This window comes from Mesorhizobium sp. A556 (assembly GCF_054489545.1).
In genome coordinates this window covers 280849-372453 of the sequence record NZ_JBTMXA010000004.1, presented here as the reverse complement: position 1 = coordinate 372453, position 91605 = coordinate 280849, and the positions used below count along the sequence as shown (strand labels likewise).

Here is a 91605-nt window from a genome sequence, read left to right as displayed (position 1 = left end):
AGTTCGTCACCGATCTGTTCCGCAATGTGTGGATGGACCAGATCGTCATCGACGATCTGGAAGTGCATATGGCGGGCGCGCCGGCCTGGCTGGAATTCGACGATACCGGCACGATCCTGGTACAGTTCCACACCGTGCGCCCGGGCGAATACAGCTGGTCGATCCCCGATCTGAAGGACAAGGGTATGTCGGGAAAGATCACGATCAAGTGACGCTGGCCGGAGACGGTCAGGCTATGACGGTTTCATCGGAAGGCGTCATAGTGCGCATCGCGCCATAAGGAACAACCGCGTGCAGCATGTGAGGACACAAGGAGAAGGCGTGACGGCAGCACTCGAGGTTGCCGCCGTCAGCCATTTTTATGGCCAGAAGCAAGCGCTCGACGCCGTCTCTTTCTCGATCGCCCCGGCGACTTTTACCGTCCTTCTGGGCCTCAACGGGGCCGGCAAGACCACGCTGTTCTCGCTGATCAGCCATCTTTACGATACCCGCCAAGGCTCGATCCGTATCTTCGGCCACGACATCAGCCGCACTTCCGGCGAAGCATTGCGGCGTGTCGGCATCGTCTTCCAGGCGCGCACGCTCGATCTCGATCTCACCGTCCACCAGAACCTCGCCTACCACGCCGCGCTGCATGGCATCGGCAGCCGCGAAGCCAGGCAGCGCATCGGGGCGCTGCTGGAAACGGTCGATATGCAAGGCCGTCAGCACGACAAGGCGCGCAGTCTTTCGGGCGGCCAGATGCGCCGCATCGAGATCGCCAGAGCCCTACTGCACCGCCCGTCGCTGCTTCTGCTCGACGAGGCGACGGTCGGGCTCGACATTCAATCCCGCGCCGGCATTCTCGCCACCATCCGCAAGCTTGTCGAAACCGAGGGGATCGGCGTTTTGTGGGCCACGCATCTGATCGACGAGGTCGAGATCGGCGACGACGGCGTGGTGTTGCGGCAAGGCAGGCTGGTAGCCAAGGGCAAGATGTCCGATGTCGTCGCCGCCACCGGCGCCGGGTCGATCCGCGCGGCCTTTTCAAAGCTCAGCGGGATCGAACCAGCGGAACTGATGCCATGAGCAACCCAGGAACAAGCAAGCCGGGAATGCCCGAACAGGCCATCGACGCGGTCGCGGTGCGGTCCGAACCGTTCGGCCTGCAACACTATCTCATTTGCCTCAAGGGCATCGTGCTGCGTGAGTTGCTGCGCTTCCTGCATCAACGCGAGCGCTTCATCTCCTCGCTGGTGCGGCCGCTGATCTGGCTGTTCATTTTCGCCGCCGGATTCCGCCAGGTGCTCGGCGTGTCGATCATCCCGCCCTACAAGACATATGTTCTCTACGAGGTCTACATCACGCCAGGCCTTTGCGGCATGATCCTGTTGTTTGCCGGCATGCAGTCGTCGCTGTCGATGGTCTACGACCGCGAAATGGGCAATATGCGCACGCTGCTGGTCAGCCCGTTTCCGCGCTGGTTCCTGCTGGTGTCGAAGATGCTCGCAGGCGTGTCCGTATCCATCGCGCAGGTCTACGCGTTTCTGCTGGTCGCCTGGTTCTGGGGGGTCAAGGGGCCGCCGCTCGGCTATCTGTTCATCCTGCCGGCGCTGTTCCTGTCCGGCACGATGCTGTGCGCGCTCGGGCTGCTTTTGTCTTCGATGATAAAACAACTCGAGAATTTCGCCGGCATCATGAATTTCGTGATCTTTCCGGCCTATTTCGCCTCTCCGGCACTTTATCCCTTGTGGCGAATTCAGGAGGCGAGCCCCCTGCTCTACAAGATTTGCCTGGCCAATCCGTTTACCTATGCGGTCGAACTGATCCGGTTTGCGTTCTACGGTCAGCTTGACCTGGTATCGCTGGGCGTGGTTACCGGCTGCATGCTGCTGTTTCTTGGCGGCGCCATTGTCGCCTACGACCCTTCACGCGGCTTGATGAGCCGCAAACACGACACGGGAGGAAATGCCTGATGGCACGGATCGTTCATGTCGGCGGCCTGATTGCGGTTGCCCTGTTCCTGACGACGGCAAACGCCGGCGCGGCCAATGCCGACCCCGACTGGCCCTGCATCCAGCGCAAGGTGCCGCAACTTTCTCCCGGCCAGTTCTGGAACGGGCCGGAACTGCCTGAGACGGCGAAGGACTGGGCGAAGGATGCCGGCGTTTCAGCCTTGGTGGAGGAGGTGGCGGCGCGGCGCGTGCCGCTTGAAGAAGCCGAGAAGAAAATCGGCGACTTCGCAAGCGCCTTGCCGGCGGATCAGCGTGAGCCGCGCCTGACGATGCTCGTGCAGGGTCTGTTCGACCATATGAGCGCCGAGCGCTCTCACGTCATGACCGGGATAAGCCGTTATGCCCACAAGCAGATCGAAATGGCGGCACAGTTGCGCAAGACTTCGTCAGCGGTCGATGCGCTGCGTGAAAAGCCCGATGCAAATCCCGACGCCGTCGAGCGGCAAACCGATCAACTGACCTTTGCCACCCGGATCTACCAGGAGCGCGTGCAATCGCTGACCTATGTCTGCGATGTGCCGACGATCATCGAGCAACGGCTTTACCAACTGGACAAGACGATCGCGCAGATACTGGCGAAGAAGTAGCCTTCTCCGGGAGGCTATCGGCCATGCGTCCGCCGAGACGCACGGCCGATTGTCATTCTGTGCCGGCTATTTTTGGGCCGGCTACTTCGAAAACTGTTTCAGGTAGGCGATGACGTTGGCTACGTCCTCGTCCTTCTTGAGGCCAGCGAAAGCCATCTTGTTGCCCTTGATCGCCGCCTTGGGGTCGTGAAGATAGGTCGCCAGCGTTGCGTCATCCCATTTGGTCCCGGATTTTCCAGCCTCGATCATGGCCGGGGAATATTTGAACCCTTCATGGGTGCCGGCCACCCGCCCAATCACGTGGTTCAGGGACGGCCCGACCTTGTTCTTGTCCGTATCGGCGACATGGCAAGCCTTGCACTTGGCAAAGACCTTCTCACCCGCCGCGGCATCCTGGGCCTGGGCTTGCCCGGCAATTCCGACCGCTGCGGACAAGGCAGCAAAAAACACTAACGCGCGCATGGTATCTCCTCACTGATCGTCATGGTGCCCTAGACGATTGAACACGCCGATGCCTCGATACGACCGGGCGACGGCACCTTCAAGCCAAAAGGCTAACCCCCGGGCCGGGTAAGTCAACAGGATATGAATTTTGCACCTGCAACGAGCCGCCCCCCGGCCTTTCGTCCTGTTGACGCTTTTTGGACGAGCGCGTAGCCTCAAGCGGTTCCATTTCCCGTCGGGCACCTCGGGAACTGACAGTCGGCGAAATTGCCGAAGCGAAATTGCCGAAACAAGCGCCCTCGAACGCGTGGCAGGTGCTGCAATGAACATGATCGACCTGATCCTGACGGTTTGCCTGAGCACGAACCCAAGCAACTGCCGGGAGGAGCACCTGTATTTCGAGAGCCGGGGCTCGCTGCTGCAATGCATGTTCCTGGCTCCGAGCGAAATCGCGAAATGGTCAGAGCAGCACCCGACCAGGAAGGTCATGCGCTGGCGTTGCGCCTTCCCCAGCAAGGAGCGGTCGATCTGATCATCGGCGGACCGGAAGAAACGGGGCGGACCGGAAGGAAAGGCATGAATATTTCCCGACGCGCGGTACTTGGCATTGCCGCCTTAACGACGGCCACGGCCCTGGTCGCCAGGCCCGCCGCGTCTATCGCGGCGCCGCCGATACGGATCGGCGTGCTGAAATTCGGAACCGTGAGTTGGGAACTCGACACGCTGAAACAGCACGTCTTCGATACCGCCAACGGTATCGACCTCGAGATCACCTATTTCGCCGGAGAAGACGCAACCAATGTCGCCCTGCTGGCGGGCGCCACCGACATCATCGTCTCCGACTGGCTATGGGTGTCGCGGCTGCGATCGGAAGGAGAAGACCTGACGCTCGCCCCTTACTCGACGGCTGTCGGCGCCATCATGGTCCAGGACGCGTCGCCGATCCGCGCCATTCCCGACCTTGCGGGGAAAAAGATCGGCGTCGCCGGCGGTCCGCTCGACAAGAGCTGGCTCCTGATCCAGGCGCTGGCCCGGCGCGATCATGGCATGGACCTGACCAGCGCCTGTGAAGTCGTCTTCGGCGCACCGCCTTTGATTTCGGAAAAGGCGATGCAGGGCGAACTCGATGCGGTGCTGAATTTCTGGCATTTCTGCGCCCGGCTCGAAGCCAACGGCTTTCGCCGCCTGGTCGGGGCCGACGATGCTGCTGGCGCGCTCGGCGCTTCAGGCCCGGTATCGGCGCTGGGCTATGTTTTCCACGACAAATGGGCGAGCGCCAATGTCGCCGCCGTCAAGAGCTTCCTCAAGGCGTCCGCGCAGGCGAAGGACCTGTTGGCTAAATCCGATGCGGAATGGCTGCGTCTGGCCCCGATGGTGCGTGCACAGGGCAAGGTACTGGAAACGCTGCGCGACCGCTATCGCCAGGGCATTCCCAGACGGCCGGTGGCAAAAGAGGCCGCCGATGCCGCCACACTCTATCGCGTCCTGGCCAAGATCGGCGGCGAAAAACTGGTTGGGCCGTCGCCCGAAATGATGCCGGGCACTTTCTGGCCGGAACTCGACGGATGAAGCTGCCCGAAACGGATCATGGCGGAGGCGGTTCGCCAATTGCCCATGCGAAGCGGCATCCGGCGGCGGCCCTGATGCCCGCGTTGACGGTGGCGGTTTCGCTGCTTGGCCTCGGCCTGCTGTGGAGCGTCATGGCCGGTCTATGGCCAAGCCGGGCGTTCCCATCGCCGGGGCAGGTATGGCAGGTGTTGCTGCGCGAGGCCGCAAGCGGCGATCTCGCCTTTCATCTCAGCGTGACCTTGGCACGGGTTGCCGCCGCTTACGTCGTCGCCATGGTCATTGGCTCGGTGATCGGCGTTTTTCTTGGCATGCATCGGGGCGCGGATCGCTTTTTCAATCCCTGGGTCATCCTGTTTCTCAACATTCCCGCTCTTGTAGTCATTGTGCTCGCCTATATCTGGTTCGGCCTCAACGAGGTTGCGGCGATCGGCGCAGTCGCGGTCAACAAGATCCCGACGGTCGTTGTGACCATGCGCGAAGGAGCCCGGGCGCTGGAGCGCAGCTATGCCGAAATGGCCACCGTCTATCGCTTCAGCCGCATCGACCGCATCCGCCACATCCTATTGCCGCAACTCCAGCCCTATCTGGCGGCGGCCTCGCGATCCGGCATCGCGCTGATCTGGAAGATCGTGCTCGTGGTCGAACTGCTTGGCCGCTCCAACGGCGTCGGCTTCCAGATATACCTCTATTTCCAGCTCTTCGACGTCGCCGCCATCCTGGCCTATGCGCTGGCCTTCGTGGCAATCATGCTCGTTATCGAACTTCTCGTGGTGCAGCCTATTGAACGACATGCAACCCATTGGCGCCGCCGTCCCGCTTAGGGTCGAGATTGCCGAAAAGACCTTCCGGTCCGCGCACGGCGTCAGCGTCGCTGCGTTGAAAGACCTTTCCTTCAAGGTGAGGCAGGGCGAATTCGCCTGCCTGCTCGGCCCGTCCGGCTGCGGCAAGACCACGACGCTGCGTATCCTGCTTGGGCTCGACAAGGAATTTTCCGGAACCATCCAGTTGCCGCAGGGCGGCACCAACCGTATTGCCGCGGTATTCCAGGAGCCGACCCTGTTGCCGTGGCGCTCGGTCGAGCAGAATGTCAGGCTGGCGCTGCCCAAGAGCCTGAGAGACAAGAACCTCGACGGGCTGTTCAAGAGCCTGGGCCTCGCCGGCATGCAATCGCTGTACCCGTCCGAGCTGTCGCTCGGCATGGCGCGACGGGTGGCGCTCGCCCGCGCCTTCGCCACCGAACCGGCCATCCTTTTCCTGGACGAGCCTTTCGTCTCGCTTGACGAACACACGGCGCAACGGCTGCGTCATCTACTGATGACCGTCTGGTCGGCGCGGCCGACGACCGCCCTGATGGTGACGCATAATCTGCGCGAGGCGCTGATGCTGTCGGATCGGATCATCGTTCTGTCGGCGCGGCCGGCGCATGTACTGGGCGTGTTCGACGTGCGATTGCCGCGTGAAAATCGCAATCCGCAGGTGATGAGCGACCTGTTGCGGTCGTTTCATGCGAAATTCCCGGATGGGCAATGATGGCGCGCCGACAAAAGAACGACTTTGAGAGGTCGGTCGACCCGATGCGCCGCCGATTGATGCAAGGCTTCGCCTGCGTCTCGGCAAGTGCTGCGCTGCTGCCATGCTGCCTTGGGCGAATGGCCATGGCGGCTGGCACCGCCGAATTCTCGGCGAAAAAAATAGCCGAGGGCGTTTTCGCCCTGCAGGGTGTCGATGAACTGATGGCCGCTGAAAACGCTGGCGCGATTGCCAATCTGGGCTTCATCGTCGGCGCGGACGCGATAGCCGTGATCGATAGCGGCGGCAGCCTAGTCGAAGCCGAAGCCCTTCTCGCGGCAATCGCTAAAATAACCGACAAGCCGATCCGCTATCTGGTCAACACCCATATGCACCCGGACCATATTTTCGGTAACGCCGCGTTCAAGGCGATCGGTGCGACGATCGTCGGCCATCACAATCTGCCGCGCGCGCTTGACGCCCGAGGCGCATTCTATCTGCAAAGTTTTCGCGAACAGGTCGGCGACGCCCTGATGCAAGGCGTCGAGATCGTGCCGCCGACGTTGCTTGTCGAAGATCGGCTGCAGCTCGATCTTGGCGGGCGCATGCTGGAATTGCGGGCCTGGCAGGCGGCGCATACCGACAACGACCTGACCGTCCTCGACAGCGCGAGCAGTACGCTGTTTTCCGGCGACCTCGTCTTCGTGGGTTCGCTGCCGACGCTGGATGGATCACTGCTTGGCTGGCTTGGCCAGATGGACGCACTGGCCGCGATCAAGGCGGCGCGCGTGGTGCCGGGTCATGGGCCGGCGCCTTCGGCGTGGCCGCAGGCGCTTGCCGCCGAGCGACGCTATTTCGAGACCCTGGCCCGCGACATCCGCAAGGCGATCGCCGACGGAACACCGCTTGCCGAGGCGGTCAAGACGGCCGGAGGCAGCGAACGAAGCCACTGGGCGCTGTTCGACGATTACAACGAGCGCAACGCAACGGCGGCCTATGCCGAACTAGAGTGGGAATGATCCGCGCGTCCAGCTTCACCGTTTGCCAACGGCCCGGCGAGCGCCTATCATAAGCGCTTGCCTGGGCACCACCTCGACAACATCGGTGGAGGCTACCGAAATGGAAAAACGTGCTTCTCGAAGCCGCCGGCCCGCGTTGCCGCTGGCTATTCTGGCCGCCGCTGGCATTGCAATGGGTAGCCTTGTGGGGTTCAGCGGACCGGCCACCGCGCAGCAGACAACCGTCTCCTCCGAAAAGCTCTGGAACGGGATGAAAGGCGACGTCTTCGGCGACCGGCCGATTCTGATGGATACCGGCCTGGTCAAGATCGAGGCGCCCAAACGCGCGCAGGATGCCGCGATCGTGCCGGTCGACATCACCATCGATCCGACCAAGGCGCCCGAGGGCATCAAGTCCCTGACCCTAATCATCGACGCGAACCCGTCGCCAGTGGCCGCGACGATCGAGATCGGCAAGGGTGCCGGCGTGACGCATATTTCGACGCGCGTGCGCGTCAACGATTATTCCTATCTACGCGCCATTGCGGAAATGCCGAGCGGCGAACTGCACATGGCGCAAACCTTCGTCAAGGCATCGGGCGGATGCTCAGCGCCGGCGGTGAAGAACATGGACAAGGCCCTCGCCACGATGGGCAAGATGAAGCTGCGCCAGTTTCCGCCTCAGGACACGATGTCGAAAAGCGAGGATATTCAGTTGATGATTCGGCACCCGAATAATTCGGGGCTGCAGCGCGATCCGATCACCCAGTATTTCATCCCGGCCCATTTCATCCAGAAGCTGGCGATTTCGCAGGGTGACCGGCCGATCCTGTCGATGGAGGGCGGGATTTCGATCTCCGAAGACCCCAATTTCCGCTTCGACTTTTCGGCGCAAGGCACGGATAAACTCAATGTCGAGGCGGTGGATACGGACGGCAAGGTATTTCACGACCAATGGCCGCTGGAAGCGGCAGGACTCTGATCTGACGGTCCGCCATTCGCGTAGCAGCCAACGGACCAGCCCGGCATTGCGCTAAAAGCAGCGGACGTCGGCCTCTGCCTGCGCGCGCTTCAGTTCCGTTCGCGCCGCCTTGGCCGGTGCGCTTTCGCGAAACAGGCCCGCATTCTCGCCCGTGGTCAGGGACATGCTTTTGAAGGTTTCGGCCCTCTCGTAGCGTGGGTAAGGAAGAACCGAAGCAATCACATCGATTGAGCACGAGCAGCTTTCAAGCGCCTTGCGCGTCTGGCCGTTCACTTGCATGCAGCCAAGCACGTAGTCGGCCACTGTCGCCGTTGGATAGTCGCCCGCCGCGCTGGCGGGACCGGTGGCTGTCAACGTCGCGGCAAGAAGCGATGCGGCTGAAAATGCGAGTAACCGGATCATTTTGGAATCCTCCGATTGAGCGAGCGCTGGGTGCGGGCGGACCATCCAGGCAGTTTGGCAACGCGCATTGAAATCAGTCAAGCGCCAATGAGCAACATATAACATCAGGCGGCGTGGACGGTCAGGATTTGCGGCGTGGCCCAAGACTGTCTCCCGCAACAGCACCCGGAACGTTCATCCCCAGACTGCAATGTTGCCTTGTGCGGCTTGCCTGCCGACGGCAGCCAAGCATGGCGTTGCATAAGCGCTATTTTCCGCCCTGCTAGTTCATCCAAAGCAACTCCGGTCGTTCTATCGCACTTTCACGACAGGATTCCCGAAATGATATCCATAGCGTTGATGAAATCGACTATCCGATATTGTGAAATGGGTTTCCTTTGATATTTAAGTCTTTATATTGCACCGCATCATTTAATATATTGCAGTGCACCCAACGGCGTCGATTTGTGCTTGCTTATCATTTCTATCTGGCATAGCCTTTCCCTGTTTCCGGCTTCAAGGGCCTCACCGTCATTAGGGAGCGGTGAATGTCTTTCGTAGGCCAAGCGAGGTGGGTAGTAACGGTGCCCTCTGCTCGTCTGGCTTGGATCGTGACACGCTGCCGGAAATACTTCCCCCACATGAATCGCTTGGGCAAGCCCTCGTGGGCACAACGGTCGATTCATCATTGTGAACCCAGGGAGGATTTCGATGCGTGTACTCAAGAAAGCTACCTACCTACTAGCCGCTAGTGCGTTTTTATCGTGCGGTGTTTCCTTTAGTGCCTCCGCCAACGATGAGTTGGCAAAAATGGCGGCGAACCCGAACGATTGGGTGATGCAGACGGGCGATTACGCCAATACCCGTTATTCGCCACTCGATCAGATTACCAAGGACAATGTGAAGGACCTCCAGGTCAAATGGAGCTTCTCGACCGGCGTGTTGCGCGGCCATGAAGGCGGGCCGTTGATCATTGGCGACGTGATGTATGTTCACACGCCTTTCCCTAACATCGTCTATGCCCTGGATCTGAACAATGACGGCAAGATCCTGTGGAAGTACGAGCCCAAGCAGGATCCGAATGTCATTCCGATCATGTGCTGCGATACCGTCAACCGTGGCGTGGCTTATGCGCCCGCCGCAGACGACCATGCAGCATTGATCCTGCTCAACCAGGCGGACACAACTGTCGTGGCGATCGATGCCAAGACCGGCAAGCAAGTCTGGTCGGTCAAGAATGGCGATCAGACCGATGGCGGCAAGGGCGAATCCGGTACGGCCGCACCGGTGGTGGTCAAGGACAAGGTCCTTATCGGCATATCGGGCGCTGAATTCGGCGTTCGCGGCTCGCTGGCCGCCTACAATCTGAAGGACGGATCGCTGGCCTGGAGAGCCTATTCCACCGGTCCTGACTCCGAAACGCTGATCGATCCGGAAAAGACGACTGAGCTCGGCAAGCCCGTTGGTGCGGAATCCAGCACCAAGACCTGGGAAGGCGAGCAGTGGAAGACCGGCGGCGGCACGACCTGGGGCTGGTTCTCCTACGACCCCAAGCTGAACCTGGTCTATTACGGTACCGGCAACCCCTCGACCTGGAACCCGGTGCAGCGCCCCGGCGACAACAAATGGTCGATGACCATCATGGCCCGCGATGCGGATACCGGTGAAGCCAAGTGGCTCTACCAGATGACCCCGCATGACGAATGGGATTATGACGGCGTCAACGAGATGATCCTCGTCGACGGCATGGAGGTGAACGGCGCCAAGCATGACGTTCTGGTCCACTTCGACCGCAACGGCTTCGCCTACACTATGGACCGCGCCAACGGCGATCTGCTCGTTGCCGAGAAATACGATCCGACGGTGAACTGGGCGACCAAAGTCGACATGGATCCCAAGAGCGAGACCTATGGCCGACCGCTCGTCGATCCGAAATACTCGACCCAGCAGAACGGTGAAGACACCAACTCGGCGGGCATCTGCCCGGCCGCTCTTGGTACGAAGGACCAGCAGCCTGCGGCCTATTCGCCGAAGTCCGGGCTGTTCTACGTGCCGACCAACCATGTCTGCATGGACTATGAGCCCTACAAGGTAAGCTACACCGCCGGTCAGCCTTATGTGGGCGCCACCGTGTCGATGTATCCTGCCCCCGGCGGCGACGGCAACATGGGCAACTTCATTGCCTGGGATGCCGCCAAGGGTAAGATCGTCTGGTCCAAGCCCGAGCAGTTCTCGGTCTGGTCGGGCGCGCTGGCAACGGCTGGCGACGTGGTCTTCTACGGTACGCTCGAAGGCTACATCAAGGCGGTCGATCTCGATGGCAAGGAACTCTACAAGTTCAAGACGCCATCGGGCATCATCGGCAACGTCACGCCTTACGTTCATGACGGCAAGCAGTACATCGCGGTATTGTCAGGCGTCGGCGGCTGGGCCGGTATCGGTCTGGCAGGCGGACTGCTCTCCCCCGACAACGCTGCTGCTTGGCACGGCGCGGTCGATCAGGGCCGGGCACAAGGCGATGAAAGTGCCGTTGTCGGAACGGCAGGCCTTGGCGCGGTCGGCGGTTATGCGGCTCTTGCCGACTATACCGCTCTCGGTGGCCAGATCACCATCTTCGGTCTTCCGGACTGATTGACGGGAACCATCGCCAGGGCTCCCACCTTGTATGAGTTGGGAGCCCTGCATGGAAACGGGGGTCCGGATCGACACGTGATTCCGGGCTCTCTGTCCACCGCATAAACTGTAAAACCTTTCAACGTCGCTGCCTGTTGGCGCGCTGTATCGCTGCGAGATGAAGGAATATCGAACAATGAAGGTTCGCATTGCACTGTCGACCCTGGCCCTGACCCTTCTGCCCCTGATCTATTCATCAGGTGTCGTGCAGGCCGAAGATACGGCTGAAAAGGCTAAGGCCGTCAAAGAGGAAGGCGGCAAGTATTTCGATGCGGACGGGAACCCGACCTACAAGATAGAAGACGGCAAGGTCGACTGGTACACATTCAGCGGCTACCGTCGCTACCACTCCGACTGCCATGTCTGCCATGGACAGGACGGCATGGGGTCAAGCTACGCGCCGGCCCTCGCCACCTCCCTCAAGACCATCGACTACGCGAACTTCCTGGCCATCGTGGCCGCAGGACGCACCGACGTCGGCGGCGGCAAGGAAAGCGTCATGCCGGCCTTTGGCGACAACAAGAACGTCTATTGCTACATGGACGACATCTACGTCTATCTGCGCGCCCGCGCCGACGGTTCTGCGCCGCGCGGCAGGCCGCCCCAGCATGAGGACAAGTCGCAGGCAGCCAAGGATGCCGAAGCGGCGTGCATGGCCAATTGAGATGACCGCAGCCCGCAAGACCATGGCCGGTTTCGATACGTGGAAGATGTGGCGTATCGTGCTGCCCTTTGCCGGAGCGCTTGCGCTGCTGCCCTCGGGCGCGCAGGCGCAGAGCGCGGGACTTGGGGCAGCCGGCGAACTGGTCGACACGGACATTCTGCGCGTCTGCGCCGATCCGTCCAACATGCCTTTCACGGATAAAAGCGGCGAGGGTTTCGAAAACAAGCTCGCCGAACTGGTCGCGGCCAAGACCGGCCGCAAGTCGGTCGCCTATACGTGGTTTCCGACGATCATGGGCTTTGTTCGAAACACGCTCGGCGCCCATCGATGCGACATCATCATGGGTTACGCGCAAGGCGACGAGTTGGTGCAGAACACCAACGCCTATTATCGCTCTGCCTATGTGCTGGTCTATCCGAAGGGCGGCGATCTGGAAGGGGTGGAAACCCTTGAAGACCAGAAGCTCATGGGCAAGACGGTGGGCGTTGTCGAACGGACGCCGCCGACCGCCAACATGGCCATCAACAAGACGCTGCGGACCGCCAAGATCTATCCGCTGGCGGTCGATACCCGCAGCACCGAATCCATGGCCGAGCGCATGTATAAGGACATGGCGGCAAAAAAGATCGCCGCCGCCGTCCTGTGGGGGCCAATGGCCGGCTACTACGCCAAGGCAATGGGCGAGGACGTGACGATCGTGCCGCTGCTGAAGGAAAAGGACGCCAACCGGATGGCCTACCGCATCACCATGGGCGTGCGCCCCTCCGACCAGGAATGGAAGCGGACGCTCAACAAGGTGATCCGGGAGAACCAGCAGGAGATCAACAAGATCCTGCTCGACTACAACGTTCCGCTGATCGACGAACAAGACAAACCGATCACCCAATAGACGGGGCCGGACAAGATGAGGCCGGAATGCAACGGACAGGAACAGGAAAGGAAGCGATTTTGCTGCTTGCGGCGGGTTTTCTGGGCTTGAGCGGACCGGTATGGGCCGGCGGTGTCGATGAGCCCGCCGACTACCGGATGGACGAATACCGGGCGCCGGTACCGGATACGCTGCGCGGTGCGACAGTCGTTACCACCCAACAGGCGCAAGCGTTGTGGCAAGGGAAGAAAGCGGTGTTCGTCGATGTCATGCCCCATGCGCCCAAGCCAGCCAATTTGCCGGCCGGCACGATCTGGCGCGACAAGGTCAGGGACGATATTCCGGGCAGCATCTGGCTGGTCAATGTCGGCTATGGCGCGCTCTCGCAGGAAGCGAGCAGCTATTTCCAGCAAGGCCTGGAAGCCACTACCGGCGCGGACAAGAGCAGGCCGATCGTCTTCTACTGCATGACCGATTGCTGGATGTCGTGGAACGCGGCCAGGCGCGCCGTCGCGTTGGGGTATCGCTCGGTACACTGGTACCCAGTCGGCGCGGATGGATGGGCAAGTTCGGGCCTGCCGCTGGCGGAGAACACGCCCTATGTGCAACGAAACTAAAATGCGGACGAAAGTGCTTTCCAAATGACGTTTTCGAATTTCAAGGACCTGCCAATTCATTTGTCCATTTTCAGTTTTTGATGGACCGTCCGTTGCCTGTCAGTGCCCGGCAACGGACGCGTAACAGAAATCGGCCTTGAGGCTGGTAGAAGGAGAAAGACCATGAAGAAGAACTGGACGAAACCGACCATGTGCCAGGTTGCCGCTGGCTTTGAAATTTCGCGGTATATGCCGGCTGAAATCACTCCCAAGAAGTAGGCCGCGCAGGTGCGTGCCTCTGGCGACAGAGGCACGCACTACCTTGCGGGCGAATTTGTGAGCGGGCTTTTGACGTGCATCGCACGGGAGTTGTCTTGTTGCGCCTGCAACCTGTCCCGGCATTCAGTGGTTTTTCTGGCAGGGATTTTTCTGGCAGGGATTTTTCTGGCAGGGATGTTTCGGTCGGGGACTTTTCGGCCGGGGTTTTTGCGGGCCGGGCATTGTCATGCGCTTTAAGATTATTGGATCCGCCGCAGGTGGCGGTTTTCCGCAATGGAATTGCAATTACCGACTGAGCAAGGGCGCACGGGCGGAGCAGACCGGCATGCAACGGCGTACGCAATCGAGCCTCGCTGCGTCGAGCGACGGTCTTGGCTGGGTGCTGTTCAACGCCTCCCCTGACATCAATCAGCAGATCGCGCAGACGCCCGAACTGCAACCGGCCGCCAATGCGCCGCTGCGCTCGACGCCGATCCGCGCCGTGGTGCTGACCAATGCCGATGTCGATCACATCGCCGGCCTGCTCAGCCTGCGTGAGCGCCAACCTTTCGCCCTCTACGCGACAAGGCAAGTTCTCGCGACCTTGCGCGATAACAGCATCTTCAACGTGCTCGACCCTTCGGTTGTGCCCCGGCGCCTGCTTCCGCAGGCAGGCGAACTGGCGGTCTGTGACGCGAAGGGTGCGCCAACCGGCGTGACCATCGAAAGCTTTTCGGTGAGCGGGAAAGTCGCGCTCTTCCTGGAAGACAGCAGCCACCCGCAGGCCGATTTCAGTTCCGACGCCGGCGATACGATCGGGGTGCGCATCCGCCCCGATGACGGCAAAGCAGCACTGTTCTACATTCCCGCCTGCGCCCGCATCGACGCCGCCCTGCGGAGCCGCCTCACCGGCGCCGCCTGTGTCCTATTCGACGGCACCGTCTTCACCGACGACGAAATGATCACCGCCGGCGTCGGCCACAAGACCGGCGCGCGCATGGGGCATATCGCCATGACGGGCGACACCGGCTCGCTTGCCGGGCTGGCCGGCGTCGAAATCGGCCGGCGCATCTTCGTCCACATCAACAACACCAATCCGGTGCTCGACGAGAATTCGGCCGAACACGCCATCGTCAAGGCGGCGGGGTGGGAAGTCGGCCATGACGGCATGGAGATAGAACTGTGACTGATTTCCATGATGCGGCCAAAGGCGGCCTGTCGCGCGCCGAATTGCAGGACGTTCTGCATCAGGTGGGCACGGAGCGCTATCACAACCGCCACCCCTACCATCACCGCATGACCAGCGGCGACCTGTCGAAGACCGAGCTTCAGGCATGGGCGCTCAACCGCTACTGTTACCAGGCTGTCATCCCGCGCAAGGATGCGATGATCCTCGCCCGCGCCGAGGACCCGGCCTTTCGCGCTGCCTGGCGCAAGCGGATCGAGGACCATGACGGCGAGGACGGCTGGAGCGGCGGCATCGCACGCTGGTTGCATCTGGCGACCTCGCTCGGCCTCGACGCCGAGGACGTGAAAAGCGAGCGGCTGGCCTTGCCGGCCACGCGCTTCGCCGTCGGCGCCTATCTGTCGTTTTGCACCAACCGCACGCTGTTCGAGGCGGTCGCCTCGTCGCTGACCGAGTTGTTCTCGCCGGTCATCATCAACGAGCGCGTTCCGGCGATGCTAAAAAGATACGACTATGTGACCGAGGACACGCTTTCCTATTTCACGCGGCGGCCCGAACAGGCGGCGCGCGATTCCGAATTCGCGCTGGCCTATGTGCTCGAGCATGCCGACACGCCGCAGCGCCAGCAGCAGGCAATCGACGCGCTGGACTTCAAATGCTCGCTCCTGTGGGCGATGCTCGACGCGCTCCAGCATGCCTATGGCGAGGGCGGGAACATCCCGCCCGGTGCTTTTCGGCCGGGAGACGTACGGTGACCGCGCTGCGGGAACGGGCGCTGATTTCGCTGGCGTCCGTGCCGGCGCTGCCAAAACATGTGCGCATCCAGTACGATCCGGTGCGGCAGGCTTTTGCGGTGCTGTCGCCGGAAAAGGTTTTTTGGCCGAACGATATCAGCCTCGACATCCTGCGCCACTGTGACGGGCACGCGACTGTCGAAAAAATCATCGCCGCGCTCGCGACGGAGTACAATGCCGACGCCTCTGACGTATCGGACGACGTCACCGCCTTCCTGCAGGAATGGTCCGACAAGCTTCTGGTGACACTATGAACGCTCCCCTTCTCCCGCCGATCGGCATGCTGGCCGAACTGACCCATCGTTGTCCCCTGCAATGTCCCTATTGCTCCAACCCGGTCGAGCTTTTGAAAGCCAACCGCGAGATGGACACGCAAGGCTGGCTCGACCTGTTCGGGCAGGCGGCGGACCTTGGCGTACTGCAAGTGCATCTGTCGGGCGGCGAGCCGACCTTGCGCCGCGATCTCGAACAGATGATTGCAACGCTGTCGGCACGCGGCGTCTACACCAATCTCATCACCGCCGGCGTCGGCATCGCCGCCGGCCGCATCGAAGCGTTTGCGGATGCGGGGCTCGACCATCTGCAACTGAGCTTTCAGGGCGCGCGGCCGGAAACCACGGCGCTCATCAGCCACCAGCGCGGCAGCCACGAGAAGAAACTGGAGACGGCGCGGCGCGCCCGCGCCGCCGGCCTGCCGCTCACCATCAATGCGCCGATCCACCGTCACAATATCGAGGAAGTGCCGGAGTTTATCGAGCTTGCCCTGTCGCTGGACGCGGAGCGGATCGAAATCGCCAATGTGCAATATGCCGGCTGGGCGCTGACGAACCGCGACGCGTTGATGCCAGACCGCGACGCGGTCTATCGGCAGGCCGATTTCGTCGAGGCAGCGCGTGAAAAATATGCCGGCATCATGACCATCGATTTCGTCACGCCGGACTATTTCGCCATGTACCCGAAGCCGTGCATGGGCGGCTGGGCGCGCGACGCCTTCATGGTCGCGCCGAACGGCACCGTGCTGCCCTGCCACGCCGCGCATACGATTCCCTCGCTGCATTTCGAGCGCTTCGGCGACCGCCCGCTGGCGCAGATATGGACGGACTCGCCGGCGTTCAACGCCTTTCGCGGCACCGACTGGATGCAGGAACCGTGCCGGACATGCGAGCGGCGCGACATCGATTTCGGCGGCTGCCGATGCCAGGCGATGGCGATTGCCGGCGATGCCGCCGCGACCGACCCGGCCTGCATCAAATCGCCGATCCATGCCCGCATGGCGGCCCTTGTCGATGAGGCGCAACGCAACGCCCAGGCGGCGGCGGCCAACGAACCCTTCGTCTATCGGCGCATAACCGCCGCGACGGAGCCCGTCTGAATCCAGATAGAAATGCGTAGCCGGTAGCCGGGTGTCACCCAGCTACAAAGAACGCGATCGATGAATGGTCGAAGGGTGGACGGTCGACGGGAAAATCAGAACCGCCGAGGCCAAATTCCCCGGCGGTTCTGATCCGGCTTCCGAAACCGCACGGCGGTTCCGGAAGTATGCATCGTTCGGCGGGGGCGCGGCTACTTCGCGGCGGCCTTGGCGGCGTCGATCCAGCCGTCGAACTTTTCCTGATGTGCCTTGATCCATTCGTCGGCCTGGCGATCGAGGTCGGCGGGCTTGCTCTCGCCCTTATACATCTGCGCATTCTGGGCGAAGATGTCCTCCAGCGGGATGCTCATTTCCTCGAACAGCTTCTTGGCCGCCGGGTTCTCCTCAAGGAACTTGTCGTTGGCCACGACCTGGATGTCATTGGCCGGCCAGCCCATTTCACAAGGATCGTCGGCGCAGCCCGTCACGCCCGGGATCGAGGTGTGCGCTTCCATGTCCTTCTGGTCGGCGGGCAGGTCCGGCTTCTTGACCTGGAGCCACACCACGTCCTGGCCGGGCTTCAGCAGGCCGACGGTCCAGTTCGGCGTCCAGGTGTAGAAGAAGATCGGCTTGCCCTCCTCATAGCGGCTGATCGCATCGGCCATCGAGGCCGAATAAGCCGCCTGGATCGGCTGGACGGTGTCGCCCAGCCCGTACGCCTTCATCTGGTAAGTGATCGTCAGTTCGCAGCCCCAGCCGGGCGGGCACGCGACCAGATCCGCCTTGCCGTCGCCATTGTCGTCGAACAACTTGGCAATCTCGGGCTTCTTGAAGTCCTCCAGATACTTGATGTTGTGGGCGTCGGCGGTCTTCTTGTCGATCAAATAGCCCTGCAACGCGCCGCCCCTGGCGACGTAGCCCACCGTGCTGGCCTTGCCCTTGAGGTCCTCGAGATAGGTGTTGTGCAGCGGAAACCAGCCACTGGCCCAGAAGTCCATGTCGCCCTGTGCGACCGCCTGGTAGAAGGGCGGATTATCAAGTGCTGTCGGTCCTTCGACCTTGTAGCCCAGCGCCTCTACCGCCTTCTTGTAGATTTGCGCCTGGAACCATTCGGTATCCCAGGTCGGCTGGCCCATTTTCACGGTCTTTCCCTCTCCGGGCAGAGACTGCGCCTGGATGGGGGCCGCGCCCAGCACAATCGATGCCAGTACGAAACCAGCGCCTGTCAGAAATCTTCCCATAGTCATTTTCAGGTTCTCCTCCTTCTTGCTGCGCCGCGCGCAGCCTTTGCCGAACTCATGCCCCTGAGAGGCTCCCTGCCGCCGCGCCGCGCTTGCGCCGAGCGGGTTTTTGCCGCTTTGCCGTAGCATCGGCATCGCCCAGCGCCTGCGTCACCCGGTCGAGGATGATCGCCATCAGCACGATGCCGAGACCGCCGATGCTTGCATAGCCGACGTCGAGCCGACCGAGGCCGGTATAGACCGTGAGGCCAAGACCGCCGGCGCCGATCAATGCGCCGATCACCGTCATCGACAGCGCCAGCATCAGCGTCTGGTTGACGCCCGTCATGATGGTGCGCATCGCCAGCGGAAACTGAATTTCCCACAGGATCTGGCGCGGGGTGGAACCGAAGGCGCGGCCGGCTTCCACCAGTTCTTCCTGCACCTGGCGGATGCCGAGATTGGTCAGGCGCACCAGCGGCGGCAACGCAAAGATGATGGTGGCGATCACCGCCGGCACCATACCGATGCCGAACAGCATGACGATCGGCACCAGATAGACGAACGATGGGATCGTCTGCATCACATCGAGCACGGGACGGATAACCGCTGCCGTCCGGTCGCTGCGGGCTGCGGCAATGCCGAGCGGAATGCCGATGATGATGCAGAACACGACGGCCGTGACAACCATGGCAAATGTAATCATCGTTTCCTGCCAGAGGCCGATCCAGTCGAGCAGCACCAGCGAAACCAGCGTAAAGATAGCCACGCCGCGGCCTGCCCATCGCCACGCGGCGAACACGGCCAGCACCACGAGAACAATGAACGGCACGGCCAGAAGCAGCGCCTGCAACCCGTCCAGTATCTGCGAGATCGGCCATTGCATGGCCCGAAACATCGGCCTGAACGTCGGCACCAGCCAACCGCGAACCAGCGTCTGGATCCAGGTGTCGAGCGGCAGGTTCCCGTAATGCGAAGGCTGGGCAAGGTCTGCAACCGCCTGCAGGCGGGTCACTACATCCGACGCCATCTTCATCTGCTCCCTTGCTCGGCTGGCGTGCCGGCCAGCGCGGCGGCCACGTCCGCAGCCGACACCACGCCTTCCGGCTTGCCTTCCCCACCCATCACGACGATCGGCCCGGAAGCGCCGACGAGCGCGAACACTTCGTGCAGCCGCCGGCTGCCGTCGATTTTTGCGGCCCCGTTGGCGAGCATGGCGTCGAGCGCGCCTGCCTCGGTCTGCTGCCGGATCGCCGAGCGCACCGGAAGCACGCGGCCACGGTCTATGTCGCGCGTGAAGGCGGCTACATAATCGTCGGCGGGATTCAGCACGATGTCGGCCGGCCGGCCGACCTGCGCGAAACGGCCGTCTTTCATCACCGCCACATGATGGCCAAGCGTCAGCGCCTCGTTCAGATCGTGGGTGATGAAGATGATGGTGGTGCGATAGCGGCGCTGAAGTTCGATCAATTCACCCTGCATGTCGCGGCGGATCAGCGGATCGAGCGCGCTGAAGGGCTCGTCCATGAGAAGGATCTCGGGATCGAGCGCCAAGGCGCGGGCAAGGCCGACACGCTGCTGCATTCCGCCGGAAAGATCGGCGGGGTAGCGGTCGGCCCAATTGCCGAGGCCGACGCTGTCCAGTGTCTTCACTGCCTTGGCGCGGCGCTCGGGCTTGGCCATGCCGCGCATCTTGAGGCCGTATTCGACGTTTTCGGCCACCGTGCGGTGCGGCAACAGCGCAAAATGCTGGAAGACCATGGTAATCTTTTCCAGGCGGATCGCGCGCAGCCTTTCCTCCGAAGCGGTAAGGATGTCCTCGCCATTGATCGCGATCTCGCCCGAAGTGGGCTGCTGCAAGCGGTTCAGGCAGCGCACCAGCGTGGACTTGCCCGAGCCGGAAAGCCCCATCACCACGAAAATCTCGCCAGCATCGACCGAGAAGGAGACATCGTTGATGGCTAGCACCGCGCCGGTCTGCTCCAGTATCTGGGCTTTCGAGGCGCCGTCACGCGCCAGCCTCAGCGCCTCGGCGGGGTTCGCGCCGAACGCCTTGCTGAGACCACGCACTTCGATTCGGCGGGGCTGGACGGCAGTTCCCGCGACGCTATTTTCGGACGCATCATTCATCAAAAAAAGGCCACGAACAGCGCGCGGGCCAAGCCGGCGGGCAAGGGCCGAATATTCCGAATGTGCCTGTCATGGCAACTCCTCCCCCGCGCGACGGTGCCCCTCCACAGGCATGACCGCCGTCGCATGGCATGATTTCAAGCTTGAAGCCTGTTTGTAAAGTGCACGGTCGCGAATGTGACCCATGATCTACGGTAATGCAAACGGGCCGGATTCTAGCCCACACCAACCGGCGTCGGCTCTACGGTTTCGGACCGGATCCAGCGCAGAAAGGCCTCGACCGGGGGTTTCGCCGCATGATCCTGCTTCAGCACGACGAAATAAGCCTCGCGCGTGCGCAGCGATTCAGCTGAAACGCGCACGAGCTGGTTGCGGTCGACGAGGTCGTGCACCAGCCGGTTCCAGCCGAGCGCGATACCCTCGCCCCGCATGGCAGCATGAATGGCGTCCGTATAGAAATTGCAGCTCAAGGTGACGTTGCGCGCTTCGCCGTCATAGCCGAAAGCGCGCAACCATTGCTCCCAGCCGGTCCAGGTCGCGTCCTGCGAATCGCTGACGATGAGACTATGGCTGGCGAGGTCGGCCACGCAGTCCGGCGAGCCGTGCTTCGCCAGGTATTCCGGGCTGCATACGGGAAACACATCGTCGTTGAACAGGGCGATCACCTTGCCGTCCTGCCATTTGCCGTCGCCATAGCGGATGGCCACGTCGATGTCTTCCCGCAGCAGGTTGAAGTTGCCGTCCTGCGTCACGATCCTGAGCTTGACGTCGGGATTGGTGCGGCGGAAGTCGGAAATCTTGGGCAGCAGCCAGAAATGGGTGAAGGCGACGGAGGCGGCGATGGTCAACTCGCCCGACTTCTTGTCGCTGGCGATGGCCTGCACCGTGCGCGCAATGATGCCCAACGCTTCGGACATCGACTTCGACAAGGCGCGGCCGCGCTCGGTCAGTTCGATCGAGCGGTGCAGGCGGCGAAACAACGGAAAGCCCAGATCCTCTTCAAGCGCCTGCACCTGACGGCTGACGGCGGCTTGCGTAATGCCAAGCTCGGCCGCGCCCTTGGTGAAGCTTGCATGTCGCGCGGCGGCCTCGAAGACCACCAGCGAAGTCATGGACGGGAGCCGGCGGCGGAATCCAGACATGAGCCTGCCTTATGCGTAACATGCGAAAAAGTGACCTTGACTCGGTTATCGCATAACGGATGCTCATGCACAGTGGCTTTTTGCGTCGCGGCCGCGCCAAAGCGCGACTGCACTGCGTACTGAAGCCCTGTCGAGGAAAGGTTTTTGCGATGACTGTAGCTGCCGAGATGGAAAGCCCGCGCGAGCATCGCCGCGAGCGCGGGGGACGCAGCGCCCGGCGTGAGCAGCGCTCGCATCCAACGGCAGGGCTGCACCGGCCCTATATCGTGCGCGGCATTCCAACCTACGACATCATGTCGGAGGAGAACCTTGTCCGTATCGAAGACACGGCCGACCGCATCCTGGCCGAAATCGGCATCGAGTTTCGCGACGATCCCGTTGCGCTCGACCACTGGAAGCGCGCCGGCGCCAAGATTGACGGCGTCCTGGTAAAATTCGAGCCCGGCATGCTGCGTGATATACTCAAGACGGCTCCGGCCCAATTCACCCAGCACGCACGCAACCCGTCCAGTTCCGTCGAGATCGGCGGCAAGAGCGTGGTGTTCTCACCGGCCTATGGCTCGCCCTTCGTCATGGATATCGACAAGGGCCGCCGTTACGGCACCATCGAGGACTTCCGCAATTTCGTGAAACTGGCGCAGTCGTCGCCCTGGCTGCACCATTCCGGCGGCACCATCTGCGAGCCGGTCGACGTGCCGGTCAACAAGCGCCACCTCGACATGGTCTACAGCCACATCAAATATTCCGATCGCGGGTTCATGGGCTCGGTCACTTCCGAGCAGCGGGCGGAAGATTCCATCGATATGGCGCGCCTCGTCTTCGGCGAGAAATTCACGGACGAGAACTGCGTTATCCTCGGCAACGTCAACGTCAACTCGCCGCTGGTCTGGGACGCCACCATGACCACGGCATTGCGCGCCTATGCCCGCTCCAACCAGGCGGCGGTGATCGTGCCCTTCATCCTGGGCGGTGCCATGGGACCGGTGACCAATGCCGGCGCCATCGCGCAGTCGCTGGCCGAAACCATGGCCGGCTGCGCGCTGACGCAGCTCGAGCGGCCGGGCGCGCCGGTAATCTTCGGCAATTTTTTATCCTCGATGTCGCTGCGCTCCGGTTCGCCGACCTTCGGCACGCCGGAACCGGCGATCGGCTCGATGGTGATCGGGCAGTTGGCGCGCCGGCTGAACCTGCCGCTGCGCTGCTCCGGCAATTTCACCACATCGAAACTGCCGGACGCGCATGCGATGAACGAAGGCACCATGTCGATGCTGGCCGCCGTGCATTGCGGGGCGAATTTCATCCTGCATTCGGCCGGTTTCCTCGACGGGCTGTTGTCGATGTCCTATGAGAAGTTCGTCATGGACGCTGATTTCTGCGGCGCGCTGCACACCTATCTCGACGGCGTCAAGGTGGACGACAACCAGCTTGCACTCGACGCCTTCCGCGAGGTCGGACCCGGCAGCCACTTCTTCGGTTCGCAGCACACGCTGGCGAATTACGAGACGGCCTTCTGGGATTCGGAAATCGCCGACAACGAAAATTACGAGAAGTGGGAGGCAAACGGCTCGCAAGATGCCGCCATTCGCGCCAACAAGCGCTGGAAGGCGACCCTGGCGGATTATGAAGCGCCGCCGCTCGACGAAGGCATCGACGAAGCGCTGCAGGATTTCATGGCACGCCGCAAAGCGGCCGCTGCGGACGCCTGGTATTGAGACCTTGCCGTTCCGCCACATCTAACGGCATGCCTGCGCCCGCCTAGCGAGCGTAGGCTATTCAGCGGCCAAAGCTGGCCCGTCATCGATGGTGTTGACGGGGCTTTGCATATTCTGGTTGGACGCAGCGGCGATCCTCTTCTTCGGCTCGCGGCCGAAGAAGAGCGCGTATCCGGCGGGCAGGACCAGAATGGTCAGGACGGTCGCCACGAGAATGCCGCCCATCATGGCATAGGCGAGCGGCCCCCAGAACACGCCGCGCGAGATCGGATACAGCGCCAGAACCGCCGTCAGCGCCGTCAGCGTGATCGGCCGGAAGCGGCTGACGGCGGCCCCGATGATCGCCTCGGTCCGCACCATGCCGGCCGCGATGTTCTGGTCGATCTGGTCGACGAGAATGATCGAATTGCGCATGATGATGCCGAGCAGCGCGATGACGCCGAGGATGGCGACGAAGCCGAACGGCGCGCCGCTGATCAACAGCGCGGCGGCAGCGCCGATGATGCCCAGCGGGCCGGTCGCCAGCACCAGCATCGCCTTGCCGAAATGCTGAAGCTGCACCATCAGAAGCAGGACGATGACGACGAGCATGATCGGCGCCTTGGCGGCTATGGAAGCCTGGCTTTCGGCTGAATCCTCCGCGCCGCCCTGAACCTCGACCTTGTAGCCGGCCGGCAGGTTTGCGCGCAGATCCTTCATGCCGTCGAAAAGCTTGGTGACGACGTCGTTGGCCTGCACCCCGTCCGGCAAGGTCGCGCGCACGGAAATGGTCGGCAGCCGGTCGCGCCGCCATTCGATGCCTTGCTGCATGACGGGCACGACCTTGGCGATCTGCGAGACCGGCACGAAGCCGCCGAAATCCGTGGGCACATAGACCGATGCGACGGCCGATAGCAGCGAACGGCTCGCGGCCGGCTCACGGGCAACGATCGAAACGGTTTCCTCGCCGTCGCGGAACGTGCCGAGCGGCGCGCCGGACATGGCGGTCTGCAGCATCTGGCGCACGCGCTGCGAGGTGACGCCGAGCGCACGGGCGCGATCCTGGTTGATCACCAGTTTCATGGCCGGCACCGGCTCCAGCCAGTCGTCATGCACCGCACTCAGCAGCGGCTCGGCCGAAAACCGCGCCTTGACCTCGTCGGCGATCCTGCGCACCTCCTGCCGGTCCGGACCCATCACCCGCATCTGCACCGGCCAGCCGGTCGGCGGGCCGAGGAACAGGCGGTCGACCTTGGCGCGGATGGACGGAAAGTCCTGCGCAAGCACCGACCGCAGCTTGACGATCAGGCGTTCCCGCGCCGGTTCGTCATTGGCCATCACCAGAAGCTGGGCGAAGTTCGGATTGGCGAGTTGCTGGTCGAGCGGCAGGAAGAAGCGCGGCGCGCCCTCGCCGATATAGGTGGCGATGAACTTCTTGTCGGGGTCGTCCATCATCTTGGCTTCGAGCGCCTTGGCCTGCACCTCGACCTCCTTGATCGAGGTGCCTTCGGGCAGCCATAGATCGACGAGGATCTCGGGCCGCTCGGACTGCGGGAAGAAGTTCTGCGGGATGAACTGGAACGACCACAAGCTGGCGGCGAAGGTCGCCACCGTCAGGGTGAGCACGATCAGCCGGTGGCGCACGGCCCAGCCGATGCTCGCCCTGAGGCGGCGATAGAAGCGCGTGTCGAACACATCGTGATGCTGCCCCGCATGCCGGCGCTGCTTCAGGATCATATAGCCGAACCACGGTGTGAAATAGACCGCCACGAACCAGGAGACGATCAGAGCGATACCCACGACGTAGAACAGCGAGCGGACATATTCGCCGGCAGCAGACGCAGCAAAGCCGACCGGGATGAAGCCGGCGACGGTGATCAGCGTGCCGGTCAGCATCGGGAAGGCGGTCGAACTATAGGCAAAGCCCGCCGCATCGAGCTTTTCCAGCCCTTCCTCCAGCTTGCGCTCCATCAGTTCCACGACGATCATCGCGTCGTCGACCAGAAGGCCGAGCGCGATGATGAGGGCGCCGAGCGAAATGCGCTGCAGGTCTATGCCAAGCTCGTACATGATGGCGAAAGTGGCGGAGAGCACCAACGGGATGGCAATGGCGATGACCAGCCCCGACCGCCAGCCGATCGACAGGAACGACACCATCAGCACGATGACCAGCGCCTCGCCGAGCGCCCGCATGAACTCGCCGATGGCGTCCGCCACCACATGCGGCTGGTTGGCGATCTGGTCGACCGAGACGCCATAGGGCAGCGAAGCCTCGAAACGCTTGTAGGTTTCCTCGATGGCGGCGCCCACGTCGGTGACCTTGAAGCCGTTCGCCATCACCACACCAATCTGCACGCTGTCGTGGCCGTCGAAGCGGTATTTGCGCTGGACCGGGTCCTGAAGGCCGGAGGTCACCGTGGCGATGTCGCCGAGCCGGGTGACCTGGTTGCCGGTGCGCAGGCGCAATTCCCTTATGTCTTCCGCCCGCTTCACGTCGCCCTCGACGGAAATGCGCACCGAGCGCGTGCCAGTATCGACCACGCCCGCCGGATCGACGGTATTCTGGCCGTTGATGGCGTTTTGCAGGTCGGGAAGCGTCAACCCACGTTCGGCGAGCGCCTTGGAGGAGACGTCGATGTAGATGACTTGCGGCTGATCGCCGATGATGACGGCCTTTTCGACGCCCGGCGTCGTCAAAAGCATGTCGCGCGCCTGGATGGCGAACGCCTTGAGTTCCGGATAGGTGAAACCGTCGCCGCTGATCGAATGCAGCGTGACGAAGGTATCGCCGAACTCGTCGTTGAAAAAGGGGCCGAGCAGGCCCTGTGGCAGGTCGCCTTCGATGTCGCCGACCTTTTTGCGCACCTGGTAGAAGGCATCCGCCACCTCCGCCGCGTCGGTGTCGCCCTTGATCTGCACCATGATGGTGGCGCTGCCGGGCCGCGAATACGACTTCACGAAATCGAGGTGCGGCGTTTCCTGAAGCTTGCGCTCGATCTTGTTGACGACCTGGTCTTCCATGTCCTGCAAGGATGCGCCGGGCCAGACAGCCTGCACGACCATGACGCGGAAGGTGAATTCGGGGTCCTCGCGCTGCCCCATGCGCATCAGGCCGAGCACACCGGCGACGATGATCAGCCCTACCAGGAAGCGGGCAATACTGGGATGGCCGATCGCCCAGCGCGAAAGGTTGAAAGGGTTCTTGTCAGCGGAGGTCGTCATGGCCGCCTCTTCTTCTTGGTTGGCCGCAGGATAGGTTCAGCGAATGGCGCCGGTGATCGCGGCGGAAGCATCGCCCCCGTCATCGGCCGACGCCCGCCTGTCATCCGGAAGCTTTACCTTCAGATCTTCCGTCATGAACTGCGTGCCGGCGGCGACCACGAGATCGCCCGGTTGCAGGCCTTGCGTGACCCGCACGCCGTCCGGCGCGAAATCGGCGACCGCGACGGGGCGCGCATGAACGGTCGAGGTGTCCTGATTCACCACCCAGACGATCGGCTTGCCATTCTTCTGAGACAACGCTTCCAGCGGGACCGCCGCCTGGCGATGCACCGTAGCGATCGTGGCTTCGACTGTCGCGGTCATGCCGAGAAGAACGCGCGGGTCGTCCGGCAGGCTGACGCGGACGGAAAACGTGCGCGATTGCGGGTCGGCGCTGCCGGCGACTTCGCGCACCTTGCCAACTAGAAGCAACTTGTCGTCTGTCCAGAAGCCGACCCTGACGGCCTGGCCCGGCCTGAAATGCGAAATGTCGGTTTCCGGCACGGCGATCTGGATTTCCTTCTCACCGTCAACCGCGACCGTCACCACCGGTGCGCCGATGCCGACGACCTGGCCGCTGTCGGCGCTCAGCCCCGTCACGATCCCGCTCCGGTCGGTCTTCAGTTCGGTATAGCCGACCTGGTTCCGGGCCTGCTGAAGCGCGGAAGCCGCCGCATCCCGTGTCGCAACAGCCTGCCGGTAGCCAAGCGTCGCCTGGTCAAGCTCGGCCTGCGAGGAAATTTTCTTGTCAAAAAGCTGTTGCGCGCGCTTCTGGACAAGGCCGCTGGTTTCGACCTGCTTGTCGGCGGCCGCGAGATTGGCCTCGGCGGTCTGGACCGCCAGCGCGTAGTCGGTGGGATCGATGCGGGCAAGAACATCGCCGGGGTTCACCCTGTCGCCGATATCGACGCGCCGCTCGACGATCTTGCCGGCAACGCGAAAGCCGAGGTTCATCTCGGTGCGGGCCTTTACCGCGCCGGAATAGTCGAGTTCCCTGGTGCCGTCCGCCTTGGCGATCTCCACGACCTTGACCGGCCGGATGATGGCTGCGGGTTCGGTCTTGGCCTCGGTGCAGGCCGAAACGGACACAGCCACGATGCCAAGCATTCCCAGACTGGCAAAAAGGCGTGCAAAGCCATCGAAGGTCTTGAACGAAAGCATCGTTCGCGCTCCTGAAATGTTTCTGATCGGATGACGGGCCTAAGCCGCGCCTACTTCAATGCCCTGATCGCGAAATCGACCAGTTCTTCCGGTGCCGCGCGATTTTCCTTCGCAAGGCATTGCGCCACCATCTGCGGGTGGCAAAGTGTAACCGTCGAGGCACCGAAGCATCGGGCGGCGCTTTCGGGGTCCTGCTGGCGAAACTCTCCGGTCTCGATCCCTTCGCGGATAAGGCCGGCATAGATCTGGTGCAGGCGGTCGACATGTTTCTCGATCACATGCCAGTCGCGCTCGATGGCCACGATGACCATTTCATGGACTTTCTGCTCGTCGAGCATCGTTTCCATCGTTAGGCGGTGATGATCGAGGATGCAGCGGCGCAGGCGTTCGGAAGCGGGGAGCGGCAGTTTTGAAATGCCGATGGCCATATGCAGGCTTGCCGCGAGCATGCGCCCGCAGATGGCCTGGTGGATCTGTTCCTTCGAGGCGAAGAAACGATAGACGTTGGCCGGCGACATGCCGAGGTCGCGGGCAATGTCGGAAACGGTGGTCTTGCCGTAGCCGTAGTGCCTAAACAGCCGCTCGGCGCATTCCAGAATGCGCTCGACATTGTCTTGCCGCGAGGAGTCCAGTTCTTCGGTCGTCTCGTTCATGGCCATTCTGTTACGTGTGACGAATTTCAACTTTCGTCACACGTAATTCGTACAGGGCCATTCGTCAAGCTCAAGATGAAATCTAAAAGCCGCTTACACCATCTCTCCTGACAATTATGGCCGGCCGGGCACGCCCTTCGATGAAGTTCGCCAAGCGGCCGGCAGGCGGAGTATTACCGCACCGCGACCCACCGGCTTTCCTCGAACGAGCGCGCCATGGCGTGCACGGTGCGCTCGATCTCCAGCCCCTTGTCGAAGCCGATGACGCGCGCCGGTTTGCCGGCCAGCCTGTTGAGCACTTCCTGACATTCGATGATTTTCAGGTCGTTGAACCCCAGGCCATGGCCGGGTGCCGGAACGAATGCGCCGTAAGGCTGATGCTGGGGGCCGGCCAGGATGGTCCGGTAGCCCTGTTCGGTCGCCCGGTCGGAGGTGACATAGAGCTGGAGTTCGTTGGCGCGCTCCTGGTCGAACAGGATCGAACCCTTCGAGCCAAAGATCTGGATGGCGATGCGGCCCTTGCGGCCCCAGGCCGAGCGGTTGACCTGAAGCGTGCCGGAAACGCCGTTCTCCAGATGCATCAGGATGGTGGCGATGTCCCATGTCTCGACCGCACGCTGCCCGCCTTCAGCCGTCTTGCGGGTGGCATAGGGTTTTGCCATGTCGCACATCACGCGGGCAACGCGCCCGAAGAGAACCTGGATGAGGGACAGCGGGTGGACCGCGAAATCGTCGAGCGCACCGTAGCCGGACGTCTTTTCATGCTTCCAGAAAAACAGGGCCTCCGGATCGGCCATGAAATCCTCGTCCATCTCGACGCGCAGATGATTGACGTCGCCGATCGCCTTCTCGTCGAGCAGCCGGCCGATATGGCGGATCATGGGGCCTTGAATGTAATTATAGCCGAGCATGGCGGCCTTGCCTGATTTTTGCGCCGCAAGCGCCATCATCTCCGCCTCGGCAAAGCTCGGCGCCATCGGCTTCTCGCACCACAGATGCTTGCCGGCTTCTAGGGCCGCGATGGCCATTTCGGGATGAAACTGGTTCGGCGTGGTCAACGAAACGACATCGACATCGGGATCATTGACGACGGCGCGCCAATCGCCGGAGCCCTTGGCGAAGCCGAATTCGGTTGCCCGGCGCCTGGCAAGATCCTCACTGACTTCGCCAAGGTGAACGAGCCTGGGCCTGGGCGTTTCTGGAAAGACGGTGCTGACGGCGTTCCACGCCAGTGCATGGCACTTGCCCATGAACCCGGTGCCAATCCACCCAACACCAACCCCATTGCCACTCATTGTCCATTCCTTCGCTTCGAGCCCACCTGCCTGCTTGCGACTCCCGTTATCGCAGTAGGAGCGCGGAGAATATCCATACCATTTATTCCGTGCTAGAGCTTGCTGGAATAATGGTGCCACAATAAGGAAAGCCCGTTGAAAGCGACTGCCCGGCCCCCGCAACACTCAGCCCCAACGGATTTCGCCACATTGAGACAGGTCATGCTCGATGGTCGAAAGTCCCTCCCGAAGAGAATAGCGCAGATTGCCGCCTATTCTCTCGACAACCCCGACGAGATCGCTTTTGGAACGGCGGCAAGCATCGCCACGGCGGCTGGCGTCCAGCCTTCAACCCTCATCCGTTTCGCCCAGCACTTCGGCTATGACGGCTTTACCAGCATGCAGGTCGTCTTTCGCGGGCGGCTTCTGGATCGGAATGCATCCTACGAGGACCGCCTGCAATCGCTGCGGGTCGGGGGGGTCGATACGGAAAGCACCAACGTGCTGGACGGCTTCATGGCGGCCTCGGTGCGATCCGTGAACAGCCTGGCCGACACGTTCGATCGCCCGAAGTTTGAAGCCGCGGTCGCCACTCTTCAGGCGGCGGAAACGATCTACATCGTGGCCAAGCGGCGCTCTTTCCCCATCGCCAGCTATCTCGCGTATATTTTCGGCAAGCTGCGGGTCAAGAACTGCCTCATCGACTCGTCTTCCGGACTGGACGTCGAAACCGTGTCGTTCGCTTCGCCAAGGGATGCCGCCATAGCGATAAGCTTTTCCCCCTATGCCTCGGAGACGATCAGCCATGCGAGCGGGCTCTCCCAGCGATCGGTCCCGGTCATCAGCATAACCGATAGCGCCTTTTCTCCGCTGACCGAGTTCTCCAAGACCTGCTTCGAAGTCGTCGAGGCCGATTATGCCGGGTTTCGCACGCTGGCCGCCAGCATGGCGCTGGCAGCGACGCTGGCCGTCCGGGTCGCCGAAGCCCGCGCATCGCAAGTCACGGACAAAGGATAAGAATTTTTATTCCATATTGACTATTTATGGAATTTGGATTTCATATCTGTTTCTGTGAGTACCCTTTGACGCGGCGGCGTCGACATGGGGCGAAATGGAGAACGCCATGTCTGCCGATCATTCCTGCCTGCTGGACGTAATCACCATCGGCCGAGCCTCCGTCGATCTTTACGGCCAGCAGATCGGTTCGCGGCTGGAGGACATCGCTTCCTTTGCCAAGTCGGTTGGCGGGTGCCCGGCCAATATCGCCGTCGGCACCGCGCGGCTGGGATTGCGCTCGGCCTTGCTCACGCGCGTCGGCGACGAGCAGATGGGCCGGTTTATCCGCGAGCAGCTCGTACGCGAGGGCGTATCGGTCGCGGCGCTGAAGACCGATCCGGAGCGGCTGACGGCGCTGGTCCTGCTGTCGGTGGAAGACGAGGGCGTCTCGCCGATGATCTTCTATCGCACGGATTGCGCCGATATGGCGCTCGCGCCGGAAGATGTCGACGAGAACTTCGTCGCGACCGCCCGCGCCGTCGTCGTCACCGGCACGCATTTCTCGCGCGACAACAGTGCTGCCGCCCAGCGCAAGGCCATTGCGGTCATGAAGGCCAAGGGCGGCAAGGTTGTCTTCGACATCGACTACCGGCCCAATCTGTGGGGGCTTGCCGGCCACGCCGAGGGCTTTGGCCGCTACGTCAAGTCCGACAGGGTTTCGGCGGCGATGCAGTCGGTCCTGCCGGATTGCGATCTCATCGTCGGCACCGAGGAGGAGGTGCTGATCGCATCGGGCGAAGGCGATTTGCTTTCGGCGCTGAAGACGATCCGGGCGCTGTCGGCGGCCACCATCGTGCTCAAGCGCGGCGCCATGGGCTGCATCGTTTACGACGGCCCTATACCCGACGACCTCGAACACGGGATTGTCGGCAAGGGCTTCGCAATAGAGGTCTATAACGTGCTGGGCGCCGGCGATGCCTTCATGTCCGGCCTGCTGCGCGGCTGGCTGGGCGGCGAAAGCCTGGAGGTCGCGGCGACCTGGGCCAACGCCTGCGGCGCTTTCGCCGTTTCGCGCCTGTTGTGCGCGCCCGAATACCCGACCTTCGAGGAACTGCAGTTCTTCCTCGAGAATGGCAGCACGCAGCACGCGCTGCGCAAGGACGAAGCAATCAACCACATCCATTGGGCGACGACTAGGCGGGCCGAAATCCCATCGCTGATGGCGCTGGCCTGCGACCATCGCAGTCAGTTGGAGGCCGTGGCCGAAAAGGCCGGTGCGGACTTTTCCCGCATCAACGAATTCAAGGTGCTGGCGGTGAAAGCAGCGGCCAAGGTCGCTGCCGGCCGTGACGGCTACGGCATGCTGATCGACGAGAAATACGGGCGCGAGGCGATGTTCGAATATGCCCGGCATCCCTTTGCATGGCTCGGCCGGCCGGTCGAACTGCCGGGGTCGCGCCCGCTTCGCTTCGAGTTCAGCCAGGACATCGGCTCGCAACTCGTCGATTGGCCAGTTGGGCATTGCATCAAGTGCCTGTGCTTCTATCACCCGGATGACCCGGCGGAACTGAAGGCCGAGCAGCAGCAGAAGCTGCGCACGCTGTTCGAGGCCTCGCGCAAGATAGGCCGCGAGTTGCTGGTCGAGATCATCGCCTCCAAGAATGGCGCGGTTGCGCAAGACACCATCGCGCGGGCGTTACAGGAACTGTATGCGCTGGGCATCAAGCCCGACTGGTGGAAGCTGGAGCCGCAGGCATCAGCCGCCGCGTGGCAGGCGATCGAGGCGGTTGTGAACGGCAACGATCCGTGGTGCCGCGGCGTCGTGCTGCTCGGGCTGGAGGCTTCACAAGTCGAACTGGAGGCGGCGTTCGCTGCTACCGCCGATGCCCCCATCGTCAAGGGCTTTGCGGTCGGGCGCACCATCTTCATCCACGCCGCAGAGCGATGGCTGGCCGGGAAAATGTCGGACGACGAGGCCGTTGCCGACATGGCGGGACGATTCAGGAAACTCACCGAAGCGTGGCTTGCCGCGCGCGGGCGCAAGGCGGCATAAGAGAGCGGAGGAAAAAGATGGCAAACACGATCCGCCTGACCATGGCGCAGGCGCTGACCCGCTTTCTCAGCAAGCAGATGACGGAGATCGACGGAGAGACCGTGCCGATATTTGGCGGGGTCTGGGCGATCTTCGGGCATGGCAATGTCGCCGGCCTTGGCGAGGCGCTTTATGCCGTTCGCGACGAATTGCCGACGTTCCGCGCCCATAACGAGCAGGCGATGGCGCATGCCGCAATTGCCTATGCCAAGACCCATTTCCGCCGCCGCTTCATGGCCGCCACCAGTTCCATCGGACCCGGCGCGCTCAACATGGTGACGGCGGCGGGCGTTGCCCATGTCAACCGGCTGCCGCTGCTTCTGCTGCCGGGCGACGTCTTCGCCAGCCGTATCCCTGATCCGGTCCTGCAGCAGGCGGAAAATTTCGGCGACGGAACGCTATCGGTCAACGACTGCTTCCGACCGGTCTCGCGCTATTTCGACCGCATCACCCGGCCCGAACAGATCATCCCGGCGCTCAACCGCGCCATGCAGGTTCTGACCGACCCGGCCGAATGCGGCCCGGTGACGCTGGCGCTGTGCCAGGACGTACAGGCCGAAGCTTTTGATTACCCCGAAAGTTTCTTTGCTAAGCGGCTGTGGACCCCGCGCCGGCCGCGCCCGGACCGGCGTGAGATGGCCGAAGCGGTCGCTGCGCTAAGAGGAGCAAAAAAGCCGCTCATCATCGCCGGCGGCGGTGTCCTCTATTCGCAGGCGTGCGACGGGCTTCAAGAATTCTCGAATGCGACCGGTATTCCCGTCTGCGAGACACAGGGCGGCAAGTCCGCTTTGCCGGACGAGCATGCCCTCAACATGGCGGCGGTCGGCGTCACCGGCACTTCTGCCGCCAACCGGTTGGCCGAAGAGGCGGACGTCGTGCTGGCCATCGGCACGCGCCTGCAGGATTTTACCACCGGCTCCTGGGCGCTGTTCCGGAATTCCGGCAAGACTATCATCGGCCTGAACGTCCAGCCTTTCGACGCCGGCAAGCACCGCGCGCTGCCGCTGGTAGCCGACGCGCGCGAGGGCTTGGTGGAGCTTGGCGCGGCACTCGGTCGCTGGCAGGCGCCGGCTGCATGGACCGAGACGGCGAAGCGAGGCAAGGCCGAATGGCAAGCAGCAGCAGCCAAGGTGACCGCGCCCACCAACGCCCCGTTCCCGTCCGATGCGCAGGTCATCGGTGCTGTGCAGCGCGTCATGGGTTCGGGCGCTACCGTGCTGCACGCGGCCGGCGGCCTGCCGGGCGAACTGCATAAGCTCTGGCAGGCGGGCGCGCCGGGGTCCTACCATGCGGAATACGGCTTCTCGACCATGGGCTACGAGATTGCCGGCGCGCTCGGGGCCAAGATGGCGAAGCCGGACAGGGAGGTCGTCGTCATGGTCGGCGACGGCTCTTATCTCATGTTGAATTCCGAGATCGCGACCTCGGTCATGCTGGGCCTTAAACTGACCATCGTGCTGCTCGACAACCGCGGCTTCGGCTGTATCAACCGGCTGCAGATGGCGACCGGCGGCGCCAACTTCAACAATCTCCTGAAGGATGCGCGCCACGAGACGCTGCCCGACATCGACTTTGCCGCGCATGCTTCAAGCCTCGGCGCGATAGCGCAGAAGGTGTCGTCCATCGCCGACCTGGAAGCAGCCCTTGCGAGCGCGAAAGCCAACACCCGCACCACCGTCGTGGTGATCGATACCGATCCGCTGGCATCGACCGAAGCCGGCGGCACCTGGTGGGATGTCGCCGTGCCGGAAGTCAGCGCGCGCGGCGAGGTGAACGCGGCGCGCAAGGCCTATGAGCAGAAGCGGCAGGCGCAGAATATCGGCGATTGACCGACGCCCAACGCAGACAGACAAACGCCAGGAACCGGAGCAAGAGCTTGAAAGCCAGACTGGGCATGTCCCCCATCGCGTGGTGGAACGACGATCTCGTGGAACTGAGCGACGACGTGTCGCTGGAAGAGTGCCTGTCGCAATCGCGCTCTGCCGGCTTTACCGGCATGGAAATGGGCCGCCGCTTTCCCAGCGATCCCGCCACCATGCTGCCGATCCTGAAGAAGGCGGACGTCACCTTATGCGGTGGCTGGTTCTCCGGAACGCTTGTCAACGAAGAGATGGCGGCCAACAAGGACCGCATCCAGCCGATGATCGACCTGTTCAAGGCGGTCGGCGCGCCGGCAATCGTCTATGGCGAGGTTGGTCGGTCCATCCAGGGCGACCGGTCGAAGCCGCTCGCCACCAAGGCCGTGCTTGGCGACGACGAAATGAAAGCCTATGCCCGGAAGCTGACCCAATTCGGCGAATGGTGCGCCGGCCAGGGCATGCCACTCGCCTATCATCATCACATGGCGGCGGTCGTGCAGTTCGAGCATGAACTGGACGCCTTCATGACCCACTCCGGCGAGGGTATTCCGCTGCTGCTCGACGCCGGCCATCTCGCCTTTGCCGGCGGCGACGTGCTGCGCGCCATCGACAGGCACCATGCCCGCATCAGCCATGTCCATGTGAAGGACGTGCGCATGGAGGTGATCGCGGGGCTGGACTGGTCGAGCCGGTCCTTCCTCGACGCGGTGGCGCTGGGCGCCTTTACCGTGCCGGGCGACGGCTCGCTGGATTTCGGCGCAATCGTCAAGAAGTTCGCGGACTATGGCTATGAAGGCTGGTTCGTGGTCGAGGCCGAACAGGACCCGAGGAAAAATCCGCCTCTCCAAATGGCGCAAGTCGGCTACAAGGAACTGATGCGGGTAATGACCGCCGCAGGGTATACGGTCGAAACGCAGGGTTTTGGCTCCTGACCCTTGGCGAGGCGATAGCGGAAACGATGTGATGGCAACGATCAAAGACCACGATCACCCTTTCTTCCGGCCACTCTGGCGGCGCATCGCCGTCGTTGCGGTCTGCTTCATCTGGGCGGGGCTGGAGTATCTCGGCGGCTCGCCGACATGGAGCATGATCGCGCTGGCCTTTGGCGCTTACGGCGCGTGGCAGTTCTTCTACATCTACAAGCCCGTCGACGAGACCGCGCCGACGGTCGAACAAGACGCCAAGGAATAGGCCAAGGACCAAGGCATGCCGAAACTGCACATTCGCCCGAAAAAAAATGGCTATGGCCGCGTTGTCCATGTGACACCGCAGAGCGCCGGCTGGACCTATGTCGGCTTCGACCTGCATCGCCTGCGGCCCGGCGAGGCGGCGGCGGGAGAAACCGGCGACAGCGAGGTCTGCCTTGTCTTCATCACCGGCAAGGGCACCGTGGAAGCAGGCGGAAAACCGCTCGGCCTGCTTGGCGAACGCATGTCGCCCTTCGAGGGCAAGCCGTGGTCGGTTTATGTGCCGCAGGGTTGCGACTGGTCGGTGACGGCGGAGACGGAACTGGAACTCGCCGTCTGCTCGGCGCCGGGCCTTGGTGGAGGCCTGCCCGTGCGGGTCATCGCGCCAGACGGCCTCGGCCAGGAAACCCGCGGCAAGACCACCAATACGCGCTACGTCACCAACATTTTGCCGGAAGGCGATCCGGCGGATTCGCTGCTGGTGGTCGAGGTGATCACGCCGGGCGGCCACACGTCGAGCTATCCGCCGCACAAGCACGACCGCGACAACCTGCCGGCGGAATCGGCCCTGGAAGAAACCTATTACCACCGGATCAACCCGCCGCAGGGTTTTGCCTTCCAGCGCGTCTATACGGATGCCGATGAGCACGGCGTGCGGTCGCTGGACGAGGCGATGGCGATCGAGGACGGCGACGTGGTGCTGGTGCCGGAGGGCTATCACCCCTGCGCGGCCTGCCACGGATACGACCTTTATTATTTGAACGTCATGGCCGGGCCGAAGCGGACGTGGAAGTTCTACAATGCGCCCGAGCACGAATGGCTGATGAAGGCCTGACCCGGCGCTTTCTCGGGTAGATCGAATCCTGGACCGGAGCAGCATTGGCTGCTTCTCCTTGTAATTGCTGTGGAGGAAATAATGTACAGGTTTGGTCTTCTGGGCGCCGGCCGTATCGGCAAGGTTCACGCGCGCGCCATCGGTGCGAACCCGCAAGCCAGGCTGATTGCGGTAGCCGACGCCATGGACAAGGCCGCGAAAGATCTTGCCACCGCCTATGGCGCGGAAGTGCGAACCATCGACGCCATCGAAGCGGCGGCGGATATCGATGCGGTCGTCATCTGCACGCCGACCGATACCCATGCCGACCTGATCGAGCGCTTCGCCAAGGCCGGCAAGGCGATTTTCTGCGAAAAGCCGATCGACCTCGACACCAAGCGCGTCCAGGAATGCCTTGCCGTCGTGGAAAAGACCAAGGCGGTGCTGATGGTCGGATTCAACCGCCGCTTCGATCCGCATTTCATGGCGGTGCGCAAGGCCATCGACGACGGCGCCATCGGCGCGGTGGAGATGGTGACGATTACGTCGCGCGATCCCGGTGCGCCGCCGGTCGATTACATCAAGCGCTCCGGCGGCATCTTCCGCGACATGACCATCCACGATTTCGACATGGCGCGTTTCCTGCTGGGCGAGGAACCGGTCGCGGTCAGCGCCCACGCATCGGTGCTGGTGGACAAGGCAATCGGCGAGGCCGGCGATTTCGACTCGGCCAGCGTCATCCTGGAGACCGCCTCCGGCAAGCAATGCATCATTTCCAACTCGCGCCGCGCCACCTATGGCTACGACCAGCGCATCGAAGTGCATGGCTCCAAGGGCATGGTCGCGGCGGAAAACCAGCGGCCGGTGTCAATCGAACTCGCTAATGAAAAGGGTTATACTCGCCCGCCGCTGCATGACTTCTTCATGACCCGCTATACGCAAGCCTACGCCAACGAAATCGCCGCCTTCATCGACGTTCTGGCCAAGGGCGGCAAGGCCAGCCCGAGCGGTGCGGACGGGCTTGCCGCGCTCCGGCTGGCGGATGCAGCACTGGCGTCGGCCACGTCAGGCAAGACCATCCGCTTGGACGCCTGAATAGCGCTGGAGCATCGGACCGGAAGCCGGCTTTCGGTCCGATGCTCCACTAACGCCTCATGGGCGGTTTTCGCCCATGCGGGCGAACGCTGCCGGATCGCTTGCCTTGAGCCTTGCCGCCAGCAGAACGCCCACAATCGCGGCCAGCGGTATCAGCGATGGCAAAACGATGCCGAGTGAGCCGCCGGCGGTCTGGGTCAGGTCGCCAAAATTCACGAAGATGTAGACGAACAACACGGCCATCACGATTGCCGACAGGGCCGGCAGGACCAGCGTGACCAAAGGGGAACGACTGGTCGGGTTTTTCTTGAAGAAGGCGATGACCGCAATGGAACACACGGTCATCATCGCCAGCACGCCCAGGGTTCCGATCTGCGCGATCCAGGTGAACATGTTGAGCACCGGGTCGAGGCCAAGGCCGGCGAAGATGGCGAGCACGATCAGCGCGCCCACCGACTGTACGATCGAGCCGATATGCGGGCTTTGATGGGTGTCGTGCGTCCGGCCGAACGCGGCCGGCAGCAGGCCCTCCCTCCCGGCTACATAGCTGTAGCGCGCGATGTAGTTGTGGAAGGAACTCAAGGCGGCAAACAGGCTGGTCACCAGCAGCAGCGCGGCAATCGTCGGCACCGGGCCGCCGACATATTGGCCAGCGAGATCGAAGAAGAACGTCGTCGGGTCCTCCGAAGCACCGAGCGTCGATTGCAGGTTTTCCGCACCGACCCCGACGACCATCAGCCAGGTCGTGAAAACATAGAAAGTGCCGATCAGCACGACCGACAGATAGGTCGCGCGTGCGATGGTCTTTTCGGGATCGCGCGCTTCCTCGGCGTAGATCGTCGTGGCCTCGAAGCCGATGAAGGAACCCAGGCAAAACAGAACGGCAACGGTAAACGAGCCGGAGAACATGGCGCTCGTGTCGAAGAAGTTGAACGAAAGCCCATGCGCGCCGCCCTGGCCGAGGATCCCGAAATCGACCAGCAACACGACCAGATATTCGAGGGCGACAAGCGCGACCAGTACCTTTGCCGAAAGGTCGACCTGCCGGTATCCCAGAAGGGCGACAAGGGCGATGGCAAGGAAACTCCAGGCCCACCAGGGCAGCACGATGCCCATGCTGGCGAAAACACCCGAGCTGATGCCGCCGAACAGGCCGATCAGGCCAAATTGCATCGCGTTGTAGGCGACAAGCGCGACGATGGCGCAGGCTCCGGCGGCATGACCGCCAAGACCCCGCGCCGCATAGGCATAGAATGCGCCCGCATTCGAGATGTGGCGCGACATGGCCACGTAACCGACCGAGAAGGCCAGCATCAACAGGGTAACAAGCAGGAACGTCGCCGGGAAGCCGGTGCCGTTGCCAAGCAGGAAGGCGATCGGCACGGCGCCGGCGATGCCGGTCAGCGGGGCCGCGGCCGAGATCACCATGAAGGTGACGGCGATCAGTCCGAGTGAATTCTTTCGAAGTCGATTGACCTCAATGCTGCTCATTTCAGTCTTCCTCCCCTTGTTGCCGCCCGGCGTCGGTCCCGCCAGCACCGGTGCTATCGCTTAGTTCCGTTCGACGCGTGATGCACGCGATCGCCGCGCTTTTCCTGTTGCGAAGGCCCTGCCCCGACGCGTTCCCGGCACCTGGCCAGGAATTGCCGCGTCGAGCCGTTCTGCTCGCCGGCCCGGCGCACGACCGAAACAATCGCCGCCTCCGGGAATTTGGCCTGCAAGGGCACGGTGCGAAACCGTTTTCCGTCAGGCCCGGTGTTGCTGTGCAATCCCTGCGGCACGATCGAGTAGCCGAGACCCTGGGCAACCAGCCCGCGCACCATGGCGAAGGACGGCGACTGAAAGCGGAAAACCGGTTTTTGGCCATTGCGCTCGAACAAGGCGACGGTCGCCGCCCTTACCGATGGAAGATCCAGCAGGACCATGGGCAGGTCGGATATTTCAGCGAGTGTCAGCTTCTCCCTTTCCGCCAAGGGATGATCCGCGCTCAGGATCACATGGGGTGCGGGCGGGCTGATGCGCTCGAAGGCGAGGTCCGGCTCGCTCGTGAATGCATGCGTGAGCGCCGCATCGATGCGGCCCGCCCTCAACTGCTCGATGAGGTCGTCATGGTCGGCCTCCAGGAGACTGATCTCCGTCTGCGGCTGCTGAACGGAGAAGTCGGCGACAAGACCGGGAACGAACTGCGGCCCGAGCGTCATGAAGAAACCGATGCGCAACTGTTGTTCGGCGGGCTGCGGCTGGTACTGGTCGGTCCCGATGGGGACGGCGCGACGATAGCCGCGATTGGCATAGACCAGAGGGGATCGCTGCTCCGAAATGTCGATCTGCTCGACTTCGCCGATGAAAATGAAATGCGTTCCCCAAAGCAGGGCTGTTTTCAACTCGCAATCGAAGGACACCAGCGCATCGGCAAGGATCGGAGCGCCGGTGGCGCCGCTGCGCCAGTCGACCGCGCCGAAGCGATCCGCCGTCACATGCTTGAGACGTCCCGAGAAAAGATCGGAGACATCGCTTTGTGCACCGGTCAGGACGTTGGCGCAGAAACGGCGGTTCTTCTTGATGGCCTCGCAGGCCGGGCTCAGGTGGTGAACGCTGATGAGCAGCGACGGCCGGCTCGTATCGGCGGAAACGGAGGTCATCGACGAGACGGTGACACCGAACCTTCCGGCATCTCCGTCCGTGGTCACGACGGTTACGGCGGCTGCAACCCGGCTCATGCCCTCCACGAATTGCTGGCGAAGGTCGGGGTTCATGGCCATCAGCCCAGATCGAAGAAGCGCTGGAGTTCGACGTCCGGCACTTTCTTGCAGAACTCGTCGAACTGGCTCTGGCGCGAGGCTGCGAAGGTTTCGACGAAGCGCGGCCCCAGCCAGTCCTTGGCGAAGGTCGAACTGCGCAGGCGCTCGATCGCCTCGGGCATGGAGCGGGCGAAATCCGGTCCGCCGGGGCTTTGAACATAGCCGTTGCCGATCACCTCGGGCAGCGGCTCGATCTTTTCCAGAATGCCGGCGACACCCGCCGCAACCGTGGCGGCAACCGTGAGATAGGGATTTGTATCGGCGCCCGGCAGGCGGTTTTCCACCCGCAGCGAAACGGCGTCATGGCCGACAACGCGGAAACAGGTGGTCCGATTTTCGAACCCCCAGGTCAGGCCGGGCGGTGCGAAGGTGCCCGGAGCGAAACGGCGATAGGAATTGACAGTCGGCTGGAACAAAAGGGTCAGATCGCCGATATAGCGCTGCAACCCGCCGATATAATGCCGGAAGGTCTCCGAAACGCCGTTGCGTTGCGACGGGTCGTGCAGCACGGCTTGCCCGTCCTTGCCGGTGAGACTGGTGTGTACGTGGATCGACTGCGAATCCGCGTCCTCGTTCCAGCGCGGCATGAAGGTGACGCATTTGCCTTGGCGCTGGGCGAGAGCGCGCAGGAAATTCTTGAGAAGGACAAGCTGGTCGGCCGGCTCAAGCCCCGTTCCGGCCGCGATGCAGGCTTCCAGAAAGCCGCCGCCGATCTCTTCGTGCATCTTGGCGATGTCGATCCGCAGCGATTCACACATCGCTCCAACCGCTTCGTACCATTCCGTCTGCTGCGCCTGGTAGAGTACAAGGTCGTGGCTCTTATGCAGCGTCGCCGTAACGAGGTTCCGGTAGCCCTTGGCCCTAGCGCTCTCGGGCGTTTCGTTGAAAAGCGTATATTCGAGTTCCAGCCCGTAGCGCGGCGTGAAGCCGGCCGTCGCCGCGCGGTCGATGACGCTGCGCAGAATGGAGCGCGGGCATAGTTCAGCTGTGGGGCCGGAATAGTTGCCCAGCACCAGCAGGTCGTAGCCCGGCTTCGACCAGGGAAGCCGGCGAAGCGTGGTGTGGTCGAGCATCAGCGGATCGTCGTGGAAATCGGCCGTCTCGTCGGTTATGCCCGGCGCCGTCAGCACGACGTCCGTCGGGTCGAGCGCGAAGGTCACCGGCGACATGCCCATGCCGTTCCTGGCGATGCCGGCAAGCAAGGCGACCGACACCATCTGCCCACGCAGCAGGCCGTTGGTGTCGGTCATGGCCACCGTCGCGAACCGGCTCGTTGTGTCCGCGATATAGTCGGCAAGCGTCATGGTTGCTCCGTCAGGAAAAAGGGTGGCGTCTTGAGACTGGCGAGTTCGGCCACGTCCTCGTCGGGGTGAAGGGAATAGGCGCGCAGGAAAACCGTCAAGCCGTTGCGGACATAGCGCTCCAGGTCGCGGCGGTCCGGAACATAGTCAGGCACATGCAGCGCCTTGTTGCGCGGCGCCGACAAGATGAGGCCCCAGAGATCTTCGGCCGCCAGTTCGGCGTCGTCGAAGCTTAGCCGGTTCAGCGCGCGTTGCCGCGTCAGATAGTCGACCATGCCGCGAAGGACGTGATCGGGGCCTGATGCCTGATAGGCACGGCCGATATCCGGAAACCGCTGCGCCTCCGAAATGATCAGGCGCGCAAGCGACAGCATATCCGGCCGCATGACGATGTCGGCGTAGCGCCAGGCGAAGGCGTGCAATTCGCCGACCATGCTCGCAGTCTCGGCCGGGCGCTGGAACACATCGAGCATCTCGTTGCGTTCTTCCGTCATCATGGCGTTGAACAGTTCTTCCTTGGACGGAAAATACTGGTAGAGGGTCGGCTTCGTCAGCCCGGCGGCGGCGGCGATCACGTCCATCGACGCGCCCGAAAAACCCTTGTCCGAAAACTCGCGCATTGCCGCATCGACGATGCTTTGCCGGCGAAGCATACGGTTCAACTCACGCTTTGGAAGGGCGCTCATGGCGCAATCCCCCGAAGCCATTCCAGGAGGATGGTATTATAGGCTTCCGGCTGTTCCACATTGCAGACATGGCCGGCGTCGGGAATGACCTCGAAGCGAATGGAGGCAAGCGCTGCTTCTTGGAGAATGCGCCGGGCAACGCCGCGAATCTCGGCTGGCGGCGCAAGCCTGTCGTGTTCGCCCGTCATCATCAGAACCGGCATGGTCAACCTCGAAAAGTCGAAGCGCTCTGGCGGATGCGTGAAACAGTGGAGCGCGTCGCGGTACGTGGCCACCGGAATGGCGGTCATCGAGGCCAGCAATGTTGTGCGCACGGCCTCGCCGGCATTGGGTCCGGCGAGAACTTCGACCACGGCCGGTGCGAAATCCGCCGGCACCTTGCCAGCGGCCAGCGGCGCTTCGCGGGACTGGCGGAAGGCCTCCCGCTCAGTTACGCCCGCTTCCGACATGCCGGTGCAACCGCCCGACAGGACCAATCCGGACAGCCGGTCCGGATTGCGCATGGCAAAGGACGTGGCGATCCACGAGCCATAGGAGAGGCCGACCAGGATCAGCTTTTCCGCACCGAGGGCCGATGCAACCCGGAGGATGTCGTCGCAATAGGCGTCAATCGTCGTCGGCGCGGAACCTAATTGGCTGCCGCCATAACCGCGCAGATCCAGCGCTGCCGCGCGCCAATGAGCGCCGACGGCCTGGAGTTGGGGAACCCAATTGCTGCGCTCGCCGCCAATGCCGTGCAGAAAGAGCACGAGTGGCTCTCCCGCTCCATGCGAGGCTGTAATCTCAAGCCGGGGCTGGCCGGCGACGGAAATCGTTTCCAACGAGATCGAACGGGGCGACGATCCATGTCGAGGTGGCCTGATCGGCTTGGCCGCGCCCGTATCGGCGAGCGACCCCAATGCCGCTATACCCGCCTCGAAAACCATTGCGGTGCCAAGTGCGGCTTCCTTGACGCGACGGGCCGGCGCTTCGATCCGCGCCGTCCACTCGATCGTGGAGCCGCCGTCCTCGCGCCCGCTTACGCTCAACTCAGCGCAATATTCGTCGATGCCTTCGATGCCTGCGAGGTGTTCATAGGCAAGCGTCCGGTCACTGTCCGAAAAATAGGTTTGCTGCTCTTCATACAGGGCGTCGTCGCCCTTGGTCGTGAAACGCCGGACCTTGGCCCCTCTTCTGTCCCCGTGCGTTTCGATCCGCTCGATGAAGGGATGCCAGGCACCGCCAAAATCGCGCGCGATTGCCCACACTTCCGCTGGTTCGGCGGCCGCCATGCCCGTGACCCGAACCAGTTCCGTCGCCATCGCTTAGCGAACGCCCGCCGATGTCGACGAATCCCCGCGCCAAAGCGACGAACGCGCGCCGTCCTCGTCGCCTGGCGCGCCGTCCAACTCTTCGAGGTCGTAGAGGGTCAGCACCGAGAGATAGTCCTCCATGATTTCCGCAGTGTAGGGCAGCATCAGCGCGCCGCAGCGGCTGTCGCGGTACATGCGCTCGAGCGGCAGGGACTTCAGCATCGACTGGCCGCCGCAGGTCCGGATCGCCAGCGCGGCAATCTCCTGGGCACCGTCCATGACGTTATATTGCGCCGCATACATGCGCAGCACCTGCGCCTTGGTCGGGAACCCCTGCGCTTCCATGAAAGCCTGCCACCACAGCGCGCGCATGCTAGCCAGTTTGGCGTACATCTTGCCGACGGTGATGCGCTTGGTTGCGAACATGCGGCGGTCGGCAGCCGACTGGCCCGCCACCTCGCCGCGCAGATAGGCGACGGTGAAATCGAACGCGCCCTGCGCCACGCCCATATAGGTCGGCGACAGCGTCGCCATCATGTGCGGCCAGTTCGGCAATGTCTTGATGAAGATGCCGCGCGGCATCATCAGGTCTTCTTCCGTCACGAAAACGTCCTTGAGCACGAGGTCGCGGCTGTTGGTGCCGCGCATGCCCAGCGGATCCCAGCTTCCGGTGACGGTCAGGCCGGGCGTGTCCTTGTGGACGATGAAAATCATCGTGTCTTCGTGGCGCGGCTCGACGCCCTCGAAATGCTCGGTGCATACGATGGAATAGTAGTCGCAATAGCCAGCCAGCGACGCGAATTTCTTAAAACCGTTGATGCGCCAGCCGCCATCGACCTTCCTGCACCAGGTCTGTGCCGGTTTCGAAGTCCAGTTCTGGCCGGCTTCGGAGATCGGCTGCGAATAGATGCCCTGCTCCTTCACCGCGCGGCGGAACTGACGCTCGCGCAGCGGTGCGAATGCCGCGCGCTCCGCGTCGGTCAGGCTCGGCAGTTCGTACATGAAGCGCGACCACATCATCGACGAGTTGTGCATGTTGAAGGTGAGAGCGGTCGCGCCGCAATATTTGCCGATTTCCGCGCCGGCCATCGCATATTCGCCGAGGCTGAAGCCATGGCCGCCGAATTCCTGCGGCACCGTCAGGGTCAGCAGCCCTTCCGCGGCAAGATCCCTGTAGTTCTCGACCGGAAAGGACGCATCGTCGTCGACCGCCTTGGCTCTTGGCGCAAAGCGCTCGCGGCCCAGTTCGTTGATGCGCTCAAGCACCGCCAGAACTTCCGGACGGATGCGCGAGAGGTCGTAATAGTCTGCGGGTTCGCTCATCAACTGTCCTCGTCGTGTCAGGCAAGTTCGCCCTGGAGGCGGCGGTCTTTCACGACGACCCTTCCATCGAGGGCTATGGTGCAATTGCGCATTGGCAGGTCGAAATGGCCTTGCGTGAAGCGCCCGGCATATTGATTTGCCCCGGTCGACCAGAGGAAATTGCCGGCCCAGGCGCGAAATTCGACGGCCTGCATGTCGCGCTTGTCGTAGAGCGCGCCCGATACCCAGCGCGCCTGCGGGTTCATGCCCCAGCCGACATGCGACATGCCATAGGCGAGCGGATCGTCCCAGGCTTCCATGTAGTCGCGGAACAATTGCGCATCGAGGCCGTCGCCCTTAATAGCGGTAACGAAATCGTTCTCGACCGTGAAGTCGATGCGGCCCGAAAGATAGGACTTGAAGGTGAGGTTCATGTCGCCAACGTCCATGACGATGCGCCCGTTGACCGTGCCCGGACCGGGGAAGGCCAGGCACAGGCCGCCGGGCCAATGCGCCACTGCGCCCGGCGTGGTGGCGAAGCCGGGGGTGCCGCCGCAGGGCGCACCCTTGAGGTCGATCGTGAGATCGGTTCCCGCCGCAGACGTCACGCGCATTTCGCCGGCTTCGCGCAGCATCTGAATGCCAAGCGCCACCTTGGGCCCAAGCTCGGCGCGCGGTTCGCAGCGCTCGAGGATTTCAGGATGTTCGTTGCAGACGACGAGTATCCTTGCGCCCGCCTCCTCGATCTCGGGCCATTCGGCGGCATGGATCATGCCTTCGACCGTGCAGTCGACGATGCATTCGCACTGCTTCATCGCCTCGATGGCGGCACGGTTGCCCTGGATGGCGAGCGACGTTCCCGTCGACTTGACCGGCACCGGCGCGGTCTGGCGGGGCGTCGGCATGGTGATGGTGCAATAGTCGGCGCCAAGGTCGTGACAGGCGAGGTCCGAGAGTTGGACCAGAACGGGACGCGACTGGCTCTCAGCGACAATCGCTACCCGCGTGCCCTTGCCTATGCCGTTGAGGGCGAACACGCGCCGAAAGCAGGCGAGCCATTTTCCCTCTATCCGCTCCTGCAGCATCACCCCTCCCGGCTAGCTCAAAATTACTTTACTGATGAGTAAAGCTATTTCAGCTTTGCCAGCGCGTCAACAGGCGTTGTGACGTGAGAAATCGATCTCAATGCAGTCCGTTAATCCCAGCGATTCGCAAAGAGGCCAACGATCAGGACGATTTCGACCGATCACGCTGCACCACGACGCTCAACAGGGCCAGGATGCCTGAACCGAACATCAGCACGAAGGACACTGCGTTGAGGACCGGCGTCGATCCTACCTTGGCCATGCGATCATACATGGTGATGGTCAGCGGTGCTTCCGATCCGACAAGCATCAGCGTCGTGTTGAAGTTTTCGAAGGAAACCAGGAAGGCGACGATAAAGGCTGATACCAATGCCGGCATTAGAAACGGCAGCGTGATCGTGCGCAGGACCCGGTAGCGGCTGGCACCCAGATTATACGCCGCCTCTTCCTGCGCGATATCGAACTTGCGCAACCGCGCCGCGATGACCAGCGACGTGATGGTGGTAAGGAACGAAAACTGACCGACGACGATCAACGGAACGCCCGGCCGCAGAAACGACCAGTCGTAGCCCAGCGTATCCTCCACACCGTTAGCCAGCATACTGGCGGCGACAAGAATGGATATGCCGACAATGACACCCGGTATGACGAGCGGCACGATCATCAATATGTAGAGTACCGATTTGCCGGGAAACTCATGGCGCTCGAACAGGAACGCGTTGCAGGTGCCAACCAACACCGTCAGCGTCGATACGATGAGGCCGATCTTGAATGAAGTCGCCAGGCTCTCAAGCAGCCGCCGGTCATGAAACAGGCCGAGCTTCGGGTCCGCATCGTTGAAAAACCAGCCTAGCGTCCATCCCTGCCACGGCAGCGACGGGAAGAGCGAATCGTTGAATGCAAACAGGCCGGCCGTCACCAGCGGCGCGGCCAGATAGATGAAGAACACCGCCATATAGGCGCTGTAGAGAAAGCTCGGAAGCGGCGCTTGCGGTGCGGCGATGTTCATTGCCTTGGTCCGCGCCATCACTTTGCCACCGTGGAAGCGAGGTTCTGTCCGGTAAGGCGCAAGCCAAGCCAGACGACCGCGGAGGTGAACGCCAGCAACACGACGCCGAACGTCGCGCCGGCCTCCCAATTGTAGCGGGTGATGAACTGGTTGTAGATCTGCTCGGTAAACCACATGCTGTTTTTTCCGCCCAGCAGCACCGGCGTCAGATAGCTTCCGGCCGTCAGCATGAAGACGATGATGCAGCCCGCGACGATGCCCGGCATGGCGTATGGCAAGACGATACGGCGGAAGACGGTTAGGCGGCTGCCGCCGAGATTGAGGCCGGCCTCGATCAGGCTGTCGTCCATGCCGTCGAGTGTCGAGACAAGTGGCACGATCATGAACAGCACGACGGTGTAGACCAGGCCGACGACCACCGTTGCATCATTGTAGAGAAACTCGACCGGCCCGGAGACCAGCCCGGTCGCCTGCAGGATTTTCGATACGACACCGGTTTCACGCAGCAATATGATCCAGCCGAAGGCCCGCACGAGATCGCTCACCCATAGCGGCACGAGACACAACAGGAAGAGTGCGGCGCGTGAACGACGCTGCGCCACCTTGGCGATGTAGTAAGCGACCGGGAATCCCACCAGCAAGGCCAGCCCGGTGACCAGGATCGACATAACGGCGGTGCGAAGCAGCGTGCGCCAATAGATCGGCTCACCAAGGAAGTCCCGGTAATTGGCCAGACCGGCGACATACTCCCCCGGACCGACCTTCTCGCGCAGCGAAATTCCAAGGATGCCCAGTTGGGGCAGTACGATGAGGACGCCGATCCACAACAGGAACGGCATCAGCAGGAGGATGAAGGAAAGACGGCGCGCTTCGACGGCGGTCACGGATCAGATATCCTGGCTCGTCGGCGCAAAGCAAAGTGTGCGCGCATTGGCAAAGCCGAGCGACACCGCGTCCCCCACCTTCAAGGCCAGTTCGCCATTCATATCCTGGCCGTGGACCTCCATCAGCGCGCCCGAGCGGGTGCGCACCAGGATCCGGCTGTTGGCCCCGTTGAACAGCAAGCTATCGACGGTTCCGGCAAGGCGATTGTACATCTCGGATGGTTTTTCCCTAACCACCGCGATCGCTTCCGGCCGCACGAACACTTCCACCCTGTCGCCCTTCGCAAACGAACTACCCGTCGTGGCGACCAGCATGCCTTCGCCTTCGATCTCGACCTGGCAGGTGTCGTTTCCCGCAGAGACGACCTTGCCCTGCCAGCGGTTGCTGTCGCCGACGAAGCCGGCGACAAAGCCGCTGCTCGGCCTATGGTAGAGTTCGCGCGGCGTGCCGATCTGCTCGAACCGGCCTGCATTCATGACCGCGACATTGTCGGACATGACCAGCGCTTCCGACTGGTCGTGGGTGATGTAGAGGAATGTCGTGTTGAACTGCTGCTGCAACAGCTTCAGTTCGATCTTCATGCGCTCGCGTAATTTGAGGTCCAATGCGCCGAGTGGCTCGTCGAGCAGCAGAACGTCCGGCTGCAAAACCATGCAGCGGGCAATGGCGATGCGCTGCCGCTGCCCGCCGGAAAGCTGGTTGACCTGTTTGTGGGCAACATCGGGAAGGCCGATGCGGCCAAGCACCTCGCGCACCTTCTCCTCGATCTCGGCCTTTCCAGCGCCCCGGCAACGCAGGCCGTAAGCAATGTTCTCGCCCACATTCATCATTGGAAACAACGCCAGATGCTGGAAAACCATCTTCACGTTGCGCTTGTTGGGCGGGCTGTCCAGCACCGATTTTCCCTTGATCCTTATGTCGCCGGCCGAAGGGTTTTCGAAACCGGCGATCATGCGCATCAGGGTGGTCTTGCCGCAGCCCGACGGGCCGAGGATGGAAAAGAACGATCCGGCGGGCACATCCAGCGAAACGCCGGATACCGCCGTCAGCTTGCCGAAATTCTTGGTCACGTCCAGGCATTGCAAATCGAACATGAAAACTCCGGTCAAAGCGGCGGTGGGCCTGCGCCTGCCGCCGCTTTTTTTGATCAGTTTGACGATGCGGCCTGGATTTTTTCCAGAGCCTTGCCTTCGAGGTCTTCCAGTCCGGCAGGAATGTTGGCGAAGAATTTCAGGTTGGCAATGTCTTCGGGCTTGAAGGCCGCCTCAACCGCCGCCCGCTTGTCTTCCGGCATCATCGAGATGCCATCCTTGACGGCAACGATGGCGCCGCTTTGAGCCGACATCAACGGAACGATCTCGGGCTGCATGACGAAATTGATCCACTTGTAGGCGGCATCGTCCGCCTCGCCCTTGCGCGGCATCGCGAAGGTGTCGATCCATGCCAACGCGCCGGTCGCCGGCGGCACGAACACGATGTTCGGGTTCTGGCCGTAGAGCTTGTAGGCGGTGGAATCCCATGTCTCCGAAGCGATCACTTCGCCGGACAGCATCAAGGCAGAGAGATCGTCGCCGGCTTTCCAATAGGTCTTTATATTGTCCTTGCAGGCGATAAGCTTCTCAGTCACCTCGTCGAGGAGCTTCTGATATTCGCCGAGATCGCCATAGGCCGCGAACGGATCCTTGCCCATGGAAAACGCCATGCCGAGCAAGATGGTGCGGCGCAGGCGCATTGAGGTCCGGCCCTTATATTGCGGGTCGCAGAGATCGGCCCAGTTCTTGATGTTCGGAGCCTTGGTCTTGTCGACCATCAGGCCGGACGTGCCCCATTCCATCGGCACGGCGTAGACTTCGCCGTCGATCGTCGTGTTGGCCTTGACGCCTTCAAGCAACTTCGGGTCCATCGCATCCGTGTTGATCTTGGAAAGATCGAGCGGCTTGTAGATGTTGAATTCCTTCTGGGCGGAGAAGATGCGATCATGGCTCGGCTGCGCCAGATCGAAGCCCGCGCCGCCGGTCGCGCGCAGCTTGGCGACCATTTCCTCGTTGTTCGAGAAGGTCACCTCGACCTTGATGTCGGGATATTTTGCCTCGAACATTTCAATGACCTTGTCGGGCGCGTAGTTGCCCCAGGTCAGCAGCCTGAGCGTCGATGCCTCCGAATGCGCCGGCCCGGCCATGAGCGCCAGGGCGATTGCGCTGGTGGCGAGGTATTTCAACTGGGAAAGCTTCATCTTACATCCTCCTCCGCGCCGGCTTATCCGGCTTTTGAATTTGTTCCCGCAGGTGCGTCTGCGACACGTTCCCGACGCTCGCAAGACGAAGTCAGCGAGCAACGGGCATCCGATCTAAGAACGCATTGGCATTGTGCGACAGGTCCATTTTGCAAGGCGTTCAGGGCCACTTTCGTATTCGGCGACGCTCACCTTTCCTCAAACATCGCGGCTATCGCGCCAGCGATAATAGGATACCGATGCGGCGAGGAACCATGGATTGCCGTTATAGAACGGGCGGGTCTCGAACCGCGCACCGTCGAACCCGGTCTTTGCCTCCTCGCGGCCGAGAACCCTCTGGCCGGTTCGCATCCCCAGATAGCTGGCCATAGACACACCCGAGCCGCAATAGCCCATGGCGTAATGCATGCCCTCGTGCTGGCCGGTATGGGCCATTGTGTCGAACGTATAGGCGACCAGCCCCATCCAGGAATGGCTGATGCGAACGGACGCCAGTTCAGGAAACAGATGCACCAGTTCCGCCCGCAATAGCGGGCCGCTGACAACGGGGTTGGTCTCTCCCTGGCTGACGCGGCCGCCGAACAGGATGCGGCGCCGGTCAGGAGAGACACGGTAGTAGTAAACCACCTTGCGCGTGTCGGAGACGATCCGGTTCGTCGGGAACAGCCGGTCCATCACCTGCGGATCGATCGGTTCGGTGGCAATGATATAGCTGCCGATCGGGATCACGCGCCGCCGCTGCCATGGCGTGATCGCGCCCGTATAGCCGTTGGTGGCGACGACCACGTCGCGCGCCGCCACGACGCCTTGCGGAGTTGTCAGCCTGAAACCAGAGCCCGACCGCTCGATCTTCGTCACGCCGCAGTGGTCGACCACCGTCGCGCCAGCCGCCAGGACGCGCTGCAGCAGGCCGTGATGGTAGCGCCCGGGATCAAGCGAGGCATGGCGCGGAAAGACGACGCCGCCATGGTAGGCGTCGGTGCCGAGTTCGGCACGCTGCTCGGACCTCGATATGACCTGCCCGCCGGTCTCGAACCCCCTGAGCTCGCTGCCAAGCGCGGCGACGAGGCGGCGGAAGGCCGGTTCGTTGTGGGCGGCGTGAAAGCGGCCGACGACATCGAAATCACAATCGATGCCCTCCTCCGCGACGAACGCGCCGATCCACCTCAGTGCCTCGCGGCCATCGTTCAGGATGGCGCGGGCCTGCTCGACCCCATGCCTGCGGGTCAGAAGGGCAAGATCGGGCTTGATGCTGGTGCTGATCTGGCCGCCGTTGCGCGTGCTGCATCCGAAGCCGACTTCTTTCGCCTCGAGCACAAGCGTCGAGCGGCCGCCACGGGCGGTCTGCAAGGCAGCGTGGAGGCCGGTGTAGCCCGAGCCGATGACAGCAACGTCGACGCTCGACGGCAATTGCCGGCTAGCGGGATCGGGCCGCGGGCTGCGCTCCCACCAGTAAGGTGTCGTCTTGAAATCCTTGGTGAAAACGTCTGCCCCAACCATCAATAATCATCCCCCGATGCGCGCTGCTATCATCTTGACCTTGCAATAGTTCTTGAGCGCATCAAATCCCCTCTCGCGGCCAATTCCAGATTTCTTCACGGCGCTGAACGGCCATTCAGGCGATCTCGCTCATCTGGTAGCGCGAGCGCGCCAGCCATTCGGGAGCGATTTCGACGCCCCAGCCGGGTTCGTCGCCGATCGTCACCTTCCCGTCGGCGACCGTATAGGGCGACGTCCGGAAAAGCCCCTCCTGCCACGGGTAATAGTCCGGCCCTTCAATCGAAAACTCGAGATAGGCGCCGGCATTGGGGATCGCTGCCAGAACATGCATGGTGAACAGCGTTACCAGTGAGAGATTGGCGCAGTGCGGCGTCACCGCAAGTCCATGCTCGGCAGCCATCTTCGCCACCTGGAGCGTGCGCGCCACGCCGCCCATGTAGCAGACGTCCGGCTGGACGATGTCCACGGCCCGCATTTCGATCATGCGCTTCCAGATGCGTAGATCCGAGTCCTGCTCGCCGCCGGTCACGGCAATATCCAGGGCTTCGGCGACCTGCCTGGTCTGGTCGAGTTCCCAATACGGGCAAGGCTCCTCGTAGTGGACGACGCCATGATCCTGCAGGATCCGCCCGACCTCGATCGCACGTTGTGGGGTAAAGCAACTGTTGGCGTCCGCCAGAAGCGTTGCATCGTCGCCCAGTCCGGCGCGGATCGCCGGGATGATCGCTTCGGTGCGGCCCGGCCATTCGTCCTCATTGCGCCCGACTTCGGCACCGACGCGAAATTTGAAGGCGTCGAACCCATGCTCGCCGCGCAACCGCTTGAAGCGCTCGACCTCATCGGCCGGCGTGATGTCGCGTTTCATCGATGAAGCATAGGCGCGCAACTTGCCCGGCTTGCCGCCCAGCAGTTCGACGACGGGCTTTCCCGCCGCCTTGCCACGCAGGTCCCAGATCGCGGTGTCGATGCCGGCCATCGCCCGGCGAACATAGCTGCCGGGAAACTTGTGCTCACGCTCCTCGATCCGGTCCAGCACATCATCGAGATCGTCGGTTTCGACGCCGAGCGCCCACGGCGCGACCTGCCGGTGCAGGATCGTGGCGGTAATATCGGAATTATAGTTCGATACCTGGCCCCACCCCTGCGCGCCGGTTTCGTCGGTTATTCGTACGAAGCCGTTATGGCGGTCGCAGAAGCTTTCGATACGTCGGATCTTCATGATGGGACCCCCGGGCCTTTCTCGGGTGAGCGGCCGCAGCCATTTCGCGGAAGTGTTTCATTCAAATTGGCTGGCGGTTAAGGGCCATTTTGGTTAAAGCGGGGAGCCATTCCATGGGGCCGAGCGCCCGTATCGAAGCTGGGGAGAGCATTGGCGATGGTGAAGTATTCGGGCGGTGCGTTGCTGCCGACGCTCCACATCGACCGCAGCGCCTCCGTTCCCATTTCCGTGCAACTTGCCGGCGCGATCCGGGACGCGATCCTTTCGGGCGCGCTCGCACCCGGGCAACGCTTGCCCTCCAGCCGCACACTGGCGCGTGACCATGACGTTTCGCGCACCACGGCCGTCACGGTCTTCGACCAGTTGACGGCGGAAGGATTGATCGTCTCGCGCGTCGGCGCGGGCGCTTATGTCAGCGACGCCCTCAACGCACACCGCCCCGCCATCGTCGGAAAGACCACGCGGGACGACGAGGCCAAGAGAGGGCCGGCGCGTCTGGCCAGGCTGACCCAGGGCGCATCGGAGCAATATTTCACCCGGCTTGCCCATCCGGTGCAATCGCGCGCCTTCGTCACCGGGACCCCGGCCTACGATGCATTTCCGGTAGCGCTATGGGCGCGGCTCACGGCGCGTTACTGGCGCGAATCGCGCGGCTGGATGCTCGGCTATCCCGAGCCAAGCGGCCTGATGGCGCTGCGCATGGCCGTTTCGGCACATTTGCGCGCCAATCGCGGCGTCGTTTGCGAACCCGAAGAAATATTCATCGTCAACGGCGCGCAGGAGGCCTTCAACCGGATCGGCAATATCCTGCTCGACCCCGGCGACCCTGTCTGGTTTGAAAACCCCGGTGCGATCGGTGCTCGCAACAGCCTCATTTCCTGCGGCGCGCGGCTCGTACCGGTCCCGGTCGACGCCGAAGGCATCAACGTCGTGGCCGGCCTCAAGGCCGCACCCGACTTCCGCCTTGCCTTCGTCACGCCGTCGCACCAGCACCCGACCGGCGTCACCATGAGCCTGGAGCGCCGCCTCGAATTGCTGCGTGCCGCCGAAGGTGCAGGCGCCTGGATTATCGAGGACGATTATGATGGCGAGTTCTTCTATTCCGGCAGGCCGCTGCCAACCCTGAAGAGCGTCGACAGTGCTGGCCGCGTCATCTATGTCGGCACCTTCAGCAAATCGCTGTTCCCGGCGCTGCGTCTCGGCTTTCTGGTCGCGCCGCCGGCACTTGCCGACGCTTTTGGGCGCATCGCCGGCGCAACCCTGCAGGGCGCGCCGACCAACCAGCAGGCGGTCGTGGCCAACTTCATCCAGGAGGGCCATTTCGCTTCGCACATTCGGCGCATGCGAAAACTCTACTCCGAACGCCAGGAGGTGCTGATCGAGGCCGCAAATGCGCGCCTGGGCGGCCTGCTCGACGTCGTGCGGACAGAAAGCGGCTTTCAGACCATAGGCTATCTGGCCGAAGGGCTGGAGGAGCAACAGGTGGCCGAAGCCGCTGCGGCACGCGGGGTCATTGTCGCGCCGCTACGTCGCTTCTGCATCGAACCGGTTGCGATGCAGGGCCTGGCGTTGGGTTTCAGTGCTTGTGAGCCGCGAGAAATCCGCGCCGGGGTGGCGACGCTGGCCGAGGTGCTGGAGGGGCTCATGCACGCCCGCCCTGCCCCGTAGATCAGCGCCCGTCGCCAGCCAGATTAGCTTCCATAAGCCGGGAAGGCTTACGAAACCTGCTCGACCTGCTGCACCTCCGGCACGAAATGGCGCAACAGGTTCTGGATGCCGTGCTTCAGCGTCGCCGTCGAGGACGGGCAACCGGCGCAGGAGCCTTTCATGTGCAGGAACACGGTGCCGTTCTGGAAGCCCCTGAAGGTGATGTCGCCGCCGTCCTGGGCCACCGCCGGGCGAACCCGCGTATCGAGCAGTTCCTTGATGGTGACGACCAGTTCTTCATCCGCCGCGTCATAGAACTCGGTGGTTTCGCTGGTCTCGGCGGCAGGCCCGGCATTGGTCATGACCGAAGCGCCGGACATGAAGTGCTCCATGATCGCGCCGAGGATGGCCGGCTTCAGATGCTGCCAGTCGGGGCCGTCCTTGGTAACGGTGATGAAGTCGTAGCCGAAAAAGACGCCGGTGACGCCGTCGATGTCGAACAGGCGCCCGGCCAGCGGCGAGGCCTCGCTGGCGCTGGCTGCATCACGGAAGTCGGCGGTGCCCTCCAGCAGGACTTCCTTGCCGGGAAGGAATTTCAGCGTTGCCGGGTTGGGTGTCGATTCCGTCTGGATGAACATGGTCGTCTCCTGCCCGCCCAAGTCGGGCGCATAGTTTGGAATTATTCTAATTAGGCCTTCCGACGGCAACATTCAAGAAAAAGTGCAAGCGCCGCTCAGGCCAGGCTCGCGATTTCCTCGTCCGACAGGCTTTGCGGCACGACGGTGACGGGAATCGGGAACGCGGCGGCTTTTCCGACCACGGCGGCCACCAGCGGGCCGGGGCCTTCCTTGCCGGCGCTGGCCGCCAGGACGAGAATGGCGATGTCCTGGTCTTCCTCGATCACCCTGTGAAGCTCTTCCACCGGCTTGCCTTCGCGCACCACCATTTCCGGCTCGATGCCGAACCGTTCCCTGATCTTGCCGGCATAGCCGTCAAGCGTGTTGCGGGCGGTGGCGTTGGCCTCGTCGCGCATGATCTTTTCGACGCCCAGCCAATGCTGGAAATCGTCCGGCTCGATCACGTAGAGCAGGACCAATATGCCGTTGGTGCTTTTCATGCGCTGCGCGGCATAGGCGGCGGCCCGCTCGCATTCGGGCGTATCGTCGATGATGACCAGGAATTTGCGGCGATGGCCCGCTTCCCGGCTGAGTCGTTTAGAGACCATGATCACCCTCGTCGATGTTCTGCGGCTGCAATCTGCCACCGGCGGGGTTCCGCGGCAAGCGGTCCCCCGTCGGCCGCTTCAGCCCTGCAACAGGCCGACAATATCGCGCACGTCCTTCATTGTCGCCTCGGCCAGCGCGCCGGCGCGTTCGCCGCCGTCCTTCAACACCGCATCGACGTAAGCGCGATCGGCCGAAATGCGGCGCATCTCGCCGGCGATCGGAGCCAGCTTTTCCACCGCCAGATCGGCCAGCGCACCCTTGAAGGCCGAGAACTGCTGGCCGCCGAATTCCTGCAGCACGGCCTCTTTCGACAGTTCGGCCAGGCCGGCATAGATGCCGACGAGGTTTTCGGCTTCCGGCCGGCCGGCCAGACCGTCGAGTTCGCCCGGCAGCGCCGCCGGATCGGTCTTGGCCTTGCGAATCTTCTTGGAGATGGTGTCCGCATCGTCGGTGAGGTTGATACGCGACAGGTCGGACGGATCCGACTTCGACATCTTCTTCGAGCCGTCGCGCAGGCTCATGATACGCGCCGCCGGGCCGCCGATGATCGGCTCGGTGATCGGGAAATAGCCGTTGACCGTCTCTTCGCCCATCTGCATCTCGACGCCGAGGCCGAGATCGGCGATGCGGCCCGAAAAGTCGTTGTTGAATTTCTGGGCGATGTCGCGCGTCAATTCCAGGTGCTGCTTCTGGTCGTCGCCGACCGGCACATGGGTGGCGCGATAAACCAGAATGTCGGCCGCCATCAGGCTCGGATAGGCAAGCAGGCCAAGCGAGGCGTTTTCGCGGTCCTTGCCGGCCTTGTCCTTGAACTGCGTCATCCGGTTCATCCAGCCGATGCGCGCGACGCAGTTGAATATCCATGCCAGTTCGGCGTGCTGCATCACGCGGCTCTGGTTGAAGACGATGTGCTTCTTCGGGTCGATGCCGGAGGCGAGGAAAGCGGCCGTGATGGCGCGCGTCTGTTCGGCGAGGTCTTCATAAACAAGCTGCGCCGTCAGCGAATGGAGATCGACGACGCAATAGATGCAGTCGTTGGTGTCCTGAAGCGCAACGAACTTCTTCAGCGCGCCGAGATAGTTGCCGAGATGCAGATTGCCCGTCGGCTGGACGCCGGAAAAGACGAGGGGCTTGAAGGGGGAACTGGCTGTCATGTCTTTCCTCGTGGCTTGTGGAGGGCCGTTTCGCGCGCGGCGAAATTCGAGTGGGCTTATGGATCAGCCGGCGTCGGCGATCAAGGGCCGGCATTCGGTTTCGCAAACGGTATTTCGGTTTCGCAAACCGCTTGCGCGAGATTCGTGACGGGTGCGGGAACGCTTCGCAGCCTGCGGCATCCAATGGGTGTCTGAACCGCGCACACCCTGCTGCGCCACGAAAAGGAGTTCATCCCATGATCCACAAACTGCAAGCGGCACTCATCGCTGTCCTGATGGTCGGTACCGCCGGCTTCGCGCAGGCCGCCGACAAGCCCACGGACCCGCAGATCGCCCACATCGCCTACACGGCCGGCGCCCTCGACGTCGACCTGGCCAAGCTCGCCATTTCCAAGTCACAGAACAAGGATGTCGTCGGCTTTGCCAATGACATGGTGCGCGACCATGAAGCGGTGAACGTGCAGGCGCTCGACCTCGTCAAGAAACTCAATGTCACGCCCGAGGACAACGCCACCAGCAAGGCGCTGACCGACGAGATCACCGCAGAAAAGGCCAAGCTTGAAAAACTCAACGGCGCGGCCTTCGACAAGGCCTATGTCGACAACGAAGTGGCCTATCACAAGCAGGTCAACGGCGCGCTCGAAACGGTGCTGATCCCGTCGGCGCAGAATGCCGAACTGAAGAGCCTGCTCGAAACTGGCCTGAAAATCTTCCAGGGCCACCAGCAGCATGCCGAAATGGTTGCGGCCGGCCTCAAGTAAGGCCACGCGATCATGATGACGAAACGACGTCTTCTGGTGCTATCGCTGGCCATACTGGCCGGCGGTATCGGATCGGCGCAGGCCGAGACGATTACGGTGACGGTCGACAAGATGGCGTTTTCACCGGCCGATATCAGTGCCAAGGTCGGTGACACCATCGAATGGGTGAACAAGGATAGTTTCGCTCATACCGCGACCGTGAAGGGTGGCTGGGAGGTCATGTTGCCGGTGAAGAAATCCGGCAGCATGGTCATGGATAAGCCCGGAATCATCGCCTATATCTGCCGCTTCCACCCCAATATGAAGGGCACCATCACGGTGTCGGCAAAGTAGCGTGCCTGCCGGCGGTCATGTGCCGGCAGCACCGCCTTATTTTGTACCCGCCCCGGCTTTGCCGCCGCGCGCGAGACTGCGGCGGAGCATGCCGAGATCGGCCCCGCCGATCGCGAAAGCCAGCACGAAATAGATGAGTGCGCCCGCGCCCAGCAGAAGCATCAAGGTCACGCCCTTGGTCATAAGCGGCGCCGATGACGCCAGTTCGGGCGCCAGCCGTTCAGCGCCGAAATAAAGCGCCGCGGCCATCACCGCCGCGGCAAGAACCAACCGTGGGATGCGCTTCATCAGGCCGGCGTCACGGCCCCAGTGGCCACGCCGGATCAGCACGCCGAGCAGCAGCAGCGCATTGACCCAGCCGGCGGCGGCCGAGGCAACGGCAATGCCCGGCGCGCCCATGGATGGAAACAGCGTCAATGCGGCGGCAACGTTCACCGCCACGGAAATCGCGGCGAAGATCATCGGTGTCTTGGTGTCCTCGCGGGCAAAATAACCCGGCATGAACGCCTTGATGAGCACGAAGGCCGGCAGGCCCAGCCCGAAGATCGCCAAGATGGCGGCAACAGTCGGCGTCGAGCCGCTGGCGGCGAAAGCGCCGCGCTCGTAAAGCAGGCGCACGATCGGCTCGGAAACGACAAGTAGCGCGGCCGCAGCCGGCAGCGTCAGGAACAGCGTGAACTCGACCGAGCGGTTCTGCATATTGGAGGCCTCGACCAGATTTCCGGCCTTCAGCGCGCGCGACAGTTCCGGTAAAAGCACGATGGCCACGGCGATGCCGACGACGCCGAGCGGCAACTGGTAGACACGGTCGGCCAGCGCCAGCGAAGACACGGCCGAGGCCTGCGTCGAAGCGATAGCCGTGCCGATCAACTGATTGATCTGGGTGATGCCGCCAGTAACGGCCGCAGGCAAGGCAAGCCACAACAGGCGCTTGACGTTGGGCGTCATGCGCGGGCGACGAAAGCCGATGGAAATCCCGGCATGGCGAACCGCGATCCACACGATCGCCAGTTGCACGACACCGGCCGCCAGCACGCCCCAGGCCATGGCGTGGCCGACCGTCAATCCATCGGCACCGATGCGCCAAGCATAGTACAGCACGCCGATCAGGATCACATTGAGGAATATCGGCGCAATCGCGGCGGCGAAATAGCGGCGCAGCGAGTTCAGCATGCCGGCCATCATCGCCCCCAGCGACATGCACACCAGATAGGGGAACATGATGGTGGCCAGCGCTACCGTCAGGTCGTATTTCTGCGGATCGCTGGCAAAACCCGGCGCGATAATGGTGCTGACCAACAGCGGCATGGCCAGTTCCACGACGATGGTGATGGCAAGCAGCACGGTGAACAACACGCCGAACACTTCCTCGGAGAAGCGCTTTGCGCCGTCATTGCCACCGGCTTCGATCTCCTTGGCAAACAGCGGCACGAAGGCGGTGTTGAACGCGCCCTCCGCAAACAGCCGACGGAACGTGTTGGGGAATTGGAACGCGGCATAAAAGGCGTCCGCCACCGGCCCGGTGCCAAGCGCCGCCGCCATCAGCATTTCACGCGTGAAGCCCAGAATGCGGCTCATCAGCGTGCCGGAAGCGACGGTCGCGAATTTTTTTACGAGGCTCATGATGCGTCCTTCGAGGCTCGCTGTACTCGCTCCTCAGGATGAGGGCTGTCGGTGCGCTTCGACCAAAGTCCGGAGGCGCCCGCGCAATAGGTGTGTTCGCGAGGAGCACAAAGCTTCCTCATCCTGAGGTGCGAGCCTGCACCATGGTGAACGGTTCGGCTCAGTTCCAGGCGGGCGAGCCTCGAAGGACGCACGGTCATTCCGCCGCTGCCGGCGTCCTGCCGCGTTCGGCGACAGCACCTTCGAGCACCGCGATCAGCCGGGCGCGGATGCCGTCTATCCGCGCCGGGTTCGTCACCTTCTGGCCGGTCAGGTCGGTGACGTAGAACGTATCGATCACCTTCTCGCCGAAGGTGGTGATATGGGCCGATGCGATGTCGAGCGACAGGTCGGACAGGGCGCCGGTGATTTCCGAGAGAAGGCCGGGGCGGTCCAGCCCTTTCACCTCGATGACCGAAAACCGGTTCGACAGGGCGTTGCGGATTTCGGCGCGCGGCGGAATGCGGAACACCTTTGCGCCGCGCTTCGGCCTGGTGCGCTTCTCGATCATCTCGGGCAGCCAGCTTTTACCCGAAAGCACGTCCTCGATCAGGCGGCCGACCCGCTCGGCGCGCCGCCGTTCGTCCTCGTCCCGATCGAATTCGCGCGAGATCAGGATGGTATCGAGGGCGCGCCCGTCGGACGTCGTGAAAATCTGCGCATCGACGATGTTGCCGCCTGCCCCCGCACACGCGCCTGCAATAACCGACAGCAACCGCGGATGATCCTGCGCCAGCACGGTAATCTCGGTGACGGCCTCGAATTCGTGCGGCTTGACCATGGTGGCAAAATTTTTCCTGGCCACGTCCGCCTCGCGCACGAACTCGGCGTGGCGGACCTGATCGGGGAGATCGACGGTCAGCAGATAGTTCTCGTAATGCTGGGCGGCATAGCGCTCCCGCGCCTCGACCGGCCAGAGGCCGAGCGCCGCCTTGAGGCTGTCGCGCGCGGCAATGGTGCGGTCGGCGCGCGACATTTCGGAAAAGCCGCCGGTCAGCAGCAGTTCCGTCTCGAAATAGAGATTGCGCAGCAATTGCCCCTTCCAGCCGTTCCAGACGCCCGGACCGACGCCGCGTATGTCGCAGACGGTCAGGATCAACAGCAGCTTCAGCCGCTCCACCGACTGCACCACAGAGGCGAAGTCCTCGATCGTCTTGCGGTCGTTGAGGTCGCGCGTCTGCGCCGTCATCGACATGACGAGATGGTTCTCGACCAGCCAGGCGACGGTTGCGGTATCGGACGCCGAAAGGCCCATATGCGGGCAGATGCGGCGCGCTATCCTCGCACCGGCGACCGAATGGTCTTCCGGGCGGCCCTTGGCGACGTCATGCAGCAGCACGGCGACATAAAGCGCGTCGCGGCTTTTCTTCAGGCCGGGCATCAGCGAGTGCGACAAAGGATGGACCTTGGCGTCGTCGCCGCGCTCGATCTCGGCCAGTACGCCGATGCAGCGGATGAGATGCTCGTCCACCGTATAGTGGTGGTACATGGAAAACTGCATCATGGCGACGATCTTGCCGAAATCCGGAATGAGCTTGCCCAGCAGCCCGGCTTCGTTCATGCGCCGCAAATTGAGTTCCGCGTAGCGGTCCGACGTCACGATATCGAGGAAAAGCTGGTTGGCCTCGGGATTGCGCCGCAGCGTCTTGTCCACCAGCCCGAGCGAGCGGGTAAGCAGCTTGAGCGCGTTGGGGTGGAATTCCAGCGCGTGCTTGTCGGCGAACCAGAACAGCCGGATCAGGTTGACCGGATCGCGCTCGAAAGCCTGCTCGTCGGCGACGTTGAGGCGCTGGTTGTCGATGATGAAGTCGCTGGTGCCCGCCAGCTTGCGCTTGCGCCGCGAAAAGCCTGGAAAAATGCGGTCGAAGCCCGGCACATGCTTGGCTTGCTCCTCTTCCAGCGCGGCGCAGAAAATGCGCGTGAGGTCGCCGACATCCTTGGCGACGAGGAAGTAGTGCTTCATGAAGCGCTCCACGGCCGACAGGCCGGGATGGCTGGTGTAGCCCAGCCGCTCGGCGATCTCGCGCTGGATGTCGAAATGCAGCCGCTCTTCCGCCTTGCCGGTAAGAAAGTGCATGTGGCAGCGCACCGCCCACAGGAAATCTTCCGCCTTGTGGAACTGGTTGTATTCGCCTTGCGTGAACACCGCCTTGTCGACAAGCTCCTCGCCGGTGCGCACCCGGTAGAAATATTTTCCGATCCAGAACAGCGTGTTCAGGTCGCGCAAGCCGCCCTTGCCGTCCTTGACGTTCGGCTCGACCAGATAGCGGCTCTCGCCGGCCTTGGCATGGCGAGCGTCGCGCTCGGCCAGCTTGGCCTGCACATATTCGGGTCCGGTCGTGCGCACCAGATCGTGGTCGAAGCGGTGTACCAGTTGCGCGTAAAGCGGCTCGTCGCCACAGACGAAGCGTGCTTCCAGCACCGCCGTGCGCACGGTGATGTCCTCGCGCGAATGCTTTAGGCATTCTTCGACGGTGCGGGTGGCGTGGCCGACCTTCAGCCCCATGTCCCACAAAAGATAGAGCATCGTCTCGGCGATCCGGGCGACCCAGGGCGTCTGCCTGGCCGGGAGCAGGAACAAAAGGTCGATGTCGGAACCGGGCGCCAGCGTGCCGCGGCCATAGCCGCCGACGGCGACGATGGCCATGCGCTCCGCTTTTGCCGGCTTTTCACAGCCGGCAAGCGCGAAATCGTAGAGCGCCTGGATGATCTCGTCCATGACATGGGAAAGCCGCATCGCGCAGGCGGTGCCGCTGCCGTCCGCCTTCAGCATTGCCTCGGCTTTGGCGAACGCCTCGGCCTTGCACTCCTTCAGGCATTGCAGCACAGCCGCGCGCGCCCCGGCTTCCGGCATGCCCGCCGGGGACAGCGCGGCCAAGTCCCAGCGCAGCGCCTTGCCGTCGATCAGTTCACCAAGCTTCAGGGATATTTTCGTCATCTGCGCCGAAGGCAATCCACCTGTTTCGGCGGCGTCTATAGCCTGTTTTCCAGCCCATGGGTATGGGCCTGAGCACCCGTTGGTGCCGGTTCTGCCCGGCACCGATTTTCAGGCGGCGGCCGTCGATACGGCCTCCATATGGTCGAAGATGACGCGGTTGCGGCCAAGCCGCTTGGCTTCATAGAGGCAGCGGTCGGCTTCGCGAAGCGTGTCGGCGAGGCCACCGGCCGTGCGCCGTACTGCCGCGCCGCCGATGCTGACGGTCAGGCCTCGGCCGGAGGGGTCGTCGGCGTGCCAGGGGATTTCCTGCACCTGGCGTCGGATCAATTCGGCCATCCGTTCCGCCTCTTGCGCGCCCACCGAGATCAGCAGGATGGCGAACTCCTCGCCGCCGATTCGCCCGACAATGTCCTTACCGCGCGTCGCATAGCGCAAGGCACGGGCTATCTTCATCAGCGCCTCGTCGCCTTTCGAATGGCCGTGGAGATCGTTGATCCGCTTGAAGTGGTCGGCATCGACAATCAGCAGGTAGTGCCCGCTGTTGCCGGTATGGAAAGGCGCAGCCTCGCGCATGAAGCCTTCGCGGTTAAGCAGATCCGTCATCTGGTCATGGCTGGCCATATGCACCAGTCGATCGTGCGCCCGGCGCATTTCCTGATAGGTGCGCTCCAGCCGCTCATGCGCGCTCTGCAGCTTTTCGCCCTGCCAGAAGATGAAAATGCCGATCGGCGTGCCAACGATGACGGGGATTGCCGCGCATTCGACCCAGCTCAGCCAGTCGATCGACATACCCAGCGCCCAGCGCAGCGAAAAGGAAATCGCGAACGTCGCCACCACCGCCGGGATGATGGCAAGCAAGGTTCTTGCAAGGATACGTTTCGTGCGCCTGCTCATAACGCGCAACCCTAATGCCGGATCGTGAAGCATGGTTTAGGAGATCGATTAGGATTTTAGCGATCAGGCGAAATCGGCCCTTGACCTTCCAGTTGCTGGAAGCCCTACCTTTGGGTTGACCTCGAAATTCACGACTGTTCTGGAGCATCTTCCATGGCGAATCACGATCATCACCGGCATCAGGCAGGCAGTTCCTGCTGCTCCGGCCATGCCGCTTCGACGGCTACGGATGCCGTCGTCCGCGACCCGGTCTGCGGCATGACCGTCGATCCCGCTGCCGGCAAGCCGACCGCAGAACATGACGGCAGACAACTCCATTTCTGCAGCGAAAGCTGCCGGACCAAATTCGTCGCGCATCCGGAAAACTACCTGACCGCGAAGGACCCGGTCTGCGGCATGAATGTGGACCGCGCCAGCGCAAAGCATTTTTCGCGCCACGATGGCGATCAATTCTATTTCTGCTCGGCCGGCTGCCTGCAAAAATTCGAGGCCGACCCGGAGAAATATCTGGGCGACCGGCCAGCGCCCGCACCTATGCCGAAGGGCACGCAATACACCTGCCCGATGCACCCCGAGATCGTTCGCGACAAGCCCGGCGATTGCCCGATCTGCGGCATGGCGCTGGAGCCTATGGGGGTGCCGACCGGCGACGAAGGCCCGAACCCCGAACTGGTCGATTTTTCGCGCCGCTTCTGGGTAAGCACGGTGCTGTCGGTGCCGCTGCTTCTGCTGACCATGGGGCCGATGGTCGGCCTGCCGTTCTTCCGCTCATGGCTGGGCGAGCCCGCCGCCATCTGGGTCGAGTTCGTGCTGGCAACGCCCGTTGTGCTGTGGGCGGCATTCCCGTTCTTCAAGCGCGGCTGGGCCTCGATCCTCAACCGCAGCCCCAATATGTGGACGCTGATCTCGCTGGGCGTCGGGGCCGCCTATCTCTACAGCGTCATTGCCACGCTGTTTCCGGACATCTTCCCGCATGCGTTCCGCGGCCATGGCGGCACCGTACCGGTCTATTTCGAGGCCGCCGCTGTCATCATCGCGCTGGTTTTCCTCGGCCAGGTGCTGGAACTGCGCGCCCGTGAAAAGACCGGTTCGGCCATCCGCGCCTTGCTCGACCTCGCGCCGAAGACCGCGCGCCGCATTGGGGCAGACGGCAGCGAGACCGACGTGCCGCTGGACAGCGTACATGAAGGCGATCTTCTGCGCATCCGCCCCGGCGAGGCCGTGCCCGTCGACGGCACCGTCGAGGAAGGCCGTTCGTCGATCGACGAATCCATGATTACCGGCGAGCCGCTGCCGGTGGAGAAGGTGCAAGGCGATCCGCTTACCGGCGGAACGCTGAACCGCAACGGCACGCTGGTGATGCGCACGGAACGAGTCGGCTCCGAAACGACCCTTGCCCGCATTGTCGAACTGGTCGCCAAGGCGCAGCGCAGCCGTGCGCCTATCCAGGGGCTAGCCGACCGCGTTTCGTTCTATTTCGTGCCGGCCGTGGTGTTGGTCGCCATCGTCGCCTTCGTCGCCTGGTCGCTGTTCGGGCCGGAGCCTAGCTTGGTCTATGCCATCGTTTCGGCGGTGTCGGTGCTGATCATCGCCTGCCCGTGCGCACTGGGGCTGGCGACGCCGATGTCGATCATGACCGCCACCGGACGCGGCGCGCAGGCCGGCGTGCTGATCAAGGAAGCGGCGGCACTCGAGCGTTTCGCCGCCGTCGACACGCTGATCGTCGACAAGACTGGCACGCTGACCGAAGGCCGCCCGAAGTTGACCGACCTGGTGCCTGCCGAGGGCTTTTCCGAGAACGAACTTCTCACACTCGCCGCCAGCCTCGAAAAAGGCTCGGAGCATCCGCTTGCCGAAGCCATTATCGAGGGTGCGAAGGAGCGCGGCGCGACAGCCAGCGAGGTCAGCGATTTCGAGGCGGTCACCGGCAAGGGCGTCGCCGGCACGGTTTCGGGCCGCAAGGCTGCACTCGGCAACGCCGCCATGATGACCGATCTCGGCGTCGATTTCTCCCGCCTCACCGAACGCGCCGAAGCCTTGCAAGGCGAGGGCAGAACAGCGATGTTCGTCGCTGTCGGCGGCAAGATCGCCGGCCTCGTCGCCGTCGCCGATCCGATCAAGGCAACCACCGTCGAGGCGATCAAGGCGCTGCACGAGCAGGGCCTCACCATCATTATGGCGACCGGCGACAATGAGAACACGGCCCTCGCCATCGCCAAAAAACTGGGCATCGACCGGGTTCGCGCCGGGCTGCTGCCCGAGGCGAAGGCCGCTTTGATCGAAGAGCTTCGCGCTCGCGGCTCGGTGGTGGCCATGGCCGGCGACGGCGTCAACGACGCGCCGGCGCTCAGCACGGCCGATGTCGGCATCGCCATGGGTACAGGCGCCGATGTCGCGATGGAAAGCGCCGGCATCACGCTGGTCAAGGGTGACCTGAACGGCATTGTACGCGCGAGAAAACTGGCGCAGGCGACCATTGGCAACATCCGCCAGAACCTGTTTTTCGCCTTCCTCTACAACGCGCTCGGCGTGCCTGTCGCGGCCGGCGTGCTCTATCCGCTCACCGGCATGTTGTTGTCGCCGATGCTGGCGGCGGCGGCGATGAGCCTGTCGTCGGTATCGGTCATCGCCAATGCGCTACGGCTCAGGACATTGAAACTCTGAACCACGCCTCCAGATAGATTCCAAAGGAGAACCCTCATGCATCCGATCCGCAAAATCATGCTTGCACCCGCCGCCGCGACGATGCTGCTCGCCTTGCAGTTCGCCGCAAGTCCGGTCCATGCCGAAGAAATGAAGCACGACATGAGCACACATGACATGGGTGCGATGGCTGCTTCATCCGGGGCCGCCGAAACCGGCTACAAGGCGGCGATGGACAAGATGCATCGCGAGATGTCGGCGCAAAAATATACCGGCGACGCCGATGTCGATTTCGTTCGCGGCATGATCCCCCACCATCAGGCGGCCATCGACATGGCCAAGGTGCTGCTCGAATATGGCAAGGACCCGGAAATGCGCAAACTGGCCGAAGCCGTGATCACCGCGCAGGAAAAAGAAATCGCGGAAATGGAAAACTGGCTCGCCGCGCACCCGGCGAAGTAGACTGATCGCAGCCGAGTCAAGCAGCCGATTCGAGGAGAGCGCCATGCCGACCAGAACGACCACCCTGCCTTCGGGCGAAGCGGTTCCCGTGTTCGGTCTCGGTACCTGGAAGATGGGCGAGGATTCCCGCCTCGCCCCGTCGGAAGCGGATGCCTTGAGGCTGGGCCTCGATCTGGGTGCTACGTTGATCGACACGGCCGAAATGTACGGCAATGCCGAATCCGTGGTGGGCGAGGCGATCGCTGGCCGCCGCGATGCTGTGTTCGTCGTCTCGAAAGTGCTGCCCTCCAACGCCTCGCGTTCGGGGACCATCGCCGCCTGCGAGCGTAGCCTGAAGCGGCTGCGCACCGACCGCATCGATCTCTACCTGCTGCATTGGCGCGGCGGCGTGCCGCCGGATGAAACCGTCGAGGCGTTCGAAGCGCTGAAGGCCACCGGCAAAATCCGCCATTGGGGCGTTTCCAATTTCGACACCGACGACATGGAAGAGCTTTTTTCCGTGCCCGCCGGCGATAACTGCCAGGCCAACCAGGTGCTCTACAATCTTTCCCGGCGCGGGCCGGAATTCGACCTTTCGCCCTGGTGCCGGCAGCGTGGCATGCCGATCATGGCCTATTCGCCGGTCGAACGGGGAAAGCTGGCGCACAACCAAAAACTCGACGCCATCGCCGCGCGCCATGAAGCGACGCCGGCGCAGATCGCGCTGGCCTGGACCATGGCGCAACCGGGCGTCATCGCCATCCCGAAAGCCAGCCGCCCGGAGCATATCCGCCAGAACATCGCCGCACAGGATCTTTTACTTACAGCCGAAGACCTTGCCGAACTCGACCGCGCCTTCCCGCCGCCGCGACGAAAAGAGCCGCTGGAGATGATCTGAGCATGACCTCGAAAAAGTGGGAACCGGTTTTCGGATAAGATCATGCTCCAATAAAGGGGCGGTCAGGTAGCCAGCCGCAGCCTAGCCCGCGCAAGCGCGCGCGAAAAAACATCGGTGTCGTCAAACGCGCGAGATAGCGTCAACGCGCCCTGTATGGCTGCGACCGTCTCTTCGGCAAGCTGGTCGGCTTCCGGCTTTCCGTGCCCGGCGCGTTGCAGGGCACCCGCCAGATGGGCGACCCAATCGCCAAAATAGGATTTTATTTCGGAAACGAACCGGTTCCGGGAATCGTCCAGCGCGAAGGCCCCGACCAGACAAACGCGGCCACCGGACTGGAAATAAAGGTCGGTGGCGTCCAGCATCCGGCCGATACCGTCTCGCGGCTCGCGCTCATCGCGCAACGGCGCAAACACGTTTTCCTCGAACCATGCGGCGATGTGGGCAAGTACGCCGGCCGCCATTTCTTCCTTCCCGCCGGGAAAGAAGTTGTAGAGGCTGCCCTTGCCGAGCCCCGTCGCCTGCCCGATCCGCGCCAGGCTGGCACCCTCATAGCCATGCTCGCGAAAAACCTCGGCGATGACCGCCAGCAGGTTTTTTGTATCGGGGGCGATCCTGCGCATGTGCTCCTACAGGTTCAGTTCGGAAAGACCGGGGTGGTCGTCTGGCCGGCGGCCGAGCGGCCAGAAGAACTTGCGTTCGCTTTCCTTGATCGGCATATCGTTGATGCTGGCGTGCCGCCGGACCATCAGGCCTTCGCCGTTGAATTCCCAGTTCTCGTTGCCGTAGGAGCGGAACCAGTGGCCGCCATCGTCGTGCCACTCATAGGCGAAGCGGATGGCGATGCGGTTTTCATGCGAACTCCACACTTCCTTGATCAGGCGGCAGTCCAGCTCGCGCACCCATTTGCGGTGCAACAGCGCGATGATCTCGGCCCGACCGGTGACGAATTCGGCTCGGTTGCGCCATACGCTGTCTTCCGTATAGCCGGACGCCACCTTTTCCGGGTCGCGCCCGTTCCAGGCATCTTCGGCCAGCCGCGCCTTTTGCGCGGCGGATTCAGGGGTAAAAGGCGGCAGAGGCGGGCGGCTCATGTTTTTTCTCCATCATTCATGGCCGCGACGCGGTTGATGGTGTTTTGTACCGAACGGTACAATGATAGTCAATACCGATACCACCCGCCCTGGAACGCTCCGGCCTCGATGCTGGACCCATCATCTGCCGGTGCTGGCTTCTACAGCCGCCAATGGCCAATGCCGATCTCTTTGTTCCAACCGCATTTCCGGGCGCGAGACCATTTCGCACTCTTGCTGGAAATGCTCCAGACAGCCGCGCCGCCAAAGGAAGAAAGCCATGCCGCTCGTGCGTATTTCCATCCCGTCAGGCAAGGACGCCGCCTATGCCAAGGGCGTCTCCGATGGCGTTCATGACGCGATGGTCGCCACCATAAACGTTCCGCAAGCCGACCGCTTCCAGATCATCACCGAGCATCATTCCGGCAGCCTGATCATCGACCCCACATTTCTTGGCATCGATCGCGGCGCCGATGCGCTGATCGTCCACATCACGCTGCGCGCCGGGCGCACCATCGAGCAGAAAAAGTCGCTCTATCGGACGATCGCCGACAATCTCCACAGCCGGCTCGGCTTGAGAAAACAGGACGTCATGATCGTGCTCAGCGAAAACGATCTGATCGACTGGTCGTTCGGCAATGGCGAAGCGCAATATGTGCCGGATTAGGAAGCCAGGCCCTTCAGGCGGTAGAGCGCTTCCAGCGCTTCGCGTGGCGTCATCTCGTCGAGATTGAGCGCGCCGAGCACTTCGCCCACCGCATCGCTCTTGAGCGGCTTCGGGGCCTCGCGTTTGGCCGCGATCGAAAACAGTGGCAGGTCATCGACCAGACGGTCGGTCTTGCCGGACACCTCGCCCTCTTCGAGCTGGTGCAGCACCTCCTTGGCGCGGGAAACCACCGCTTCGGGCAGACCGGCCAAGCGCGCCACCTGTACGCCGTAGGAACGGTCGGCCGCGCCCTTGCCGATCTCGTGCAGGAAGACCACGTCGCCCTCCCATTCCTTGACCCGCATGGTGACGTTGTGCAGGCGCGACAGCTTTCCCGCCAGCGCCGTCATTTCGTGAAAATGCGTGGCAAAGACCGCGCGGCAGCGGTTCTTTTCGTGCAGGTATTCGACCGCCGCCCAGGCAATGGACAACCCGTCATAGGTGGCGGTACCGCGCCCGATCTCGTCCAGGATGACCAGCGCGCGCTCGCCGGCCTGGTTGAGGATCGCCGCCGTCTCGACCATTTCGACCATGAAGGTCGAGCGTCCGCGCGCCAGGTCGTCGGAAGCGCCGACGCGGGAGAACAACCGGTCGACCACGCCGATATGGGCGCTGGTCGCCGGCACGTAGGAGCCGGTCTGGGCCAGAATGGCGATCAGAGCGTTCTGGCGCAGGAAGGTCGACTTACCGCCCATGTTCGGACCGGTCAGCAGCCAGATCGCGCCGGCCTTGGCATCGCCTTCCGGCGACAGGTCGCAATCATTGGCGACGAACGGTCCTTCGGCCGAACGACGCAACGCCTGCTCGACCACTGGATGTCGCCCCCCGACGATCTCGAAGGCGAGGCTGAAATCGACCAGCGGCCGGCACCAGTTTTCGCTTTCCGACAACAGCGCCAGCGCCGCCGAAACGTCGATCACGGCCAAGGCTTCGGAGCCGGCGCGGATCTTTTCCGCCTCGATGACCGCTTCCTTGACCAGCGCCTCAAAGACGGCCAATTCGATGGCCAGCGCGCGGTCGGCGGCATTGGCGATCTTGGTTTCCAGTTCCGCTAGCTCGGTGGTGGTGAAGCGCATGGCGTTGGCCATGGTCTGGCGGTGGATGAATTTGCCGCGCGCCGCATCGGTGCCCATCATGACCCCGGCGTGATTGGCGGTCACCTCGATATAATAGCCGAGCACATTGTTGTGCCGAATCTTGAGCGACTTGATGCCGGTCTCGTCGATCAGCCCACGCTCCAGCCCGGCGATAACCTTTCGCGATTCCGTCGCCAGCGAACGCATCTCGTCCAGTTCGGCGCGGTAGCCGACGCGCAGGAAGCCGCCGTCTCGTTTCAGCAGCGGCAGTTCATCGCCGAGGGCTTCGGCGAAATGCTGACCGAGCGCCTCCGGCAGACCGGCAATCGCGGACATCGCCTGCGTCAGTTCCGCCGGCAAGCTCACATCCGCGAAAATATCGGCGATGGCGTGGGCCGCCTCGAAACCGGCGCGTAGCGCACCCAGATCGCGCGGGCCGCCCCGGTTGAGCGCCAGCCGGGTCAGCGCGCGCGGCATGTCGGCGACGCCCTTCAGCGCCTGCCGCACCGCCTGAGAAAGCCGCACTTCGGCGCGGAAGAACGACACCGAATCCAGACGCGCCGCAACCGCCGCCGGATCGGTCAGCGGCGCCATCAGCCGGTCGGCCAGAAGTCGTGCGCCGCCACCGGTGACCGTGCGGTCGATGGCCTTGAACAGCGAGCCCTCGCGGCTACCGGAAAGCGTGCGCAGCAGTTCCAGATTGGCGCGCGTCGCCGGATCGATGAACAGGCTCGCGCCCTGCTCCTCACGCTCGGGGCGCGACAGCGGTGGGCGCTCGGCCTTCTGCGTCTTCTCGACATAGGCGATGATGCCCGACACCGCCGAAAGCTCGGCGCGGGAAAAGGTGCCGAACGAGTCCGGCGTCGCCACCTCGAAGAAACGCGCGATGCGCGCCGGGGCGGATGCCGAATCAAACAGGCTCGGCGGCTGCGGGCTGGCGACACGGCCGATCACGTCGAAGACAGGCTTCAGCTCCGGGTCGTAAAACACCGGCTCGGCAACGATCAACTCGCGCGGATCGACGCGGAAAATGTCGGCGAGCAGGCGTTCGGCCGTGGTTTCGGCCACGCGGAACGCGCCGGTGGAAATGTCGATCCACGCCAGCGCAAAGGCGGAATCACTTGCGCCCTTGACCCGTCCCAGCGCCATCAAAAAACTGGATTCCGACGGCGCTAGCAGCCTGTCCTCGGTGATGGTGCCGGGCGTGACCAGCCGCACGACATCGCGGCGCACCACCGATTTGGAGCCGCGCTTGCGCGCTTCGGCCGGGTCCTCGATCTGCTCGCAGACGGCGACGCGAAAACCCAGCCCGATCAGCTTCTGCAGATAGTCGTCGGCGGCATGGACCGGTACGCCGCACATCGGAATGTCGTTGCCCTGATGCTTGCCGCGCTTGGTCAACACGATGCCAAGTGCCGCACTCGCCTGTTCCGCGTCCTCGAAGAACAACTCGTAGAAATCGCCCATGCGATAGAACAGCAGCGAATCCGGGTTCGCCGCCTTGATCTCAATGAACTGCTCCATCATCGGCGTGACGGGTGCGGCATCCGTGCGGATCGGGGTTTCGTCGTTCAAGAAACTGTTTCCAAAGATTTACGGTGGCATTGGCTTGGCGGTTTACGTTTGCAAAGTGTAGCCTTAATCGGGAACACTCCACAACGAAACGCACAGACCGTGGGAACCCCTGCGGGAGGAAAGAACGAATATGGCACGCAAAGACCGGCACACCGAGCAGGGCCCCTCCGTCAGCGCCGAGGAAGCGCTGGAATTCCACGCCATGGGCCGGCCGGGCAAGCTGGAAATCGTGCCGACCAAGCCGATGGCGACGCAACGCGACCTGTCGCTCGCCTATTCGCCGGGTGTCGCCGTGCCGGTGCAGGCCATCGCCGACGATCCGTCCCGCGCCTACGACTACACCACGCGCGGCAACATGGTCGCCGTCATCTCCAACGGCACCGCCATTCTCGGCATGGGCAATCTCGGCGCGCTCGCCTCCAAGCCGGTGATGGAAGGCAAGGCGGTGCTGTTCAAGCGCTTCGCCGATGTCGACGCCATCGACCTCGAGGTCGATACCGAGGACGCCGAAGCGTTCATCAACTGCGTGCGCTATCTCGGGCCTTCCTTCGGCGGGATCAACCTGGAAGACATCAAGGCGCCCGAATGCTTCATCATCGAGCAGAAGCTGCGCGAACTGATGGACATTCCCGTCTTTCACGACGACCAGCACGGCACCGCCATCATTTCGGCCGCCGGCCTGATCAACGCGCTGGAGATCACCGGCCGCGACATGAAGACCACGAAAATGGTGTGCAACGGCGCGGGCTCCGCCGGCATCGCCTGCATCGAATTGATGAAGGCGATGGGCTTTGCGCCCGAAAACATCACGCTGTGTGACACCAAGGGCGTGGTCTACCAGGGCCGCACCGAGGGCATGAACCAGTGGAAGTCGGCGCATGCGGTGAAGACCGAGGCGCGCTCGCTAGCCGACGCCATGGACGGCGCGGACGTGTTCCTCGGCCTGTCGGCCAAGGGCGCGCTGACGCCCGACATGCTGCGCTCGATGGCCAAAAACCCGATCATCTTCGCCATGGCCAACCCGGACCCGGAAATCACGCCCGAGGAAGTCGCCGAGGTGCGCACCGACGCCATCATGGCCACCGGCCGCTCAGACTATCCGAACCAGGTCAACAACGTGCTCGGCTTCCCCTACATCTTTCGCGGCGCGCTCGACGTGCGCGCGACCACCATCAACGACGCCATGAAGATCGCGGCAGCCCATGCGCTGGCCGATCTCGCCCGCCAGGACGTGCCCGACGACGTCGCCGCCGCCTATCAGGGCAACCGGCCGAAATTCGGCCCGACCTACATCATCCCGGTGCCGTTCGACCCGCGCCTGATCTCGGCCATTCCGGTCGCCGTCGCCAAGGCGGCGATGGAGAGCGGCGTTGCCGGCAAGCCGATCCTCGACCTCGACCGCTACGCGCAGGAACTGTCCGCCCGCCGCGACCCGATCGCCTCGACGCTGCAGCGCATCTATGACCGCGTGCGTCGCCAGCCCAAGCGCATCGTCTTCGCCGAGGGCGAGGAAGAGCAGGTCATGCGCGCCGCCGTGTCCTATGTGAACCAGCGCCTCGGCACCGCCATCCTGCTCGGCCGCGACGAGGTCATCAAGGAAAACGCCAGGAATTCCGGCGTCGATCTGGACAAGCCCGGCATCGAGATCATCAACGCCCGCCTGTCGCGCCGCAACGAGGCCTATACCGACTATCTGTACGAGCGCCTGCAGCGCCAGGGTTTCCTGTTCCGCGACTGCCAGCGGCTGATCAACAACGACCGCAACCATTTTGCCGCCTGCATGGTGGCGCTGGGCGACGCCGACGGCATCGTCACCGGCGTTACCCGCAACTATTCGACGGCGCTGGAAGACATTCGCCGCGTCATCGACGCGCGCCCCGGCCACACCGTCATCGGCGCTTCGATCGTGTTGGCGCGCGGGCGCACCGTCATCGTTGCCGACACCGCCGTGCACGACATGCCGGATGCGGTGCAGATCGCCAACATCGCCGAGGAAGCCGCCAATTTCGCTCGCCGCATGGGCTATGAGCCGCGCGTGGCCATGCTCGCCTACTCGACCTTCGGCCATCCGCAGGGCGAACGCTCGGAGAGAATACAGGAGGCGGTAAAAATCCTGGATAAACGCCGGGTCGATTTCGAATATGACGGCGAAATGGCCGCCGACGTGGCGCTCAACCCGCGCGCCATGGCGCAATACCCGTTCATCCGCCTGACCGGCCCCGCCAACGTGCTGGTCATGCCCGCCTTCCACTCGGCCTCGATCTCGACCCGCATGCTTCAGGAACTGGGCGGCTCCACCGTCATCGGCCCGCTGCTGGTCGGCCTCAACAAGCCGGTTCAGATCGTGAATCTGAACGCCAAGGACAGCGACATCGTGAATATGGCGGCGATTGCGGCCTATGCGGGAACGTGAGGGGAGGCGATCTGGCATCACGGACGAACCCCGGACAGCCTCCGCTTCGCTCAGGCGCAGGCTTCCGGGGCGACGCCGCTACGGGCGTCTGGCCGATCATCGTCGTGGACGATTGAGTGACCGGGCTCACATTGGCGTCGGTCTTGGCCGGCATTTACGTGCGTTACGGGGCCGTCCTCAGCGCCCCATCGTGTAGAATTCGTTGTTGGGGCGCATGCTGGTCACGTTCGCGAGCCGGTTCGACATGCCGAAAAACGCCGAGATTGCACCGATGTCCCAGATGTCGTCTTCGCTGAAGCCATGCTTCTTCAAGGCCTCCATGTCCGCGTCTCCGACCTCGTAGGCCTGGAACGAGACCTTCATCGCGAAATCGAGCATCGCCCTCTGGCGCGGCGTGATGTCGGCCTTGCGGTAGTTGATCGCGATCTGGTCGGCAATCAGCGGATTCTTGGCGCGCACGCGCAGGATCGCCCCGTGCGCCACCACGCAATACTGGCACTGGTTTGCGTTGCTGGTGGCAACCACGATCATTTCGCGCTCCGCCTTGGTGATCGGACCCGGCTTGTCCATCAATGCGTCGTGATAGGCCATGAAGGCGCGGAACTCATCTGGCCGATAGGCAAGCGTCAAGAAAACGTTGGGCACGAAACCCGACTTCTCCTGAACGGTCAGGATACGCTCGCGGATGTCGTCGGGAAGGTCCTTGATCTCGGGTACCGGAAAGCGGCTGATCGCTGGTTCTGTCATGGTGTCACTCCGTTATTCGGCCGCGAGCGCGGCCAGTTTTTCTGAATAGATTTCGAAGGCGTCGCCGGCATCGCCTTCATAGGGCTCCACCTGGACGAGACAGGTATGGGCCGAACAGCCCTGCCCGAATTGCGAGGTGCCGATATCGAGCGTCAACACGTTGGGGTTGCCGGCCATCTCCAGGCCGCTATTGCCCATGGGGGTGAACCACGCGCCGGTTGGCAGCACGATTACCTCGGCACGCACCGTATCGGTGACCCAGGCGGTGGCAAGGGCCGCCCCGCGTTCGTTCCAGATACGGATGGTCGAGCCGTCCTCGATGGCGAGCCGGGCGGCATCTGCGGGATTGATGCGCGCTTGCTCACGCCCATTGCGCTTCATGGCCAAACTGGTGCCTCCCGTTTCAAGCTGGCTGTGAAGCCGGCCCGCTGGCTGGTGGGATATGAGGTGAAACTGGTTCGCCGCGCTTGTGTCACCCAACCATTCAGCCGGCTCGATCCAGGACGGGAAGGCACGGCAATCGGCGTAGTCGAGCCGCGCAAGCGTCTCGCTGCCGAGTACGATCTTGCCGCTTTCGGTGTTGAGGGCGAATTCGTCGGGAAACCGGCGAAATTCGGCCAGATAGGTGTGTTCCGCCCGCGTCGGGCACCGCGCATAGCCGGTTTCCCAGAAGGTCTCGAAATCCGGCATGGTGTAGTCGAGGCGGGTTTGCGCGTCGCTGCGGCTGATCTCGTAGAGATGGCGCAGCCACCCCATCTCGTCGCGGCCCTCGTTGAAGGCGTCGCCGGCACCGAGGTTTTCGGCGATGGCGTTGAAGATGTCGAAGTCGGAACGCGCTTCGCCCAGCGGATCGATCGCCTTGTGCATGGCGATGATGAAATCCGACCGGCGGTTGCCGGCGATGTCGTTGCGTTCGATCGATGTCGAGGCCGGCAGCACGATGTCGGCGCGCTGCGCCGTGGCGGTGAACATCGGGTCTTGCACGATGATCGTTTCGGGCCGCGTCCACGCTTCTTCGAAGCGGTTCAGGTCCTGATGATGGTGAAATGGGTTTCCGCCGGCCCAGTAGACAAGCCGCACGTCGGGATAGCTGTGGGTCGCCCCTTCATAGCTGAACTGTTTGCCCGGATTGAGCAGCATGTCGCTGATGCGCGCTACGGGAATGAAGCTGTCGATCGGTTTGGTCAGTTGCGAGATCGCGGGCGAGCGGCCGAGATTGATCGGCGCGCCGACGCCGCCGAGCGAGGCATAGCCATAGCCGACGCCGCCCCCCGGAAGCCCTATTTGACCAACGATCGAGGCAAGGCCGAGTGCTGCCCAAAACGGCTGTTCCCCGTGATGAGCGCGCTGCAGGCTCCAGCTTACTGTCAGCATGGAACGCGTTCGCACGAGTTCGCCAGCCAGAGCGGCGATGTCGTCGTGGCCAAGGCCGGTAATGGAGGCTGCCCAGGCGGCATCCTTGCGCTGGCCGTCGAGACTGCCGTCGAGATAGGCGAGCAGGCGTTCCGAGCCGCTGGTGCAGCGGGCAAGGAAATCGCTGTCGTGCCGGTCGTTCTTGAGGATTTCGCCGGCAAGGCCGAGCATCAGGGCCGCGTCCGTATTCGGGCGAATGGGCCACCACTCAGCGCCCACCCAGTCGGGCATATCGTCCTTTAGCGGCGAAACCAGAATGATCTTCATGCCGCGCGCCGCCATCCGCTTGAGATGGCCTTCCAGGGAGTGGGCGCCAAGACCGCCGGCCTCGGTCTGCGCCGTGCGCGGTGAAAGCGCGCCGAACACGACGAGCGTGTCGGTATGCTCGGCAATCGTGTCCAGTGTATTGGCCTGCCCGCCGCAGGCGTCGTCGTTGCCGAGCGTATGGCGCAGGATCACCGGTCCGGCGGCGATGGAATAGGTGTCGACATGACCGGTATAGCCGCCGGCAAGGTTCAGCGTGCGCTTCAGGAGAGAGGAAGCATGATGAAACCGGCCGCAGCTCGCCCAGCCATAGGAACCGGCGAAGATGGATGCGTTGCCATGCGCGCCAGAGACGCGCCGGATTTCGCCGGCAACGAGGTCGGTCGCCTCATTCCAGCTCACGGGCACGAATTTTTCCGAGCCCCGCCCGCGGCGGTCGCTTTTCTCGCGGGCTTCCAGCCATCCCTGCCGCACCAGCGGCTGCAGCACGCGGCGATCGGGCTTGGCCCATTCGCGCACGGAATCGATGATCGGCGACGGCGCCGGGTCGTGCTCGAACGGCTCCACGCCGACGATCTCGTTGTTTTCCACGAGGATCGTGTAAGCGCCCCAATGGCTGCAATGTGAGTAGCGCTGGATGGTCATGGCGTTGTTCCGGAGATCGATGTTTCTGTCCTAAAGTACGGCCTCTATCAGAAACGGTCCCTTGCGGCCGCACGCGGCGCGCAGAAGATCGGAGAATTGCTCGGCACTTTCGGCGCGCGCGCCCTCCACACCCATCGCGGCCGCCAATCCGACCCAATCGAGAGCGGGGTCGACCAGATCGAGCATCCGGCTTGCGTTCACGCCGGGCGCGCCCGCGCCGACATTCTTCAACTCGCCATGTAGAATTTGGTAGCGTCGATTGGCGAAGACGATGGTCACGACATCGAGACGCTCGCGCGCCTGCGTCCACAACGCCTGCACTGTATACATGCCGCTGCCGTCGGCCTGAAGCGTGACGACCTTGCGATCCGGGCAGGCGATGGCCGCACCGGTGGCGAGCGGAAGGCCTATGCCGATCGCGCCGCCGGTAAGCTGCAGGAAATCATGCGGTTCAGCGCCATAGGTGTAGCGGAAAAAGTCGCGTCCCGACGAAACCGACTCATCGCACACCACCGCATTGGCCGGCATGTGACGGGCAAGCGCGATGGCGATTGCCTCCTTGGTCAGCGTACCGGTCGGCATGTCCGGCAACTGCCTTGGCGTTAGCCTCGGCATCGTGCCGGCCACGCCGACCTCATCGGCAAGACCGGCAATCGCCGCCGCCAGATCCTGTTCCGGCTCCGCCAACACCAAGACTTCGCAACCCTGCGGCAGCATCACGCTCGGCTTGCCGGGATAAGCGAAAAAGCCGACAGGCGCCTTGGCGGCGATCAGGATCACCTGCTCCGTCTCGGCAAAGGCGGCGACAGCCTGATCGATCACATAGGGAACCCGGTCGAGCGCGACGCGGCCGGCACCTCGTTGCATGCGTCCGTTGGCCTGCTGCGCCATCAGGCGCGCGCCGGTCTTCTGGGCGATACGGTCGAGCGTTTCGAGTTGCGCCCCGCGCAGCGCCCGGCCACCCACCAGAATGGTCGTGCGGCGTCCGTTGCGCAGCGCTTGCGCCGCCCCGACTATGCGCGCGGCTTCAGGCTTATCAGGCGATGCGATTTCGATAGGCGAAGGCTTGTCGTTACGCTCCACCTCGCCCCAGGCCGCGTCGGCATGCAGGATCAGCGTGGCGATCTGGCCGGGTTGCGCGCGCGCGGTGCGGATCGCTTCTTCCGTGCGCGGACCGACCGCGTCGGCCGTGGCCGCGCGCTCGACCCAGTGCGACATCGGGCGCGCCAGCGATTCGATGTCGGATGTGAGGGGGGCATCGTATTGGAGGTGATGGGTCGCATGGTCGCCGACGATATTGACCATCGGCGTGCGCGCGCGCCGCGCATTATGCAGGTTGGCGAGGCCGTTCGCCAGGCCCGGCCCCAGATGCAGAAGCGTGGCCGCCGGCTTGTCGGCCATGCGGGCATAGCCGTCTGCAGCCCCCGTCACCACGCCTTCGAAAAGACCGAGCACGCAGCGCATGCGCGGCTGCCGATCGAGGGCGGCGACGAAATGCATCTCCGATGTTCCGGGGTTGGCGAAACACACATCGACGTCGTTTACGAGCAGGGTTTCGCACAGGAGATCGGCGCCATTCATCGGATAAGGTCCTTCATCGGCAGAGCCTTGTCGCCGAGGTCGGCGATCTCCTGCCAGAACGGTTCTAGCGCGTCGATCAGACGCGCGAAAAGGTGATATTTGGTTTCGGCGTAGTCGTACGTCGCGCCTTGCGGCTCGGCCCACGCGTCCGGCGCGCCGCGCCAGTTGGCCGCGACCGCTTCCGGCGACACTCGATGGATGAAGCGCGCACCGACCATGGCGAGGCCGCGCAAGCCGGAATTGCCGCCCGTATTGCACGCCACCTTCTGGCCCATCAGCGTGGCGAGGAAACCGGCGAAGTGGACGTCCGCCGCCAGTCCGCCGCCCAGCGCCAACGTGCCAGCCGGCGCGTTCATCATCTCATGGCTCTTGCGGGCGATGAACGCCAGTGCCTCCCGCCCCGCCCAGGCGATCTCCGCCGGGCTGGTATCGGCCGTCATGCCGAACAAGGCGCCGCTGGCATAAGGCGTGGTGATGGGCGCGCGCTCGCCGCCCGGCTCAAAGAAGGGATGGAGGATCAGCGAGGAATAGGCCGGCTTGTCCGCATCGGGCGGACTGGCGAGCTTGTCGCGCAGATGCTTGAGCAGCGTCGCGCCGTTGAAGCTTGGATGGAAGCACAAATAGCCGTCGCCCAGCGCATAAGGCTGGATCATCGCGCCGGCCGGCTTTTCGTGCATCTGCGCCGGGTCGGTCAGGTAACAGGCATGGATGGCGCTGGTTCCGAAAATGGAGGCGCGCGTAACCTCGGGCGTGCTGCCGAGGCCAAGCCCGATCAGCGTTGCCTGTACGTCGCCCGGCCCGAGCAGCACCGGCGTACCGGCGGCTACGCCGAGAGCGCCGGCAGCCTCTGTGGAAAGCACCGCGCGGCACTCGGCGATGGACCCCAACTCCGGCAAAAGCTCGATGCCGCGCGCCAGACCGAGAGCCTGCTGGATCACAGGCGAGGTCTTACCGCTGCGCCAACTGCCCCAGACCTGAAGCACGGCGCTCGGTTCGGCCTTGAGTTCTCCGGTCAGCGCGAAGAACAGCCATTCCTTCGCGCGCAACACATGGGCGACGCGCGCCAGGCGTTCGGGTTCGTTTTCGGCCAGCCAGTGGAGATGCAAGCTTTGCGAGGCTGCGGTGGGACGCGCGCCCGTCACTGCCTCGATGGCGGCGAAAGCCTCGCCATCCGCCTGCAGCCGCGCGGCCAGCGCCCGGCATCGCCCGTCGAGCCAGGTGATGGCGTTGCCGACCGGCAGCATGTCGCTGCCCAGAGGCCAGAGCCCATCGCCCTGCCCGGTCACCACGATCCCCGCTACATCGCCGTCGATCCTGGCGATGCAGGCCTTCAGCACGGCGAAAGCATCGGCGCGCGTTACCGCCATGTCCTGTTCGACATGCGCGCCCTGCCGGCGCAAGGCGGTGTTGTCGCCCTGCGCACTCGACACCATTTTGCCCGCCCCGTCGAAGGCGGCGGCCTTGACGGTGGTGGTGCCCGAATCGAGGCAGACGAGGAAGGATGTCATGGGGTCACGAGGCCTGGCGCAACCCCTCCAGCGCCGTCGAGCTTTGCTGGCCGTAGGTCTTGAACTTCTCCAGGACCGCCGCGATCTGCTCGTCGCTAAGCACCGGCGGTTCACCAAACGGCAGGCACAACAGATACTGGTGCGCAAGCTCCTCCACCGTGACCGCCAGCGCCAACGCCCGCGCGACAGAGACATGCGCAGCGATCACACCATGATGCGCCATCAGGCAAGCGCGGCGCCCTTCGAGCGCCTTGACCACCTGGTCGGCCAGTTCCTGCGAGCCGAATATCTCGTAGGGCGCACAACGGATGGTCGATCCTCCAGTTGCGGCGATCGCATAATGGATGGCCGGAATGGCCTTGCCGAGGATGGAGACGCTGGTGGCGTGGGTGGAATGGGTATGCACCACGGACTTCAGATCGGGCCGCGCCTGCAGAATGTCGCGGTGGAAGCGCCATTCGCTGGACGGCAGCACATCGCCTCCGAAAGTAGCGTCCCACTTCATCGCCACGACATGCTCGGGCTCGAGCTTGTCGTAGGGAATGCCGGTGGGCGAAATCAGAAAACCGTCGCCATGGCGCACGCTGATATTGCCCGCAGTGCCCTTGTTGATGCCCAGCCGGTTCATGCTGCGGCAGGAGTCGATGACCTCTTTACGCAGCGCAAGTTCTTCGCTTGTCATGTGACGCGCGTCCTTTCTATTTCGCCGGGTGAAGCGGCGGTTGACCCTGGAGAATGAGATCGATGTCCTCGGCGATCATGTCGGCGGCCTTGGTAATGGAGTATCGCGACGCGCCGGCGATATGCGGCGAAAGCGTAACGTTGGGCAACTTCAAAAGCGGCCAGTCGGCCGGCGGCGGCTCGGGCGCAAACGTGTCGAGCGCCGCGCCCTTCAGGTGCCCCGAAACCAGCGCGTCGTAAAGCGCGTCGTAATCGAGAACCTGCCCGCGTGTGGTGTTGACGAGGTAGGAGCCGGGCTTCATCGCCTCGATCTGGGCGCGGCCAACCATGCCCTTGGTCTGCGGCGTGACGCGCGGATGCAGCGTCAGCACGTCAACCTGGCGCACGAGATCCTCGAAATCCACCTTCTCGATGCCGGCGGCCCGGTCTTCGTCGCTCAGTTCCTTGAACGGATCGGAGAACACGATCTTGCAGCCGAAGGGGCGAAGCAGGCGCGCCACCCGCATTCCGATATCGCCATAGCCGACGATGCCGACGCTCAATTCGCAAAGTTCCGGCCCGGTATGGTCGAAATGGTAGAAGTCGCGCTTGAACTCGCCTTCGCGAACCGAAAGATGCCCGCGGATCAGGTTGCGTGTTTCCGCCAGCAGCGAGGCGACGGTGAATTCGGCCACCGCCGAGGCGTTGCGGCCAGGCGTGTTGACGACCGTAATGCCGCGCTCGCGCGCCGCCGGCATCTCGATATTGACCGGCCCGCCGCGCGACACCGCGATGATGCGCAGGCGCGGCGCATGGTCGAGGCTCTTGGCGGTGATCGGCGCGAGATGGGTGACCAGAATGTCGACGTCGGAAAGAAACTCGAAATAATCCTCCGGCCGACCGACGAACTCGGCAACGGGCAGGTGCGGATCGTACTTGGTCGACACCAGTTTCAGCGGCCAGTCGAGCTGCATATGCTTGAAGCGCAGCGCCCGTCCGGGCATTCGCGCCGAAAAAGCCTTCTCGAAAAAGGACGGCTGCATGAAGCCGTCGCCGATGATGCCGACCGTCAGGGTCTGCGTGCTTGCAAGGTTGTTCATGTCTTCAAATCCTCATGCGCGCTTGGCGGTGGGCGCGTCCGGTAGGCCCGGAAGCACGTCGCGGAAGCGCTCGCCTTCGATCTTGCGTTCGGACAGGATCTCGGCGGTGTGTTCGGCAAATGCCGGCGGAGCCTTGCGATAGGACGCAGGCGTGCGCGACATCTTGATCGGGCTTCCCGTGCCGCGATACGGCCCGATATCCACCACCATCTCGCGGTGTTTGGTATGGGCGTCGTCCACCACCTGGTCGATCGAGCGCACCGCGCCGCAAGGCACGCCGGCCTGGATCAGGCGGTCGGCGATCGCATCGCAGTCGAAGACCGCCAGGGCGGCTTCCAGTTCGATCTTCAGCGCGTCGCGATGGACGTTGCGCTCGCCATTGGAGAGGAAGCGGGGGTCGGTGGGTAAATCGGGCCGCTCGATGACGGTGCACAACGTGGCAAACTGGCGGTTGTTGCCGACCGCCAGAAAGATCGGATCGGTGCGCGTGGCGAACGTGTCATAGGGGCAGATATTCGGGTGCGCGTTGCCCGAAGGCTCGGCTACCTTGCCCGACAGATAATAGTTCGGCAGGTGCGGGTGCAGCAGCGAGATGCCGCAATCGTAAAGCGCCGTCTCGACGAACTGCCCCTTGCCGCTCACCGAGCGCTCGTTGATCGCCATCAAGATGCCGATCACGGCGTTGAGCCCTGTCACCATGTCAACGACGGGAAGGCCTACGCGCAGCGGCTTTCCGCCGAGTTCGCCGTTCACGCTCATGATGCCGGTAGAGGCCTGGATGGCGGCGTCGTAGCCCGGCAGTCCACCCAGGGGACCGTCGCTGCCGAAACCGGAAACCCGACAATGGACAAGCCGGGGAAATCGCTGGGAAAGTTCCTCATAGGAAAGACCCCAGCGTTCCAGCGTGCCGGTCTTGAAATTCTCGATGAAGACGTCCGCGTCTTCCAGAAGCACAAGCAGAAGCTCCCGGCCGGCCGGCTGGGCCAGGTCGAGCGCCATGCCGCGCTTGTTGCGGTTGAGGCCGAGGAAATAGCTTGCCGTACCGTCGAGGAAGGGCGGACCCCAACCGCGCGTTTCGTCGCCCGCCGGTGGCTCGATTTTGATCACGTCGGCTCCGTGATCGGCCAGGACCTGTCCCGCATAGGGGCCGCCGAGAACGCGGCTCGCGTCGACGACTTTGAGATTGGCCAGTGAACCGGTATCGAATTGCATTGCTTTTCCAGTCATGTCACGCCGCAGGCTCGGCCCTGCTTTCAAGTTCTTCGCGCAATTGGCCGGCGAAATCGGGATAGGTTTCGGAAAGTTCGTCCAGCACGCGCCCGCGCAACAGGCTCAGGACTTCCGCGTCGGGCAGCGCCGTGCTTGCCGGCGCGGCCTCATGCTCGAAGGCAAAGCCGGTCGCGGCCTTGATCTCGGCCAGGTCGTGGCCAGGATGCACGCTTTCCAGCTTGAAGCCGGGCTTCGTCTTGTCGAAGCTGAACAGGCCTTTGCCGGTCAAAAGCGCATAGGGACCGCCGGTGCGATAGACACCTTCTTCGCTGACGCCGGGCGCGCTGATGAAATCGACCTTGTCGACGAAGACGCGCGGGCTGTGTTCCTCGCGAAACAGGATGACGCGCGGCACCACGAAATAAAGGTAGGCCGAGCCGAAGGAGCCGGGCCAGCGCACCTTGGACTGCGGGTAGTCGCCGACGCCGACGAGATTGACGTTGGCGTGCCCGTCGATCTGGCCGCCGCCCAGGAAGAAGGCGTCGATACGCCCCTGTCCCGCGCAGTCGAAAAGCTCGGCCGATCCGTTGGTGAAGAAGTTGTGCTCCACCGAGCCGAGGATCGAGATACGCACGCGCGGCGCGCCCGCTTTTTCCTTCAGCGCGCGCAGCAGCATCGCGCCGGCCGCCGGGATCGGCGAGGAAGCGCCGACCGCGACATGGCGTACGCCGTCGAGCAGTTTCGCGATGGTGCAGATGAGGGTTTCGCGCGGAAGAACCTTGCTCATTGCGCAGGCTCCATTTTCCGCGAAGCCATATAATCGTGAAAACCCTGGTCGGTGCGGGCCATGCCGGCGTAACGGACAAGTTCGGCCGTGTCGGGCGGGTATTCGCCCCAGAGCCCGTAGGGCGATGCGCCTTTCGGGGCGAGCGCGATGGAATCGACATAGAGCGCCGGCAGCGTGCCGGCAGCGAGCGTCTCGTCGGCGAGCAGGCTTTTCTCCACGATGCGTTCCACCGTGACCAGCGTGATTTTCGAGGCATAGGCCATGGCCGCGAGTTCGCGGCGGCGGCCGATCCAGACATTGCCGAAGCGGTCGGCCATGGGGGCATGGAAGATGGCGACGTCGGGGTGGATCGCCGGCACCAGCACGATCGGGTCCTGCGCCTCGGCAAAGGGGTTGTCGATAACGAGCCAATCCTTGCGGTTGGCCAGGACATCGGTGCCGATCAGGCCCCGAATGGGCTGAAACGGGTTTCCCTTCTGCGCCGCCAGCAGGCCGGCATGGATGGCCGGGCAAGTGGCATCCATCAGGCGTATCGAGCCGTCCTTCACCGCCTGGTTGAAGCGCGGCGCGCCGCCGGCCTCGCCAAGCGAAACGGCGCTCGTTTCCACCGTCGCGACAAGGCCGGCGCCGATGAGTTGATCGACCTGAAGCCCGCCGGTCGGGACGCAGACGAGATGCAGACCGCCTGCGCCATGCTCGATGATCGGCTGCGTCATCGCCATCGACACACCGGCATAATCGACCGGCAGCGCGAGCTTTGCGCCCGGCTCGATTCGGCTTGCCATCGCCTTCAGCTCACTCAGCAGTTCCGCCTCCCGCCAAAAATCCAAGCTACGTTCTATATTGTAGAACACGTTTCTAAAAATTAGAATAAGCGCGATTGAGCGACGCTGTCAACGCACCTCATGCGCCGCTGCCGCGAAGGCAGCAGACCCGAACGGCGCGTGCGTGGCGAGAATGCGTTTCACGAGAACATGCGGCGCCGGAACCGGAATTTAGCAGGCGGCCGCACGCTTGCAAACGTCCCGCATCGGTGGCTTCTCCGATGAGACGGCTGCACCGCAACGCGCTTTTCGGCAGCAGTGGACAAGGAGAGAACCAGCTATCTCCGCCAATTTCCGTTCGGTGCCATGCGGCAAAACGTTGCTCCGGCCACCTGCCCACCGGGGCTTGGCGATGACTCTGCTTGACAAGCTAAAAACGCCGACAGATGATAAATACAGAATGCCGTTCTATAATATGGAACAGCGGAGAAAGATGATGACAGTCAGTTTGGCCCAGCGCAGCGAGAGTGGAGACGTGTCGGCCTCCAGCGGTCGCGATTCCCGGCAGGTGATCGGGAGTAGCATCGCCGTCAGGGGCGTCGTCAAGACGTACGGCAATTTCCATGCTGCCGATCACATCAGCATTGATATCCAGCCCGGCGAGTTCATCACATTGCTCGGCCCTTCGGGGAGCGGAAAGACCACGCTGCTCAACCTCGTCGCCGGCTTCCAGAAGCCGAACGAGGGCGAGATCCTCGTTGACGGCAAGGAGATTCAAAGCATTCCTCCGCATCGCCGCGGCTTCGGCATGGTCTTTCAGAGCTACGCGCTTTTCCCCAACATGACGGTGACCCAGAACGTCGCCTTCCCGCTGCGCATGGCCGGCGTCGACCGTGCGACGACCGAGCGCCGCGTCGGTGAAACGCTGGAGATCATGCGGCTTTCCGAGCATGCGGCGAAGATGCCCTCGCAGATGTCCGGCGGACAGCAACAGCGCGTCGCGATCGCCCGCTCCATCGTCATGCGCCCCAGGGTGGTGCTGATGGACGAACCGCTGAGCGCGCTCGACCGCCGCCTGCGCGAATCGATCCAGATCGAGATTCGCGACCTGCACCAGACGCTCGGCAGCACCATTCTTTTCGTCACCCACGACCAGGGCGAGGCCCTGACCATGAGCGACCGCATCGCGGTCCTCGAGAGCGGCAAGATCGTGCAGATCGGCACGCCGGTCGAGATTTACCGGCATCCAACGAACCGCTTCGTGGCGTCGTTCGTCGGCGAAAGCAACCTTGTGGATGCCGAGATCGTGCAGAAACGCGGCTCGACCGTGACGCTCAAGAACCGCGCCGGCTATACTTTCGAGGCCGAGACCCGCGACGCGGCCAGTGTCGGCCGCGCCACCGTTCTGGTCCGCCCCGAGCGCATCACGATCAGCGACGAACCGGCCCTGAACACGATCCCGGTGACCGTTACGTCCGCGCTGTTCCTGGGCGAAATCCTGCGTATCGAAGTGCGGATGGAAGGCGGCGAAACGCTGCTCATTCGCTGTTCAGACAGGTTCGACCGGGCATTGCCTTCGGTGGGCGACAAGCTCCATGTGGGCTGGCGCGCGGAAGATTGCTGGGTGCTTTCGTGAGTGCGTCCGCCGTCATGGGTGATGCGCGAAAACGGCCCGTGAGCCTGCGCGCACGCTTCGGCAACCCGACATGGCTGCTTGTGCCGGCCACCCTGTTTCTCGCCTTCATCTATCTGCTGCCACTGATCGACCTCACCCGCATCAGCCTCAGCGGCCCGACGCCGTGGGTGTATTTCGACCGCGTCTTCTCGGTGCCGCTCTACTGGGACTCGCTGGTGCGCACCATGGGCATTTCGCTCAGCGTCGCCGTATTGTGCGCCATCTTCGGCTATCCGACAGCCCTGCTTATTCACCGCACAAGCGGCTGGGTACAGGTCGCCGTCGCGGTGAGCATCACCCTTCCCTATTTCATCGCCATCCTTATCCGCACCTATTCGTGGATGGTGCTTCTCGGCCGTAATGGCCCGGTCAACAAATTCGCCGTCTGGCTCGGCATTTTCGACGGGCCGATGCACTTGCTTTTCAACCGTGGCGCGGTGTTGCTTGGCATGACGGCGGTGCTTTTGCCGATCATGGTGCTGTCGATCTATGCGAGTGTCGCGCGTCTCGACAGCAGCCTCACGCGCGCTGCCGCCGCCAGCGGCGCCGGGCCCCTGGCGGTTTTCTGGCGCGTCCTGTTGCCGCTGACATTTCCCGGCGTCGGCGCCGGCTTCCTGCTCGTCTTCGTCATGGGCATCGGCTTCTTTATCACGCCTACCCTGCTCGGTGGGCCGGGCGACCAGATGTTCGCCATGCACATCACGCAGCAGTCGAACTTCGTCAGCAGCGAAGGCTTCCTGCAGGCGCTCGGCGTCGTGCTGCTCGTCATAACCGTTATCTTCGTGGGCATTGCCGGCGATTTCCTGGGCTTCGAGTTCCTGTGGGGCGGCGGCCAGCTTAGCGGCAACGGTTCTACGAAAAAGCAAGCGAAGGAAGCCGGCGGGCGCATGGCCTCCGGACACACGCTTGGCACCGTGCTTGCCGACACTATCGGCTGGCCGATCCTGCGCGCACTCTCCGCCGCCCCCCGATGGCTCGGCGGCGCGACCGTTATTTCCAGCGGCCTCCTGGTCATCGCCATCCTGGTCGTGCCCATCATCGTCGTGATGGTCATTTCCTTTAGCGAGGCCAGTTTTCTGACATTTCCGCCACCCGGCTATTCGCTGCGCTGGTACGAGGAATTCTTCACGGACAAAGCCTGGGTCGAGGCCTTCAGGGATTCGCTGACTATCGCCGTCATTTCCGCGCTCATCGCCGTCGTGCTGGGGACGGCTGCGGCGATGGGCATCGTGCGCAGTTCCGTGCGCGGCAAGACGTTCATCATGCTGTTCCTGGTCAGCCCTGTGATCGTTCCGCCCGTTGTGCTCGGCCTGTCGCTCTACAGCCTCTATCTGCGCGTCGGCCTGGACGGCACAATAGGCGGGCTGGCGGCCGCCCATGCGATCGGCGGCCTGCCGATCGTCGTCGTCATCATCTGCGCCGCGCTGCAAAGCGTGGATCGCAATCTGGAGCGGGCGGCGGCCGTGCATGGTGCCTCGCCGCTCACCGTGTTCCGTACGGTGACGCTGCCGGCGATTGGTCCCGGCCTGGCGGCGGCGACCTTCTTCGCCTTTTTGCATTCCTTCGACGAACTGGTGCTTTCGCTGTTCCTGACCAGTCCCCGTCTGGTGACGCTGCCGCTCAAATTGTGGGCCGGCGTCAATTACGAACTCAGCCCCGTGCTGGCCGTCGTCTCCACGCTTGAGGTTTTCCTCGTCGTGGTCGGCATCATCCTTGCGCGCCCGGTACTGGCCCGTTCGCGCAAGCAAGTGTGAACCTCAGAACGCTCAATAGGGAGGAATATGGAATGACAAGATTTCGGACGTTCAAATCGCTCGCCGCGCGCTTCACGGCTATGGCTATCATCGTAGGGGCGGCCACGACGGCCCACGCCCAAAGCAATGAAGTCGTCATGCAGGACCCAGGCGGCCCGTATGGCGATGCCCTGCGCAAGGTGATGTATGACCCCTTCGAGGCCGAGACCGGCATCGACGTCGTGCTCGTCCAGGAAGCCCGCAGCGGTCCGCGCATCAAGGCGCAGGTCGAAGCCGGCAAGACAGAATGGGACCTGACCTTCATCTTCGATCAGGAAACCAAGCTGCTCGGCGATTGCTGCCTTGCCGACATCGACTACGACAAGCTCTCCGACAGCGCCAAGAAGACGCTGGAGACCATGCCCGACAATCTGAAGCGTCCGAAGGGCGTCGCGCTTCAGGTCATCGGCGTCGGCATGGCTTACAGCACCGACAAGTACAAGGGCGACAATGTCCCCAAGGACTGGGCGGATTTCTGGAACGTCGAGAAGTTCCCCGGATCGCGCTGCATGCCGGCATGGCCACGTTTCGTCTTCGAGGCAGCCCTCATGGCCGATGGCGTGAAGAAGGAAGACATTTATCCGATCGACATGGAACGCGCGCTCAAGAAGATCGAGGAAATCAAGCCTCACGTTACGAAATGGTGGACCACTTCCGCCCAGGGGCCGCAGTTGCTCCTCGATGGCGAGGCCGACATGTGCATGGCCTATACAAGCTCCATGAGCCTGCTTGCGCTCAAAGGCGCGCCGGTTGAAGTCAATTGGAACCAGGGCTTCGTCTACTACGATTTCTTCTCGATCCCGAAAGGCGCTCCGAACTACGACAACGCGCTGAAGCTTCTGTCCTGGCGTCTCGACGCGGAACTGGCGGCCAAGCTAACCTCGGCATATCCGGTGGCGCTGCCTTCGCCTTTGGTGTTCGAAAAGGCCGATCCTGCGGTCAGCCGCTACTGGGCCAACAACCCTGAAAACGTGAAGAAGGCCATCGAGTGGAGCCCGGACTTCTGGGGGGCCAAGTCGCCCGACGGCAACACCACCAATGAAGAATATGGGCAGGAAAAACTAAACGCGCTGCTCTCGCAGTAACGCGTAAAGGCGTTGGCACGGCCGCGATCGCATGGTCGATCGCGGCCGCTCCTGCGGCGATGGACCGATGGCCAATACCGGCAGCTCATGGTAGAGGCCAAGTGTTCAGTCGAACGGATATTGGGGCGCTCCGCTACTTTGGCAATACATCGGATTTAGTCGGAAACCGGAAAGTGTTTCCTTGTTTCGGTGGCGGAAACTGCAAACTCGGCAAGAGATATGGATAAAGCCTTCATCAAGGGACTGCGTCTTCTCGAAACGCTGGCAGTGAGCGACAACCCGCGTGGTGTCACCGATCTCGCAACTGAACTGGATTTCACCAAAAGCAACGTTCACCGGCTGCTGACGACCCTGCAGGCGCATGGCTATGTCCGCCAGGTTCCACCCAGCAGCACCTACGAACTGACGACCAAGATCTGGCAGCTCGGCAGCAATGTGATCCGCCGGCTCGACATCGTCCAGGTCGCCCGGCCCGCCATGACGGAACTCGCCGCGATCACGGGCGAAACGGTTCATCTGTCGGTCCTTGAAGGAACCGACGTCATCTATCTCGACAAGATCGAAAGCGCCCACCACATCCGGGCGCATACCAGCGTTGGCGCGCGCGCGCCGGCCTTCACCATGGCCACCGGAAAAGCCATGCTGGCGCATCTGCCTGACAGCTACCTCGAGCGCTTCGTTCCGCTTTTCAAGCGCTACACCGGCACCACGCGCTTGACGCTGGAAGAATTGCGCGAAGACGTCGAACTGGCCCGCCAGCAGGGCTATGCCGCCGTACCGCATGGCGAGTGGCGCGAGGGCATCGCAGCCTGCGCCAGCGCCATCCTCAACCGCTCGGGCGAAGTCGTCGGCGCGATCGGCATGTCCGGCCCCGACTCGCGCATCAACCGCAAGCAATTGAAGCTGATGGCCGAGCACGTCGTGCACGCCGGGCGTACCATCAGTCTTGCGCTGGGCTACGTTGCCCGCGACTGATTTTTTCGCTTTAAACCTGTACCAGAAACGGGGTTTGACGCGCACCGCGTCAAACCGCTCAGCTACGCCGCGCATCAATTGTCCTGACCTCAAGGCAAAAGACATGCCGCAGCATGCGAAACGTGCTCACCTGCCCCTGGTGGAGCATGGAACGGCAGTCAGCGACCGCCGCTCCGCGCGCCAGTTCGTTCAGCCGTTGCGGCTTAGCTCGCCCAGCCGGAAACGGCCTTCGGCTCAAGGAACTCCTCAATGCCCCATACGCCGCCTTCACGGGCGCGGCCAGAGGCTTTCACGCCGCCGAACGGCGAACCGGCTGCGCGCGACATGCCGTTCATCTCGACCATACCGGACTTCAGCTTGCGCGCCATGTGATTGCGCTTCTCGCCGTCCTGCGTCTGCACATAGTTGGTCAGGCCGTAGGGCGTGTCGTTGGCAATGGCGACCGCATCGTCCAGCGTGTCGAAAGGAATGATCGAAAGCACCGGCCCAAAAATCTCTTCGCGGGCGATCGACATGGAATTATCGACATCGGCAAACACCGTCGGGCGCACGAAGTAACCGCGGTTGAGGCCGGCAGGGCGTCCAAGGCCACCGGCGACCAGGCGGGCGCCCTCGTCGATCCCCGTGCGGATCATGTCCTGCACCTTGGTAAATTGTGCCTCGGAGGACAATGGACCGATGTGGCTGCCGCGCTTATCGGCTGAATCGACCGCCAGCGCTTCTGCAACCGATCTGGCGATTTCGACAGCCTCGTCATATTTCGGGCGCTGGACCAGCATGCGCGTCGGTGCGTTGCAACTCTGGCCGGTATTGTTGAAGCACTGGGCCGTACCACGGCGCACGGCGTCGGCGTCGGCGTCCTCGAAGATGATGTTGGCGCCCTTGCCGCCAAGCTCGAGCACCACCCGCTTCAAACTGTCGGCGGCCGCCTTGGTGATCGCCTTGCCGGCCCGCGTCGAGCCGGTGAAGCTGATCATCTCGATATCGGGATGTGACGACAGGCGTTCGCCGACGCCGGCACCGTCCCCGTTGACGAGGTTGAAAACGCCGGCCGGGAACCCGGCCTCATCGATGAACTCGGCGAAGAGCATCGAGGACAGCGGGGCGATCTCGGAGGGCTTGAGCACCATCGTGCAGCCCGCCAGCAAGGCGGGCGTGACCTTGAGGGTAACCTGGTTCATCGGCCAGTTCCAGGGCGTGATGAGCCCGACGACGCCGAT

The 91605-nt window shown here is 63.0% G+C and carries 79 protein-coding genes and 1 pseudogene (1 of these 80 only partly in view); 38 read left to right on the top strand and 42 right to left on the bottom strand.

The annotated features are described in order from the left end of the window. The 4 genes and pseudogenes from ACX3P0_RS12150 to ACX3P0_RS12135 all read left to right on the top strand — a co-directional run. Positions 1-212: pseudogene (locus ACX3P0_RS12150) on the top strand (hypothetical protein); the annotation flags it as partial. Positions 213-291: 79 nt separating this feature from the next. Then, positions 292-1068, top strand: a complete 777-nt coding sequence (locus ACX3P0_RS12145) for an ATP-binding cassette domain-containing protein (protein ID WP_459088737.1) — start codon at positions 292-294, stop codon at positions 1066-1068. Positions 1069-1094: 26 nt separating this feature from the next. After that, on the top strand, positions 1095-1955 hold the full coding sequence (locus ACX3P0_RS12140; protein ID WP_459088761.1) for an ABC transporter permease: 861 nt from the start codon (positions 1095-1097) through the stop codon (positions 1953-1955). Beyond that, positions 1955-2581 (top strand): hypothetical protein, encoded by a 627-nt coding sequence (locus ACX3P0_RS12135; protein WP_459077652.1) that lies wholly within the window; start codon positions 1955-1957, stop codon positions 2579-2581. Before ACX3P0_RS12140 ends, ACX3P0_RS12135 begins: the two co-directional genes overlap by 1 nt. 81 nt (positions 2582-2662) lie before the next feature. Here ACX3P0_RS12135 and ACX3P0_RS12130 read toward each other — a convergent pair whose 3' ends face one another. Continuing rightward, entirely contained in the window at positions 2663-3043 is a 381-nt protein-coding gene (locus tag ACX3P0_RS12130; RefSeq protein WP_459077651.1) for a c-type cytochrome, read from the bottom strand. 304 nt (positions 3044-3347) lie between these two features. On the opposite strand from ACX3P0_RS12130, the gene ACX3P0_RS12125 reads away from it, so the two are divergent. From ACX3P0_RS12125 to ACX3P0_RS12100, 6 genes are all read left to right on the top strand, one after another. Next, entirely contained in the window at positions 3348-3557 is a 210-nt protein-coding gene (locus ACX3P0_RS12125) for a hypothetical protein (RefSeq protein WP_459077650.1), read from the top strand. A gap of 44 nt (positions 3558-3601) precedes the next feature. Beyond that, complete coding sequence (locus ACX3P0_RS12120) at positions 3602-4594, top strand: ABC transporter substrate-binding protein (protein ID WP_459077649.1); 993 nt, start codon at positions 3602-3604, stop codon at positions 4592-4594. Next, the gene (locus ACX3P0_RS12115) at positions 4591-5415 is read left to right on the top strand and encodes an ABC transporter permease (protein WP_459077648.1); all 825 of its coding nucleotides are present in this window, start codon (positions 4591-4593) and stop codon (positions 5413-5415) included. The genes ACX3P0_RS12120 and ACX3P0_RS12115 overlap by 4 nt, the downstream gene beginning before the upstream one ends. Next, entirely contained in the window at positions 5384-6124 is a 741-nt protein-coding gene (locus ACX3P0_RS12110; RefSeq protein ID WP_459088735.1) for an ABC transporter ATP-binding protein, read from the top strand. The genes ACX3P0_RS12115 and ACX3P0_RS12110 overlap by 32 nt, the downstream gene beginning before the upstream one ends. A 125-nt stretch (positions 6125-6249) precedes the next feature. Continuing rightward, positions 6250-7122 carry a quinoprotein relay system zinc metallohydrolase 2 gene (locus ACX3P0_RS12105; protein WP_459088733.1) on the top strand — a complete coding sequence of 291 codons (873 nt, stop codon included), beginning with the start codon at positions 6250-6252 and terminating at the stop codon, positions 7120-7122. A gap of 100 nt (positions 7123-7222) precedes the next feature. Next, on the top strand, positions 7223-8083 hold the full coding sequence (locus ACX3P0_RS12100; protein ID WP_459088731.1) for a quinoprotein dehydrogenase-associated SoxYZ-like carrier: 861 nt from the start codon (positions 7223-7225) through the stop codon (positions 8081-8083). Positions 8084-8134: 51 nt separating this feature from the next. Here the strand turns inward: ACX3P0_RS12100 and ACX3P0_RS12095 are convergent, their stop codons facing one another. Further along, complete coding sequence (locus tag ACX3P0_RS12095) at positions 8135-8485, bottom strand: hypothetical protein (RefSeq protein WP_459077910.1); 351 nt, start codon at positions 8483-8485, stop codon at positions 8135-8137. A gap of 690 nt (positions 8486-9175) precedes the next feature. Here ACX3P0_RS12095 and ACX3P0_RS12090 point away from each other — a divergent pair. From ACX3P0_RS12090 to pqqE, 8 genes are all read left to right on the top strand, one after another. Beyond that, a complete protein-coding gene (locus ACX3P0_RS12090) occupies positions 9176-11095 on the top strand; it encodes a methanol/ethanol family PQQ-dependent dehydrogenase (protein WP_459088729.1) in 1920 nt (639 codons plus the stop codon). A gap of 178 nt (positions 11096-11273) precedes the next feature. Further along, on the top strand, positions 11274-11801 hold the full coding sequence (locus ACX3P0_RS12085) for a c-type cytochrome, methanol metabolism-related (RefSeq protein WP_459077645.1): 528 nt from the start codon (positions 11274-11276) through the stop codon (positions 11799-11801). Between the two features lies 1 nt (position 11802). Beyond that, positions 11803-12690, top strand: a complete 888-nt coding sequence (locus ACX3P0_RS12080; protein ID WP_459088727.1) for a quinoprotein dehydrogenase-associated putative ABC transporter substrate-binding protein — start codon at positions 11803-11805, stop codon at positions 12688-12690. Positions 12691-12716: 26 nt separating this feature from the next. Further along, the gene (locus tag ACX3P0_RS12075) at positions 12717-13286 is read left to right on the top strand and encodes a PQQ-dependent catabolism-associated CXXCW motif protein (protein WP_459077643.1); all 570 of its coding nucleotides are present in this window, start codon (positions 12717-12719) and stop codon (positions 13284-13286) included. A gap of 484 nt (positions 13287-13770) precedes the next feature. After that, positions 13771-14709 (top strand): pyrroloquinoline quinone biosynthesis protein PqqB, encoded by a 939-nt coding sequence (pqqB, locus tag ACX3P0_RS12070; protein WP_459088725.1) that lies wholly within the window; start codon positions 13771-13773, stop codon positions 14707-14709. Then, complete coding sequence (gene pqqC, locus ACX3P0_RS12065) at positions 14706-15464, top strand: pyrroloquinoline-quinone synthase PqqC (RefSeq protein ID WP_459088723.1); 759 nt, start codon at positions 14706-14708, stop codon at positions 15462-15464. The genes pqqB and pqqC overlap by 4 nt, the downstream gene beginning before the upstream one ends. Further along, positions 15461-15757: a pyrroloquinoline quinone biosynthesis peptide chaperone PqqD gene (gene pqqD / locus ACX3P0_RS12060; RefSeq protein WP_459077640.1), complete on the top strand. Its 297-nt coding sequence runs from the start codon at positions 15461-15463 to the stop codon at positions 15755-15757. The genes pqqC and pqqD overlap by 4 nt, the downstream gene beginning before the upstream one ends. Continuing rightward, a complete protein-coding gene (gene pqqE, locus ACX3P0_RS12055) occupies positions 15754-16875 on the top strand; it encodes a pyrroloquinoline quinone biosynthesis protein PqqE (protein WP_459077639.1) in 1122 nt (373 codons plus the stop codon). Before pqqD ends, pqqE begins: the two co-directional genes overlap by 4 nt. A gap of 191 nt (positions 16876-17066) precedes the next feature. Here the strand turns inward: pqqE and proX are convergent, their stop codons facing one another. The 4 genes from proX to ACX3P0_RS12035 form a co-directional block, all read right to left on the bottom strand. Further along, entirely contained in the window at positions 17067-18101 is a 1035-nt protein-coding gene (gene proX, locus ACX3P0_RS12050) for a glycine betaine/L-proline ABC transporter substrate-binding protein ProX (protein WP_459088721.1), read from the bottom strand. 49 nt (positions 18102-18150) lie between these two features. Next, positions 18151-19104, bottom strand: a complete 954-nt coding sequence (locus ACX3P0_RS12045) for an ABC transporter permease (RefSeq protein ID WP_459088719.1) — start codon at positions 19102-19104, stop codon at positions 18151-18153. Between the two features lie 2 nt (positions 19105-19106). After that, on the bottom strand, positions 19107-20144 hold the full coding sequence (locus tag ACX3P0_RS12040) for a quaternary amine ABC transporter ATP-binding protein (RefSeq protein WP_459088717.1): 1038 nt from the start codon (positions 20142-20144) through the stop codon (positions 19107-19109). Positions 20145-20419: 275 nt separating this feature from the next. Further along, entirely contained in the window at positions 20420-21346 is a 927-nt protein-coding gene (locus ACX3P0_RS12035) for a LysR substrate-binding domain-containing protein (protein ID WP_459088715.1), read from the bottom strand. 149 nt (positions 21347-21495) lie between these two features. Here ACX3P0_RS12035 and ACX3P0_RS12030 point away from each other — a divergent pair, with 149 nt between their 5' ends. Beyond that, positions 21496-23058 (top strand): trimethylamine methyltransferase family protein, encoded by a 1563-nt coding sequence (locus ACX3P0_RS12030; protein WP_459088713.1) that lies wholly within the window; start codon positions 21496-21498, stop codon positions 23056-23058. A 57-nt stretch (positions 23059-23115) separates the two neighbouring features. On the opposite strand, the gene ACX3P0_RS12025 is transcribed toward ACX3P0_RS12030, so the two are convergent. The 4 genes from ACX3P0_RS12025 to ACX3P0_RS12010 all read right to left on the bottom strand — a co-directional run bounded on the left by ACX3P0_RS12025 (position 23116) and on the right by ACX3P0_RS12010 (position 29407). Next, positions 23116-26259, bottom strand: coding sequence for an efflux RND transporter permease subunit (locus ACX3P0_RS12025; protein WP_459088711.1), 3144 nt, complete (start codon positions 26257-26259; stop codon positions 23116-23118). Between the two features lie 36 nt (positions 26260-26295). Beyond that, entirely contained in the window at positions 26296-27459 is a 1164-nt protein-coding gene (locus ACX3P0_RS12020; RefSeq protein WP_459088709.1) for an efflux RND transporter periplasmic adaptor subunit, read from the bottom strand. 50 nt (positions 27460-27509) lie between these two features. Next, entirely contained in the window at positions 27510-28112 is a 603-nt protein-coding gene (locus tag ACX3P0_RS12015) for a TetR family transcriptional regulator (protein ID WP_459077631.1), read from the bottom strand. A gap of 173 nt (positions 28113-28285) precedes the next feature. Beyond that, a complete protein-coding gene (locus ACX3P0_RS12010) occupies positions 28286-29407 on the bottom strand; it encodes a Gfo/Idh/MocA family protein (RefSeq protein ID WP_459088707.1) in 1122 nt (373 codons plus the stop codon). A 201-nt stretch (positions 29408-29608) separates the two neighbouring features. Between ACX3P0_RS12010 and ACX3P0_RS12005 the strand changes: the two genes are divergently transcribed. The 7 genes from ACX3P0_RS12005 to iolG all read left to right on the top strand — a co-directional run bounded on the left by ACX3P0_RS12005 (position 29609) and on the right by iolG (position 37429). Continuing rightward, the gene (locus tag ACX3P0_RS12005) at positions 29609-30403 is read left to right on the top strand and encodes a MurR/RpiR family transcriptional regulator (RefSeq protein WP_459088705.1); all 795 of its coding nucleotides are present in this window, start codon (positions 29609-29611) and stop codon (positions 30401-30403) included. 106 nt (positions 30404-30509) lie between these two features. Further along, positions 30510-32435: a bifunctional 5-dehydro-2-deoxygluconokinase/5-dehydro-2-deoxyphosphogluconate aldolase gene (locus ACX3P0_RS12000; protein ID WP_459088703.1), complete on the top strand. Its 1926-nt coding sequence runs from the start codon at positions 30510-30512 to the stop codon at positions 32433-32435. A 17-nt stretch (positions 32436-32452) separates the two neighbouring features. Beyond that, complete coding sequence (iolD, locus tag ACX3P0_RS11995) at positions 32453-34303, top strand: 3D-(3,5/4)-trihydroxycyclohexane-1,2-dione acylhydrolase (decyclizing) (RefSeq protein WP_459088701.1); 1851 nt, start codon at positions 32453-32455, stop codon at positions 34301-34303. 47 nt (positions 34304-34350) lie between these two features. After that, positions 34351-35265 (top strand): myo-inosose-2 dehydratase, encoded by a 915-nt coding sequence (gene iolE, locus ACX3P0_RS11990; RefSeq protein ID WP_459088699.1) that lies wholly within the window; start codon positions 34351-34353, stop codon positions 35263-35265. Positions 35266-35305: 40 nt separating this feature from the next. Next, complete coding sequence (locus tag ACX3P0_RS11985; protein WP_459088759.1) at positions 35306-35524, top strand: DUF3329 domain-containing protein; 219 nt, start codon at positions 35306-35308, stop codon at positions 35522-35524. Positions 35525-35539: 15 nt separating this feature from the next. Then, positions 35540-36355 (top strand): 5-deoxy-glucuronate isomerase, encoded by an 816-nt coding sequence (gene iolB, locus ACX3P0_RS11980; RefSeq protein ID WP_459088697.1) that lies wholly within the window; start codon positions 35540-35542, stop codon positions 36353-36355. Between the two features lie 78 nt (positions 36356-36433). Then, positions 36434-37429 carry an inositol 2-dehydrogenase gene (gene iolG, locus ACX3P0_RS11975; RefSeq protein ID WP_459088757.1) on the top strand — a complete coding sequence of 332 codons (996 nt, stop codon included), beginning with the start codon at positions 36434-36436 and terminating at the stop codon, positions 37427-37429. Positions 37430-37486: 57 nt separating this feature from the next. On the opposite strand, the gene ACX3P0_RS11970 is transcribed toward iolG, so the two are convergent. The 13 genes from ACX3P0_RS11970 to ACX3P0_RS11910 form a co-directional block, all read right to left on the bottom strand. Continuing rightward, positions 37487-38920 carry an APC family permease gene (locus tag ACX3P0_RS11970; protein ID WP_459077623.1) on the bottom strand — a complete coding sequence of 478 codons (1434 nt, stop codon included), beginning with the start codon at positions 38918-38920 and terminating at the stop codon, positions 37487-37489. Between the two features lie 53 nt (positions 38921-38973). After that, a complete protein-coding gene (locus tag ACX3P0_RS11965; protein WP_459077622.1) occupies positions 38974-40185 on the bottom strand; it encodes a LysR substrate-binding domain-containing protein in 1212 nt (403 codons plus the stop codon). Between the two features lie 5 nt (positions 40186-40190). Further along, on the bottom strand, positions 40191-41534 hold the full coding sequence (locus tag ACX3P0_RS11960; RefSeq protein ID WP_459088695.1) for a glutamine synthetase family protein: 1344 nt from the start codon (positions 41532-41534) through the stop codon (positions 40191-40193). Next, positions 41531-42217, bottom strand: coding sequence for a TetR/AcrR family transcriptional regulator (locus tag ACX3P0_RS11955; RefSeq protein WP_459077620.1), 687 nt, complete (start codon positions 42215-42217; stop codon positions 41531-41533). The genes ACX3P0_RS11960 and ACX3P0_RS11955 overlap by 4 nt, the downstream gene beginning before the upstream one ends. Further along, positions 42214-43518, bottom strand: coding sequence for an alpha/beta fold hydrolase (locus ACX3P0_RS11950; RefSeq protein WP_459088693.1), 1305 nt, complete (start codon positions 43516-43518; stop codon positions 42214-42216). Before ACX3P0_RS11950 ends, ACX3P0_RS11955 begins: the two co-directional genes overlap by 4 nt. 3 nt (positions 43519-43521) lie before the next feature. After that, complete coding sequence (locus tag ACX3P0_RS11945) at positions 43522-44832, bottom strand: acyl-CoA dehydrogenase family protein (protein WP_459088691.1); 1311 nt, start codon at positions 44830-44832, stop codon at positions 43522-43524. A gap of 17 nt (positions 44833-44849) precedes the next feature. Beyond that, positions 44850-45896 (bottom strand): peptidase M29, encoded by a 1047-nt coding sequence (locus tag ACX3P0_RS11940; RefSeq protein ID WP_459088689.1) that lies wholly within the window; start codon positions 45894-45896, stop codon positions 44850-44852. A 142-nt stretch (positions 45897-46038) separates the two neighbouring features. Further along, positions 46039-46905: an ABC transporter permease gene (locus tag ACX3P0_RS11935; protein WP_459088687.1), complete on the bottom strand. Its 867-nt coding sequence runs from the start codon at positions 46903-46905 to the stop codon at positions 46039-46041. A 17-nt stretch (positions 46906-46922) separates the two neighbouring features. Then, positions 46923-47789, bottom strand: a complete 867-nt coding sequence (locus ACX3P0_RS11930; protein WP_459088685.1) for an ABC transporter permease — start codon at positions 47787-47789, stop codon at positions 46923-46925. 3 nt (positions 47790-47792) lie between these two features. Then, the gene (locus ACX3P0_RS11925) at positions 47793-48884 is read right to left on the bottom strand and encodes an ABC transporter ATP-binding protein (RefSeq protein WP_459088683.1); all 1092 of its coding nucleotides are present in this window, start codon (positions 48882-48884) and stop codon (positions 47793-47795) included. A 53-nt stretch (positions 48885-48937) separates the two neighbouring features. Continuing rightward, on the bottom strand, positions 48938-50023 hold the full coding sequence (locus ACX3P0_RS11920) for an extracellular solute-binding protein (RefSeq protein WP_459077613.1): 1086 nt from the start codon (positions 50021-50023) through the stop codon (positions 48938-48940). A 198-nt stretch (positions 50024-50221) separates the two neighbouring features. Next, the gene (locus tag ACX3P0_RS11915; protein WP_459088681.1) at positions 50222-51523 is read right to left on the bottom strand and encodes an NAD(P)/FAD-dependent oxidoreductase; all 1302 of its coding nucleotides are present in this window, start codon (positions 51521-51523) and stop codon (positions 50222-50224) included. A gap of 115 nt (positions 51524-51638) precedes the next feature. Further along, positions 51639-52742 (bottom strand): mandelate racemase/muconate lactonizing enzyme family protein, encoded by a 1104-nt coding sequence (locus ACX3P0_RS11910; RefSeq protein WP_459088679.1) that lies wholly within the window; start codon positions 52740-52742, stop codon positions 51639-51641. A 156-nt stretch (positions 52743-52898) separates the two neighbouring features. On the opposite strand from ACX3P0_RS11910, the gene pdxR reads away from it, so the two are divergent. Further along, a complete protein-coding gene (gene pdxR, locus ACX3P0_RS11905; protein ID WP_459088677.1) occupies positions 52899-54410 on the top strand; it encodes a MocR-like pyridoxine biosynthesis transcription factor PdxR in 1512 nt (503 codons plus the stop codon). A gap of 47 nt (positions 54411-54457) precedes the next feature. Here pdxR and ACX3P0_RS11900 read toward each other — a convergent pair whose 3' ends face one another. The 3 genes from ACX3P0_RS11900 to trpS all read right to left on the bottom strand — a co-directional run bounded on the left by ACX3P0_RS11900 (position 54458) and on the right by trpS (position 56769). Further along, the gene (locus tag ACX3P0_RS11900; RefSeq protein ID WP_459077609.1) at positions 54458-55027 is read right to left on the bottom strand and encodes a NifU family protein; all 570 of its coding nucleotides are present in this window, start codon (positions 55025-55027) and stop codon (positions 54458-54460) included. A gap of 95 nt (positions 55028-55122) precedes the next feature. Then, entirely contained in the window at positions 55123-55614 is a 492-nt protein-coding gene (locus ACX3P0_RS11895) for a universal stress protein (RefSeq protein WP_459077608.1), read from the bottom strand. 78 nt (positions 55615-55692) lie between these two features. Beyond that, on the bottom strand, positions 55693-56769 hold the full coding sequence (trpS, locus tag ACX3P0_RS11890; protein ID WP_459088675.1) for a tryptophan--tRNA ligase: 1077 nt from the start codon (positions 56767-56769) through the stop codon (positions 55693-55695). A 236-nt stretch (positions 56770-57005) separates the two neighbouring features. On the opposite strand from trpS, the gene ACX3P0_RS11885 reads away from it, so the two are divergent. Beyond that, complete coding sequence (locus tag ACX3P0_RS11885) at positions 57006-57530, top strand: DUF4142 domain-containing protein (protein WP_459077606.1); 525 nt, start codon at positions 57006-57008, stop codon at positions 57528-57530. Between the two features lie 15 nt (positions 57531-57545). Then, positions 57546-57863 (top strand): cupredoxin domain-containing protein, encoded by a 318-nt coding sequence (locus tag ACX3P0_RS11880; RefSeq protein WP_459077908.1) that lies wholly within the window; start codon positions 57546-57548, stop codon positions 57861-57863. 36 nt (positions 57864-57899) lie between these two features. Here the strand turns inward: ACX3P0_RS11880 and murJ are convergent, their stop codons facing one another. The 3 genes from murJ to ACX3P0_RS11865 all read right to left on the bottom strand — a co-directional run bounded on the left by murJ (position 57900) and on the right by ACX3P0_RS11865 (position 63357). After that, a complete protein-coding gene (gene murJ, locus ACX3P0_RS11875; RefSeq protein WP_459088673.1) occupies positions 57900-59486 on the bottom strand; it encodes a murein biosynthesis integral membrane protein MurJ in 1587 nt (528 codons plus the stop codon). A 196-nt stretch (positions 59487-59682) separates the two neighbouring features. Continuing rightward, entirely contained in the window at positions 59683-62463 is a 2781-nt protein-coding gene (locus ACX3P0_RS11870; RefSeq protein WP_459088671.1) for a [protein-PII] uridylyltransferase, read from the bottom strand. 108 nt (positions 62464-62571) lie between these two features. Further along, complete coding sequence (locus ACX3P0_RS11865; protein WP_459088669.1) at positions 62572-63357, bottom strand: GGDEF domain-containing protein; 786 nt, start codon at positions 63355-63357, stop codon at positions 62572-62574. Between the two features lie 153 nt (positions 63358-63510). On the opposite strand from ACX3P0_RS11865, the gene ACX3P0_RS11860 reads away from it, so the two are divergent. The 3 genes from ACX3P0_RS11860 to ACX3P0_RS11850 are packed head-to-tail and all read left to right on the top strand — an operon-like array spanning position 63511 to position 67339. Beyond that, positions 63511-66021 (top strand): heavy metal translocating P-type ATPase, encoded by a 2511-nt coding sequence (locus tag ACX3P0_RS11860; protein WP_459088667.1) that lies wholly within the window; start codon positions 63511-63513, stop codon positions 66019-66021. A gap of 36 nt (positions 66022-66057) precedes the next feature. Next, entirely contained in the window at positions 66058-66462 is a 405-nt protein-coding gene (copM, locus tag ACX3P0_RS11855) for a CopM family metallochaperone (RefSeq protein ID WP_459088665.1), read from the top strand. Positions 66463-66505: 43 nt separating this feature from the next. Then, positions 66506-67339, top strand: a complete 834-nt coding sequence (locus ACX3P0_RS11850; RefSeq protein ID WP_459088663.1) for an aldo/keto reductase — start codon at positions 66506-66508, stop codon at positions 67337-67339. Positions 67340-67401: 62 nt separating this feature from the next. Here ACX3P0_RS11850 and ACX3P0_RS11845 read toward each other — a convergent pair whose 3' ends face one another. Together ACX3P0_RS11845 and ACX3P0_RS11840 are read right to left on the bottom strand one after the other, a co-directional pair. After that, a complete protein-coding gene (locus ACX3P0_RS11845; protein ID WP_459088661.1) occupies positions 67402-67959 on the bottom strand; it encodes a TetR/AcrR family transcriptional regulator in 558 nt (185 codons plus the stop codon). A 6-nt stretch (positions 67960-67965) separates the two neighbouring features. Continuing rightward, entirely contained in the window at positions 67966-68430 is a 465-nt protein-coding gene (locus ACX3P0_RS11840; RefSeq protein WP_459088659.1) for a nuclear transport factor 2 family protein, read from the bottom strand. A gap of 259 nt (positions 68431-68689) precedes the next feature. Here ACX3P0_RS11840 and ACX3P0_RS11835 point away from each other — a divergent pair, with 259 nt between their 5' ends. Beyond that, positions 68690-69076 carry a tautomerase family protein gene (locus ACX3P0_RS11835; RefSeq protein WP_459088657.1) on the top strand — a complete coding sequence of 129 codons (387 nt, stop codon included), beginning with the start codon at positions 68690-68692 and terminating at the stop codon, positions 69074-69076. Here ACX3P0_RS11835 and mutS read toward each other — a convergent pair. Continuing rightward, positions 69073-71718: a DNA mismatch repair protein MutS gene (gene mutS, locus ACX3P0_RS11830; RefSeq protein WP_459088755.1), complete on the bottom strand. Its 2646-nt coding sequence runs from the start codon at positions 71716-71718 to the stop codon at positions 69073-69075. The genes ACX3P0_RS11835 and mutS overlap by 4 nt on opposite strands. A 178-nt stretch (positions 71719-71896) precedes the next feature. On the opposite strand from mutS, the gene ACX3P0_RS11825 reads away from it, so the two are divergent. Beyond that, positions 71897-74179, top strand: coding sequence for an NADP-dependent malic enzyme (locus tag ACX3P0_RS11825; protein WP_459088655.1), 2283 nt, complete (start codon positions 71897-71899; stop codon positions 74177-74179). 177 nt (positions 74180-74356) lie between these two features. Here ACX3P0_RS11825 and ACX3P0_RS11820 read toward each other — a convergent pair whose 3' ends face one another. Genes ACX3P0_RS11820 through ACX3P0_RS11780 form a run of 9 tightly spaced genes read right to left on the bottom strand, consistent with a single transcriptional unit; the run spans position 74357 to position 84878 of the window. Next, the gene (locus tag ACX3P0_RS11820) at positions 74357-74926 is read right to left on the bottom strand and encodes a peroxidase-related enzyme (RefSeq protein ID WP_459088653.1); all 570 of its coding nucleotides are present in this window, start codon (positions 74924-74926) and stop codon (positions 74357-74359) included. 12 nt (positions 74927-74938) lie between these two features. Then, on the bottom strand, positions 74939-77248 hold the full coding sequence (locus tag ACX3P0_RS11815) for a molybdopterin-dependent oxidoreductase (RefSeq protein WP_459088651.1): 2310 nt from the start codon (positions 77246-77248) through the stop codon (positions 74939-74941). A 30-nt stretch (positions 77249-77278) separates the two neighbouring features. Beyond that, entirely contained in the window at positions 77279-78829 is a 1551-nt protein-coding gene (locus ACX3P0_RS11810) for an acetolactate synthase large subunit (protein ID WP_459088649.1), read from the bottom strand. Further along, positions 78826-80337, bottom strand: a complete 1512-nt coding sequence (locus tag ACX3P0_RS11805; protein WP_459088647.1) for an FGGY family carbohydrate kinase — start codon at positions 80335-80337, stop codon at positions 78826-78828. The genes ACX3P0_RS11810 and ACX3P0_RS11805 overlap by 4 nt, the downstream gene beginning before the upstream one ends. A gap of 4 nt (positions 80338-80341) precedes the next feature. Further along, positions 80342-81019, bottom strand: coding sequence for an L-fuculose-phosphate aldolase (locus ACX3P0_RS11800; RefSeq protein ID WP_459088645.1), 678 nt, complete (start codon positions 81017-81019; stop codon positions 80342-80344). A 16-nt stretch (positions 81020-81035) separates the two neighbouring features. Next, entirely contained in the window at positions 81036-82097 is a 1062-nt protein-coding gene (locus ACX3P0_RS11795) for a 2-hydroxyacid dehydrogenase (RefSeq protein ID WP_459088643.1), read from the bottom strand. Positions 82098-82109: 12 nt separating this feature from the next. Beyond that, the gene (locus tag ACX3P0_RS11790) at positions 82110-83309 is read right to left on the bottom strand and encodes a CaiB/BaiF CoA transferase family protein (protein ID WP_459088641.1); all 1200 of its coding nucleotides are present in this window, start codon (positions 83307-83309) and stop codon (positions 82110-82112) included. A gap of 16 nt (positions 83310-83325) precedes the next feature. Then, a complete protein-coding gene (locus tag ACX3P0_RS11785) occupies positions 83326-84093 on the bottom strand; it encodes a CoA-transferase (RefSeq protein WP_459088639.1) in 768 nt (255 codons plus the stop codon). After that, on the bottom strand, positions 84090-84878 hold the full coding sequence (locus tag ACX3P0_RS11780) for a CoA transferase subunit A (protein WP_459077906.1): 789 nt from the start codon (positions 84876-84878) through the stop codon (positions 84090-84092). The genes ACX3P0_RS11785 and ACX3P0_RS11780 overlap by 4 nt, the downstream gene beginning before the upstream one ends. Before the next feature lie 475 nt (positions 84879-85353). On the opposite strand from ACX3P0_RS11780, the gene ACX3P0_RS11775 reads away from it, so the two are divergent. The 4 genes from ACX3P0_RS11775 (at position 85354) to ACX3P0_RS11760 (ending at position 90385) form a co-directional block, all read left to right on the top strand. Further along, a complete protein-coding gene (locus ACX3P0_RS11775; protein ID WP_459088637.1) occupies positions 85354-86493 on the top strand; it encodes an ABC transporter ATP-binding protein in 1140 nt (379 codons plus the stop codon). A 14-nt stretch (positions 86494-86507) separates the two neighbouring features. Beyond that, the gene (locus tag ACX3P0_RS11770) at positions 86508-88286 is read left to right on the top strand and encodes an ABC transporter permease subunit (protein ID WP_459088753.1); all 1779 of its coding nucleotides are present in this window, start codon (positions 86508-86510) and stop codon (positions 88284-88286) included. Positions 88287-88318: 32 nt separating this feature from the next. Continuing rightward, positions 88319-89410 carry an ABC transporter substrate-binding protein gene (locus ACX3P0_RS11765; RefSeq protein WP_459088635.1) on the top strand — a complete coding sequence of 364 codons (1092 nt, stop codon included), beginning with the start codon at positions 88319-88321 and terminating at the stop codon, positions 89408-89410. A 219-nt stretch (positions 89411-89629) separates the two neighbouring features. Further along, complete coding sequence (locus tag ACX3P0_RS11760) at positions 89630-90385, top strand: IclR family transcriptional regulator (protein WP_459088633.1); 756 nt, start codon at positions 89630-89632, stop codon at positions 90383-90385. Between the two features lie 203 nt (positions 90386-90588). On the opposite strand, the gene ACX3P0_RS11755 is transcribed toward ACX3P0_RS11760, so the two are convergent. Beyond that, positions 90589-91605, bottom strand: the 3' portion of a protein-coding gene (locus ACX3P0_RS11755) for an aldehyde dehydrogenase family protein (protein WP_459088631.1). Its footprint extends 420 nt past the window's final position; the window shows 1017 of its 1437 coding nt (coding positions 421-1437); its start codon lies off the right edge, out of view; its stop codon occupies positions 90589-90591.

Bases quoted from the DNA above. Each gene is read 5' to 3' on its own strand.
- ACX3P0_RS11795 (WP_459088643.1), bottom strand. From the start codon at position 82,097: ATGAACAACCTTGCAAGCACGCAGACCCTGACGGTCGGCATCATCGGC.
- ACX3P0_RS12010 (WP_459088707.1), bottom strand. From the start codon at position 29,407: ATGAGTGGCAATGGGGTTGGTGTTGGGTGGATTGGCACCGGGTTCATG.
- ACX3P0_RS11960 (WP_459088695.1), bottom strand. From the start codon at position 41,534: ATGACGCTTGCCGACTATATCGCGGACACAACGAGCCGGTTCGCGACG.
- ACX3P0_RS12025 (WP_459088711.1), bottom strand. From the start codon at position 26,259: ATGACGACCTCCGCTGACAAGAACCCTTTCAACCTTTCGCGCTGGGCG.
- ACX3P0_RS11925 (WP_459088683.1), bottom strand. From the start codon at position 48,884: ATGTTCGATTTGCAATGCCTGGACGTGACCAAGAATTTCGGCAAGCTG.
- ACX3P0_RS12080 (WP_459088727.1), top strand. From the start codon at position 11,803: ATGACCGCAGCCCGCAAGACCATGGCCGGTTTCGATACGTGGAAGATG.
- ACX3P0_RS11805 (WP_459088647.1), bottom strand. From the start codon at position 80,337: ATGACATCCTTCCTCGTCTGCCTCGATTCGGGCACCACCACCGTCAAG.
- ACX3P0_RS11945 (WP_459088691.1), bottom strand. From the start codon at position 44,832: ATGAGCGAACCCGCAGACTATTACGACCTCTCGCGCATCCGTCCGGAA.
- ACX3P0_RS12095 (WP_459077910.1), bottom strand. From the start codon at position 8,485: ATGATCCGGTTACTCGCATTTTCAGCCGCATCGCTTCTTGCCGCGACG.
- ACX3P0_RS12135 (WP_459077652.1), top strand. From the start codon at position 1,955: ATGGCACGGATCGTTCATGTCGGCGGCCTGATTGCGGTTGCCCTGTTC.
- ACX3P0_RS11785 (WP_459088639.1), bottom strand. From the start codon at position 84,093: ATGAGCAAGGTTCTTCCGCGCGAAACCCTCATCTGCACCATCGCGAAA.
- ACX3P0_RS12110 (WP_459088735.1), top strand. From the start codon at position 5,384: ATGCAACCCATTGGCGCCGCCGTCCCGCTTAGGGTCGAGATTGCCGAA.
- ACX3P0_RS11820 (WP_459088653.1), bottom strand. From the start codon at position 74,926: ATGACAGAACCAGCGATCAGCCGCTTTCCGGTACCCGAGATCAAGGAC.
- pqqB (WP_459088725.1), top strand. From the start codon at position 13,771: ATGCGCTTTAAGATTATTGGATCCGCCGCAGGTGGCGGTTTTCCGCAA.
- proX (WP_459088721.1), bottom strand. From the start codon at position 18,101: ATGACTATGGGAAGATTTCTGACAGGCGCTGGTTTCGTACTGGCATCG.
- ACX3P0_RS12045 (WP_459088719.1), bottom strand. From the start codon at position 19,104: ATGGCGTCGGATGTAGTGACCCGCCTGCAGGCGGTTGCAGACCTTGCC.
- ACX3P0_RS11935 (WP_459088687.1), bottom strand. From the start codon at position 46,905: ATGAACATCGCCGCACCGCAAGCGCCGCTTCCGAGCTTTCTCTACAGC.
- ACX3P0_RS11900 (WP_459077609.1), bottom strand. From the start codon at position 55,027: ATGTTCATCCAGACGGAATCGACACCCAACCCGGCAACGCTGAAATTC.
- ACX3P0_RS11850 (WP_459088663.1), top strand. From the start codon at position 66,506: ATGCCGACCAGAACGACCACCCTGCCTTCGGGCGAAGCGGTTCCCGTG.
- ACX3P0_RS11950 (WP_459088693.1), bottom strand. From the start codon at position 43,518: ATGGCGACGGAACTGGTTCGGGTCACGGGCATGGCGGCCGCCGAACCA.
- murJ (WP_459088673.1), bottom strand. From the start codon at position 59,486: ATGAGCCTCGTAAAAAAATTCGCGACCGTCGCTTCCGGCACGCTGATG.
- ACX3P0_RS12125 (WP_459077650.1), top strand. From the start codon at position 3,348: ATGAACATGATCGACCTGATCCTGACGGTTTGCCTGAGCACGAACCCA.
- ACX3P0_RS11765 (WP_459088635.1), top strand. From the start codon at position 88,319: ATGACAAGATTTCGGACGTTCAAATCGCTCGCCGCGCGCTTCACGGCT.
- ACX3P0_RS11970 (WP_459077623.1), bottom strand. From the start codon at position 38,920: ATGAGCAGCATTGAGGTCAATCGACTTCGAAAGAATTCACTCGGACTG.
- ACX3P0_RS12015 (WP_459077631.1), bottom strand. From the start codon at position 28,112: ATGAACGAGACGACCGAAGAACTGGACTCCTCGCGGCAAGACAATGTC.
- ACX3P0_RS12120 (WP_459077649.1), top strand. From the start codon at position 3,602: ATGAATATTTCCCGACGCGCGGTACTTGGCATTGCCGCCTTAACGACG.
- ACX3P0_RS11810 (WP_459088649.1), bottom strand. From the start codon at position 78,829: ATGAATGGCGCCGATCTCCTGTGCGAAACCCTGCTCGTAAACGACGTC.
- ACX3P0_RS11895 (WP_459077608.1), bottom strand. From the start codon at position 55,614: ATGGTCTCTAAACGACTCAGCCGGGAAGCGGGCCATCGCCGCAAATTC.
- ACX3P0_RS11965 (WP_459077622.1), bottom strand. From the start codon at position 40,185: ATGAACCCCGACCTTCGCCAGCAATTCGTGGAGGGCATGAGCCGGGTT.
- ACX3P0_RS11770 (WP_459088753.1), top strand. From the start codon at position 86,508: ATGGGTGATGCGCGAAAACGGCCCGTGAGCCTGCGCGCACGCTTCGGC.
- iolD (WP_459088701.1), top strand. From the start codon at position 32,453: ATGGCAAACACGATCCGCCTGACCATGGCGCAGGCGCTGACCCGCTTT.
- ACX3P0_RS11845 (WP_459088661.1), bottom strand. From the start codon at position 67,959: ATGCGCAGGATCGCCCCCGATACAAAAAACCTGCTGGCGGTCATCGCC.
- ACX3P0_RS11840 (WP_459088659.1), bottom strand. From the start codon at position 68,430: ATGAGCCGCCCGCCTCTGCCGCCTTTTACCCCTGAATCCGCCGCGCAA.
- ACX3P0_RS11800 (WP_459088645.1), bottom strand. From the start codon at position 81,019: ATGACAAGCGAAGAACTTGCGCTGCGTAAAGAGGTCATCGACTCCTGC.
- ACX3P0_RS12130 (WP_459077651.1), bottom strand. From the start codon at position 3,043: ATGCGCGCGTTAGTGTTTTTTGCTGCCTTGTCCGCAGCGGTCGGAATT.
- ACX3P0_RS12035 (WP_459088715.1), bottom strand. From the start codon at position 21,346: ATGTCTGGATTCCGCCGCCGGCTCCCGTCCATGACTTCGCTGGTGGTC.
- ACX3P0_RS11910 (WP_459088679.1), bottom strand. From the start codon at position 52,742: ATGAAGATCCGACGTATCGAAAGCTTCTGCGACCGCCATAACGGCTTC.
- ACX3P0_RS11880 (WP_459077908.1), top strand. From the start codon at position 57,546: ATGACGAAACGACGTCTTCTGGTGCTATCGCTGGCCATACTGGCCGGC.
- ACX3P0_RS11835 (WP_459088657.1), top strand. From the start codon at position 68,690: ATGCCGCTCGTGCGTATTTCCATCCCGTCAGGCAAGGACGCCGCCTAT.
- ACX3P0_RS11870 (WP_459088671.1), bottom strand. From the start codon at position 62,463: ATGACGAAAATATCCCTGAAGCTTGGTGAACTGATCGACGGCAAGGCG.
- ACX3P0_RS12085 (WP_459077645.1), top strand. From the start codon at position 11,274: ATGAAGGTTCGCATTGCACTGTCGACCCTGGCCCTGACCCTTCTGCCC.
- ACX3P0_RS11790 (WP_459088641.1), bottom strand. From the start codon at position 83,309: ATGCAATTCGATACCGGTTCACTGGCCAATCTCAAAGTCGTCGACGCG.
- ACX3P0_RS11780 (WP_459077906.1), bottom strand. From the start codon at position 84,878: ATGGCAAGCCGAATCGAGCCGGGCGCAAAGCTCGCGCTGCCGGTCGAT.
- ACX3P0_RS11815 (WP_459088651.1), bottom strand. From the start codon at position 77,248: ATGACCATCCAGCGCTACTCACATTGCAGCCATTGGGGCGCTTACACG.
- ACX3P0_RS11825 (WP_459088655.1), top strand. From the start codon at position 71,897: ATGGCACGCAAAGACCGGCACACCGAGCAGGGCCCCTCCGTCAGCGCC.
- ACX3P0_RS11920 (WP_459077613.1), bottom strand. From the start codon at position 50,023: ATGAAGCTTTCCCAGTTGAAATACCTCGCCACCAGCGCAATCGCCCTG.
- ACX3P0_RS12005 (WP_459088705.1), top strand. From the start codon at position 29,609: ATGCTCGATGGTCGAAAGTCCCTCCCGAAGAGAATAGCGCAGATTGCC.
- ACX3P0_RS12075 (WP_459077643.1), top strand. From the start codon at position 12,717: ATGCAACGGACAGGAACAGGAAAGGAAGCGATTTTGCTGCTTGCGGCG.
- ACX3P0_RS12105 (WP_459088733.1), top strand. From the start codon at position 6,250: ATGGCGGCTGGCACCGCCGAATTCTCGGCGAAAAAAATAGCCGAGGGC.
- ACX3P0_RS12090 (WP_459088729.1), top strand. From the start codon at position 9,176: ATGCGTGTACTCAAGAAAGCTACCTACCTACTAGCCGCTAGTGCGTTT.
- ACX3P0_RS11915 (WP_459088681.1), bottom strand. From the start codon at position 51,523: ATGGTTGGGGCAGACGTTTTCACCAAGGATTTCAAGACGACACCTTAC.
- ACX3P0_RS11885 (WP_459077606.1), top strand. From the start codon at position 57,006: ATGATCCACAAACTGCAAGCGGCACTCATCGCTGTCCTGATGGTCGGT.
- ACX3P0_RS12030 (WP_459088713.1), top strand. From the start codon at position 21,496: ATGACTGTAGCTGCCGAGATGGAAAGCCCGCGCGAGCATCGCCGCGAG.
- pdxR (WP_459088677.1), top strand. From the start codon at position 52,899: ATGGTGAAGTATTCGGGCGGTGCGTTGCTGCCGACGCTCCACATCGAC.
- copM (WP_459088665.1), top strand. From the start codon at position 66,058: ATGCATCCGATCCGCAAAATCATGCTTGCACCCGCCGCCGCGACGATG.
- iolB (WP_459088697.1), top strand. From the start codon at position 35,540: ATGCCGAAACTGCACATTCGCCCGAAAAAAAATGGCTATGGCCGCGTT.
- pqqE (WP_459077639.1), top strand. From the start codon at position 15,754: ATGAACGCTCCCCTTCTCCCGCCGATCGGCATGCTGGCCGAACTGACC.
- ACX3P0_RS12000 (WP_459088703.1), top strand. From the start codon at position 30,510: ATGTCTGCCGATCATTCCTGCCTGCTGGACGTAATCACCATCGGCCGA.
- ACX3P0_RS11860 (WP_459088667.1), top strand. From the start codon at position 63,511: ATGGCGAATCACGATCATCACCGGCATCAGGCAGGCAGTTCCTGCTGC.
- ACX3P0_RS11940 (WP_459088689.1), bottom strand. From the start codon at position 45,896: ATGCTGCAGGAGCGGATAGAGGGAAAATGGCTCGCCTGCTTTCGGCGC.
- trpS (WP_459088675.1), bottom strand. From the start codon at position 56,769: ATGACAGCCAGTTCCCCCTTCAAGCCCCTCGTCTTTTCCGGCGTCCAG.
- ACX3P0_RS11865 (WP_459088669.1), bottom strand. From the start codon at position 63,357: ATGAGCAGGCGCACGAAACGTATCCTTGCAAGAACCTTGCTTGCCATC.
- ACX3P0_RS12140 (WP_459088761.1), top strand. From the start codon at position 1,095: ATGCCCGAACAGGCCATCGACGCGGTCGCGGTGCGGTCCGAACCGTTC.
- ACX3P0_RS11775 (WP_459088637.1), top strand. From the start codon at position 85,354: ATGACAGTCAGTTTGGCCCAGCGCAGCGAGAGTGGAGACGTGTCGGCC.
- ACX3P0_RS12100 (WP_459088731.1), top strand. From the start codon at position 7,223: ATGGAAAAACGTGCTTCTCGAAGCCGCCGGCCCGCGTTGCCGCTGGCT.
- mutS (WP_459088755.1), bottom strand. From the start codon at position 71,718: ATGATGGAGCAGTTCATTGAGATCAAGGCGGCGAACCCGGATTCGCTG.
- ACX3P0_RS12115 (WP_459077648.1), top strand. From the start codon at position 4,591: ATGAAGCTGCCCGAAACGGATCATGGCGGAGGCGGTTCGCCAATTGCC.
- ACX3P0_RS11955 (WP_459077620.1), bottom strand. From the start codon at position 42,217: ATGAGCGCCCTTCCAAAGCGTGAGTTGAACCGTATGCTTCGCCGGCAA.
- ACX3P0_RS11760 (WP_459088633.1), top strand. From the start codon at position 89,630: ATGGATAAAGCCTTCATCAAGGGACTGCGTCTTCTCGAAACGCTGGCA.
- ACX3P0_RS12020 (WP_459088709.1), bottom strand. From the start codon at position 27,459: ATGCTTTCGTTCAAGACCTTCGATGGCTTTGCACGCCTTTTTGCCAGT.